The sequence below is a fragment of the Kribbella sp. NBC_01484 genome (assembly GCF_036227145.1).
GTDB lineage: Bacteria > Actinomycetota > Actinomycetes > Propionibacteriales > Kribbellaceae > Kribbella.
This window is the reverse complement of sequence record NZ_CP109437.1, coordinates 2834915-2947204: the sequence shown is the minus strand read 5'-3', so window position 1 is coordinate 2947204 and position 112290 is coordinate 2834915. Positions and strand designations below refer to the sequence as shown.

Below are 112290 nucleotides of genomic sequence, written 5' to 3'. Positions count from 1 at the left end.
CTGGTCGCGGTGAAGAACACCTACGACCCGACCAACCTGTTCCAGCTCAACCAGAACATCCGTCCAACCACTCCGGCGCGGCGCGCCTAACGCCTCTTCGGTAACACAAGCAGCAGAGGCCCAGGTCGATTCACCAGCCGACCTGGGCCTCTGCCCCTGCCTACTCAGCAGGTTGTGGTGGTGGGTTGGTTGGCGAAGCGGGCGGTGGTCCAGGTGAGGATGTCGGGCATGGCGCCGTCGTCGATGCCTTGCACCCACGGGTAGGTGTCGTGCTCGAGGCCCGGGTAGGTCCGGTACTCCAGGCGCGTGCCGAGCCGGCACAGTGAAGCGACGACCTGATCGGTGACGCTCACCGGTACGACGGTGTCCGCGTCACCCTGGAGCAGCAGGACCGGTCCACCGAGCGGCAGGTGGCCGGTCGAGTTGGTCCGCAGATACCGCACAAAGGCGGGATCGGTCGCGTACGCCGGACTGACCAGTTGCGATCCGGTCAGATCGCCGTACGCCGCCGACACTGCACCAAGACAACCGATGGCAGTGATCCCCAGCCGGGAGTACGCCGCTGGAGTGAGCAGCCGGTCCGGTCGGATCAGCGGATCGCTGGTGTGCGCGCCCTGCGCCAGCAACGCCGCGAAGGCGCCGTACCCAGGCGTGTTGACCACGTGGGCGGCGAGGGCGGGCAAGTCGGCGACCGGCGACGTGACGACCGTGCCGAGGTAACCGGGCTGCGGTACGACGCGCTGCCGCTCAGCCACGGCCAGTGCGGCCCCGCCACCTTGCGAGTGTCCCCACAGGACCCACCACGGGGAGAGATCCGGCTGGGCTCGCCGAGCGGCACGCTGAGCAAAGATGACGTCGTTGGACTCGGCCGTCTTGTTCACGATCTCCTGCCGACCGTCAGTACCCAGCCCCGCATAGTCCGGCGCGACGATCGCGAACCCACGCTCGACGAAGCGCAGCATCTGGTTGCCGTGGTAGAGGTCGCGCATCAGCGACGGCGCACAGTCCCGGCCGATCCCACTCGCACCGTGCGCGTCCACCACGACCGGCCATCCCCCGGCCGGCGCCTTCCCCGCCGGGACGATGACAACAGCCGACGCAGCCACGTCGCGGCCGGCCGACGTCCGCGAGTGATAGAGGATCCGGGTCGCCGGGACGGCGTAGTCAGCCGTCGCCTGTTCCCGGATCACCGCCCCCGCAGGGGCCCAGGGCAACGGAACCGGCGCATCGTAGAACGCCGTCCGCGGTACGGCGTTCTGCCGTTGCAGATCGAGTTGGCACTGGACATCGCAATCGGCCGCCTGAGCGGGCAACGCCAGCCCGCCGACAGCCGTGGCCGCGACGGCCAGGGTGATGAGGTATCGCACGTCACTTCTCCAGAGAGCTGAGGCCGCCCCCAACGGGCGGGCCGACGCACCCCAGGACACGGACTACCGCGCCGGTGTGACCCTCCCAGCTCGTGATCTACCTCTCAGGGGCCGACGAGGGCTGCCTCGATGGCGGCGACCAGGAGTTGCTCGTCGCCGGCTCGCCACTGGTGGGCGGCGGGGCAGCACCACTGGTCGGGTTGGGCTGACATGACGCAGCCCGCGAGCTTGACGCGCCCGGCCGAGGCCGCGCGCCGAGCCTTGGCGGTCGGCAGACCGTAGAGGATCGGCACTCCTCGATCCCCGCAGGTCGGACAGGCCGGCCCAATCACAGCGACTCCCATACAGCCAAAGTACTCGCCGACCGATCCCGCCGAGGCGTTCGGCTGTTGGTGGTCAAGTAGCTCCGCAGTACCCACCCAGGGGACCTTGATGGCCGGTGAGTACTGCGCAGCCGCCTAGTTGGCCTCTTTCGTAGCCCAGTAGTGCCATTGGGGGGACGCGACCGGGGAGCGGGTCAGGCCGTCCGGCCAGGTTGCCGGGAGGTCGTGACTTCGCGCCGCGTAGAGGATCACCTCCGATGCGATGCGGTCGCCGCGAACGGCGACGCGGGCGGCGGTCTCGGCACGCATGTCGGTGAGGTAGTGGATGGCGGGCAGGAACTCGGCGCTCAGCCGTGGACTGAGCCGGCCGACCGGTTCGTCGTCCAGCCGGATCTCGACCACGATCCGGTGCCGGTCCTGGAAGCTGTCCTCCTCCTCGATCGCATGCATGGTGGCGTACGCCCAGCACTCGCCTTCCGCCCGGAAGAACTGCGCCAGGACATCCGGGTGAACCTCACTGCCCGGTACGACGATGCCGCTGCCGGGCGGTAGCAGGTGATAGCTGCCGGGTGGCGGCAGATTCACCGGGACGAGCATGTGCGGCTGGCCGAGGGCCACCGCCACGCTGGCGTGGAACTCGGTGCCCTGGTCGCCCTTGCCGTCCCAGTCCGCCGGTTCCCACTCACTGACCCACAGGTGACAGGGCACCTGCGGTTGCAGGCCTTGTGCCACCAGTTCTGACAACACCGGGTGATACCGGTGCGCGTCGTCCCTCGGCAGGTAGCCGACAACCTTCCCCTGCACCCGTACGGCGATCGATCGGGGGTCGAAACGGTTGTGCGGTTCCGGGACGAGGTCCGCATCGGTGTCCAGGTCTGCGCCGCGCGCCGGGATGGGGTCGGGAAACAGGCTTCGGATCGCCTGCTCGTGCGGTGTCTCCCGCACGACCTCCTGACCGCACCACAAGGCGTCGCCCCACAGACTGAACGGAATCAGTTCCATCCTGCCCTCCAGTCCTTCTGACCGGCTTTACTCGGCTCATCCCGTCCAGACCCCTGGCCGTTACACCGAGTGAGCGTATGAAAACTAGAATCCCCATCGAAGGGCCGTTTCACGCATCGTGCAAGAGTCTGATGCGCAAAGGATTTCCGCGCGTCCGCAGTGTGGACGCGGATCGTCTTGTGCTGCGAGCGAAACTGCGAGGATCGTGCAAGTGCACGGGAAGGAACGTCATGCAGGGCAGTAGTTCAGTCGCTCGATCCACCCCGCAGTCCCTTGACGCGGAAGCCATCGAGGCGGCAGTCAAGCGACTGGACGGCGTCGCCGTCCGGACGCCGTTGCAACGCAACCTCCGCCTCTCCGAACGCACCGGCGCGCAGGTCTGGCTGAAGCGGGAGGACCTGCAGATCGGCCGCTCCTACAAGCTCCGCGGCGCTTACAACCTGATCGCCCAGCTCGACGACGCGGCCAAGTCGGCGGGTGTCGTCTGCGCGAGCGCAGGCAACCACGGCCAGGGGCTGGCGTACTCGTGCCACATCCTCGGAGTCCAGGGCAAGGTCTACGTTCCGCGTACGACGCCACGCCAGAAGCGGGACCGGATCGCGGCGCTCGGCGGCAAGCAGATCAAGGTGATCGTCACCGGCGACACGTACGACGACGCGGCCACCGCGGCGCAGGCGGAAGGCGAGGCCACCTGGGCGACGATGGTCCCGGCGTTCGACGATCTCAGAACCGTTGCAGGGCAAGGGACTGTGGCCGTCGAGCTGGTCGAGCAGCTCGGTCAGGCGCCCGACGTACTGGTGGTTCCGGTCGGCGGTGGCGGGCTGGTGGCAGGTGTCGCGACCTGGCTGACTCAGCGGCATCCCGGCGTACGCATCGTTGGTGTCGAGCCGGCCGGCGCGGCCAGCATGGCCGCGGCGTTGGAAGCCGGCGAGCCGGTGACGTTGCCGCACCTGGACAGCTTCGTGGACGGCGCCGCCGTACGGCGCGTTGGTGAGGTGACGCTGCCGTTGGTCGAGCGGACCGGCGTCGAGATGATGTCGGTGCCCGAGGGTCTGGTGTGCTCGGAGATGCTCGAGCTCTACCAGACGGACGGTTTGATCGCCGAGCCCGCGGGCGCACTGGCGACAGGTGCCTTGGGCAACGATCTGACCGTGCGACCCGGCGAGACCGTGGTCTGCCTGCTGTCCGGTGGGAACAACGACGTCAGCCGGTACGGCGAGATCCTCGAGCGATCGCTCGTCCACAAAGGGCTGAAGCACTACTTCCTGGTGACGTTCCCGCAGGAGCCCGGCGCCCTCCGCCAGTTCCTCGACGAGGCCCTCGGCCCCGACGACGACATCACGCTCTTCGAGTACGTCAAACGCAACAACCGCGAAACCGGCGTCGCCCTGGTCGGCATCGAGATCAGCCGGCCCGACGACCTCGAGGGCTTGCTGGCGCGCATGGACGCCGCGCCGCTCGACATCGAGCGCATCAACCCGAACTCACCAGAATTCAGGTACCTGATCTGAGCAGCAGCCGATCACCTCAATGGTCAGCGGCTGCCAACAGCTCACACCAGGCCGCGGCGGGCGGCCCAGACGATGGCTTCGATGGCGGTGCTGAAGCCCAGGCGGTCGCAGATCAGGCGGGTACGGCGGCGGACGGTGCGTTCGGAGAGGTCGAGACGCCGGGCCACGCCGTCGACCGGGAGGCCGGTGGCGAGCAGGCGGAGGAGTTGCAGTTCGTCGTGGCTGATCTCGCGGGGTGGGACCCGGCGAGCGAGGGGGCGGAGTTCCTGGGGGAGGACGGTCATGCGGATCACCCTGTTCCGAACATCCGGGACTCGGCGGCGTCCCAGTCGGCCGGTTTGCCCTGCGGCTCGTAGCGCCGCAGGTGAAGCGTGGACCGGACCAGCGCGCGCATCGCGCCCAGGTCCGGCAACGGCTCGCCCAGCGCGCGAGCCTGAACCAGAACGTTGCCCAGCGCCGAAGCCTCGACCGGCCCGGCCAGCACGGGCAACCCACACGCGTCGGCGGTCAGCTGGCAGAGCAGTTCGTTCTGCGAGCCGCCACCGATGACATGCAGTACGTCGACCTGCCGGTCCGCGATCGTCTGCGCCTGACGCAACGTCCGGCGGTAGGCGAGCGCGAGACTCTCCAGCACACATCGGACGAGGGCGGCGCGCGACGACGGCGGTTCCTGTCCGGTCGCCCGGCAGTGCTCCTCGATCCGCCGCGGCATGTTGCCGGGGGCAAGGAACTCCGGGGCGTCCGGATCGATCAGTACGGCGAACGGCGGCACCTCGGCCGCCTCACGCAGCAACCGCGGCAACTCGGTGGTGCCCCAGACCCGCAGGCACTCCTGCAGGATCCACAGGCCCATCACGTTCCGCAGGAACCGGATCCGCCCGTCGACCCCACCCTCGTGCGTGAAGTTGGCCGCCCGGGCCTCGTCTGTCAGCACCGGCTGGTCCAGCTCCAGCCCGACCAACGACCAAGTGCCCGACGAGATGTACGCGAATCGCTCGCCCTCCGCGGGCACCGCCACGACGGCCGAAGCCGTGTCATGCGACCCGACCGCGATCACCGGCGTCGCGGGATCGAGCCCAGTCTCCTCCGCCACCGCCGGCAACAACGTGCCGATCACATCTCCCGGCTCTCGCAACCCTGGCAGAACCCCCGGCGGCACCCCGACCCGCGCCGCCAGCTGCTCACTCCACGCCCGAGCACGCACGTCGTACAACTGCGTGGTGGACGCGTTCGTCCGCTCGGCCCCGATCTCCCCAGTCAGCCAGTACCCAAGGAGATCCGGGATCATCAGCAAGGTTTCCGCCTGGCTGAGGAACGGCTCGACCACCAATTGGCAGATGGTGTTGAACGGTAGTTGCTGAAGGCCCGTGATGTCGTACAGGTCGGCTGCCGGCACGGATTCCAGGACGCGTTCCATCACGCCGTCGGTGCGGGCGTCGCGGTAGTGGACCGGGTTGCTCAGAAGGCGACCCGCGTTGTCGAGCAAGCCGTAGTCGACAGCCCACGAGTCGATCCCGATGCCGTCCACCGGGCCGGTCGAGCGCAGGCCGTCGAGCATGGCGCGATGGAGATGCAGGATGTCCCAGTGCAAGGTGTCTCGCACCCGGACCGGGCCGTTCCAGAAGCGATGGACCTCGGTCAGGTGGAGGCGGCCGTCACCGACCGCGCCCAGCATCACCCGCCCGCTGGACGCGCCCAGATCGACTGCGGCAACACGCTTCATCGGGACACCTGGCGGACATCCAACTCGGTCATGCGACTCCTATCGCAGGAACGCGGCGGCCACGCCGGCGTCGACAGGCACGTGCAGACCGGTCGTGTGGGTCAGCTCGCCACCGGTCAGCGCGAACACAGCGGCCGCCACGTGTTCCGGCAGCACCTCCCGTTTGAGCAGTGTCCGCTGCGCGTAGTACGCGCCGAGCTCCGACTCCGGTACGCCGTACACCGCTGCGCGCTGCGCACCCCAGCCTTTCGCGAAGATCCCGGATCCCCGGACGACGCCGTCCGGGTTCACCCCGTTGACACGGATGCCGTACCCGCCGAGCTCCGCCGCGAGCAGCCGGACCTGATGTGCCTGGTCCGCCTTGGCCGCGCCGTACGCGACGTTGTTCGGGCCGGCGAACACCGAGTTCTTACTGGAGATGTACACGATGTCGCCGCCGAGGCCCTGGTCGATCAGCACCTTCGCGGCGGCCCGGGACACCAGGAACGAGCCCTTCGCCATCACGTCGTGCTGCAGGTCCCAGTCGCGCTCGGTGGTCTCCAGCAACGACTTCGAGATCGACAATCCGGCATTGTTGACAATCAGATCGACGCCGCCGAAGGCGAGCACGGCCGCTCGCAGGGCCGCTTCCACCGCCTCGCCCGACGAGACATCGGCGCCCACGGCAACGGCCACGTCGGACGACCCGATCTCCTTCGCCACCGCCTCGGCCGCGGCCAGATCCAGGTCCGCCACCACGACACAGGCGCCTTCAGCCGCCAGCCGCTGAGCGATCGCCTTGCCGATCCCCGACCCGCCACCGGTGACGAACGCGACCCGCGTCGCCAGCGGCTTCGCCTTCGGCATCCGCTGCAGCTTCGCCTCTTCCAGCGCCCAGTACTCGATCCGGAACTTCTCCCGCTCGTCGATCGGCGCGTACGTCGACACCGCTTCGGCGCCCCGCATCACGTTGATCGCGTTCACGTAGAACTCGCCGGCCACCCGCGCGGTCTGCTTGTCCTTGCCGAAGCTGAACATGCCGACTCCGGGCACCAGCACGATCGCCGGATCCGCACCCCGCATCGCAGGGCTGTCCGGTTCCGCGTGCCGGTTGTAGTAGGCGGCGTAGTCCTCGCGGTAGGCCGCGTGCAACTCGCGAAGCCGCGCCACCGCATCCTCCAGCGGCGCTGTCGCAGGCAGGTCCAGCACCAACGGCCGGACCTTCGTGCGCAGGAAGTGATCCGGGCAGGAGGTACCCAGCGCGGCCAACTCGGCCAGCTTCTCCCGCGCGGTGAATTCCAGGACGACGTCGGAGTCGGTGTAGTGACCGACCTGCGGCTTGTCGGTGGACGCCAGGCCTCGGATCACCGGGGAGAGGGCGGCAGCGCGCTGACGGCGTTCTTCAGGAGGTAGTGCCTCGAAGCCGTCGACCACAGCACCGAAGGGTTCGGCGACACCACGGTCGGCCAGGAAGGCTTCCGCCGTACGGATGATCTCCAGCGAGTTGGCCTCGCACTCCGCCGAGGTGTTACCCCACGCGGTGATGCCGTGACCGCCGAGGACGCAGCCGATCGCCTCCGGGTTCTCCCGCTTCACGGCCGCGATGTCGAGACCCAGCTGGAACCCGGGCCGCCGCCACGGCACCCAGACCACTCGCTCACCGAAGCACTCCGTGGTCAGCTTCTCCCCGTCGGCCGCGGTCGCCAGCGCGATCCCGGAGTCCGGGTGCAGGTGGTCGACATGCGGAGCGTCGACCAGACCGTGCATCGCGGTGTCGATCGACGGAGCCGCGCCGCCCTTGCCGTGCAGGCAATAGTCGAACGCGGCAACCATCTCGTCCTCGCGGTCGAGGCCGGGGTACACGTCGACCAGCGAGTTCAGGCGGTCCAGCCGCAGTACGGCGAGACCCTTCGCCGTCAGCGTGCCGAGGTCGCCACCAGACCCCTTCACCCAGACCAGGTCGACGGGTTGCTGCGTCACCGGGTCGGTCGCCGTCCCCTTCGCCGACGTATTCCCGCCGGCGTAGTTGGTGTTGCGCGGATCGGCACCGAGTCGGTTGCTGCGCGCAACTAGTTCGGCTGCAGTGTCGCTCATCCGTTTCAGGCTCCCCATCCGGCTTGCTGACCGTCGGCGCGGTCCTTGACGATCTGTTCGTAGTACCCGCTGCGTTGGTAGGCGGCGACCGGATTCGGATCCAGGCCCTGCGACTCGCGCAGGTCGGCGAGCAGCGGGCGGACGTCGGTGTTGTAGGCATCCATCAGCGCGGCGTTGGCCTCGAGCACGTCACCCGACCGCTGAGCTGCGCGTAACGCGTCCCGATCGACCAGCAGCGCCTTGGCGGTGGCCTCCTGGACGTTCATCACCGAGCGGATGATGGCCGGGATCTTCATCTCGATGTTGTGGCACTGGTCGAGCATGAAAGCGATCCCGCGGTCCGGGTCGAGCGCGTCGCCACGGACGATCTCGTTCATGATCCGGAACAGCTGGAACGGGTCCGCCGCCCCGACCATCAGGTCGTCGTCGGCGTAGAAGCGGCTGTTGAAGTCGAACGCCCCCAGCTTCTCGACCCGGAGCAGGAAGGCGACGATGAACTCGATGTTGGTGCCCGGCGCGTGGTGCCCGGTGTCGATGCAGACCGTTGCCTTCGGCCCCAGTTCGAGACAGTGCGCGTACGACGTACCCCAGTCCGGCACGTCCGTGGTGTAGAAGGCGGGCTCGAACAGCTTGTACTCCAGCAGCATCCGCTGGTCGTCGCCGAGCCGGTCGTACACATCCTTCAGCGCGGTCGCGAGCCGGTCCTGCCGGTCCTGGATGTCGTCCTGGCCCGGGTAGTTGGTGCCGTCGGAGAACCACAGCTTCAGGTCCCTCGACCCCGTCGCATCCATGATGTCGACACACTCGAGCAGATGGTCGGTCGCTTTCCGCCGGACCGCGGGGTCCGGGTTGGTGACGCTGCCCAGCTTGTAGTCGTCGTCCTGGAAGACGTTGCTGTTGATCGCGCCGAGCCGGACGCCCTGCTCCTTCGCGTACGCCGAGAGCCGCGCGTAGTCGTCCACCTTGTCCCATGGGATGTGCAGCGCGACGCTCGGCGCGACGCCGGTGTACTTGTGCACGACCGCGGCGTCGGCGATCTTCTCCTCCGGTGAGCGCGGCACCCCCGGCTGGCTGAACACCTTGAACCGGGTGCCGGAGTTCCCGAACGCCCACGAGGGCAGTTCGATCTCCTGGCGGCTGAGGGCGGCCTTCACGGCTTCGGTCGTCATGGTTCAGTCCCCTTCAATATCCAGCGCAGTCAGGTGGAAGATCTCGGGCAGCAGCAGGAACGACTCGTCCGGCGGCCGGCCGTCGATACCGCTGAAGAACTCGGTCATCTGGGCTTGCCAGCGGGTGTTGACCTCGGTCGCCGCCATCGCCTTCTGCGCGGCCTCCAGGTCCGCGGACTCGACGTACCCGATCAGCAGGCCGTCGTCGCGGAGGAACAGCGAGTAGTTGTGCCAGCCGGAGTCCCGCAGCGCGGCCTGCATGTCCGGCCAGACGTTCCGGTGGCGTTCGACGTACTCGTCCAGGCGGTCGGGTCTGACCTGGAGGCAGAAGCAGTAGCGATTCACAAGATGCCCTCAGAAGTTGAACTGGTCGAGACTGGCGGCGGAGAACTCGGGCCGATCCTCGACACCGGGGAGCCGCGGGCGGGGTCGACCGACACGCCGAGGCGGATAGACAGCCCGTCGGCCATAGTCACCTCCAACTCGGGGCGGCCAGAAGCTGAAAGGTTTCAAGAGGACTGCACGAACGTAAGCGCGGGCCCCTCCAGCCGTCAAGACCTCGCCCACCTGTCGGCGTCCGATCCCGGACCATTACTGCGGAAACCACCCGACAACCAGGTAGGCTTCGCCAGCTAAGACGTTTCAAACCGGTCCGTCGCAGGGCTCTTGACGCGGGGAGGATGAGCATGCCAGCAGACAGCGCGCACGAGCAGACCTCCGGCCCCTCCCGCACGACCTCCCCTTCTCCCTCCTCCTCCGGGGTAGGAGGCCGGCGTCGGCGGGCCGCGAAGCGGCATGCTGCGGGCGTCAAAGCAGTGGCGGCGGCAGCGGGAGTGAGTTTGGGAACTGTTTCCAACGTGCTCAACCGGCCCGAGGTGGTCAGTCCGTTGACGCGGGCGAAGGTCGAGGCGGCGATGGCCTCGCTGGGGTTCGTGCGGAACGAGTCGGCGCGGCAGCTCCGCGCCGGCAGCAGCCGGATCCTCGCCTACCTGATGCTCGACGCCGGGAACCCGTTCTTCACCGACGTCGCGAAGGGCGTCGAGGAGGCGGCCCGCGCGGCCGGCCTGTCGGTCTTCCTCTGCAACAGCAACGAGGACGTCGACCGCGAAGCCGACTACCTCGACCTGCTCGAACAGCAACGCGTGCAGGGCATCCTGATCACCCCGATCGACCAGAACTCCTCCCGCCTGCGCAAACTCCCCTCCCGCGGTACGCCGGTGGTCGTGGTGGACCGCGCCATCGACGACGGCGAGCACTGCTCGGTCGCGGTGAACGACGTACTCGGCGGTGAGCTCGCCATCGCCCACCTGCTCGAGCTCGGCCACGAACGGATCGCGTACGTCGGCGGCCCGAACACGATCGGCCAGGTCATCGACCGCCGTGACGGCGCCCGCAGCGCACTGCGCAAGGCCGGCAAACCACCGGAGAACCTGATCGAACTGACCACCGGCGCCCTCACCGTCGCCGAAGGCAGGGGCGCAGGGCAACGACTCGCCGGCCTCCCGGCGGCCCGCCGCCCGACCGCCGCGTTCTGCGCGAACGACCTGCTCGCCCTCGGCCTCCTGCAGCAGTGCGTCAGCCTCGGCCTGCGTGTTCCCGAGGACCTCGCCATCGTCGGGTACGACGACATCGAGTTCGCCGAGGCGGCCGCCGTACCGCTGACGTCGGTCCGTCAGCCGCGGCAGCTACTCGGCCGGACCGCCGCGGAGCTGCTGCTGGACGAGTCGTCGAACCCGGACCACGAACACCAGCGGGTCACGTTCACCCCCGAGCTCGTCGTACGGACCTCGACCCGCGGCACCCTCTGAGCCGCGGCTCCACCGACCGGCCTCATACCTTGCGGCGGATGGTCGACCCGGCTGGTCGCGCTATGGTGGCGAGGCGAGTGGTCCACTGAGCGAGGTGAGACATGCGCATCGCTGGCGGGGGTTTGGTGCGGCGATGGGGCGGCCGCGCGGTCGGCTTGGCGATCACCGGTGTCAGCCTGTACATCGTGGCGCCGAGCCTGCTGTCCCTCTTCGGAGCCTGGCCACGCCTCGCGGACGTCGAACCCTGGTGGTTCCCGGTCCTCGCGCTACTGGAGACCTGCAGCTTCGCCGCACTGTGGTGGCTCGCCCGACTGGCCTTGACCCAGCAGGCCGATGACAACGCCGTGGACGAGGCGCCGCCACCAGGCCATCCGGGTTGGGGCACGATCGCGACGGCGCAACTGGCCGGGAACGCAGCCAGCAAGGTTGTCCCCGGCGGCGCGGCGACCGGCAGCGTCGTCCAAGCCAAACTCCTGATCCAAGCCGGGCAGCCGTCGGCAGTCGTCGCCTCCGCTGTCACCGCGATCGGCCTGATGACCACCGGTGTGCTGTTGCTGTTGCCCGTCCTCACGGTGCCCGCGCTGCTGATCGGTCCACCGCCGGCCCGGCAGCTGGAGCTCGGCCTCCTGGTCTCGCTGATCATGGCGATCGTCATCGTCGGTCTCGGGCTCACCGCGCTCACCTGGAGCCGGTTTGTCGTAGTGGTCGGTCGTGCGGCCGGTCGCATCATCCACGTGGTCAAACGCAGCGTGACCGCCGACAGCTGCGCCGCGCAGTTGGTCACGCAGCGGGACCGGGTTGCCGCTGCGTTCAAGGGCCGCTGGTGGGCTGCGGCCCTCGCGGCGGCCGCGAACCGCATGTTCGACTACGCCGCACTCGTGGTCGCGCTGGTGGCGCTCAATGCGCATGCGCGCCCCTCCGAGGTGCTCCTGGCCTATGTCGTTGCTCAAGCCCTCGCAATGGTCCCGGTGACGCCGGGTGGTCTCGGCTTCGTCGACGCCGGTCTCGCAGCGCTGCTCGTCGTCATCGGAATCCCCGCGGACACAGCACTCATCGGGACGCTCCTGTACCGGCTCGTCTCCTTCTGGCTGCCGATCCCGGTGGGCCTCCTGGCCTGGGCCGGCTGGCGGATCCACCGCCATGTCACCAATCCGTCAAGAACGAAGGCGCCCCCTTCCCTCGGGGACGACGCTTAGCAGTCAGGCGCCGTAGGCGGCGAGGAAGACCTCGGTGGCCTGATCGGCGAGCTTGTCGAGCTCGCCCGGGGCCGGGCGCTCCCGGGTGCCGGCGAACATGGCCCGGTTCATCGGCTTGTACATGACCAGCCCGGCGAACTGGTACGCCGCGAGTGTCGGGTCCTCGAGCTCACGGAGCAAACCGCGTTCGGTCAGCCGGGTGAGCGCTTCGCCCAGTGCCTCCAGTGACTTCTCGAAACCGCTGGTGAACCAGGCCCCGCACACCTCGGGGAACCGATCGGCCTCGGCGATCACGAGCCGGCGCAACTGGAGGACGCTGGCTGCGGTGAGGCTGTCGAGCAGTCGGCGAGCCAGCGCCTGCAGTCCTTCCCGCGCGTCCGCAGCCCCGTCGAGGGTCTCGGCGTACGCCTGGACGAGTCCGTCCATCAGCTGATCGCTGGTGCCGAGGACGATCTCGGCGAACAGGCGTTCCTTGTTCTCGAACTGCTTGTAGACGGTCTGTTTGGAGACGCCGGCCTTCGCGGCGACCTCGTCCATGCTCGCGCCGAGGTACCCGTGCTGGAGGAAGACCTCGGTCGCCGCGGCCAGGATCGCCCGGCGCTTGCGCGGCGTCCGGCCCTCGCCCTCGATCGTGACGGCCTGCTCCGGCTGCCAGACGGCGGCCCGCTGTCGATACTCCACGACGTCCTCCTCTGCGGTCACGGAAATCATACTAGACAGTCCAGTTCTTCTCTGAGTACTGTACGGTCCAGTTCCCAACGATCACAGAGGAGAGGGACGATGAGCACACTGAAGTCCGCCGACGGCACGACGATCGCCTTCGAGGCGTGGGGCGAGGGGCGGCCGCTGATCATGGTCGACGGCGCCACCGCCCACCGCGCGGTCAACCCGGCGAATGCCGAGGTGGCGAAGCTGCTGAGCGACGAATTCCGGGTCTACGCCTACGACCGGCGCGGACGTGGTGAGAGCACCGACACCGCGCCGTACGCAATCCAGCGGGAGATCGAGGACCTCGCCGCGCTGATCCAGGACGCCGGGCAGCCGGCCATCGTGTTCGGCTGGTCCTCCGGTTCACTCCTGGCTCTGGACGCGGCGGCGGCCGGGCTGCCGATCTCCGCCCTGGCCCTGTTCGAGCCGCCGGTGGTGGTCGACGACTCGCGTCCGCCGCTGCCCTCCGACTACGTCGAACAGCTCGACGCGTTCGTCGCGGCCGGTCAGCGGGACAAGGCGGCGGAACTGTTCATGACAGCCGCAGCCGGTATGCCGGCCGAGTTCGTTGCCGGGATCCGGCAGAGTCCGTACTGGGCGCCGGTCGAGGACATCGCGCCCACGATCTCGTACGACGGCCGCATCATGGGGACCACGATGTCCGGCAACCCACTGCCCGCGGACCGCTGGGCGGCGATCGACGTACCCGTCCTGGTCATGCACGGCGACAAGACGGCGCCGTGGCTGATCTCGGGTGCGGAAGCGATGGCCGCTCACCTCCGGACCGCGACGCTGAAGCCTGTCCCGGGCGAGAACCACAGCACGGAGCCGTCCGTGCTCGCTCCCGTCCTGCGCCAGTTCGCACACGAGGTGTGACTGCCATGGGGACGCTGGTGGTGACGACGTTCATCTCGCTCGACGGGGTCGCCGAGGCGCCGGGCGGGGGAGATTTCAAGTACGCCGAGTGGAGCTTTGAGTTCGACCGTGGTGAGGACGGGGAGCGGTTCAAGCACGACGAGGCGCTCGGCGCGGAGGCGTTGCTGATCGGGCGGACGACGTACGAAGGCTTCGCGGCCGCCTGGCCGAACTACGAGGGCGAGCTGGCCGACAAATACAACAGCATGCCGAAGTACGTCGTCTCCACCACGCTGACCGACCCCGCCTGGAACAACACCAGAGTGCTGTCAGGCGACGTGGTCGCGGAGGTGACCAAGCTCAAGAACGAGGTCACCGGCGAGATCCAGGTCCCGGGCAGCATCCGTCTGGTCCAAGCACTCCTCGCCGCCGACCTGGTCGACGAGATCCACCTGATGACCTTCCCCGTCATCCTCGGCACCGGCCGCCACCTCTTCGCCGAAACCCCCCAAAAGACCAAGTGGAACCTAACCCAGTCCAAAACCTTCGGCGAAGGCATCCCCGTCACGGTTTACCAGCGCGACCTGTCATAAATCACCTGCCATCAGCGCTCCCGTTTGGCCTAGGGGTGGTGAGACGCTTTGGGGGTGGACAGGGATGGATTCTGGGGGCTGGTTGAGGATGCGCGCGGTGGGGTGGATGACACCGTGGCGGATCCGGACGGGGTTGCGGACGCGCTGACCAAGGTGCTGGGTGGGCTGGAGGCCGAGGAGATCGCGGGGTTCGGGGTCGAGCTCGCGCGATTGCAGGTCGAGTCTTTCCGGTGGGATCTGTGGGCGGCGGCGTACCTGATCAACTCGGGGGCCTCGGAGGACGGGTTCGACTCGTTCCGGGGCTGGCTGGTCGCGCAAGGCCGGGAGGTCTGGGAGGCCGCGCTGGCCGAGCCGGACTCGCTCGCCGACGTGGTCGACGAGGACCGGCCGGAAGGCTTCGAGGGATTCGACGGTGAAGGCCTGCTGCATGTCGGCAGTCACGCGTACAAGAACGTGACCGGCGACGAGGCGGCGTACTGGAAGGCGGTCGACGCGGAGGCGCCGGACACGCCGGACCTGCCGGCCGGCAAGGAGATCGACTTCGACGACGAGGACAACCTGGAGACCCGCCTGCCCCGACTGGCCGCGCTCTACCTCGACGCCTAGCGACTAGGCGGGCTGTTTGCAGCGCTAGGTGGGCTCGCCGGACAGGCGTTCGATGGCGGCGCGGAGCCGGCGGCGCCAGCCGGGCTGACCGGCGTCCTGGTCGGCCGCGGCCAGGCTGACCAGGTGCTGCGCCATCTCGAACCCCTCCGTGGTCTGTGGTTCCACATCGGTCAGCGCGGCCTGCGGCTCGTCGTGGTCGAGCTCGATCCGCCGGCTCGTCCACCCGAACCCGTCCGGCACCAGCAACTCCGGCACCAGCGTCTCGTGGCTGAGCGATGTCAGCTCCTTGTCGCCGCTCCCGATGCTGAAGATCGTCGTACCCCGGCGCCGTACGTCGCTGATCCGCTCGAGCAGCGTCTCCGCCGGATCCTCCTCGGCCACCACCAGCAGCGACTCGCCGCGGCCCGCGTCGCGCAACCGGTCCAGTCCGATCGCCAGGTGCGGCGGTGCGTCCGGTGGCGGCGCCCAGCGGACCAGCGACGGCCGAACGTCGTCGACCCCGGCCCGGTGCAGCTCGTCATCCAGGTGCGCGGTCAGGTGCCACGGCTCGTCGTCGACCGGCCCGAACAGCATCAGCCCACCGGTCCGGGTGGTGAACCGCCGCAGTGAGTGCGCGAACTCGGTCGTCCGGCTTCCCAGCTCAGTACCGGTCAGCATCTCCCGGAGGAGTGAGGCCCTGGTCAGATCCACGGCTCAAACCTGACACATGTCCGGGAGCGCCGCGAGTCAGGTCAGCCGGTCCGCCTTCGACTGCAGGTAGTTGCGTTCCGGGACACTCGTCGTACGGCGGGCCGCCAGCAGGTAACTCTCGCGCGCGGCGGCCAGATCGCCGGACATCTCCAGCAGGTGCGCGCGGACCGCCTCCAGCCGGTGGTGATCGGTCATGCGGTCGTCGGACTCGAGTGGTTCGAGTACGGCGAGACCCTCCTTCGGACCGACCGCCATGGCCACCGCGACCGCGTGGTTGAGCTTCACCATCGGATTGTCGACCATCTGCTCGAGTACGTCGTACAACGCGACGATCTGCCGCCAGTCCGTGTCCTCAGCCCGTTCGGCGGTGTCATGTACCGCGGCGATCGCGGCCTGCACCTGATACGGGCCCAGCTGCGTACGGGACAGCGCATCCGTCACCAGCGCTTCACCCTCGACGATGACCGCCTTGTTCCACTTGGACCGGTCCTGCTCGGCCAGCGGGATCAGCGAACCTTCCGCGCCGGTCCGCGCGGGCCGACGCGCATCGGTGAGCAGCATGAGCGCCAGCAACCCGGCCACCTCACCGTCATCGGGCAGCAGCTTGCGCACGCCCCGCACCAGCCGGATCGCTTCCGTCGTGAGCTCCGCGCTGTGCAACGACGTACCCGACGAGGCGGTGTAGCCCTCGTTGAAGATCAGGTAGAGGACGTGCAGTACGGCGCCCATCCGCTCGTCCCGCTCCGCCTCGGGCGGCAGCTCGAACGTACTGCCCGCCTGCTTGATACTGCGTTTCGCCCGGCTGATCCGCTGCGCCATGGTTGCCTCTGGCACCAAGAACGCGGCCGCGATCTGCGCGGTGGTGAGACCACCGACCGCGCGCAGCGTCAGCGCGATCTGCGAGGCCGGCGACAGCGCCGGGTGGCAGCACAGGAACAGCAGCGTCAGCGTGTCGTCCCGGCCGCCCGGATCGTCGATTTCCGGGCCTGCAGCAACGAATTCCTCGGGCGGGGCGAGCTGGGCCACGTTCTCCTCGCGCCGCCGCCGGGCCGACTCGCTGCGCAGCAGATCGGTCAGCCGGCGCGATCCGACCCGGATCAGCCATCCGCGCGGGTTGTCCGGCACGCCCTCGCTCGGCCACTGCTGAGCCGCCGCGAGCAGCGCCTCCTGGACCGCTTCCTCGGCCAGGTCGAAGTGCCCGTAGTGCCGGACCAGCGCGCTCAGCACCTGCGGCGCCTGCTCACGCAGCAGCAGCTCGAAGTCGCCGGACTCGGACCGGCCGGCGGGGTCGCTCACATCTCCAGCCCGGACGCGTCCATCACCGGCCGCACCTCCACGGCGACGTACTCCGCGTCCGGCATCCGGGCCGCGTAGCCGATCGCCTGGTCGATGTCGTCGCACTCGACCAGGTAGAACCCGGCCAGATGCTCCTTGGCCTCGGCGTACGGTCCGTCGGTGGTGGTCGCGGTGTCGTCACGCACCTGCACCGTCCGGGTGGTGATGGGATCCGCCAGTCCGGCCGCACTGACCAGAAGGCCCTGCTCAGTGAGCTCACGCGACAGTGATTCGTGCGCCCGGGACAGACCCTCGCGTTGCTCGGCGGACAGGCTCGCCCAGCTCTCGGCGTTGCTGTAGATCAGCAGCATGTACTTCACAGGCACCATCCTGTCCCTCGCGGAGGCCGCTGTGACCCCCTGTCGTCCGGTACGTCGGAACAGGGGTGCACAAGTTCGACAGTTCGAAATGTCGAAGTGGTCCCAGTGAACCCGACGTCTCCACCGAGTGACGCTCAGCCCGGGCGTCCCCGCCGTACTGGAGATGTCAGATGGTTACCGAATCGAAGCGCTGGTTCGCACTGGCGCTGCTCTGCCTGACCGGGTTCATGATCATCCTGGACGCGTCGATCGTGCTGGTCGCCGTACCGTCGATCGAGCGTGAGCTGACCTTCTCGACCGGTGGCGTGCAGTGGGTGCCGAGCGGCTACGCGCTGATGTTCGGCGGCCTGCTCCTGCTCGGGGGCCGCATCTCCGACCTGCTGGGTAGGCGGCGGGTGTTCATCACCGGACTGCTGCTGTTCGCCGGGTCTTCGCTGCTCTGCGGGTTCGCGTGGAGCGGTGACGCCCTCGTCCTCGCGCGGGGGCTGCAGGGCGCGGCGGCCGCCGTACTGGCGCCGAGTGCGCTGTCGATCGTGATGACCACGTTCCCCGAGGGTCCGGATCGCAACAAGGCGCTCGGGATCTGGGGAGCGACCAGTGGTGTCGGTGGTACGGCGGGGTCCCTCATCGGAGGGCCCGTCACGGACGGACTCGGCTGGCAGTGGATCTTCTTCATCAACGTGCCGGTCTGCCTGCTGGTCGCCGTACTGGCTCCCGTTCTGCTGCTGGACAGCCGTGGTCCGGGCCGCCGCGGTTTCGACGTGGCCGGCGCTGTCACGGTGACCGCCGCGCTCATCGTGCTCGTGTACGCCGTCATCGAAGCGCCTGACTCGGCGATCGGGTGGACTGTCTTGCTGGTGCTGTTGTCGGCCGGGCTGTTCGGGCTGTTCGTGGTCGTGGAGAAGCGGTCGGCCGCACCGCTCGTACCGCTGCGGATCTTCCGCTCGCGCACGCTGGTCGGCGGCAACCTCATCACGATCGCTTGGGGGCTGGCGGCATTCGGGCTGAACTTCATCTACACGCAGTACGCCCAACTGGCGCTGGGTGTCTCCGCGATCCGCTACGGCCTCATGTCCGCCGTACTCGCGGCTGCCGCAGTAGTCGGCTCCATGGTCGGACAGCACCTCGTCACCCGAGTGGGAATGCGCAGGGTCGCGTTCGTCTCGCTACTGCTCGCCGGCGTCGGCACCACCGTGATGACTCAGCTCACCGTGGACTCCGGGTATTTCGAGCTGGCCTTCTGGGGTCTGACGATCTTCGGCGCCGGACTGGGCGCCGGAACGGTCGCAGGGGCCATCGCCGCCCTCAGCGACGTGGCCGGCCCGGACTCCGGCGTTGCCTCCGGTCTGCAGAACGCCAGCTTCCAGATCGGTGGTGCAGTAGGCATCGCCGTACTCTCCGCGGTCGCCACAGCCAGTACGACGGGTGCCACACCGACCGCGCTCACCCACGGCTACCGGGTGGCGTTCATGGCGGTGTGGTTGTTCATCGCGCTGGGTCTGGCGGGCTGCGCACTGCTCCTCGATCGGAAGCGCTCACCGCGGCTCGAACCAGTGGCGTCGTGACATCAAACGATTGTTGGAGGTTCGGAGCCGTGCGACTGGGGCACCGGAGTCCCGTGGCTGCCAGCGACCGCCCGGCGGCTCTTAGAAGGAGGCTCCATGCTCATCCTCGGTTTGATCCTGCTGATTCTGGGATTCTTGCTGAGTATTCCGATCCTGTGGACCATCGGCATCGTGCTGCTGGTGGTCGGAGCGGTGCTCTTCCTGCTCGGATCGACAGGCCGTGCCGTCGGCGGACGCCGGCACTGGTACTGATCCACCCCTAGTCCGACCTGACATCAGAACCCCGTGGGCCACTCCGGCCCGCGGGGTTCTGTCGGTCCGGGTCGCTACGGTGAGGCCCATGAAGTACGTCGTGATGATCTTCCGGAGCATCGATCGCACCTGGACCGACGAGGACCAGCAGGCGCTCGGCCGGCTGATGCGGCTCGAGAGCGAGCTCGCGGCCAGCGGCGAGCTGGTCAGTTCCGAGGGCCTGCTGCCGCCCGAGGAGGGCCGGATCGTGCAGATCCGCGACGGCGCGCAAGTCGTCACCGACGGGCCGTTCGGCAAGGCGAAGGAGCAGCTCGCGGGCTTCTACCTGGTCGACGTCACCGACGACGCGCACGCCCAGGCGATCGCCGCCAGGGTCTCGGCCGCGGTCGGCGATCGGGTCGAGCTCCGCGGCACCCTGGTCTCAGCCTGAGTGCCACGGGAAGTCGGGCGAGCGCTTCCGGGTGAACGCCTCGATTCCCTCTGCGAGCTCACCGGAGGCGATCGTCTCCTGATACCGCGATCGGGCCGCGGCGTCCGCGTCCGCGCCGGCCAGCAGCGCGTTGACCGTCTTCTTGGCCGAGCGGATCGTCAGCTGCGAGCGCGACACCTTCGTCTCCGCGAACGCCACAGCCTCCGCCGCTGGGTCGTCGACGACACGATCCACCAGGCCTTTCAGCTCGGCCTGTTCCGCGGTCAGCAGGTCACCGCTGAAGAGCAGGTACTTCGTCGTCGCGGGACCGACCAGGTCCAGCAGCACCTTGATCGCGGCCGGCGGATAGACCACCCCGATCCGCGCCGGCGTCACCCCGAACGTCGCGTCCCGCGCGGCGAACCGGAAGTCGCAGTTCACGGCGATCTCGAGTCCGCCGCCGATGCAGTGCCCCCGCACCACCGCGATCGTCGGCTTCGGGAACTCCCGTAGCGCGGTCTGCGCGCGCAGGTTGAAGGCTCGCAGCTCCGCCATCGGGTCGGCCGGATCGTCACCGGAGATCAGTTCGCGGATGTCCGCTCCGGCCGAGAAGCCCGGCCCTTCGCCGGTGACGAGCAGCACCTTCACCTGGTCGTCGGCGGCCAGGTCCGCGAGCAGTCCGGGCAGCGCCTCCCACATCGCCCGGGTCAACGCGTTCCGCTTCGGGACCCGATCGATCACCAGCCGGGCCACGACTCCACGCTCGACCCGCAACCCCAGCTCATCCACGCCCGCAGTCAACCAGGCAGCCACCCCTCCGCGCCGCCAGCTGGATCACACCCACCTTGTGCACCAGATCCGCACGCCGCGCCCCCTCGCCGTACGGACCTGATGCACAAAGTCGGCCTGAGGTATCGGTCGGCGGGAGGCGTGGGCGGTCGGCTGGGGTGGGGCGGGTCAGGCGGCGGCGCGCTTGGTGCGGGACTTGGCGCGGGCCATCCGGAAGAGGTATGCCGGTGTCGGCGGGACCCAGCCGAGTTGCTTGCCCTGGCCGAGGTCGTCGCGGTTGGCCCAGTGATCGACCACCTTGCCGTCCTGGATCCGGAACCAGTGCGACTGCGTGATCGCGAAGGTCTTGCCGGTCGGCGGGAAGACCGTGTCCACCGCGCCGTCCGGGGTGTAGACCGCGAACGGCGCCACATGCCGCCCGCTCATCGTCGAGTTCACCATCACCAAGTTGCCATCGGCAACCACATGGTGGATCTCGTACGCCAGCCCCTCGAACGCGGTCCGCAGCCAGCGCGCGGTCGCGGAGAAGCCGGCCGGGTCACCCACCCGGCACTCCGGCGGCTCGATCCGCCCCTCCATGGTCGCGAACGCGATCACGGACGGGCTGTGTCGACCAAGCGTTTGATCTCGAGGTGATCACATCCGGATAGCGGCCGGATCACGGCTCAGCCGAGGCTGGTGGACGTTCGTAATGCGTTAAGACTGGGGGCCGATTCGAACCCGCGTGGCGATGTGTGCTTGACTCCTCCGGTCGATAACGTTTTGGTCTCGGCAGATTGGGTTTCCAGAAGTGACTGAAGGACGGCATAGACAGGCGCGGCACCGTCAATCGCGCCCGCAGGTGATCCGCCCAGGTATTGCAAAGGTGGTGATCCCCGGCGCGGCAGTGGCCCTGGTGGCCACCGGTTCGGCGGCCGCGCTCCCCGACCACCACGTCACCTTCGACCCGTCGATCGCCAGCTCGTCCCTGCAGCTGTCGCGCGACACCCAGGTCAGCCGGGACGCGCTGCGACCCCCGTTGAACGTCACCCCGTCGACAGCGGCTCCCAAGCCGAAGACGACTCCGGCGCCCAAGCATCTGAAGAAGCAGGCGCCGATCCCGAAGCCGACCTCGACGCCGACCCGCACCGCGACGCCGCCGAAGGCAACGGGCACGAAGTACACCACCACCGACGTGAACCTGTGGTCCCTTCCGCTGACCGGCCTGCTGCTGGACGTGTTGCCGAAGGGCACCAAGGTCTCCGTCACCGGCAAGGTCGACGGCATCTGGGCCGAGGTCGTCAGCGACAACAAGTCCCGCTGGGTGAAGGCGGTCTACCTGTCCGCCACCAAGCCGGTCGCAACCACCGCCGCCTCCGCCGGTGGCTCGATCTCCCAGGCGGCCTGCAAGGCCGGTTCCTCGGTGGAGAGCGGCCTGACCCAGGACGCGATCCGCGTCCACCGGGCGATCTGCGCCATGTTCCCGGACATCACGTCGTACGGCGGTCTGCGCTCGGGCGACAGTGGTTCGGAGCACTCGACCGGGCACGCGCTGGACATCATGGTCAGCGGCTCGGAGGGCCAGGAGGTCGCCGACTGGCTGCACGCGAACTACAAGAAGCTCGGTGTCAGCCAGCTGATCTGGCAGCAGCACATCTGGACGGTCCAGCGCAGCAGCGAAGGCTGGCGCGCGATGGAGGACCGCGGTAGCACCACCGCGAACCACTACGACCACGTCCACGTGACCGTCTACGGCAACTCAGGCACGGTCTGAGCACCCCGAGACGCCCTGAGCGATCCGGTCCCCTGCCCTCCTGGGGACCGGGTCGCTTTTTCACGGCCGGATGTTCGCGTTGAGGTGGAAGAGGTTCGTCGGGTCGTAGGCGCGCTTGACCTCGCGCAGCCGGCGCAGATCCTCCGGCGCGTACGCCGTGTCCGCGCGGTCGGGATCACCGAGGAAGTTCACGAACGTGCGACCCGAGTCCGGTAGCAGGCCGTGCATCTCCCGGTCCACGATCAGCGAGTACGACGCTCCCCGGTGACCGACCGGTCCCGCGCCGGGGCCCGGGTGCGCCATCGCGCCACCCCAGTGCCTGATCTCGACGGTCGGCGCGTCCTCGTCGTCGAAGCCGGTGACCACGTCGATCACGTCGTCGGTCAGGGTGTCGAGGAAGTCGAGGTGCCGGGCGGGTGTGCCGCCCATCGCGGCTTCGCCGTACTCGATCGTGGTCAGCTCGCCGGCCAGCCTGGGACCGGCGACCGCGAACAGTGGCTTCAGCAGGTGCTCGGCCAGTTCGGCGGCACCGGCGTACAGGACCTTGATCGCGACGGCGCGCTGTTCGGTGCCGGGGACCCGGGTCAGGAGGACCGCGGTGCTGAGCTCGTTGGGGATCGTGGCGGTCCAGTCGCGGTAGCGGCGCAGGATTGCGGCCGCTCGGTCGATGCCGTAATACACGATGCCGGCGTGGACCTGGCGGACCGGGTACAGCCGGAACTCGAGCGAGGTCACGATGCCGAAGTTGCCGGTGCCGCCGCGGATCGCCCAGAACAGGTCCGCGTGGTGCTCGGCGCTCGTCGTGACGAGGCGTCCGTCCGCGGTGACGACCTCGGCGCGGATCACGCTGTCGGCCGCGAACCCGTACTTGCGCGCAAGCCAGCCGACTCCGCCGCCGAGCGTGTACCCGGTGACGCCGACATCACGGTGTGAGCCCGACAGCGGCGCCAGGCCGAACTGACCGGCTGCGTCCAGGACCGCACCCCAGCGCGCGCCCGGCGCGACCTTGGCGATCCGGCGCTCCGGGTCGACCAGTACGGACGTCATCGGCGTCGTCTTCAGCAGGATCCCGCCGTCGGCCGGAACGCGAGTCCCGTGACCCGTGGCCTGCACCGCGATCGGTACGCCGTACTCCCGTGCCGTCCGCACCGCCGCCTGCACGTCGGTCCGGCTGTAGGCCTCGGCGACCACCAGCGGCCGCGAGTCCACCGTCGGGATCACGGACTTCCGCTGGGCGTCGTACTCCGCCTCACCGGGCAGCCGGACGGCACCGTTGAACCCAGCCCCGAGCAGCCCCGCCACCACGTCACATGCACTCGGTGCAACCGCCTGCGTCGTCATCCGAACCCACTCCCTCACGTATTCGCTCCTGCTCATACGTCGAAGGAAAGAGGCGCCAATCGACACGCCCCGGCAAACTTCTCCAGATGACCCATACCGTCGAGGTCACCGACGAGATCCTCACGAAGCACTACACCTCTTGGTCCCGCGACGAGCCGGGTCGCGAATGGGCGGCCCTCAACCTGCTCTCACAGCACGCGCCGACTTTGGCGCCGGTCCCGCTGGACCGATCCCAACCCGCTTCCCCGGGTCCGTGGGTCTCAATGTCGGTCCTCCCCGGCCAACCCCTCTCTGGGGCGCTCACCCCCAGCCAGCTCGATGCCTTGGGCGACGCCCTCACCACCCTGTGGTCGGTCGATCCCCACGGACTGCCCCTGATCGACACAGCAGCTCTGGTCGACCGCACGCGCACTGCGCTCGCGCTCCTCCGCACCGGCGCCGGTGTGATCGCCGGCGCCGCGACGGCCGCGGCGGCCTGGCTGGACAGCTTTGCCGGGTTCGAGCTGCGCGATCCAGTGGTCGGCCATGGCGATCCCAACCTGGCCAACTACCTCTGGGACGGAAGCCGAATCCGCATCGTCGACTTCGAGGACGCGGGACTGGGCGACCGCACGCTCGAGCTCGCCAATCTCATCGAGCATCTGTCCGGACGCGCGACCGACTGGGGTCCCGTCGTACGGCGCTTCGACGTCGATCCGGACCGCCTCCGCGAAGCCCGCTGCCTGTGGGCGGCGTTCTGGCTGACGCTGATCGGTCCGGGCGGACCCAGCGCCGACCGGAACCCGCCCGGTACGGCGGAGGCGCAAGCGCGACGCGTGGTCGGGCTGATCAGGCCGGAAGCGGGAGCTCCTTGAGCCGCTCGAGGTCGGCGAGGATGTCCATCTCGGTGATCTTGCCGTCGACGACCGTGACGCCCATGACGCCCATCACGCGGCCGTTGACGACGGTGATCGCGCCGGGCGTCCCGTTGACCACGGCGACCTCCGTGTACGGCGCCATCCGGGTGAAGAGCAGCGCCTGCTCGACCACCGCCAGGGCACCGCGGACCAGCTTCGACACCGCCGGACCGGAGAAGTCCTCGGTCGCATCCCCGGCGTCGGCCCGCAGTACGACGTCCGGATCGAGCAGCGAGAGCAAAGCCTCGAAGTCACCGCTCCTCGACGCTGCCATGAACGCCTCCACGACCGCGCGCTGCCGCCCAGTGTCGCCGTCGCTCACCGGCGCGCCCTGCACCCGCCGCCGGGCCCGGCTGGCCAGCTGACGCGTCGCGGCCGGCGACTTGTCCACGATCAGCGCGATCTCATCGAAGCTCACCCCGAACATGTCATGCAGGACGAACGCCAGCCGCTCCGCCGGCGACAGCGTCTCCAGTACGACGAGCAGCGCCAGACCGACCGCATCCGCCTGCAGCGCCTCGTCCTCCGGCCCGACCTCCCGACTGACGATCGGGTCCGGGACGAACGTGTCCAGTGAGTCCTCCCGCCGCGACTTGCGGCTCCGCAGCATGTCCAGGCAGACCCGCGAGACCACAGTGGTCAGCCACCCGGACAGATTGCCGACGTCACTCACGTCGGACCGGCTCAGCCGCAGCCACGCCTCCTGTACAGCGTCCTCGGCCTCGGCGACCGACCCGAGCATCCGGTACGCGACCGCGCGCAACTGCCCGCGGTTCTGCTCGAACTGGCGCGCTAGCTGATCGTGCTCGTCCACGGGTGCCTTCTCCTGGTCGCAGTCCATCACTACCTAGACGGATCGGAGCACCATGATGTGACAGCGCTCCGGCATCGCCCATCATGGGGTCATGAGCGCGACCCGCGGTGACCTGGTGTTCGAGGACGACTTCGAAGCGTCCTCGCTCGACCAGTCCGCCTGGTCGCCGTACTACCTGCCGCAGTGGAGTTCCCGTGCGGCGTCAGCTGCGACGTACCGGCTGAGTGACTCCTGTCTGACGCTCAGCATCCCGCCTGACCAGGGCCTCTGGTGCTCCGGCGACCACAAACCGGATCTCCGGGTGTCCGGGATCCAGTCCGGCAACTACTCCGGTCCGGTCGGCAGCGCGGTCGGTCAGCAGCCGTACCGCGAGGGTCTCGTCGTCCGCGAGGAGCAGGAAGCGTTCTGGGGCTGGACTCCGAACGGCGGGTACGTCGAACTGTGCGCACGTGCTGACATCAGTCCGCGCTCGATGGTGTCGCTGTGGATGGTCGGGCTGGAGGACCAGCCGGAGCGGTGCGGCGAGATCTGTGTGATGGAGGTGTTCGGCGACACGGTGGCCCCGGGCTCGGCGGCCGTCGGGATGGGCCTGAAGACCATCCACGACCCGGCCGTGCCGCAGGACTTCGAGGCGGTCCGCCTCCCGTTGGACCTGGCCGACTTCCACACGTACGCCGTCCAGTGGGCCTCGGGTGAGGCGACGTACTTCGTCGACGGCGCGCCGATCCGCAGTTGCTCAGGCGCCCCGTCGTACCCGGTGCAGTTGATGCTCGCGGTGTTCGACTTCCCCGAGCGGAGTGTCGGTGATGACGGCCGGCTCGTCCCCACCTTCACCGTCGACTACATCCGCGGATGGAACGTTGCGGAGGAACTCGTCGCGTGACTACAGTTCTGACCATGTTCCTGCGCGCGGGTATGTGGTGGGCCGTCGACTAGACGGCTGCTTCCGCGCGTAACCCACCCGGCCGTCTCCTTCGAGGCGGCCGTTGTGATGTCTCCTCGTGGGCGGCCCAGCACCCCTGAGGATTGCCGATGGCAACAACACTCCGGACCTGGTCCGGACTCATCTCCGCGCTCCTGGCCGGCTCCGACCTGACTGCGGCGGACACCGGCTGGGCCATGGACCAACTCGTGCTGGGCGACGCCTCACCGGCGCAGATCTCCGGCTTCCTGATCGCTCTGCGGGCCAAGGGCGAGACCGCCGACGAAATCGGCGGACTGGCCTCGGTACTACGCTCGCACGCGACGCCGGTGCGGATCGCCGGACCGTTCGTGGACATCGTCGGGACGGGCGGTGATCGGACCGGTGCGGTCAACGTCTCCACCATGGCCGCGGTGGTGGCAGCATCCACCGACGTCACCGTGGTCAAACACGGCGGTCGGGCAGCATCGTCATCAGCGGGCGGCTCTGCCGACTTGGTGGAGCACCTCGGCGTCTCACTCGACCTGTCAGCTTTTGACGCTGCTCGGGTGGCTGCCGAGGTTGGACTGACCTATCTGTTCGCACCACGCTTCAACCCGGCCTTACACCAGGTCGCGGTGGTACGCCGCGAGCTGGCAGTCCCCACCGCGTTCAACGTCCTGGCACCGTTGCTCAACCCCGCCGACCCGCAGCATCAACTAGTAGGCGTTGCCAACCCCCGAATGCTTCCCGTGATCGCCCATGCGCTCGCCCAGCAAGGTAAATCCGCCCTTGTGGCCCGAGGTGACGACGGCCTGGACAAGCTGACCACCACCGGGCTTTCGCGGATGTGGGTGGTGTCTGGAGGCTTCACTCGCGAGACCGTCTTCGACCCGCGCTCACTGGGGCTGCGGCCGTCTTCACTGGCCGAGCTGCGTGGTGGCGACGCTGCCTTCAACGCCGGCGTGCTGCGTGGTCTGGTCGACGGTGAGCCCGGGCCGGTGCGGGACGTCGTACTGCTGAATGCTGCGGCTGCACTGGTCACTCTGCAGTTGGAAAACGGCCTGTTGCTTGAACGGTTGGCGGACTGTCTGGAGCGGTGCCGGCAGGCTGTGGACAGTGGCCGGGCTGCCGCGACACTGGAGCGCTGGGCCAGCCATTCGTTAGCGTGCAGGTGATGCGAGAGCTGTTGGACGCCGCACGCGCCGGTGACGAGCACGCCTTCGGACAGCTGGTTGAGCCGTGGCGTGGTGAGCTCCACGCGCACTGCTACCGGATGCTCGGATCCGACGCCGATGCGGAGGACGCCGTACAAGAGACGCTGGTCCGCGCGTGGAGCGGTCTCAGCGGATACGTGGACCGCGGCTCGATCCGGCCATGGCTCTACAAGATCGCCACGAACCGCTGCCTCACCATGATCGAGCGCCGCGGCCGCCGGGAGCTGCCCGTCGACGTAGACGGCTCAGCCGAGGTCCTTTGGCTGGAGCCGTACCCGATGAGTCGGCTGTCGTGGACTGCGTCGCTGAGCCCGGAAGCTCGGGTGCTGGCGTTGGAGTCCGTGGAGCTCGCGTTTGTGGCGTCACTACAACACCTGTCCGCGTTGCAGCGTGCGGTGCTGCTTCTGCGCGAGGTACTGGCCTTCACTGCTCGTGAGGTGGCAGAGCTCCTGGAGACGTCGGTTGCCGCGGTCAACAGTGCACTGCAACGAGCCCGGGCAGTAGTGAGCTCGGCGCCGAGCCAGCAGGCCACGCTGAACGCGCTTGGGGAATTTGGTGAACGGGAGCTGGTCCGGCGGTACATGGCCGCGTGGGAGGCGCGTGACGTCGACGCGATCGTCGCGATGCTGGCAGAGGACGCGAAGTACTCGATGCCGCCGCTACCGGAGTGGTTCGCCGGCCGCGCTGCGATCCGGTCGTTCCTGGTCGATGGGCCGTTGGAGTCGGAGTGGCGCTTCCTGCCGGCCCGTGCGAACGGTCAGCTCGCGTTCGGTACCTATCTGTGGGACGGCTCGCGCTACGTACCGGGAGGGCTCGACGTGGTCGGGCTCCGCGGGACGGAGATCGCCCAGGTCGTGTCGTACCTGGAGGCGGACTTCCCGTCGTTCGGACTGCCGTCATCGCTGCCGCGATGAGTTTGCGTCAGGCGCCGGGTTGTAGGGGTGATAGAGCCGCGAATGGATGGACGAGAGATGACTGACGAGCAGGAGATCCGCACGCTGATCGAGAACTGGGTCACCGCAGTCCACACCGGTGACCTGGCCACGGTCCTGACCGACCACGCGCCGGACATCGTGATGTTCGACGTACCCCCGCCGTACGACGGAGTGCGGGGCCTGGACGCCTACCGCGAGACGTGGCCGGGTTTCTTCGAATGGCAACGCTCTGGCGCGACGTTCGCCTTGGAGTCGCTGGAGGTGACCGCCGGCTCGGACGTCGCCTTCGCTTTCGCCCTACTCCGCTGCGGCACCCCGGACGAGAATCCTTCGCTGCGGCTGCGCCTCACCATCGGTCTCCGCAAGACCGACGACCGCTGGACCGTCACCCACGAACACCACTCGTTCCCGCACGACGACGTACCACCGGCCGTCGCCACTGCCGACGTCCGCAGCATCCTCGACCACTGGACCACCGACACCGCCACCCGCGACCTCGACGCCCTGATGGACCCCATCGCCGAGGACGTGGTCTCCTACGAAGTCAACGGCAACTACGCTGGCAAGCCAGCAGTCCGCGAGGTCTGCAAGTCCGGCCTGGAATCCACCACCGGCCCCATCACCTTCACCACCCCCGACACGGTAGTGAAAGCCTCCGGCAACCTCGCCATCGCCTGGGGCATCGACCACGTCACCACCGCCGGCGTCGACACCGAGTCCCGCTCCACCCGAGTCTTCACCCACACCCCCCAAGGCTGGCAACTGATCCACCAGCACCTGTCCTACCCGTCAACGAGCTAGCCGCAGGATGGTGTCGAGCACTTTGGCCGGGTCGCGGAGGCTTGGGAGGTGGTCGGCGCCGGGCATCCAGATGAACTCGGCGCCGGGGATCCGGGCGGCTGTCGCGCCGGCGATGGCTGCCAGGATGGGGCGGTCCTTGTCGCCCACCATGACGGCAGTCGGCGCCTGGAGCTCGTGCAGGCGGTCGTAGACAGGTGGATCCTCCTTGAGATACTGCCGCTGCTCGAACCACGCTGGTACGGCGGACCGCAGCTGAGCGACCGCGGCGTCGTCATCCCCCGCGGCGGCCCACAGGCGTAAAGCGAGCCGCACCATCCCCTCGACATCCCGAGCCTCTCTCAGCGCGTCCGCCTCGGCGTCGAGCTCCGGCTCGTCGGGCCAGGGGAACCCGGGCACTCCCGGACACAGCAGCGCCAGCCCGACGACCCGTTCGGGCTGCTTGAGCGCCAGTCCGATCGCCGTACCCCCGCCCATCGAGCACCCGACCATCAGCACGCGCTCCAGCCCGAGCTGATCCAATACGGCGACCAAGTCCCCGAGCAGCGAGAACTCGGTCGTCGGCGGTGCGGACCGGCCGTAACCGCGGACGTCGTACCGCACCACCCGGTGGCCGGTCAGTCCGGGCATCACCAGGTCCCAGACCCGCGAGTCGCCGATCCCGGGGTGCAGCAACACCACAGGCACCCCGTCACCCGCCAGATGCTCTGCCCAGACCTCATCCCGACCGACCGGAATCCTCAGCTCCATCCGTCCAGCCTGCCAGGCCGAAGCGCGCCAGGCAGTGCCAGACCCGCTTCAGCGCCTGCTCGTCGTACTCGCCAGCCGCGTCACCGATCACCCGCGGCGTCCGCACCCCACCGACCGCGATCCGCTCACCCAGCTCGACGTACTGCGTACCGCGGTAGTCAGCGTGCTCCCGCAGTACGCCAACCCCGAGCCGGAACCGCCGCCGAGTGCACCCGAAGACAGCGCTGCCACATGCTTCAGCGCCCGTTCCGTCAGCCCCACGCGAGCTCCGAGCGGAGGATGCCGGTGCGCGTGTGCCAGTGCCGGCCAGCGCGCAGATGAGTCACGAACGCGCGCTGCAAGCTCGTGTCCTGCGGTATCCGCGTCAGATCCTCGTCGCCCAACGCACTCTCCGGTGCCGCCAGTTGCAGACCGAGACGCATCAGCTCTCGATCACCCTCGCTCGGGTCTTCCGGCGGCACCAGCGGCAACACGCTGAAGCGACGCTGGAAGCGCAGGATGTTCGAGTCAGGGCGCAAGTACTCGCCCAGCTGTGGATCCAGCAGCCACGACGAGCACACGAACCCAGTCAACGGCTCCTCCGGATACCACCGGCCGAACGCGTCCACCGCGTCGGCGATCGACCGCTCGGACTCCTCCGCATCGAGCGGACCGGTGGGAGGGATGTGAATCATCAGCACGTGCCCGGAGACCCCATCGCCCAACCCCAGGTGCGCGCGAGTGAAGTCGTGCCGGCCGATCTGATAGTCCGCACCCCGAAACCGCAACGGCGGTCCCCACAGACTCATCAACCCAACGCCCGCCCGACCGGTGATGTGCCGGTGCGTACCCATCACCCCTCCGAGCGCTGACACAGTCGCAACACTCACCGACTCCGGCACACCCCGCTGCGCGTGCAACTCGAGCAGCCGCGGCAAGTTGGCCAGCAACGCCCACGCCCCGGCGAACAGCCCGACCGGAGACGCCGACCGCGGCACGGTAGGCCACCCATGGAACCCGGTTGAGGGGATTGCCCGGTCCAGCTCCCGCTCGAGTCCGCCCGCCATGGCGGACATAACCGCCCACCACTCCGGGTCCTTCACGGGATCCGGCCGCGCCGCCAGCATCTCGCGCCGATCCGCGCCCGACACTCCGCAGTACTCCAGGAGACGGCCAGCGTCATCGGGAAGCCGTACGCCGTCACCGTCAGGCAACCCACGCAACCAGGCCCGCGCCGCCCCGGTGAACCCCAACCGCTCCGCAGCATCGTCGACATCCACACCCGTGTCCCTTCGCCGAGGCCAACCCCTGACCTCGACCCCACCACGGGCCGCACCCCGAACGCACGACTCGTGTGAGCCAGCTCACACCGATCGCACTACGCCTAGCCCTCTTCAGTGCGCGGTGATGAGGCGGGCGGCGAGTGCTCCGTAGATTGATCACCTGCATGACCAGCACGCCAACGAGAAAGCTACCGAACATCGCTGTATTCATCGCTCTGCTTCATTCCTGGCGACGCGATAACGCAGGTGGGTAGCGGCCCCCGCGACGGGCTTGTCCTCCGGGATCAGCTCAGCCCGTACTCCATCGAACAGCCGCGTGCCCTCCCCCATCAGCCGGGGGACGAGATGGATCCACACCTCGTCGAGCAGACCGGCCGTGATCAGCTGCCCGCCGACGTCCGCACCGAGGACCACAACGTCCTTGTCCCCCGCGGCAGCTTTGGCACGCCGGGCCGCGGCCTCCAGCCCATCGAAGGCGAACGTCCCTCCGTTGTCGCCGAGGAGGTCCTCCCTGGTCCGGTGGGTGACAACAAAGCTCGGTACGCCGGGCCATGGCGTACCGCCCCACGGAGCCAGACCGAGGTCGAAAGTACGCCGTCCAATGATGGTGGCGCCAACCATCGCGTCCAGCTCCCGGCGGATGGCGCTGTCGATCTCGGCGTCCGGTCCCTCTCCGGAGAAAGCCCACTCGTGCAGCCGTTCGCCGCCATCTCCCATCGGCTCCTCCGGCCGGATGTTCGGTCCGGCCGAGAATCCGTCCAGGGACATCGATACATCCATGACTACCTTGCTCATCTCGGGTTCCTTTCGCCTTGTCGGGCCTTCTGGCCCTGTCGTGAGAAAGTCGGAGCCCATTGATCCGACTTGACGACTGTGGCCGGGGCAACGCGAGACGGCGATACTTTTAGCCTGACCTAAACACGCAGCGGAATGCCGGCGAGGAGGCTCGAGTGATCGAGTGGCGGCTACGACCCGAGGACGTGGCCCGGATCAGGTTCGCGTTCTCACCGCTGATGGAATTGGTGTTCAGCACGGTCGCACTGCGGGCTCCCGGCGAACATTCGCTGCACTTGCCATGGGTGCGCGCCACCCGGCCCTTGGTCGCCGATCTCGACCTGACCGAGGTGTTCACGCTCGCTCCGGTGCACGGATGGATTGCCGACTTCATTTCCTTCACACCATCCGAACCACAGCCCGACATCGCCGGCGAGTTCGACCGAATCCGGCGTACCGAAGCGCAGCAAGTCATCACCGACATCGGCGACGTGGCGGAGGTGCCCGAGGAGCTGGCGGACCGGATCCGTGCGGATCCCGAGGCCGCCACCGTCCGCATCGTCGACACGCTCCAGGCCTACTGGGACGTGGCGCTCGCCCAGCATTGGCCCAGCACCCTGCGACTTCTCGAGGCCGACGTGCTGTGGCGATCACAACGACTGGCCGCCGGCGGATTGCAAGCGCTGTTCGACGACCTGCACGAGACCGTCACGCTCGACGGGGACCGCCTGTCCGTGGCGGATCCCTACGACTGGAGCGGAGAGCTATCGGGGACCGGCCTGACCCTGGTGCCGCTCGCGATGGGATGGCCGTGGGTCCGCACGATGACCGGTCGCTTGAAGCCGGGGTACGCCGGCGCGCGCTACCAGCCGATGATCGCCTACCCGGTCCGCGGCGTCGCCACCCTGTGGGAAACCACTCCACCGCCCCCACCCGATGCACTGGCCGCCCTGATCGGCCGAACCCGCGCCGGCATCCTGATCACACTCGCCGAGCCCGCCGCCACCACCGCACTCGCCCGCCGGCTGCGACTCACCCCCGGAGCCATCAGCCAGCACCTGTCGGTCCTCAACGCGAGCGGACTCGTCTCCCGGACCCGAGTCGCAGGCACCGTCCTCTACCGCAGAACCACCCGAGGCGACGCCCTCACCGAGTAGCGCCGAGAGCTGAGACGCCCGGTGATTGGTGTCGCATCACCATTAGAATTGGTGAGATGACATCAAACGCCGGGGAGTACGCCCCGAGTCCGACCGGGTGGGTCCGGGAGGAGGTCGACAAGGTCACCGAGGCCGGGACCACCGACGTGATCGATGTGCGCGGCCTGAAGGTGGTGCTGCTGACCACGCGCGGCGCGAAGTCGGGCAAGATCCGCAAATCCCCGCTGATGCGCGTCGAGCACGACAGCGTGTACCTCGCCGTCGGGTCGAACAGCGGCGGCCCGAAGAATCCGGTCTGGTACTACAACCTCAAGGCCGACCCGAAGGCCACGGTGCAGGACGGCGAAGTCACCAAGGAGTACGTCGCCCGCGAGCTCGAGGGTGCCGAGTACGAGCTGTGGTGGGAGCGGGCCGTCGCCGCGTTCCCCGGCTACGCCGACTACCAGACCATGACCCCCCGCAAGATCCCCCTCTTCGTCCTCGAGCCGGCCGAATAGCCCCTCCACCTGCCCGGAACGTCTCGAGACATCACAAGGCGGAGGGTGTGGGATTCGAACCCACGATGACGGTCACCCGCCATACCGGTTTTCAAGACCAGCGCACTCGGCCACTATGCGAACCCTCCAGGCGACGTGGTCGCCGATCGTCGAGGATAGCGCAGCCGGCCGGGCCGGAACTGGAGTGCGGGGGCGGGTGGCGGCCGGTAGGGTCCTGGGCAGGCGGACGGGCCGCCTGGGGTACGGACGGAGGTGAGGGCAATGTCTCGGTCGTTCGAGGACATGGCACACACCGTCCGGTTGGCGCGCTGACCAGCAGCTGACCGGACCATCCGGCCGGTTGCCGAGCAGCCGACCGGGTCTACCGCGGCGTCACGCCGGCAGTTCCGGTTGTTCCGTCATGCCCTCTGGAGCCCTCGCATGTCTTCCTTCGGTACGTTCCTGCTGCCGTCCGATCTCGGATCCGATTTCCGCAAGATCTGGCCGGCCGCGATCATCTCCAATCTCGGCGACGGCGCCATGCTCGCCGCCGGCCCGTTGCTGGTCGCCTCGATCACGAGTGAACCGGCCGCGGTCGGCGCCGCCGCATTCGTCCAGCAGTTGCCGTGGTTACTGTTCGCCCTGTTCAGCGGTGCCCTCGTCGACCGGCTCGATCGCCGACTGATGATCGTTGCCGCCGACACCTTTCGCGCACTGGTGCTCGCCGGACTGGGCGCCGCCGTACTGCTCGGCTCGTCGCCACTCTGGGCGATCTACCTGTCCCTGTTCTTGTTGGGTACGGCGGAAACCCTGGCCGACAACGCATCTGGTGCGTTGCTGGTGAGCGCCGTACCCAAAGCCCACCTCGGCAGGGCCAACGCGCGGCTGTTTGCCAGTGGCACCGTCCTGCAACAGCTTGGCGGCCCACCACTCGGCGCACTGCTGTTCGCGGTCGGGGCCGGCATCCCACTGGTCCTCGACGCAGTCACGTTCGCCGCCGCGGCCGCCCTGATCGCGCGGGTCGCTGTACGGCCGCCACTGCCGGAGTCATCGGGTACGGCGATCTGGAGCGAAGTACGCGAGGGAGTGCGCTGGCTGTGGCACCACGCCGGCGTACGAACGCTCGCGTGCTCGATCCTGGTCATGAACATCACCTTCTGCGCGGCCTTCGCGACCTGGGTGCTGTTCGCCCGGGAGCGGCTCGGTCTGAGTGAGACGCAGTTCGGACTACTCATGTCAGTCGGCGCAATCGGAGCCGTCTTCGGCATGCCGGCGTACCACCTGTTGGAACCGCGTGTCGGCTCACTGACTCTGCTGCGCGCCGGTCTGGTGATCGAGACGACGGTCCATCTGATACTCGCGCTCACCCGGAGTCCGTGGGTCGCCGGAGTGACCATGGCTGTGTTCGGCGTCCATGCGGTGGTGTGGGGCATCGTGTCGACCACTGCACGGCAACTGGCGACGCCGGAGCCACTGATGGGCCGAGTGAACAGCGTCTACCTGCTGGCCTCGGTCGGCGGCGCAGCGATCGGTTCGGCGCTGGGCGGCGTACTGGCACAGCGGTTCGGACTCGCCGCGCCGTTCGGCATAGCGTTCGTCGCAATGGTCCTGATGACGGCCGTCGCCTGGCGGCCGCTACGGAATGTCTCGGTACGGCGGGTGCCCGCAGCGGACTGAAATCCGCTGGGGCTATCGGCAAACGGTTGCTATGTTCGTGGTCGCCGAGTCGATGCGATGGGAGCACTCTGTCATGCCCGCAGCCACATCCCTCGGCCTCCCGAACGTCCGTGGGCGCCAACCGCTGCTGGTCGCACTGGCCATCGACTCGTTCGGTGGCGGCTGCGCGGGTCCGCTCCTCCTCCTCTACTTCATCAAGGTCGCCGACATCCCGCTCGGAACAGCCGGACTGCTGCTGACCGTCGCGACACTCTTCTCGATCACCGCACCGGCCGCAGTGGGGATGGTGATCGACAGAGTCGGGCCGCGGAACCTGGTGATCGGCGCGCAGTTCGCACAGGGCCTCGCGTTCACCGGCTTCTTCTTCGGGCGATCGGAGTGGTTGCTGTTCCTCTGCGCACTGGTCATGACGACCGGTCAGCGAACGTTCTGGTCGGCGATCTTCAGTCTGCTGGCGGACATCGCGGACGAGGGCGACCGCGACAGGTGGTTCGGTCTGGGCGGCATGATGCAGGCGGGAGGGTTCGCCCTCGGTGGACTGGCGGCCGGTGCCCTGCTAGCCATGGGTGGCGACACGCCGTTCCTGATCGCCATGGCAATCAACGCGGTGACCTTCTTCGTGGCCGGTCTCCTCCTGCTGCGGCTGCACCCGTCGCACCACAAGGAGGCCGCCAAGGACACCGGTCCGGCACCGCTCCTGCGCAAGGACAAGCCGTTCCTGGTCCTCATCGGTGCCAACACCTTGCTGGCGCTGTGCATGATGACGATGGGTGTCGGACTACCCGTTTACATCGCTGAGGCGCTGCCGGTGCCCAAGTGGCTGGTCGGCGTTCTGCTGGCCGCGACTTCCGTCGTACTGGCGACCGGTCAGACGCTCGTGGTTCGGCACACCGAACGGCGACGCCGTATGTATGTGATGGCCGTGGCCGGCGTGGCCTGGGCAGTGTGGGGCTTGCTGATGGCATCGCTGCTGCATATCCCTGACGGATTCGTGGTGCCCGTGCTCGTCCTGGCCACGGCGTGCTTCGCGTTCGGCGACGTACTGCACGCAGCGACCAACAACGCGGTGTCGGCGGCAGCGGCGCCGGTGGTCGGGCGCGGGAAGTACCTGTCCTACTGGCAGTACTCCTTCACCTTCGCCAGCGTTCTGGCTCCGGCCTTCTTCGCTCAGCTCTTCGAGCTCCATCACGAGCTGCCCTGGCTGGCGGTGTCCGTCGTCGCCCTCGTCGCCGGTGCTTCCATCTTCGCCCTCGACCGCGCGGTCCCGCACCTCGCAACCCAGCGCGCGTAGAGACCGGAGCTAGCGTTGCGGTGTGATGCCGAGGTGGACCACTGTGGCGATCGTCGGCGGCGGGCCGGCCGGTCTGATGCTCGGCGCCCTCTTGGCCCGGCAGGGCGTGAATGTCACCGTGCTCGAGAAGCACGCCGACTTCCTCCGAGACTTCCGCGGCGACACAGTGCACCCGTCGACCATCGAACTGATGCACGAACTCGGCTGGGCCGACGAATTCCTCGCCCTGCCGCATCGACGCATGGACCGAGTCACCATGGGCACGCCGGACGGCCCAGTGACCGTCGCCGACTTCCGCCACCTCCCCGTGCGATCGCCGTACGTCGCGTTCATGCCCCAGTGGGAGTTCCTCAACTTCCTCGCCCAGAAGGCATCTGAGTACGACGCCTTCCGCTTACTCCGGCGTACCACCGCAACCAACCTGATCACCGCGGCCGGCCAGGTGATCGGCGTACACGCGGAAACGACTACCGGCCCACTGGAGCTGCGTGCCGAACTAGTCGTCTCTGCGGAGGGCCGCGACTCCGTCCTGCGAGAGATCGCCGGGTTGACGTCGGTCGCGGTAGCGCCGGGTGTCGACGTGTTCTGGTTCCGCGTCTCACGCCGTGCCGATGAGTCTGTGCCGTTCTTCCAGAGTGGTCGCGGCGGATCACTGGTGGCCGTGGACCGCGGCACCTATTGGCAGCTGGCGTACGCATTCCCGAAGGGCCGAGCCGACGCCATCAGAGCCGACGGCATCCAGCCCTTTCGCGACCGCATCGCCGCACTCCTGCCGTTGCCGGCCGACCGCGTGGACGAGGTGAGGAGCTTCGACGACGTCCACCTGCTCAGCGTCCGAATGGACCGCCTGACGCAGTGGTACCGTCCCGGCCTCCTCTTCATCGGCGACGCCGCCCACGCCATGTCACCAGCCGGCGGAGTAGGCATCAACCTGGCAATCCAGGACGCCGTAGCCAGCGCCAACCTGCTCGCCCCCGCACTACACCGCGGCCGCGTCACCACCCACACCCTCCGCACGATCCAACGCCGCCGCACCTTCCCGACACTCGTAACCCAACGCTTCCAAGCCGCCGCCACGAAAGCCCTGTACGCCGCCTCTACGTCAGCCGAACCCACGACACCAAAGTTCCTCCGGGCACTCCCACCCCTGACACGCCTGACCGGCCGCTTCATAGGCCTAGGCATCCGCCCAGAACACGTGAAATAGCCCGCCTCACCCCACCCTGCGCAGCCCCGCACGCGCGACCGCCGGGCGGCCAACATCTCGGGTATTTGACTCGTCAGGATGCATTGCATCTGATCGAACATCTGTTCTAATGTTTGCAGCGTTCGCGGTTCTCCACCCCGGATCGTCCGGTCGACCGAGCCTCCCACCTCCGATGTGGACGGCCGCCGGACGCCGCCGCCCGGGTTGTGAGGACCCGGGCAGTGGAGAATCCGCTTACCAACCGGGGTACAGCTGAGGAAGATGAGGTGATCGACGGAAGGACAGCTGATGCTGCTCGAACACCGCGGCCGGCGACCGGTCGTGCCCGAATCCGCTTACGTCGCCCCATCAGCCGTGCTCTGCGGAGCCGTCGTGCTGGCCGAGGGCAGCAGAGTCCTGCACGGTGCGGTGCTGACGGCGGAGAACGGCGAGGTCCGTCTCGGTGAGAACAGCGTGGTGATGGAGAACGCCCTGGTACGCGGCCGGGCGGACCATCCCGCCCTGCTCGGCGACGCGGTCCTGGTAGGTCCCCATGCACACGTCAACGGCGCCACGGTCGAGGACGAAGTCTTCATCGCCACGGGCGCAGCGTTGTTCCCTGGTTCCGTTGCCGGCACGGGCGCGGAACTCCGGATCCACAGCGTGCTGCACGTCAACTCGCGCCTGGAACCGGGCACGGTCCTCCCGATCGGATGGATCGCGGCCGGCAACCCAGCCCAGCTCTTCTCACCCGACCGGCACGAGGAGCTCTGGGAACTCCAACGCGACCTGGACTTCCCCGGCACCGTCTACGGCGTCCCCCGCGGTACCCCCATGCGCGACATCATGTCCCGCCAATCCACCTACTACGGCACCCACAAATCCGACCACCGCATCGACCCATAACTTCGTCGACAGGACGCTTACCTGACTCGGGGCGCTCGTTGCTCGCGAGGCTGTGGTCATCCTGTGCGCACAGTGGAGCCGCATGAACCTCGCTGAGTTACAGCGTCGACTCGATGGGAATGCAGTGCACAAATCAATCAATCCGTCAGGTCGCGCAGTACCTTCACAAACGCATCGGTGACATCGGCCGGCCGTACGGCGATCCGCAGCCAATCCGGCCCGAGCCCAGGAAACGTATCGCCCCGCCGGACCGCAAACCCCTTGTCCCGCAGGGATTCCCGCAGTACCACGCCCCCCTCGACCTGCACGAGTACGAACGGTCCCCGCGCCACGCCGTACGTCGACAGCCCACTCACCGAACCAAGATTGTCAAGCAAATGGACACGTTGCCGATCGATGTCCAACGCCGCACTTGTTGCCTCGGACAAAGCACGCTCGTTGCTGCAGGCAATCGCCGCCGAAAGTGCTGGAGTGGACACCGGCCAGTGCGGCTGGACGGCGGCCAGTTGCTCGATCAACCCGGGCGCCGCGAGGACGTACCCGATGCGCAGCCCCGCCAGTCCCCAGGTCTTGGTCAGGCTGCGGATCACCACGAGGCCCGGGATCGACGCGCCGGCGAGCGACTCGGGTTCACCCGGTACGGCGTCGATGAACGCCTCGTCGACGACGAGGATCCGGTCGGGCCGCGCGAGTTCGCGCAGGTCGTCCGCTCGGTGGAGTACGGACGTCGGGTTGGTCGGATTGCCGATGACAACGAGATCAGCGTCGGCCGGCACGGCGCGTGGATCGAGCACGAACCCGTCCTCCGGCCGCAGGATCACCCGGTCGACCAGATGGCCGGCGGATCGCAACGCCGCCTCGGGTTCGGTGAACTGTGGATGAACCACCACCGCATGCCGCGGCCGGAACGCCCGCGCGATCAGCACGAACGCCTCGGCGGCCCCCGCAGTCAGCAGGACCCGATCCGGCGCTACGCCGTGCCGTGCGGCGACCGCCGCCACCGCCGCGTCCTGCCGCGGGTACGACGCGAGGTCGCACAGACTGCTCGTGATCTCGTCGACCAACCACGGCGGCGGCGTCCCCGCCCGCACATTGACCGCGAGATCGACCAGCCCGTCGCCGACCTCGAGGTCGCCGTGATGCTCCAGATCAAACCCATCCAGCACCCCTGGAGGCTAACCGCTCGGCCGCGATCAGATACGGCCTAGTCCGCGCCTCGGGCGTCAGCGCGGGGTGACTGTGTAACGGCGGTTCTCGAGCGAGGGGTTCCGCCGGCGTACGTCGGCCAGCCGCTCGGCCGAGACCTCCGCGACCGCATGCCCATCCGACTCGCCGACTGACACCACAGCGATGCCCTGTGGATCAATGACCTGGCTGAGCCCGCAATACTTCTTCCCGTTCTGCGCAGCGGCCGCCACATAACAGGTGTTCTCCACAGCCCGAGCCGTAAGCAGAGTGGTCCAGTGGTGCTCCTTCAACGGGCCACGGACCCACGCGGCCGGTACGACGAGCACCTCAGCACCGGCGTCGACCAGAGCGCGAGACAGCTCGGGGAAGCGCAGGTCGTAGCAAGTCATCAGGCCCAGGGACATGCCGCTGACGCCGACGACCACCGGTGCGACATCGCCCGAGGTCAGCTGATCCGATTCCTTGTAGCCGAAGGCGTCGTACAGGTGGATCTTCCGGTAGGCGCCGAGCAGCGATCCGTCCGCGCCGACCGCCAGCAGCGTGTTGTAGGGACGGTGCTGATCGCAGCTGCGCTCGAACATGCCCGCCACGATCGCCACACCGTGCTCGACCGCACACTTCCGCAGCGTGTCCACGAACTCCCCGTCCAGGGCCTCCGCGGCCTCGGCCACCGAGCCGCCTTCGACCGCGAAGTCGGACATCATCGCTTCCGGGAGGACGACGAGATCCGGCCGGCCCTGAGCCGCGTCGGCGACGACGCGGGTCACCAGGTCGCGGTTGGCGGCCTTGTCGTTGCTGCTGGCGGTCTGCACCACGGCGATCTTCACCCCTCCATGGTGCCGCAGATCCGGGCTTGAACCCCGCGCGATGTGAGGACCTGCTGTCGAGGGAGTGCGCAAGAGGCGGGAAGAGTTGGTCCAGAAGGACCGACCCGGCGAGACTGCTGTCGTGGAGTTCGACGCGGTGGTGCTTGCTGGGGGCGGGTCGACGCGGTTCGGTGGCGTGGACAAGGCGATGTTGGTGCTGGACGGAGTCACACTGCTCGATCGGGTGCTGACGGCAACTGCCGACGCGGTGTCGACCGTGGTGGTTGGCCCGGTTCGTACCACCTACCGCCCGGTGGCCTGGACCGTTGAGGATCCGCCGTCCGGTGGTCCGGTGGCAGGGATCGCGGCCGGGCTGAGCCACGGCACAGCTCCGGTCGTTGCCCTGTTGAGCTGCGACCTCCCCTGGCTGACGAAGGAAGACGTCACAACACTCCTCAACGGACTGGGCGACCACGACGGATACGGCCTGCGCGACACAGACGCCCGCGAGCAGCAACTCGCGGCCGCCTACCGCCGGACCGCTCTGGCCGAAGCGATCGCGCGCGTCGGCGACCCCAGTGACAAGTCGGTACGACGAACGCTCACCGGCCTCGACCTCGCCTGGTCCGACCCGACCCGGGCCGGCGACGATGTCGACACCTGGGCAGACTTCGACGACTGAAGACGACTGAAAACCGCTGGACGCGGCTCCTAGCGTGAGGCTGTGGATATCGCCGCGATGGTCGCCAAAGCCTGCCCGGACAGCGAGGTCGCCGAAGTCGTCCAGCGAACCGGTGGACAGCTGAGCACAGTCTTCGAGGTACGACGAACCGACGCCGACCCCTTGATCGTCAAGGTCTACGCACCCGAGTGGGCGTGGAAGCAGTCCAAGGAAGTACTCGTCTACGGCCTGCTGGCCGAGGAGCTGGACGGCTCGATCCCACGGGTCGTCCACGCCGAGCCGGCCGATGACCACGACGCCTTCACCGTCCTGACCAAGCTCGACGGCGTACCACTGTCCGAGACCGATCCGCCCGACTGGCGAGCGACGTACGTCGAACTCGGCCAACTGCTCGCCCGTGTCCACCGCATCCCACAGCCGGCGTACGGATATCTCACCGACCGGATCCTCGATCCGCTGCCGGACAACGACCAGTACATGCGGAGACAGTTCACCAAGAAGCTCGACGAGTTCGCCGGGGATCCAGGATTGCACGAAGCAATCCGCGCGTACGTCGACGAGCACAGTGGCCTCTTCGCCGCGAACCACGCCGCAGTCCTGTGCCACAACGACTTCCACGAGGGCAATATCCTCGTAGACCCGGAGACCAGGCGCGTTACCGGGTTCATCGACGTCGAGAACGCGATCGCGGCCGACCCACTCATCGACCTCGCGAAGACGGCGTCGTACTCGATCCGCGGCAACGCCGACAAGCTCGCCGGTCTGATCGAGGGGTACGGCGCGCTCCCATCAGACTGGGAGGACCGAGTCCTGCTGTACCGCGTCTACCACTCGCTCGAACTATGGGATTGGTTCCACTCGATAGGCGAGACCACTCATCTCGACAGCATCGCCGCCGAGCTTGCTGAGCTGGTGAATCGCTGAGGGTACGGTGTGCAGCATGCGAGCTGTCGTGTGTGAGGGTGCCGGCGGGATCGAGGTCCTGACGATCGGCGAGATCGAGGACCCGCAGCCGGCCGTGGACGAGGTTGTCATCGACGTGGTCGCGGCCGGTGTGAACCGGGCCGACCTGATGCAGCGGCAGGGGTTCTATCCGCCACCGCCCGGCGCGCCGGGGACGATCGGACTCGAGGTGTCCGGCACGATCTCCGCGGTCGGCGCCGACGTCGAGGGCTGGTCCGTCGGCGACGAGTGCTGCGCGCTGCTCGCGGGTGGTGGATACGCCGAGAAGGTCGCCGTACCGGTGCCGCAGGTGATGCCCGTGCCCGACGGGCTCGACCTGGTCAGTGCCGCGGCGCTGCCCGAGGTGGTCGCGACGGTGTGGTCGAACGTGTTCATGACCGCGCACCTCAAGTCCGGCGAGACGCTGCTGGTGCACGGCGGTTCGTCCGGCATCGGCTCGATGGCGATCCAGCTCGGGGTCGCGCACGGCGCTCGGGTGCTGACCACGGTCGGCAGCATCGACAAGATGGAGTTCTGCACCCGGCTCGGCGCGGACGTCGCGATCAACTACAAGGAAGCCGAGTGGGCGTCCGTCGTCCAGGAGGCGACCGGCAACGCCGGGGCCGACGTGATCCTCGACATCGTGGGCGCGAAGTACCTGACCGACAACGTCAAGACCCTCGCGTACGACGGGCGCCTGGTGGTGATCGGGATGCAGGGCGGCACCAAGGGCGAACTGGACCTCGGCCGGCTGATGAGCCGCCGCGGCTCGATCACCGGCACGGGCCTCCGCGTCCGTTCGGTGGCGGAGAAGGGCCGCATCCTCGCCGAGGTCGTCGGCCACGTCTGGCCGCTGATCGCCGAGAAGAAGGTCCGACCGATCGTCCACGCCACCTACCCGCTGGCCGAGGTCGCCCGCGCCCACCAAGACCTCGAACAGTCCAATCATCTGGGCAAGATCCTGCTGACGCTCTAGCTTGTCGGCAGGTTGGCGGCCAGCCAGGCCGGGTCGGGTTCGACCAGTTGAATGACGTCGAGCCAGGTGCCTTCGGGGTCGCGGACGAGGAAATGCCGCTGGCCGAAGACCTCGGTCACCGGTTCGGTCTCCAACCGAACGCCAGCCTCGGTGAGCGCGGCGGCGATCTTGTCCACGTCGTCGACGATGAAGCCGAAGACGCTCGTGCTCTCGGTGGCAGCGGACACGGCGGCCGGGACCGTCGCATGCCCGCGCTCGCAGATGGCGAGCTCCCAGTCCGCCTCGCCCCGGCGCAGGGTGATGAACCAGCCGAGGTCCAGGGTGATCTGCAGGTCGAGGTGCTGCTGGTAGAAGGCGGCGACCTCCGCCGTCCGGTCGGTGACCACGGTCGCGCCGAAAGCGGCGGGACGCATACGCTCTCCTGACTACTACAACTGTTGTTGTTGTGCACGACAGTTGTAGTGGAACTCTGCTAGCGTTGTCAACGTGCCCCGGAACACAGAACGCCGTACTCAACTCGCCGACGCCGGCCTCGCCGTCCTCGCGGAAGCCGGCGCCCGCGGCCTGACGCATCGAGCCGTCGACGCCGCCGCCGGGCTCCCCGCCGGCACGGCGTCCAACTACTTCCGTACGCGCGACGCACTGCTCGGCGCACTCGGCGAGCGCATCTTCGAGCGGCTCACGCCGGACGAAGCCGTCCTCGAGCCACTCTCGCACCGCCAGCCGACCATCGACCTGGTCGTCGACTACGTGCGCTACATCGTCGAGCGCCTTCTCGGCCGCCCCGAACTCTCCCTCGCCCTGTTCGAGCTCCGCCTCGAGGCCGCGCGCCGCCCCGGCCTGCACGAGATCCTGTCCCGCACACTCCGGCAGGGCTTCGACGCCGACGTCGCATTCCACGTCAACGCCGGCCTCCCGGGCGGCGCCGAAGAGGTCCGCCTGCTTCGCTTCGCCGTCGACGGGCTCGTCCTCGACCAGCTGACCCCAGGCTCCGGTCGCCCGTACGACATCGACGCCATCACCACGCAACTGGTCCGGCGTCTGATCCGCGAGAACTAGACAGCTCCCCTGACCGCCCATCCGGGAAGTCCACCCTGCTCACCTGCGCCAATGGACTCGACCAGCCGACCAACGGCGAAATACTTGTCGACGGCAACGACCTCGCTACGCTGAGCCGCACACCGCTGCGACGAGCATGGCATCGCCGGATCGACTAGCCCACTCGGGCCACCTCGGGGTGGGCGACGGCGTACGGCGGAGTGCTGGTGACTCTCCATTGACCGCAGGCACACCGCTGGTACACGACCAGGCCTTCGCTGACCTGATGGGAGGACACCACACTCCAGCGGTGTCGATGGGCGTCGAGGTTGACTGTCATGGGACTCATGGTGGTGTAATGCCATTATGCATCTCAACCCTTACGGCGCCGATGCGGTCCTGCTCGCGGTCAACCTGGCCACCCGGCCGGCGACCACCCCCGAGGAACTGGCTGAGCGCTGCGAGGAGAGCGGGGTCGAGAGCCGCCTGGTCCGTAAGCGCCGCGTCACCGCCGCGGACCTGGCGGCCGTTCGCGTTGCGCTCGACGAATGGCTCGCGGTCGTGGACGCGAAGGACGAGCAGACCCGCGTCGATCTGATCAACACGATGCTGGCCAAGTACACCGAGCATCCGCGCCTGACGAACCATGCCGGCGACGGCTGGCACATGCACTACCGGCCCGACAAGGTCCCGGTCGGCCGGCTCGTCGCGACACTGATCAGCACGGGTACGGCGCTCCACCTGGCGGGCCGTGGCATCAGCCGGCTCGGCCGTTGCGCCGCCGACGGCTGCGGCAAGGTGTACGCCGACCTTTCACGGACCGGCCGTCAGCGCTATTGCAGCCCCGCCTGCGCCAACCGGGACGCCGTCCGACGGCATCGCGCCCGCGCATCGTAGGACCACCGGACGGGTCGTAGGTTCAGTCGACCGGCCTAGGATGGACAGATGACCGAGAGCAGCAGCGAGGGCCAGGGAGTTCCGATGACCGGGGCGCGGACCGAGGACGGCAAGGTGCTGATCGTCGGGCCGGACGGAATGGCTGTCGAGGGGCCGCCGCGCTCCAACCGTGGCGACGACGAGCACGACGAACCGCGGTCGGTGACCGAACTGGTCGAGCAGCCGGCCAAGGTCATGCGGGTCGCGAACATGATCCGCAACCTGCTCGAGGAGGTGAAGTCCGCCCCTCTCGACGAGGCATCGCGGCAGCGACTGAAGGCGATCCACGAGGCGTCCATCAAGGAGCTCGAGTCCGGCCTGGCGCCGGAGCTCGTCGAAGAGCTGGAGCGACTCAGCCTCGACTTCACCGACGACAGCACTCCGACCGACGCCGAGCTCCGGATCGCGCAGGCGCAGCTGGTCGGCTGGCTGGAAGGTTTGTTCCACGGCATCCAGACGGCGCTGTTCGCTCAGCAGATGGCGGCTCGTCAGCAGCTGGAGCAGATGCGGCGCGCACTGCCCGGCGGCCAGCAGCTGCCACCCGAAGACGGCCCCGGCTTCCCCGGTGCGCCGCAGGCCGGAACCACCGACGGCCCGGGCAGCGGCGGGATGTATCTGTAAACGCCTTATTCCAAAGGCTGAAGCAACTCTTCGAGGACGGCGGCGACGCCGTCCTCGTCGTTTGCCGGGCACACCACGTCGACGACGGCCAGTACCTCGGCATGCGCGTTGGCCACGCCGTACGACGTACCGGCCCAGGCGAGCATCGGCAGATCGTTGATCGAGTCGCCGAAGGCGATCGTCGCAGCGGCCGGGATCCCTTGTTCGGCAGCGAAATCGGCCAGCATCGCGGCCTTCGAGACACCGGTGGCGGAGATCTCCACCAACCCGTGACCACCGCTGTGACTCGCGGTCACCCGATCGCCCACCACCGGACCGATCCGGTCGAGCAGTTCGTCGGAGTGCCAGCTCGGATGGCGAACCAGCAGCTTCGCGGCCGGCTCGGACAGCAGCACCTCGACAGCAGCGACCAGTGTGTCTTCGGGCTTCGGCCAGCGATTGAGGTAGTCCGGTTCCTGTCCGTAGCGGCTCGATCGCTCGATGGCGAACTGCACGTCGGGAATCTCCGACCGGATCGCCCGCGCGACGTCGAGCGCGACGCCCGGCTCGATCAACCGGGTCCGGATCGCCTTGCGGCGCACGACGTCGTACAGAATGGCGCCGTTGGCAACTATTGCGACACCGTGATCGCCGACCAGGTCGGACAGGTCGTGCAACCAGCGAGGTGGCCTCGCGGTGACCATCACGAAAACACTCCCCGCGTGTTGCGCGCCGAGCACCGCCGCGCGGGTCCGCGCCGAGATGGTTCCGTCACTGCGGGCAAGCGTTCCGTCGAGGTCGGTGGCGATCAGGCGAGGGAGTTCGGCGGCGGTCACACAGCTACCGTATCCGGCGGGTTCATTACTCCTCCGACCACCTCCGGCGCAAGCCATTGGACATCGGTTTCAGACGTTTCTGATCTTTCTGATTGAGCTTTTGACAACGTCATCAGACCGTTACGGCAGGATGCTGCAAAGGCAGCAAGTTCCCCTGCGCAGCGCGGGGAGCACATGATTTCATGCGGTGGTCTGGCGGGGAACCGGGGGCGATTCGACCGCGTCGTAAGCCTGTTCTGGATCAGCGCGACTGATGCAGCCCCACCACCGGAAGCACACAGAAACGTCGAAGAACTGATGCGGAATTGGCTGCAACCAAAACCGCAGCAGCGGCGTCAACAGTTATGGATCGGTGCGTCCCGCGCCCGGGACGACACGGTGGGTCGGCAACAGAGTTCGCCGGTCCATCAGCTAGTGGATTCGTATGGCCGAACGTCGTTCACCGTTCGTTCACTCGGGTCCTGATACTTGGGGAGCCTTGATGATCGTCAACAGCGCCAATCTAGCGGGGCCGGGGGGCAGCAGCTCCCGAGCGGCTGTCGACACGGCTTCCATCAGGGAAGGGGCGATGACCGGCTGCATCGCCCGACCGGAGATTTTCCAGCACCGCCTGATGGAAGAGCCGCCGCCCGCGTCCGCCACCCGTCGCACCCGGGAGCGGTACGAACAGCTCGTCCGCGAGGCAAAGGCCTTGTGTGCCTCGTGCCCGTTGTTCACCGACTGCTTGTACAGCGCCGTTGCTGAGCACGACGTGAGCGGGTTCGTCGCCGGAACCACTGCCGCACAACGGCGTTCCATCCGCAACCTGCTCGACGTCGAGGTCCAGGCCGACGACTTCGACCAGCTCGCCGGGGCCCGTGGCACCCGCCGGCCGGTCAGCCACGAAGAGGTGCTGCGGCTGCGGACGCAGTACCCGAACGACAGCCTGGAATCCCTGGCCATGCGGCTGGGTTGCTCGCTGTCGACGGTGAAGCGTCACCTGCGCCGCGCCCGCCGCGGGCAGAGCCCGGCCGCCAAGACGCCACGGCCGCGTCCGAAGGTCAGCGCCGTGCTCGACGCATTCGACACGGTCATCGACCACCAGCAGTACCAGCCACGCCGGACCGGCAGCAGCCGCGTCGCCTGATCCGATACTCGGCCCGCCAGCGGACTATCGGACACTGACAGCGAAGGCCCGGAATCCCTGTGCAGACAGGGATTCCGGGCCTTTCGGTTGCTTTGGACAACTGTCAAGTTTTCGGTTGCGCTTGACAACTGTCAAGTGTTTGGTCAGAACCAGCGGTTCAGCACTGCGGCGACGCCGTCGTCCTGCACCGACTTGGTCACCTCGTCGGCCGCGGCCTTGACCTCGTCCGGCGCGGACCCCATCGAGATGCCGCGACCGGCGTACGTCAGCATCTCGATGTCGTTGCGTCCGTCCCCGATCGCGACCAGGCCGGACGGTTCGAGGTCGTACTGCGCCAGCGCCACCTTCAGCCCGGTCGACTTGTCGACTCCCTCAGGCGCGATGTCCAGCCACGCCGTCCAGCCGACGAAGTAGCTCACACCATGCAGACCAAGGCGTTCAGCCAGGTGGACGAAGTCCGCTTCGGACTGCTCCGGGTCGCGGATGATCAACCGCGTCACGGGCTCCGGTGCGAGCTCGTCGTCGCTGACCACGCGGATCCTGGCTCCGACGCCGAGATCGCCGTCCGGGAAGGGCTCGGTGACCAGGTAGCTGCCGTCGTACTCCTCGACTGCCATCCGGGCGTTCGGCGCGTACTTGCGGACCGAGGCGATCACGGTCGTCGGATCGAAGGTCCGCTCGTCCACGACCTTCCCGTCCGGGAACCGCAGCGTGCGCGCACCGTTGCTGCAGACAACGAATCCGCCGGCCGGCAGGCCGAACCGCTCGGCCACCGGCTTGGTGGTCGACCAGGCCCGGCCGGTCGCCAGGATCACCGGCACCTGGGCGGCGGTCCGCCGGACCGCGTCGACGACCGCGGGCGACAGCCCTTCGTCGTGGTCGATCAGCGTGCCATCGATGTCCAGGGCAACGGCCGTCGGCCGCGGGCCGCCGGTCATTGGGCCTCCCGGCCTGGACTGAGGAGCGCAGGGAGCGAAGCGACCGGAGCGACGAGGGAAGGCCGGGAGTAAAAGCCCCATGACCCGCCGCGCCGGAGGCGCGGCATCAGCACTGTCATTTGGCAACCGGTTCGAGAACCTCGCGGCCGCCGACGTACGGGCGCAGCGCGGTCGGCACCCGGACCGAGCCGTCGGCCAGCTGGTGGGTCTCCAGGATGGCGACGATCCACCGGGTGGTGGCCAGTGTGCCGTTCAGCGTCGCGACCGGCTGCGTCTTGCCGTCGGCGTCGCGATGCCGGATGTTCAGCCGGCGGGCCTGGAAGTCCGTGCAGTTGGACGTCGAGGTGAGCTCGCGGTAGCGGCCCTGCGTCGGCACCCACGCCTCGCAGTCGAACTTCCGGTACGCCGAGACGCCGAGGTCACCGGTCGCGGTGTCGATCACCCGGTAGCACAGCTCCATCTTGTCGAGCATCTCCTTCTCCCAGCCGAGCAGCCGCTGGTGTTCGGCGTCCGCCTCGTCCAGGCTGCAGTAGGAGAACATCTCGACCTTGTCGAACTGGTGGACACGGATGATCCCGCGGGTGTCCTTCCCGTGCGACCCGGCCTCCTTGCGGTAGCACGACGACCAGCCGGCGTACCGGATCGGGCCGCCGGACAGATCGAGGATCTCGTCCATGTGGTAACCGGCCAGGGCGACCTCCGACGTACCGGTCAGGTACAGCTCGGGGTCCTCGAGCCGGTAGACGTCGTCGTGCGCCGACAGGTAGCCGGTGCCGCCCATCACCTCGGGCTTGACCAGTGTCGGCGTGATCATCGGGGTGAAGCCGTACTCGACCGCCTGCTGGATCGCCAACTGCAGCATGCCGAGCTGGAGCAGCATGCCGGCGCCCTTGAGGAAGTAGAACCGCGAGCCGGAGATCTTCGCGCCGCGTTCCATGTCGATCGCGCCGAGCAGTTCGCCCAGCTCGAGGTGGTCGCGGGGCTCGAAGCCCTCGGCGGCGAAGTCGCGCGGCTTGCCGACCTCCTCGACCAGGACGAAGTCGTCCTCGCCACCGACCGGGGCCTGGTCCGAGACCAGGTTCGGCAGGGCGCGGGAGAGGTCGTCGAAGCGGTTGCCGGCCTCGTTCGCGGCGGCTTCGTTGGCCTTCACCTCGGCGGCCAGCGCCTTGGTCCGCTCCAGCAGCGCGGTCCGCTCGTCGCCCTTGGCCTGGGCGACCTGCTTGCCGAGCGTCTTCTGCTCGGCCCGGAGCGCCTCGAAGGCGGAGATGGACGATCGACGCTCACTGTCGGCCACCAGGATCTGGTCGACCAGGTCCGTACTTTCGCCGCGCTTGGTCAGGGCCGCACGCACGATATCTGGGTTCTCACGGAGCAGTTTCGCGTCAATCACACCCTGAGGGTATCGGGGCGTGTCAGAACCGGCGAAGTCTATTCGGGATGATGTGGTGGCAGCACGCGATCATCGAGGGGGATCAGAGGCGGCCATGAACCACCATCCACCCAGCTCGCTAGGCCGTGCGCTGACGGTCGTCCTGGGTGCGCTGCCGTTCGCCGTGATCACGCTGCTCGTCTTCAAGGACTGGCCTCCGCTGCAGCGCTGGGACCAGTCCGTCGCCGCCCGCGCCGCCGCGTACGGCGCCGGCCACGAGACCGTGATCGACTTCTGGCAGGTCGTCGGCGCAGTGGTCCTGCCCTGGACCTCACGGGCGGTGATCGTCGTGGTCGCGGCCTACCTGTGGCGCCGCCGGGCCCGTGTGCTGGCCTTCTGGCTGCTGGTGTCCGCCGGGGCGGAGCTCGTCCTGGTTCAGTCGGTCGAGTACATCTTCGAGCGGCCCCGGCCGGCCCAGATTCTGGTCGAGAGCGATGGCTGGTCGTACGTCTCGGGCCATGCGACCGCTGCGTTCGTGATGGCCGGCGCGCTGGGCGTCGTCCTGCCGTCGGTCCGGGGCTGGCGGCGCCGGTTCCGCCTGCTGGTGATGCTGCCGGCGATCGCGGTGGTGTGGATCGCGTCCGCCGACCAGATCGCTCTGAACGCGCACTACGTGTCGGATGTGCTCGGCGGATGGGCGCTCGGCCTGGCGATCCTGACCGCCACGTCGATCGGATTCGGCCTCCGGCCCGGGTTGCGGCGTCGGCGTCGGCGTACGCCCTCGGACGGCACCGGTACGACGATCCCGCCCCGGGCGGCCGTGATCGTGAACCCGATCAAGGTCGGCGACGGCGTGGCGTTCCGTCGGAAGGTGACCCGGGCGCTGTCGGTCCGCGGGTACGACGACCCGCTGTGGCTGGAGACGCGCGAGGACGACGCCGGGAACGCGATGGCCAAGCGCGCGATCGAGAACGAGTCGGATCTGGTGCTGATCGCCGGCGGCGACGGTACGGTCCGCGTGGTCTGCGCCGCGCTGGCCTACACCGGGATCCCGGTCGGGGTGATCCCGGCCGGCACCGGCAACCTGCTGGCCCGGAACCTGCACATCCCACTCGACCTGGACGATGCGCTGGAGCGGATCCTGGACGGCCGTGACCGCAGGATCGACCTGGTCAGTGTGCGCGGCGACGATCTGGACACCGACCGGTTCGCGGTGATGGCCGGGCTCGGGCTGGACGCGGCGATCATCTCCGATGCGCCTCCGCACCTGAAGAAGCAGATCGGCTGGACCGCGTACCTGGTGTCGGCGGCGAAGAACATCAACCATCCGTCGGTGCGGGTGAAGCTGACGATCGATGACGCGGAGCCGATCGAGCGGCGGGTGCGCACGGTCGTGATCGGGAACGTCGGCATGCTGCAGGCGAACATCCCGCTGCTCCCGGACGCGCGGCCGGACGACGGGCTGCTCGACGTCGTGGTGATCGCCCCACGCCGGGTGACGCAGTGGCCGATCGTCGTCTGGCGGCTGATGACGCGGACGAACCGGACGGACATGTATCTGGAGCGGTTCACCGGGCGGAGGGTAGAGATCACCGCCGCGGTCGACGTACAGCGCCAGCTGGACGGGGACCCGATCGGGCCCGGGCGCTTCCTGTCCGCCGAGATCGAGCCGGGCGCGCTGACCGCCCGAGTGCCCAAGCGTCGTTAGTCGGTCTGCTCGGATTCCTTGCGCAGGTTCTCGATCGCCTCTTCCTCTTCGGGCGACAGCTTGGCCTCGCTTGCGAACGCCCTGACCTCTTTGGCGTACGTGCGCGCATCGGCCCGGCTGTTGATCGACGTCAGGACAACCCCGTCGCCCTTGTCGTCCAGCAGCGCCATCGACCAGGACAACTTCCCGCCTGTGTCGCCGAACGCGTCGTACCGGACCACCGCCAGATGTTTCAGGGTCTCGCGCAGTTCGCCGCGGGCGACCTCGATCTCCTTGCCCAGCTTGCGGAGCTCGGACCGGACTGTCCCCGGCTTGGACTCCGGCTGCTGTGGCCCCGGCTCGGGCGCTGGGGCCGAGTCGACCTTGGCCGGCTTGGACGCACCGGACTGAGTTCGCAGGGCCTGGATGGCGAACACCAGGGCGAGCACCGCCACGAACAGGGCGGCGATCCCGAATGCACCGGCTAACGTCGAAGACACGCACTGCAGCCTAAGGCATCGGACCGTATGCCTGAGTATTCAGGCGGTTGCACAGTGTGTGCGTCTGGACCGGAAGAGGTGTTGTCCGCGCAGGCCACGTAGATTCTCGGCGTGACTCATTTGCCAGACCAAGGTCCCCTGCCGGGCGTCCACGACTTGGGATACGCCAGGCTCGACACCGATCGGCTGGAGCGGACCGGCGATGCCGAGGTGGTCTACGGCGCCGGTAAGACGCCCTCCCAGGTCGTCGAACTGCTGCGGACTCTGCACGCCACGCATCCCGATCACGCCGTACTGGCCACCCGGCTGACGGTCGAGGCCCAGGAGGCAGTTGCCGCCGCTCTGCCGGCCGCCGTGATCGATCCGGTCGGTCGTACGGCGGTCCTCGGTGAGCCGCCCGTCCTGCGCGGGACTGTCGCCGTGGTGTCGGCCGGTACGTCGGACGCCCCGGTGGCAGCCGAGGCGGCGACGACGGCTCAGGTCTTCGGCGCCGAGGTCGACCTGGTGACCGATGTGGGGGTCGCGGGGCTGCACCGGGTCATGGGGGTGCGGGAGCGTCTCGACGCCGCGGACTGCCTGATCGTCGTCGCGGGCATGGAGGGTGCGCTGCCCAGCGTGGTCGGCGGACTCGTCGGCGTACCGTTGGTCGCAGTACCGACCTCAGTCGGGTACGGCGCCTCGTTCGGTGGGCTGGCGGCTCTGCTCGGGATGCTCAACTCGTGTGCGCCCGGTGTGACAGTGGTGAACATCGACAACGGCTTCGGCGCCGGGGTCTTCGCCGCTCGCGTCGCCCGCCGTTCCGCACCTCGCGAGTCCAAGGAGACCGAGTGAGAATCGCCTGGATCGACTGTTCGGCGGGCGCCTCCGGCGACATGCTGCTCGGGGCGTTCCTGGACGCGGGCGCGGATCTCGCGGTGGTCAACGCCGCGGTGGCCGCCGTCGACGTGTCCCTGTCGGTGACCGTCGCCCCGACGGCCCGGCACCAGATCGCCGCGACCAAGGCAACGGTCCAGGTCAACGGCACCCCACACCCGGAGAACATCCCGGACGCCGGCCACGGACATGGTCACGGCCACGGAGATGAGGCTGGACACGGCCATGGGCACGAGGCTGGAGACGGGCATCAGGTGACTCGGGCGTGGGCTGACGTCCGGCGACTGCTCGAGCAGGCCGCTTTGAGCGACACCGTTCGGGCCCGCGCCCTGGACACCTTCGCCCGGCTGGCGCGGGCCGAGGGTGCCGCGCACGGCGTGGCACCTGACGAGGTGCACTTCCACGAGGTCGGCGCGCTCGACGCGATCGCGGACATCGTCGGAGTCGCGGCTGCGTCGATCGCGCTCGACCTCGACCGGATCGTCGTCTCCACCATCTCGCTCGGCGGCGGTGGCCAGGTTCGCGGCCAGCACGGCGGGATCCCGGTGCCCGGCCCCGCGGTCCTGGCCCTGCTGTCCGAGGCCGAAGCACCGGTCGTCGGCGGCGCAGCGCCGTACGAGATCACTACGCCGACCGGCGCGGCCCTGCTGGCCTCGATGGCGAACGAGTTCGGCCAGCTGCCGTCGATGCGGATCGAGCGGACCGGCGTCGGCGCGGGCGGCCGCGATCCGGTCGAGGTACCGAACGTCGTCCGCGTGGTGGTGGGCGAGTCGGTCGAGCATCCGGCCACCGAACTCGTCTACGAGACGAACGTCGACGACCTCGACCCGCGGATCTGGCCGCAGGTCCTCGCCCGGCTGATGGAGGCGGGCGCGGCCGACGCGTGGCTGACACCGATCCTGATGAAGAAGGGACGGCCGGCCCACACGCTGTCGGTCCTCGTCGGCAGCGCGAACGCCGAGGTGGTCCGCTCGGTGATCCTGGCCGAGACGTCGGCGATCGGCCTGCGGGAGTTCAGCATCCGCAAGCACGCCGCGGATCGCGAGTTCGCCAGCGTCGACGTCGACGGCCAGCGCATCCACGTCAAGATCGCCCGGTACGGCGGCCAGGTGGTCAACGTCCAGCCCGAGTACGACGACGTGGCCGCGGCCGCGGCAGTCCTGAAGAAGCCCGTCAAGACCGTTCTGGCCAAGGCGATCGCCGCCGGCCACGACCTCTGGAGCTGACGCCGGCTAGTGGGCTTCGGCCTTCTCCGTGAGGGCTTTCTGTTTGCGGCGGGGCCAGTCGTACGGCCACCACTGTGCTCCGCCGCGGCGCGCCCAGACGATCAGGGCGATCAGGACGCCCAGCTCGACGGCCGGGCAGATCGTGTCGCGGAGCCGGGCGCTGAACCACTCGAGCGAGTCGGACAGGCTCGCGGCCACTTGGCGCGCGTTCGGATCCCGGCCGGGGACATAGGCGATCGCGAGCATCGTCGTCCGGATCACCATCAGCCCGTCCACCTTGGACGCGGCGACCGCGGCCAGCGCGACCCAGGCGATCAGGTCGTACCAGGGCAGTGAGTACATCGCGGTGAGGATCCATGCGATTGCGTAGATCGCGGTGTAGCGGATCGCAGCCGGCGTCGGGTCGTCCGGATGCGTCTGCGGCACGATCGACTTCGGGAACACCTGCGTCAGCAGGATCGCGACCACGATCAGGCCGACCCACGCGAGGATCGCCAGGACCGTCCGCACCAGCCCGTTCGGCAGGAACAGGGTGAAGAAGCTCAGCAGGACCTTGTGCGGTGTGCCGGTCGAGATGAAGGACGTCTGCGACCGCGCCTGCTGGAACGCCTGCAGCCCGACGATCGCGTACAGACCACCCATCGCGAGCGCACCGCCGCCACAGAAGATCAGAGCCTTCCGCCGATCCGACCGCAGCGACCAGAGCATCGCGACCCCGACCAGGCCGATGGACAGCTTCGTGCAGCCGGCCACTCCGAGCATGATGCCCGCCCAGAACACATGCCGCCGGAACAGCACCAGCGCGATCACCGCGAACATCACCGCGATCGCGTCGTTGTGCGCGCCGGCCAGAACCGTCCACAGGATCAGCGGATTGGCCAGGCCGAGCATGATCACGCGGCGCCGGTTCGGCAGGTTGGGGCCGACCAGCTTGAGCAGCAGCAGTCCGGTCACGATCAGGCTGATCGCGACGGACAACTGCAGCATCCACACGGTCAGCTGCATCGAGTCGCCACCGATCAGCGACGCGATCCACTGGATCCAGGTCGCGATCGGGCCGTACACGCTCTTCGCGCCCTGCCAGGGCCGCTCGGTCGCCGCGATCACGGGGTCGTAGCCGAGCCGGATCGTGTCCGCCGGCGCGGTCGTGTACGGGTTGCCGCCGAGCGCCATGATCCGCCCGTACGCCGCGTAGATCAGCACGTCGCCGGAGGCCATCGGCGGGACCAGGGTGATGGCCGCCGTCGTACCGATGCCTAGGGCAACCAATCGGTCGACCCGCGGGGACCAGCCGTGTTTCAGGGCCTTGGTGGCGAGGAAGACGCCGTACCCGCCGAGCAGGATGGCGACGTAGATCATCACCGTGACGAGCCAGTCGTTCGGCTTCGAGTCGAACCAGTACGACGGAAGCCAGGCGTGCCGGTTGGTCAGGGTCAGCACGACCACCGACGGACCGAGCAGGCCGGCCGCGACGATCAGCGCCGTACAGGCCAGGTAGAGCGCGACGGCGCGACGACCGTAGCGGTTCGCCAGCTGCGGATCGGCAGTCGTGGTGTCGGGCGTGTCGCCAGTGCTCATTGCACTGTCTTCCGCGGGAACAGGCTGCGCAGCGACGGCCCGCCGCCGTCCGCGGGCAGGGCGCTGCGCGCGGCCAGGGCGCGACGGACGTGCAGGTACTGCTTCGCGCGGTGGAGCTGCCCGCGCAGATCCGTCCCGGTGGCTCGGTGCCGGACCTCGATCGGAACCTCGAGAATGCGGAAACCCTTGCGGCCGAGATCGATGCTCAGCGCGGTCTCGACCCCGAATCCGGCGGCCAGCGGTACGGCGGAGTCGAACGCGGCCCGGGTCAGGCAGCGCTGCCCCGACAGCGGCTGCTCCGGAGCCCAGCCGGTCGCTTCCTCGATGCCGGCCCGGGCCAGCTTGACGACGAACCCGTGGCCGCCGGCCTTGGACCCGTCGGCGCGCAACTGCACCGGCAGCGTGCCGATGGTCATGTCGGCCCGGCCGGTCTGGACCGGCTCGATCAGCGGCGCAGCCGCGGTCGCGGAGTCGGTCAGGTCGGCGTCGAGGAAGAGCAGGTGCCGTGGCCGGGCACCGTCGCGCTCCGCGACCGCCGCCGCTCCGGTCTCCATCGCCGCTGCCTTACCCCGGTTCCGCTCGTGCCGGACGACGACTGCTCCGGCCTGCTCGGCGGCTTGCGCCGTACCGTCGGCCGAGCCGTCGTCCACGACCACGACCAGGTCGACCCCGATGATCTTGTGCACCGCGTCCACGGTCGCCGCGATCCGCGCCACCTCGTCCTTCGCCGGGATCACACAGGCGACGGCACGCTGATAGGGCTCGGAAGGCAGATCATGACCGGACACAGCACGTCAGCCTAGTTCCTCCGCAGCCGATCGACCTCGTCAGCGCCCACCCGCTGTGGATATCTCGTTCTTTCGAACGACCCTGTGGAAAACCTTCAGGGGCGGGCGCCGATCGCGGCATCTTCTCTGGCGACAGCTTTCATCATCGATCGGAGGAGTTCGGATGACCAGCTCAGGTGCTTCAGGAGCGCACGCGGTCGAAGAGCAGGCACACGGCGCCGGACTCGGTCGGCGTCGAGTCGGCCAGCCGCCACGACGATCCCGGCAGCCCGTCCTCGAACAGGCGAGCCCCGCCGCCGACAAGCTCGGGCGCGAGCGTGATGCTCAGCTGGTCGATCTCGTCCGCGGCCAGCAGCGCCTTGATCACGCTGCCGCTGGCCAGCACGATGATGTCCGCGCCGTCCTCGGCGCGCAGCTGCTTGACGACGTCGCCCGGGTCGGCGTCGACGACCCGCGAGTTCTGCCACGGCCCCTCGGTCAGCGTTGTCGAGAAGACGACCTTCTCCGTCTCGTTCATCCACTTCGACACCGCCCGGTCCTGCGGCGCCGCGTTCTCGTCGTCGGCCACCGCCGGCCAGAAGCCGCCGAAGCCTTCGTAGTTCTTCCGGCCGAGCAGGATCGTGGTCGCCGGCGACGTCACCCGGATCATGTGATCGCGGGACGCCTCGGTGATCGCGTGCGGGACGATCCAGCTCATGTCGTAATCGCCACCGGCGCCGTTCACCCGTCCGTCGAGCGAGAGCGTGATGTTGGCGGTCACCTTGCGGGTCATCTCGGTACCTCTTCCGATCCGGGCCGCCCTCGTGGCGTCCTCACACCAGAGATCCTGTCGCCCCGGCCCCGGGCGAACATCTGCCATCTGGCCTATATCCCCGCCCGCCAGGCCGATCCACCTCCCAGGGTGGCCTCACCGACCCAGCATCGGCCAGGGAAGTTGGAGGATCAGGGTTATTGTCGGACAATCAGACAGAGCAAGTTCCTCTCGGCGCGGAGGCGTCGGGCTGCCGTAGCGTGGTTGGCACGACCGGACGAAAGGGCAGGCGCATGACCGAGGCTCGAGCAGTCGACAGGGCGTACGGCGTCGACAGTGAGGTCGGACCGCTGCGGACGGTGATGCTGCACCGCCCCGGGAACGAGCTCCGCCGGCTCACCCCGCGGAACAACGACAAACTGCTGTTCGACGGCATCCCGTGGGTCGGCCGCGCGCAGGAGGAGCACGACGCCTTCGCCCAGGCGCTGCGAGACCGCGACGTCGAGGTGCTGTACCTCGGCGAGCTGCTCACCGAGGCGCTCACGGATCCGGAGGCGCGAGTACGAGCGGTGACCGGCACCACCGAGGACCTCCGGCTCGGCGACACCCTGCGCGACTACCTCCGGGCGTCGCTGGCCGGTCTGGACCCGGCCCAGCTCGCCGAGGTTCTGATGGCCGGGGTCCGGAACGACGAAGTCCGCGTGGGCGGCCTGGTCACGTCGTTGCTGGCCCACGAGGACTTCCTGATCGACCCCCTGCCGAACCTGCTCTTCACCCGCGACTCCAGCGTCTGGATCCGGGACTCGGTCGCCGTCACCTCGCTCGCAATGCCGGCCCGGGCGCGCGAGACCCAGCTGACCGAGTTGATCTACACGTTCCATCCGCGGTTCGCAGGCGCCGACAAGGTGTACGACCACCAGCTCGAGCACGTCGAGGGCGGTGACGTCCTCGCTCTCGGGCCCGGCGTACTGGCGGTGGGGGTCGGGGAGCGGACCACGCCGGCGGGTGTGGAGCGGCTGGCTCGGCGGGTGTTCGCGAAGGATCTGGCCCACACGGTGCTCGCGGTGCCGATCGCTCAGCAGCGGGCCACGATGCACCTCGACACCGTCTGCACGATGGTCGACGTCGACGCCGTACTGATGTATCCGAACATGGCCGAGGAGATGCGCGCGCTCGCGGTCACCACCGATGGCGACGAGCTGCACGTTGCGGAGCCCGAGCCGTTCCTGGTGGCGGCGGCGAAGGCGCTCGGGATCGACACGCTGCGGCGGATCGACACCGGCCTGGACCCGGTCACCGCCGAACGCGAGCAGTGGGACGACGGGAACAACACCCTCGCCGTAGCACCGCGCGTGTGCATCGCCTACGAGCGGACCGTGGAAACCAACGCGCGCCTGGAAGAGTCCGGGATCGAGGTCATCCGCATCTCCGGCTCCGAGTTGGGCTCCGGCCGCGGCGGACCCCGCTGCATGTCATGCCCCGTCCTCCGCGCCCCACTCGGCGGCTCCTGACCCGCGCCTGAACGTTTGCTCCACCACCCAAGTGAGCCCAACGACACGCGCAGTGAAATCGGGGCTTGTGGCCGACATCCATTCTGAGTACTCTTCATGGCTAGGCCCAGGCCCTGTTGCTCCCCCGTCAGCAGGACTTGGGCCGTCCACGTTCCTAGCGCGGTCCGTAGGTGTACACCCCCTCCCGGTCTAGACCACTCTCAGTAACTCCCACCCGGCTGCCCCCAAGGCACCGGGCGCTCGTGCCTTCATCACGCGACACCCACCACACCCAGTCGGCGCCCCCAGCCACATGTGCGCTCGCGCCTCCACCACCCCCACGCCGGCCACCCGGCGCCCCCAGCCACACGTGCACACGCGCCTCCACCACGCCCACTCGGGCCTACCCACCCCACCTTCAGGTCGGCGGCTGGTTGGGAGCAGCCGGCACGTGGTGGACCCACGAGCTCCCGGGCGCGTGGTGCGGCGAGTCGTGGATTGAGGCTTGTTGGAGGCGAGATTTCTCGCCGATTTTCCACGACTCGACGACTCCATGACTCCCGCGCCTCTGGCCGGGCGTCGCCGGCGGCCGGGCGGGGTCGGGGCAGGCCGCTCGCACGTGGGCGGGGTCGGAACGGGGGGCTCGCACGTGGGCGGGGTCGGAGCGCGGGCTCGTATGTGGGCGGGAGTTGGGTGGGCGACTGATGCGCGAACACCCGGGTGCTTGGGGGCACCCGGGTGTTCGAGGTGATGGGAGGCGCCGTCGGCGCCGGGGTGTCAGCGGATGGTTAGTTGGCGGCTGGAGAGGCCGGCTCGGGCTGCGCGTTCTTCGGTGGTGAGGGGGGCCTCTGTGGTCAGGGCCTTCTCGAGGGCTACGGCGAAGTCGGCGGCGGGCCTTTCTACGTCGGCGGCTTCGGTGTCGGCGGGGAGTTCCCAGACGGGGGCGAGGACGCCGAGAGCGCGGAAGGAGCCGATCAGACGGCTGCCTTCGGTGAGCGCGGAGGAGCCGGCGGCGTGCAGGCGGGCGAGGGCGTCGAGCAGGGTGTCCTCGCTGTGCGGCATCACCCAGCGCAGGTAGCGGCGGTCACCGATCTGCGTCCAGTACGCCGCCTCGACCGACTCCAGCCGTACGGTCGGGGCAGCGGCCGCGTTGGCCCGCTCAAGACCCGCGGCGACCTCGCCGGTCGGGTCCTCGACGTTCTCGCTGACCCAGAAGTCGAACCCTTCGTGCACCTTGACCTCGATCGGCTTCGAGGTGTCGATCAGGTCCTGCAACCGCGGGCCGTCCGTCATCAGGTCGCCGAGCTGGATCGGGTTGCCCGGCTCCGTGTCCAGCGCGGCGGTGATCGCGTGGCCGAGGTCGCGGGACGGATCACCCGACGACGCGTGCGTCTGCAGGCCGATCCAGATCGTCTCGTCGTCACGGACCAGACCCGGCATCGCCATCGGCAGCAGGGTGACCAGGTTGACCACCTTGCCCGCGTGGTCGCCGGTCAGCACGACCTCCGCCGTACCCGAGGGGACGATCTCGCGGAACGCGATCAAGTCACACTCCGACGGCAGTCCCTCGAACGGCCGCACCACGAAGGTGTCCGCCGCCTGCGCCCGGTCCTTGCCGTGGCACTGCTTGAACCGCTTGCCCGAACCACACGGGCACGGTTCCCGCGGCCCGACATCCACCAGGTCGGCCGGGTCGAGGGTGACGGTCGTCGTGTTCTTCGCGCGCTGCCGCGACTTCTTTCCCATAGGCGCAGTCTTGCAGCCCACCGCACCAGACAGCCAACCCGATCAGACCGCCCAACCCGATCAGACAGCCAACCCGATCAGGTCGGGGACGATCGCGCGGACGATCAGTTCGGGATGATCGCGTGGACGGTGCGGTGGTTGGCGGCGGTGCGGACGTCCCAGCTCGAGGTGAGGATGTCGACGATCCGCAGGCCGCGGCCACCGATCGACTCGGGGTGGGTGTCGGTGATGGGTTGCGGCTCGGTGTCGCCGCGGCCGTCGGTCACCTCGACGTGGATGCCTGCCTTGTCGATCCACCAGGCCGCGCGGACCTCGCCGGCGGGCAGCGCCGGGGCGTACCGGATCGCGTTGGAGAGCAGCTCGGAGAGCACCAGTTGCGCGTCGTCACGGGGGGTTTCGGCGACCCGGTACCGCTTCAGGTAAGCGGCCAGACGGCGGCGGGCGTCCGCGACTGCGGACACTTTGTGCGGCAAGACGACGTCCACGATGCTCACGTCGGCAGGCAGGGTCGCTGAGGACAAGCAGGGTCTCCTCGATGATCGGAACAGCCACAGTGACATCTGCCCACGTTCCAGCCCTGGAAAACAACCCAGATGCATTCCGTTACATAGTCACAGCAGCGTCACAGCTAAACCCGAAGAAACCGTGACGAAATCGACGGAAATGAACGTTGCAATAACCGCCCGCATTCATGCCACTACGTATCTAGACCTGCGTGACACACGCCACACACAACGCCAGTGATGTGTAACAAACTCCGTGTGCACCTGCGACGTCCACTTCTCCCCCGTCGGCACCCCGGGTCAGGACTGACGGCGATCACGGCGTCTCGGGGGGTAGGTGTACGTCGGGACCGGAGCCTTGGCGGGTTCGGCGAGGGTCTTCAGCGCGGCCTCGGGCCGGTCGGTGATGATCGCGTCGACGCCGATGTCGCGGCAGTGCCGGACGTCCGCGTCGGCGTTGACGGTCCACACGTGGACCTGATGCCCGTGCTTCTGCGCGCGATCGACGTACTCGGGGTGTGCGGTGACGATCTCCAGGCTGGGACCGGCGTACGAGACCCCGGTCGGGAGTGAGCCGTCGCGGAAGCGCAGCGGGACGCGGTCCATCAGCAGGACTGTCCGGAGGCCAGGCGCCAGCACCCGCATCCGGCGCAGGGACAGCCAGGAGAAGCTCATCACCCGGACCGGAGACTCCGTGCCGACCTTCGGATGCGCCCACCCGTAGCGGTCGAGGGCCTCGATCAGCCGGCGCTCGACCAGACCGGCGTACCGGGTCGGGTGTTTGGTCTCGATGGCGAGCTCGACCGGCCGGCCGGCGTCCCGGACGGTCGCGAGGAGCTCGTCGAGCGTGAGCACCTTCCGCAGGTCGGGGCTCGGCAGCTCGGCCTCGTCGTCGAGCTCAGCCCACGGGTTCTTCCAGGAGCCCCAGTCGAACGCCTCGAGCTCCTCCAGACTCATCGTGGACACCACGCCGCGACCGTTGGACGTGCGCTCGATCCGGCGGTCGTGGACACAGACCAGATGTCCGTCTGCGGTGAGCCGAACGTCGCATTCGAGACCGTCTGCTCCCGCGTCGACCGCCCGGCGGTACGCCGCGAGCGTGTGTTCGGGACTGACATCACTGGCGCCACGATGGGCCACCACGCTTGGGCCCCTCCCACCGAGGAAGTTCTGTCCCATGAGGACAACTTTGTCACGCGGCCTTGTGAGGAAGTCACGGAGGCTCGCCGGGTGTTGGAAAACGGTTTCTCATTGCACCGCCAAGCGAGGATGGATCGCATGGAGATGCGCGCGATCGTGCTGGACGGGCCGGGGGAGCCCGAGGACATGCGGGTACGGCGGATCGCCGTACCCGAGCCTGAGACCGGGTGGGTGCGGATCAAGGTGGAGGCGTTCGGGCTGAACCGGTCCGAGTACCACCTGCGGGCCGGGCTGGCGACGAACGCGCGGTTCCCGGTGATCCCGGGGATCGAGGCGACCGGGACGGTGGACGCGGCGCCGGGCGGTGAGTTCGAACGCGGGCAGCAGGTGGTGGCGATGATGGGCGGGATGGGCCGCCGGTTCGACGGCGGGTACGCCGAGTACACCGTCGTACCGGCGTCGTCCGTCATCCCGGTGACGACGGACCTCGACTGGGCCACGCTCGGCGCGTTGCCGGAGATGCTGCAGACGGCGCACGGTTCGCTGCACACCGGGTTGGCGATCGAGCCCGGGCAGACGTTGCTCGTCCGGGGCGGTACGTCGTCCGTCGGGGTGGCGGCCGCCGTACTGGCGAAGGAGCACGGGCTGACCGTGTTCTCGACGACACGGAATCCGGACCGCGCACAGGTGTTGCGCGATCTCGGCGTCGATCACCCGATTGTTGATGATGGCAACGTTGCGGAGAAGGTCCGGGAAATCCTCCCCGGCGGGGTGGACGCGGCCCTCGAACTCGTCGGGACAAATGTCCTGCCGGACACCCTGAAGGCGACCGCGGTACACGGCACGGTGTGTTTCACCGGAATGCTCAGCGACAACTGGACGATCCCCGACTTCTACCCGATCGGCTATCTACCGAACGGGGTCCGGCTGACGGCGTACGGCGGCGAGAGCAGCGACCTGCCGCCCGCGGCCTTCCAGCGGTACGTCGATCTGGTGGCGGAGGGGACGCTCCCGATCCGCATCGATCGGGTGTTCGGCATGGAGGAGATCGGCGAGGCGCACCGCATCATGCAGGACGGCAAAGCCGTCGGGAAGCTGGTGGTCCGGGTCAACTGAGCCGGGAGTGGTGCCGGGGCCTGCCACCTGACAGGCCCCGGCACCCGATCAGGCGGTTGCCTCCTGCAACGCGGCCCGGCTGGCGGGACGGGCCAGACCGTAGTGGTCGCGCAACGTGGTGCCCGTGTACTCGGTCCGGAAGAGCCCGCGGGACTGGAGGATCGGGATCACCTGGTCCACGAAGGTGCTGAGCCCGGACGGCAGGACCGGCGGCATGATGTTGAATCCGTCGGCCGCGCCGGCCTCGAACCAGTCCTGGATCGCGTCCGCGACCTGTTCCGGCGTACCGCTGAAGGTGCGGTGACCGCGCCCGCCGCCCAGCCGGCCGATCAGCTCGCGGACCGTCAGCCTCTCGCGCCGGGCCAGCGTGACGATCAGCGTGTACCGGCTCTTCGCGCCCTCGATCTCGTCCTCGTCGGGGAGTTCGGCGGGCAGTTGCTCGTCGAACGGCAGGTCCTCCGGCTTGACCTTCAACGTCTTCGCCAGCGTCAGCCGGGCGTAGTCGGGCCGGATCAGCGAGTCCAGCTCACGCTCCAGCCGCTGCGCCTCCTCGACCGTCCCACCGATCACCGGCACGATCCCCGGCAGGATCTTGATCGTCGACGGATCACGCCCGAGCGCCGCCGTCCGTGCCTTCAGATCCTGGTAGAACGCCTGCGCGTCCTCGAGCGTCTGCTGCGCGGTGAAGACCGCCTCGGCGTACCGCGCCGCCAGGCCCTTGCCGTCCTCCGACGATCCGGCCTGCACGATCAGCGGGTGTCCCTGCGGGGACCGCGGCAGGTTCAGCGGACCGCGCACCTGGAAGTGCCGGCCGACGTGGTCGATCGGCACCACGCGGTCGTTCACCGCCCACACGCCGGTCGACTTGTCCGCGATCGCCGCGTCGTCCTGCCAAGAGTCCCACAGCTGGTAGGCGACCTCGAGGAACTCCGCCGCCCGCTCGTACCGCTCCGCATGCGCCGGCTGATCAGCCAGATTGAAGTTGCGCGCCGCGTCCGGACCGGCCGTGGTCACCACGTTCCACCCCGCCCGCCCGCCACTCACGTGGTCGACGCTGGCGAACCGGCGGGCCAGGTTGTACGGCTCGTTGTACGTCGTCGACGCGGTGGCGATCAGCCCGATCCGTGATGTCACGGCGGCAATCGCGGTCAACAGCACAGTCGGCTCCAGCGATCCGGCCGGACGACGGCCCACGTCACCGAGGAGCACTGGCGAGTCCGCGAAGAACACCGAGTCGAAGAGACCTCGCTCCGCGATCCGGGCCAGCTCCTGATAGTGCTTCACCGACGTGTTCGCGAACGGGTTGCTCTCCGGCAACCGCCACGACGCCTCGTGATGCCCGGTGCTCATCAGGAACGCGTTCAGATGCAACTGCCTGCTCACAGCGAAACCCCCAATGCGTCGAGAAGCCGCGACCGGACCGCGGCGAATCCTGGATCGGCCGGACTGCGCGGCGTGCTCAGCGAGATCAGTTCCTCGGCGACGAGCTTGCCCTCGTCGAGCACGATCACCCGATCGGCCAGCACGATCGCCTCGTCGACGTCGTGCGTGACCAGCAGTACGGCGGGTTGATGGGCGGCGCACAGCTTCCGGAGCAGCACGTGCATCTTCAGCCGGGTCAGCGCGTCCAGCGCGCCGAACGGCTCGTCTGCGAGCAGCAACTCCGGCTCCCGCACCAGCGACCGCGCCAACGCGACCCGCTGCTGCTCACCACCTGACAACTCGTTCGGCCACGCCTGCTCACGACCCGCCAGGCCGACTTCGGCCAGACTCTGCCGGCCGCGCTCGTCGGCTCCGTGCAGACCGAGTACGACGTTGTCCAACACCTTTGCCCATGGCAACAACCGCGAGTCTTGGAAGACCACGGACACGTTGGCCGGTACGACGAGCTCCCCGGAGCCGGCCACATCCGCGTCCAGTCCTGCCAGCGCGCGCAGCAACGTACTCTTGCCGGACCCGCTCTTCCCCAACAGGGCAACGAACTCACCTGGCGCGATGTCCAGGTCCACCCCGTCGAGTACAGCGCGATCGTCGTACCGGCGGACCAGGTCCCGGACCTGGACAGCAGCGGTCAGGAGGCCAGTGTGCGGCGCCATGAGAGGGCCCTCCTTTGAATCAGGCGGACGGCCCCGTCGGACAGCAGGCCGAGGACGCCGTACAGGACCAGGCCGACAATGATGATGTCGGTCTGTCCGTACGTCCGGGCCAGCTCCATCATGTAGCCGATACCGCTGGTGGAATTGATCTGCTCGACGACGACCAGCGACAGCCACGCGCCGGTGACCGCGAACCGCAGCCCGAGCAGGAATCCGGGCAGCGCGCCCGGCAGGACCACCCGGCGGATGAAGTCCCAGCGCGACAGCCCGACGGTCTGCGCGAGTTCGACGTACCGGCTGTCGATGGTGCGGAGTCCGTTGTGGGTGTGGATGTAAATCGGCACGAACACCCCGAGGAGGATGGTGACGACCTTCATCGACTCACCGATACCGAGCCAGAGGATCAGCAGCGGCAGCAGCGCCAGCGACGGGATCGCGCGCTTGATCTGAATCGGACCGTCCAGCAGTGCCTCGCCGAGACGGGACAGTCCGGAGAGCAGCGCGAGTACGACGCCCAGCACGATGCCGAGCGCAAGTCCGATCAGCGCGCGCTGGGTGGACGTCCACAGGTTCGACTGGAGGCGACCGTCGGCGATCAGGTCGCCGGCCGTGGTCACCACGGTCCACGGCGCGGACAGCACCCGCTGGTCGATCCAGCCGGTCGCCGATCCGATGCTCCAGATCACCAGCAGCAGCACGGGTCCGATGGCAGCGCCGAACCTGATCGGCTTGCCCAGTCCGAGGCGACGACGCCGTACGACGGGCGCGACCGAATCGGCTGTACGCAGTCCAGGCAGAGTCGTGGCGCTCATTTGGTGGCTCCCTTGATCGCATCGGCCGCGACACTCTGGAACCGCAGGTCATACAGGTCCTTGGCCTGGATCACCGGGTTGCCGGTCTCCTTGGCGAGCAACTCGATGGTCTCCTGCTGCCGCTGGATCGCGTCACTCCAGTCCGCGCTGATGTCCGGGTGACCGGCGTTGTCGACCAGCCACTGACCGTCGGACTCGGTGAGTCCCTGGTCCTTCACGTAGTACCCCTGGATCCACTCCTTGGGGTGTTTGTCGATCCAGTCCTGCGCGACGCCCCAGGCAGCGACGTACGCGCGGATCGCGGCCGCCTTCGCCGGGTTCTCGAGCGACTCGGTCACCACGTACAGGTGGCCGGCGTCGTCGCGGAGACCGTGCGGGATCGTGGTCCCGCCGTCCTTTGCGTACTTGGCCAGGTAGCGCTTGATCTGGACGCCGCCGATCGGGGCGACCTCGACCTGCTTCGCGGCCAGGGCGTTCGTGTACACGTCGCCGGTGCTGGGTAGCTCGACCAGCTTCACGTCGTCCTTGGTCAGGCCGGCCTTCTTCAGAACCTTGAGGACGAGTGCGCCCTGAGCCTGGCCCGGGCTGTACGCGATCTTCTTGCCACGCAGGTCGGACAGCGTCTTCACGTTCGCGCCGGGCGCGATCCCCAGCTGGTAGATCGGGTGGTCGAGCGGGTCCTGGCGGAACTTGGAGGCGACGATCTTGACGTGCAGCCCGGTCCAGGTCGCGTGGATCGGCGGGATCTCCGCGACGGAGCCGAGGTCCAGCGCGTGCGCCCGGAACGCCTCGGTCGTCTGCGGACCGCCGCTCAGGTTGGCGAACTGGACGAACTTCGACACCTTGTCGAGCTGTCCGGACAGCTTCAGGGCCACCTGGGTGGCCGGGTCACCGACGACGATCTTGGTGCCGTCCGGGACGGTCGTCGGCAGCGCGGCGTCCAGCGCGAGCTTCGCGCCGCCGTCGTTGCCGGCCTGGGCAGCGCCGCCGCAGCCGGTGACCAAGGCGGCAATCGCGACGGCCGCGGTCAGAACCTTGTGGGTCTTAAACATGATGTGCCTTCGAATGCGTCGTGACGTAGCGGCCGTCGTGGTACAGCAACGGGTCGTGCTCACGTCGTTCGGTATGGGTGGCGAGACGGGCGACGACCAGGTGGTGGTCGCCCACGGCGAAGCGGTGCTCGACCTGCGCGCGCAGGTAGCTGGGCGCCTCGTCGAGCACCGGTTCGCCGGTGTGCAGCCGGGACCAGCGGGTCGGCTCGGCGAAGCGGTCGATGCCACTGGTGGCGAACCGGCCGGCGATCGCCTGCTGGTCGGCGGACAGGAAGTTGATCACCAGGCTGTCGGCGGTGCTGACGGTCGGCCAGCTGGACGCACTGGTGGCGATCGCGAACGAGACGAGCGGTGGCAGCAGGCTGACCGAGACCAGTGAGGTCGCGGTGAACCCGGCCGGGCCGTGGCCGGCGTCCGCGGTGATCACCACGACACCGGCGGCGTGGCGACGGAACACGGACCGGAACACGTCGGCATCGACGATCCGCTCCTCGAGGCGGTCCGGGACGACGGACAGCGGCGGACGATCGGACGGGTTGATCGCATGGACTGACATGTCTCTCCCTCGGTTACGGGGGCAGGGACGACCGGCAGCGGGCAGCAGGAAGCACCACAACCGGGCGGGGTGTGGGAGGCGCAGGCTCAGACAGGCCTCGTACGGCGGGAGTCCGCCGGGGCAACGCGGGCAGCAGCGGTCACCGACAGGTGGCGCTCGCCGTCCGGAGAAGATCGATGACGCGACGGCGGGTGAGCAGTGTCGTCGTCATGTCAGCTACCTTCTCATCAATGTCTACTGGACAACTAGACAATCTCGCGATCCGGGACAGCCGTCCGAAACTGACCATTCGCTGGGACGACACGCCGCCAGGTTGCCCTCACACTCCCGGCCGTGCGTGCGTTCTACTTGCGTGATGGCTCGGGAGAAGGTCGTACTGCCGCCGTTCCAGGCGTTGATCGACGCGCACTGGCGCGACGTGGCCCGGCTGGCGCGTGCGATGGCCGGGCCGGTGGACGGCGACGACGCGGCCCAACGCGCCTGGGAGAAGGCGTACGCCGCCTACCCCGACCTCACGTCGGCGAAGAACCTCCGCAGCTGGCTCCTCACCATCACGGCCCGGTGCGCGACCGACGTACACCGTGCACGCAAACCGCAGCGCCCTCTGGACGAGGCTGCACCGGTCGCCGTCGACGGCCCGGAGGCCGCGGACTGGCCGGACCCCGACCTCTGGCGCGCGGTCAACGAGCTGCCGGAGCGGCAACGCTTCGCGATCACGCTCAAATACGTCGGCGACCTGGACCACCACGGCGTGGCCGCCGCCCTCGACACCACGCCTGCCGCGTCGCGCCGGCTCGTCAGCGACGCCCTCGCGGCACTGCGCAGCAAACTCGGAGTAAACGATGACTGACCTCGAGAGCCGGCTGACCCGGCTCACCACCCCAGACCTGACCCCACCGATCCTTCCGGACGCCGACGTCGCCTACACCCTGCACGACACCCCGATCGGCACGATGCTGCTCGCCGTCGCGCACGGCCGGGTGGTGGCCAGCTCTTTCGGCGACGAGGAGACCATGACCACCCGCCTCGCCCGGGCGGTGTCCCCGCGCGTACTCCGCCAGCCCCGCGCGCTGGACGACGTACGGCGGCAACTCGACGAGTATCTCGACGGCCGGCGGCACGCCTTCGACCTGAAGGTCGACCTGGCGCTGGCGACTCCGTTCCAGCGACTCGTGCTCACCGATCTGCCGAAGCACACCCGCTACGGCACGACGACGACGTACGGCGCGGTCGCCGGGGAGATCCACAAGCCCAAGGCGGCTCGGGCGGTGGGTACGGCACTCGGCGCGAACCCGGTCTGCGTCGTCCTACCCTGCCACCGCGTGATCGGCTCGAACGGCGCGCTCACCGGGTACGCCGGCGGACTGGACGCGAAGCGTTTTTTGCTGAATCTCGAAGCAAAAGACTGAATTTTCTTCAGCCTGCCAGGAAGCATTTACACTCGACAGACAAAGGAGCAGATCCCCAGTGTGGAGTGGGGATCTGCTTCTTGTTTTTCCCTTACCTGCAAGGGCCGCTGACGCGTCAGTCGGTGGCGGGCTGGTGGATCTCCAGAATGAGCCGGCGACGGCCGCCCCAGTCCCGCTTGTAGACCTTGTAGTCCTCGATTCCGGCCTTCGCGCAGAGCCGGCCGTAACTGATCTCGTCGTGGATGAAGTGCACGCTGCTGGTGCCGAAGTGCTCGGTGGTGACGATCCGGTGCTCCGGGCCCTGACGCATCCCGTTCGCGATCTCCGCAGCCGTCGCCGGTCCCCAGGCCGGGCCCTCGATGATCGCGATGCCGCCCGGCTTCAGCACCCGGGAGATCTCGCAGATGGTGGACACCTGCTCGTCCTCTGCGAACAGCTCGTGGAACGCGGTCCACAGGCAGATCACCGCGTCGAACGCGTCCCACTTGTACGGCAGGTCCGTCATCGACCCGACCGCCCAGTCGATCGACAGCTCCTCCTCGGCTGCCTTCGCCCGGCCGGCCTCGATCAGGTTCGGCGAGATGTCCAGCGCGCGGACGGCCTTGCCGGCCTTGGCCAGCGGCAACGCGATCCGGCCGTAGCCACAGCACAGGTCGAGCACCGACTCGCGCCCGTCCAGCAGTTCCTCGACGGCCTTGACGGTCGCCGCGTCCCGCTCGGGCGTGGTCCGCGCGGCCAGGCCGTCGGCCCCGAGTTCGGCATACTCGGCCCGGCTGCGCAGTGCGGAGTTCAGCATGGGCGCAAGTATCCCGGTTACTCCGGGTCAGTTGTCCAGCGGTCGGCGCCCTACACGACCGAGCACGACCGCGGCCAGCATCGAGACGACGATCGAGGTGACCGTCGCCCCCAGCCAGGTCGGCACCGGCTGGTGGTTGAACACCCGCTGCTGGACGTCGGTCCAGAACGGCGACCAACGGCTCACTGTGCCGGGGTTGACCACCTGGTAGGCGACGAATCCGATCAGCCACGCCACGGCCGGCTGCCACCGGAAGCGCGCCGTACCCGAGACGTCCCAGTTCATCTTGCTGACCAGGAAGAAGTCCGCGATCGCGGCCGCGAACAGCGGGACGAAGACCGAGCCGATCAGGAAGAGGAACTGCGTGTAGTTGCCTAGGTCAACCATCAGGGCAAGGCCGGTGGCGAGTACGCCGATCGCGACCGAGATCCAGCGCCGGTCGACCTTGCCGATCAGGTTGTGGGCGGCCATCGTGGTCGAGTAGACGTTCGCGTACGCCTCGTCGACCTCGTCCACCAGCAGGACCAACAGCGCGATCGCGCCGGCCGGCAGGACGACGAGCGCGGTGATCACGTCCTCGCTGTTGGTCTGCAAAGTCGCGACCGCGAACACACCGAGTGCGTAGTACGCGATCGCCGCCAAGCCGTAGCCGAGCGAGGAGCCGGCGAACGCCGCCTTGTTGGTGCGCGAGTGCCGGGTGTAGTCGGCGGCCAGCGGCGCGAACGAGACCACGCCCGCGGCGGCCAGATCGACGGCCGGCCAGAAGCCCAACACGTTGTCCTGCGGCAGGTCGTGCATGGGCTTGCTGAGCACCTGCACGAACAGGTACACCGACGCGATCAGCACCAGCCAGACCATGAACTTCCGCAGCAGCTTCACACTGCCGAGCGGCCGGACCGCCATCGTCGTCGCGATCACCCCGGCCAGCAGGACGAACACCCAGCGCCAGCGCTCACTCGTCACCGCGACCGCGGCCTGCGAGATGATGATGATCTCCATCGTGGCCCAGCCGACGTTTTGCGCGATGTTCAGCACGGTCGGCGCCATCGAACCGCGCCGGCCGAACAAGCCGCGCAGGCACGTCATCGCCGGCGCACCGGTCTGCGAACCGAACACCGCCGCCCCACCGAGCACCAACGCGCCGATCACACAGCCGACGACGACCGCGAGCAGGCCTTTCCACAGCGAGCCCGTGGTCGCCGCCACCAGCGCACCGGTGACCGGCCCGAACAGGGAGATGCCGAAGTTCCCCCAGAGGGCGAACTGGTCGAGGAATCCGAGCGTCCGCGGGGCGTCCGTGGTCAGGACAAGCGGCGCCTCGATGTCGCTAGCAGGACGAACAGCAGTATTGGTCATGATGACCTGCTCCCTACGCCGGCATTACCCGGTCAGGTTCAGGCGGTCGGCGACCCAGCTGTCGCCCTCTCAGCCCGCGCGTACGGTGCGAGCTCCCGCAAAGGTTGTTAGCTCGTCAACGATAGCGCTTCACTCGCTTTCGGGAAGGGTGGCGGCTCGCTGGATGAGAGCGGCCACCTCGGGACCGTTGGTCAGCACTGGTATGTGCGCGCCCGAATCCAGCGTCCTGGCCTCACCGTGGCTGAGCTCCGCCAACCGCTGTACCCACTCGGCCGGCGAGATCAGATCGTGCTTGCCGCGCACGATGACCACCGGCACGCGCACCTGGGTGATGATCGCGGCCAGGTCGTGGTGCCGGGCGGCTTCCGCGGCTCGGGCGATCGAGGAAAGCGTCGTACGGGCGTACTGCGGGGTGACAACCCGAATCAGGCGGGGTGCTTCCGGCACGGCCGACCCCAGCCACCGGACCGTCCGGTCCACCCAGCCCGACATCCGGATGTCGCCGGTCGGCGCAACCAGCACCAGCGCATGGACGAGCTCGGGGTCGATGATCGCGGTCTCGACCACGATCTGGCAGCTGGCGGAGTGTCCGACCAGGACCGACCGCTCGCGGATCTTGTCGGCGAGTGCCACGCCCAGCGCGCGCGGATGCAGATCTTCGCGGGCCCCGGCCGGTTCGCCGTACCCAGGAAGAGTGACGACGACGTACGGCGTGGTCAGGTGCTCGACCGTTTTGGCGTACGACTCCGGCCCGAGACCGAGGCCCGGGACCAGGACAACGGGTGCGCTCACTCCCAGGGCGCTTTGACCGGTGGGCCCTGGACGACCGGGTTGCTGACGTCGGGCTTCAGCTCGCGGTACCCGATCGCCAGACCCGCCGCGAGGATCAGTAGGCCGGTGCCGCCCCAGCCGTACGCCTTGGGCAGCCGGTCGATCGTCTCGTTGATGGCGCCCAGGCCGGTGGACAGGACGATGCTCAGCCAGATCAGGATCGGGATCGCGGACACCGCGACCAGCAGGAGGCCACCGAGCTCGACCGGGTCGGGCTGGCGCCCTGCCTTGCGGCGGGCGAGCACGTCCCGGATCCACATCCCGATCGCGACCGCGCCGACCACGATCAGCAGCAGTTGGCCGATGGTGTCGATCACGTCGGTGCGGAGCGGGTGGTTCAGCGGTGAGCCGGGGGCCTGGGAGATCTCGCGCAGGGCGACCCGCTGGACGGACACGACGAGCAGTCCGTAGACGGCCGCGATCAGTGCGGCCAGTCCGACCACCCGGGCGGCACGCGGGTCACGGGGCGCGACCGGCTCCTCCCGTCCGTACGTCGGGAGCTCGTGCTGCTGCGGATGCGCCGCGGGACCGTAGGGGCTCCCGGGGCGGAAGTTCGGCGGCTGGGTGTACGTCGGGGCCTGGCTCTGCGGCGGACCGGCGTACTGCGGCTGGCTCTGTTGTTGATCGGGCCGGGCCTGTGGCTGGCCCGGCTGGCCTTGAGGTTGGCCGGGCTGGGAGCCGTAGGGCTGCGGCTGGGCGTAGGGGCCGGGCTGCGGGTCCGTGTATGGGCCCACGCCGTAGGTCCCACCGCCGTACGGCGTGGGACGGGCGTAGTGGTGCTCCTCACCGGACTGGTCGGGCTCGTCGCCCCGGCCGTACGTCGGGAAATCCTGTGACGACATCGCTGCTCCCTCCCCTCCGACTCAGCTTCTCACGAACGGCGGTTTGGCTCAGGTCGCTTTGATCGTCGGCCAGGCGTTCGGCAGGCAGCCGGCCAGGCCCTTGGTCTGCTGCATCATCACCGGCGCGGGGGTCTTCGCCTTGGTGCAGGTCGAGTGGCCGTGGCCGAGCGCGTGCCCGACCTCGTGGTTGACCAGGTAGCTGCGGTACAGCGAGACGTCGCCGTTGTACGCCGGGATCGCGTACATCCACCGTTTGGCGTTCAGCACGACCCGGTCCTCGACCCGGCAGGACACCTCACCGCCGGTGTCGAGCGGCAGACAGAGCTTGTCGGTCAGCGCCGGCGTGGCCAGGATGATGCGCAGGTCGGCGTCGACCTTGTCGGTCCGCTCGAAGCTGACCGGGTGAACCGCCTGCCAGCCGCGGGGGTCGGCCAGCGTCTTGTGGATGATCGCCGCAACCACGGCACCGTTGACCGACAGTCCCTGCTCGATCTCGACCCGATAGGTCAGCTTGTCCCGGACCCCGGTCGCCTTGTTGAACCCGGGCACCACGGCAAGCTTGCCGCTGGACACAGTGACATTCGGCTTCGCGCCCTTGGGCTGCCGCGTCAAACTCGGTGCCGGCCGCAACGGAGTGGTCAACTTCTGCGTAGGCGTCGGAACCGGCCTGGGCGTGCTGACCGGCACTTCGGTGACAGGCGCACTCACCCCGGACACCACATCAGCCGCCAGACTCCGCCGGTTGGCCACATCCGGATGCATCACCACCACAGTCCCCAGCACGGCTAACGCAGTCACCGAAAACCACTGCACCTTGTGCGACTTCCGCCGGCCGTGCCGCCCACCCCGCTGGCGTACAGGCGCGTCGCCGCGCTGGCCAGTCCGCCAGGTGGTCATGACAATCGACCCTACCGACTCACCGGTCCTCCACGAAAGGCGAGTTTCGTAAACGACCGGTCAGGGCGTCACGACAAGCTTCCCGATGGCTTCGTTGCTTTCCATGTAGTGGTGAGCCGCAACAATGTCGTCCAGCCCGAAGACCCGGTCGACGTTGGGTCGATAGACGCCGGCCTCGATCTCGTGCACCACCCGCTGCAGCGCGGTCGCGCCCGCCTCGCCCTTCAGGTTGTCGCTGTGGAAAGCCGTGAGCTTGGTCCCGGACGGAATCATCGCTATGGCCTCGAAGTCCGGGATCAGCCACCCACTGAGCGAGCCCGCGACACATACCGTCCCGCCACGACGGACCAGGTGCAGCGAGTCGACCGCAGTACTCGCTCCGACGAGGTCCAGAACATAGTCCGGACCCTCCGGCCAAACCGCGTGCATGGTCGCCGGCGACCCACCGCCGTCGACGAGTACGTGGTCGACACCGGCCGCAGTCAACGCGTCGACCTTGTCTTGCCGCCGGGTCGTCGCCGCCGTCTCGACACCGTAGCCGGACGCGATCGACGCGGCCGCCATCCCGACGGACGAGGTCCCGCCGCGGATCAGCAGTTTGCCGCCGGGCTCGATCCCCAACGTGTCCAATGAGCCATGTGCGGTCAGGTACGTCTCGGGTAGCGCGGCAAAGAGGTCCCACGGCAATGCGGTGGTGATTGGCATCAGCAGGGAGTTCGGCAACAGTGCGTACTCCGCGTAGCCGCCGTCGAACTGACGTCCCATCTCACCCATCACCGCCGCGACGGTCGTCCCATCCGGCAACCTCGGATCGGTCGACGCCGCCACGACTCCCACACATTCGATCCCGAGCACCCGCGGGAACGTCACGCTCGGGGAATGCCCCTGCCGGGTCCGCAGCTCCGACCGGTTCAAGCCCGCGCCCATCACCTGCACCAGGCTCCAGCCGTCCCGGACTGCTGGTACCGGCAGTTCACGGATTTCCAGGACCTCCGGGCCGCCCGCCGTGACACAGACCGCCGCGCGCATCGTCGTACTCATGCATTCACTGTCGCCAGCAGGCGGTGTGGCGGGCCACCGATAGAATGCCAACCAATGCCCGTTCGTCGCCAAGTCGCCCGATCCTCCCAGCTGTGGCCGTCCGGAGGCGTGCACCTCTGGCCGTCCGGGGGAACGAGCTCCGTGCAGTCCCATTCGCGCGGGCATCTGGTGTACGCCGCTCGCGGCGTCCTGTCGGTGCACACCGAACGGGGCACCTCGATCGTGCCGGCCAATCGAGTCGCTTGGACTCCCGCCGGTTTCACGCACTACCACCGCGCCCATGGCAACACCGACATGCGGATCCTGTTCCTTCCGGCATCTCTGGCCCGGCTCGTACCAGCCCATCCCGCCGTGTTCACGGTCTCCGACCTCGCCCGCGAGATCCTGCTGAACCTCACCGGCCCACGCAACTACGACCCCGCCCTACCCGCCTACGACCGCGCCGCGCGTGCCCGCGTCCACCGAGTCCTGGTCGACGAGCTGCACGAAGCACAGGAGCAGCCACTACACCTGCCGGAACCGCAAGACGATCGACTGCAGGCGCTCGCCCAACTCCTGTACGACGACCCCGCGGACAACACCCCGCTTGCCGAGCTCGGACGAACCATCGGAGCCAGCCCCCGCACCCTCAGCCGCCTCCTCCACAACGAACTCGGCATGACCTTCTACGAATGGCGCACCCAACTACGCATCCACCAGGCCCTCATCCTCCTCGCCGACGGCCACACCACCACCCACGTAGCCCACGCCTGCGGCTGGTCCAACCCCAGCACCTTCATCACCGCCTTCACCACCCTCCTAGGCACCACCCCAGGCCGCTACCAAACCAACCCCCGGCACCCCACCTAGGCGGTGCGGGTGCGGAGGAATTTGCCGAAGTGGGGGACGGTGAAGGCTACGGTGCCGCGTTCGGCGGAGAAGACCAGGCCTTTCTTGATGAGGCCGTCGCGGGCGGGGGACAGGGACTGGGGTTTGCGGTTGAGGGTGCTGGCTACTTCGGCGGTGGGGACGGAGCCGTCGTCGACGCCGATGCCTAGTTCGGCCATGGCGCGCATGTACTCGCGTTCCGCGGGAGTCGCGCGTTCGTAGCGGGAGCCGAAGAAGCCGACGGTGAGTTCGGCGGAGGCCTCGGGGGCGGCGACCGCGACGTCCTTGATGGTGATCGGGGAGGTCGGGGCGTGGTCCCAGGTGGAGTGGGCGAAGGCCTGGACGAAGTACGGGTACCCGTCCGTCTGGGCGTACAGCTCGTCCAGCGCCTCCTCGTCGTACAGAACGCCCTCGCTCTCCGCCGGCACCATCAGCGCCCGGTCGCACGCTTCCCGCGCCAACCGGTCCACGCGGATGTAGCGGAAGAGCCGCTCGGAGTACGACTTGCTGGCGGACAGTACGGCGGGCAGATGCGGCAACCCGGCGCCCACGACAACCAACGGCGCACTCTGCTGTGAGATCTCGTGACAAGCGGCGCACAGCGCGGACAGGTCGTCCGCACTGATGTCCTGCATCTCGTCGATGAACAGCCCGACCCCCACCGACAGATCGCCGGCCAGATCGGCCGCGTCGGTGAAGAGCTCGATCAGGTCCATCTCCAGATCACCCGAGTCGGCTCGCCCCTTCGCCGCGGCCACGTCGACCGGCGGATGCCAGCGGATCCCCTTCCGGTCGTTCGCCGCCGTCCGCAACGCGAAGGCCTTCAGTACGGCGCTGAACTGGTCGACCCGCTCGTCGTCACGGTGCCGGTGTCCCAGCTCTCGCATCGCGGTGTGCAGCGCCTGCGCGATCGGCAGCCGGACGCTCTGGTCCGGCCGGGCCTCGATCTTGCCCGTACCCCATGCTCGTTTGATGGCCTGGCTGCGCAACGTATTGAGCAACACGGTCTTCCCCACACCACGGAGTCCACTCAGGACCAGACTCCGCTCCGGTCTGCCTGCCGCGACCCGCTCGAGGACTACCTCGAACTGCCGCACCTCGATGTCGCGTCCGGCCAGCTCAGGCGGCCGCTGACCGGCGCCGGGCGCATAGGGATTCCGGATCGGATCCATGCTGTCACTGTATGAGCCCGTCTAGCGTTTTCCTTAGATTTCGCTAGCCACCGCGAGAGCGTGTCGCGAGCCTTGTCTACGGCTTTCTAGTGAAAGAACTAGATTTCGATAGACGCGTCCAGAGAGCGCGTCAGCTGTCGGCACACTAGGGTGCGGCCATGGAGTGGGCTGGTCAGGCGGGCGCGTTGTACGAGCGCGTGCATCAGCAGTACGTCGGTGGTGCGCGCAAGCTCGAGGCCCTGATCGACGAGCTGATCGGCGAAGAGGAAGGCATCAACTACCTCAGCGCGACCGCCCGGGCGAAGGATCCGGAGTCGTTCCTGGCGAAGGCGGCCAAACCGCATCCCGACGACCCGACCAGGCCGAAGTACGACGACCCGCTGAACCAGATCACCGACCTGGTGGCGGCCCGGGTGATCACGTTCCTGGTCGAGGCCGTGGACCGGGTGTGCGAGGTGATCGAGGCCGAGTTCGAGATCGTCGAGCACACCGACATGGGCGCGCACACCCGCGCGCAGGGCGTGTTCGGGTACGCGAGCAAGCACTACCTGGTCCGGCTGAACGCGCATCGCCGGGAGCTGCCGGAGTACGCCGTACTGAAGAACCTGACCATGGAGATCCAGGTCCGGACCGCGGTTCAGCACGCGTGGGCCGAGTTCGAGCACGACATCCGGTACAAGCTGGACATCCCACCGGAGCGCAAGGCGGAGTTCGACCGGCGGTTCCTGCTCGCGGCGGCGTTGATGGAGCTGGCCGACAACGAGTTCACCGAGATCGACCGGCTGTACCGCGAACTCGCGGCCGCCGAGCCGGACAAGACCCCGCGTGACCTGACCACGGCGACCCTGACGTCGTACCTGACCCGTCGCTACCCGGACGCGCCGCACGCCAAGACGAACCACTACGCCTGGATGCTCGGCATCCTCGGTCGGCTCGGCGTCACCACCGAGGAGCAGCTGACCGAGCTTCTCACCGGCATCGACAGCGCCGCGGTGCAGGTCGCGATGACGCACCGCTTCCCGGCCGGCACGGTACGACGGCTCGACGACGACCTGCTCGCCGCAAAGGGGACGGCGTACGTCGAGCTGTTCCCCGACGAGGAGCGCCGGCAGAAGATCCTCCGCGGCCGGCTCAAAGCCCTCGGCCGCGCCGGACTCATCGAGCCCTGACGAGGTCCTCCGCGACAGCTTCCGCCGTACGACGGGCCCACCTGCCGGTCGTGATCAGTCCGAGCACGAGGACCAGGAAGCCGCAGCCCGCGATGATGTACCAGCACAGCACAGCGGCTTCGACGAAGCCGGTCTCGAGCGGGCCGATCAGCCGAGCGGTCAGGACCGTGCCGGCGATCGCGACGCCGAGGGACGCGCCGACCTGGCGACTCGTGGAGGCGAGCGCGGCCGCGACGCCGGCCTGGGAGAGCGGCATCCCGGAGACCGCGGCGTTCGTGATCGGCGCGTTCAGCATCCCGAAGCCGAGGCCGAAGATCAGATAGCCGGCCAGCAGCACGACGGTCGAGGTGGTGAGGTCCAGCCGCGACAGCAGCAGCCCGGAGACCGTGAGCCCGATCCCGGCAACGACCAGCGGCAGCCGCGGTCCTCGATGTCCGACCAGCCAGCCGGACAGCGGCGCGAACACCACCGTCATCGCCGCCATCGGCAACGTCAGCAAGCCGGCGTGCAACGCGGAGAACCCGCGCACCGACTGCAGATACAGCGAGTTCAGGAACAGGAACCCGGACAATGCCGAGAACCCGCAGACCGCGATCAGCGTCGCGCCCGAGAACGGTGCGCTCCGGAAGAACCGCGGCTCGAGCAGCGGTTCCTCCCGGCGACGCTCGTACAGGACCAGCGACACCAACGCCGCCGCGCACAGCAGGAAGCACCCGATGATCAGCGGCGAGCCCCACCCGGCCGACTGCCCCTCGATGATCGCGTACACCAGGCTGCCGAGCACCAGGACGACGAGCACCTGACCGACCGGATCGATCCGCCGCGGCACCGCGGCCCGCGATTCGGGCACGAAGAAGGCAGTCATCAGTACGGCGGCCACCGTGACCGGCACGTTGATCCAGAAGATGTACCGCCAGCCTGCCGCGTCGACGAGGGCACCACCGACCAACGGGCCGACCGCCATGCTCAGCCCGACCACACCGCCCCAGATCCCGATCGCCTGGGCGCGCTCACGCCGGTTGGTGAACGTGTTGGTGATGATCGACATCGCGACCGGGTTCAGCATCGATCCGCCGACCGCCTGCACCATCCGGAACACGATCAGCAGGTCGATGGTCGATGCGAATCCGCACAGCAGCGACCCGATCCCGAAGACCACCAGCCCGGCCTGGAACGTCCGCCGCCGCCCGACCCGGTCCGCGGTCGAACCGGACACCATCAGCAGACAGGCGATCACCAGCGTGTAGGCGTCGATGGTCCACTGCAGCTTCGTCACCGACGCGCCCAGCTCGACCCGGATGGACGGCAGCGCCAGGTTCACGATGGTGGCGTCCAGCCCGACGATGAACAGGCTGGAGCAACAGATGCCGAGAATCAGCAGCCGCCGCCCTCGCGTCAGCTCCGCCACCCAGCTCCCTCCGATCATCGTTGAAGACTTTACTACCGCCGCCGGAAACGATTCCCCCGGCGTCCGACCACTGGTTGAAAAGGGTTGGCGGACTGTCGGCGGGCCCGCCTAGGCTTGATCCATACGCCTGGTCAGGTGCCTCTTTCTCAACCCTTCTACGCCTCTTGCGAGACGTCATGTCCCTGCGCCTCATTCCGTTCGCCGACCCGGGTGTGCCGGACACCCGGTCGGGTCTCCGACTCATTCTCTGGCTGGAGCACCAGCAACTGCGCGGGCAGGCCCTCGCAGTGTTCTGGGGACTCCTCTACTTCGGCGGTATCGCCGCCGCTCCGGTCGCCGTCGGTCTCGCCGTCCAGGCGGTGATCGACCTGTCCTGGCCGAAGCTGTTCCTGGCCGGCGTCCTGCTGCTCGCGTTCGGCGCGGCCAAGGCCGGTGCCGACTCGTTCTTCCACCGCGCCGTGGTGACCAACTGGATCAGTACGGCGTCGCGCCTGCAGCAACTGCTGTTCCGCAAGGCTGCGGAGCTGGGCTCGCTGCTGACCCGCCGGATCGCCGCCGGCGAGGTGGTCGCCGTGAGTAGCGGCGACGTCGAGAAGATCGGCTGGTTCGTCGAGGTGCTCGGCCGGTTCGCGGCCGCTCTGCTGACCTGCTTCGCCGTCGTGATCGGTCTGCTGTTCTACGAGCCGCAGCTCGGTCTGGTGGTCGCTGTCGCCGTACCGGTGCTGGCGTTCTCGATCGTTCCGCTGATGGGTCCGGCCGAGCGTCGTGCGGACGCGCAGCGGGCCAAGGGCGGCCGGGCCACCGAGCTGGCCGCCGACACCGTCGCCGGTCTGCGTGTGCTGCGGGGTATCGGTGGTGAGCAGCTGTTCCTGGACCGCTACCGCACCGCCTCGCAGGACTACCGCGCCAGTGCGGTCCGCAGTGCCCGGATGTGGTCGCTGATTGCCGCTCTCCAGGTGCTGCTGTTCGGGATCTTCCTGGTGGTCGTCGTGTGGCTGGGCGTCCGGATGGTGATGTCCGGACAGATCTCGGTCGGCGAGCTCGTCACGACGTACGGGTTCGTCACCTTCATGCTCGTGCCGCTGCACACGTTCGAGGAGACGGCGAGCGCGTTCATCTTCTCGAAGGTGTCGGCGCGCCGAGCCGCGCGCGTGCTGTCGCTGCAGCGGACTGACGAGACCAAGGGCACGGGCGAGGCCCAGCTGCCCAACGGTGACCTGCTCGACCCGGTGTCCGGTCTGCACGTCCCGACCGGCAGCTTCACCGCGGTCGTCTGTGGCGACCCGGACGCGGGCGGCCGGCTGGCGGACCGCCTGGGTGGTCACAGCCCGACGGCCGAGGACGGCGAGGCCTCTGTGCTGCTCGACGGGGTCGCGCTGGACGACCTCCCGCTGGAGTCGGCGCGGACCGTCGTACTCGTGCAGGACAAGGACCCGGTGCTGCTGTCGGGGACAGTGCGCGAGCTGTTCGACGTACCGGCGAGTGGTGCGGTCTCTCCGGAGATTGCGCTCGACGCAGCGCAGTGCACGGACATTCTCGACGTACTGCGGCAGACGCTGCCGGCCGGTGAGTCGGACGCGATGAAGGCCGTGCTGACCGAGCGTGGACGGTCCCTGTCCGGTGGGCAGCGGCAGCGGGTCGCTCTGGCCCGCTCGCTGTACGTCGACCCGCCGGTGCTGGTGCTGGACGAGCCGACCAGCGCGGTGGACGCGCACACCGAGGCCCGGATCGCCGACGGCCTGCGGCTGCTGCGTGCCGGCCGGACCACTGTGGTGTTCACCTCCAGCCCGCTGATGCTGGACCGCGCTGAGCGAGTGGTCTTCGTTCCGGAGGGCCGAGTCGACGCGGTCGGGACCCACCACGAGCTGGTGCTCACCAACCCGCGCTACCGCGCGGTTGTGACCCGTGAAGACGAACCAACCTTCGAGGAGTTGGCGTGAGGAGCCGGATTCTGAACTCGCTTCGCTCGTCCAGGAGCCCTCTGTACGACCCGGCGGCGCCGCAGGAAGCGGCCCGGCTGCCGGTGGCGGGCAGCGCGACCGTGCGCGCCTACCTGAAGACACTGTTCCGCCGGCACCGCCGCGCGTTCGGCTGGCTGACGCTGGTGAACGCGGTGGCGGCGCTGAGCGGCATGGTCGGGCCCTGGCTGCTCGGCAACGTGGTGCAGAAGCTGTCGCAGGGCAGCACCGATGTTCAGCTGCCGTCCGTGGTGATCGGGTTCGTCATCGCCCTGCTGGTGCAGACGGTGTTCGTCCGGCTCACCCGGCTGCGCGGTGCGGTGCTCGGCGAGGAGATGCTCGCCGACCTGCGTGAGGACTTCCTGGTCCGCGCGGTCGGGCTGCCGCCTGGTGTCCTGGAGCGGGCCGGCACCGGCGACCTGCTGTCCCGGATCACCACCGACATCGACCGGCTTTCGCACGCGATGCGGGACGCTGTGCCGCAGCTGACCATCGCGGTGATCTGGGGGTCGCTGCTGATCGGCGCGCTGATCGTGACCGCGCCCGTGTTGGCGGTGGCGGTGGTGATCGCGGCGCCCATCCTGATCATCGGTGGCCGCTGGTACTTCCGCCGTGCGCCATCGGGGTACCGGTCGGAGGCCGCCGGGTACGCCGCGGTGGCCTCGGGGCTGGCCGAGACGGTCGACGCCGGCCGGACCGTGGAGTCGCACCGGCTCGGCGACCGCCGGATCAAGTTGGGCGACACCCGGATCGGTCAGTGGGTCGCCTGGGAGCGGTACACCCTGTATCTGCGGATGATCCTGTTCCCGGTGATCAACATGACCCACACTGTCGCGCTGGCCGCCGTACTGGTCATCGGTGGCGGGTTCGCCATCCAGGGCTGGCTCACCGTCGGCGCACTCACCACTGGTGCGCTGTACATCCAGATGCTGGTCGAGCCGGTCAACATGATGATCCGCTGGTACGACGAACTCCAGGTAGCGCAGGTGTCACTGGCCCGGCTGGTCGGGGTCCGTGAGATCGAAGCGGCCGCCGCCGAGGGAGACGCCGAGCCGGAGGGCCGGACTGTGCTGGCCGACGACGTGCGGTTCGGCTATCTGGAAGGCCGGGACGTGCTGCACGGTGTGACGCTGACTGTGCAGCCGGGCGCGCGGGTTGCGCTCGTAGGCCCTTCTGGAGCAGGGAAATCGACGCTGGGCCGGCTGCTGGCAGGCATCTACTCGCCACGGGTCGGTGACATCACCTTGGGTGGTGCCGCCCTGGACCAGATGTCGGCCGAGCAGGTCCGGAGTCACGTTGCTCTGGTCAACCAGGAGCACCACGTGTTCGTGGGCAGTGTGCGGGACAACCTGCGGCTGGCCCGGCCGGAGTCCACCGACGCCGACCTGTGGGCCGCGCTGCGCTCGGTCGACGCCGACGGATGCGTCGCCGGGTTCGACGACGGGCTGGACACCGAGGTGGGGTCCGGTGGGATCTCGCTGACTCCGGCTCAGGCACAGCAGGTCGCCCTGGCCCGGCTGGTGCTGGCCGACCCGCACACGCTGGTCCTGGACGAGGCGACCTCGTTGATGGACCCGCGGGCCGCCCGGCACCTGGAGCGATCCTTGGCCGGTGTCCTGGCCGGCCGGACCGTGGTGGCGATCGCACACCGGTTGCACACCGCCCACGACGCGGATGTGATCGCGGTCGTGGAGGACGGCAAGATCGTCGAGCTGGGCGGACACGACGAACTGGTCGATGCCCAGGGCCCCTATGCGGCGCTCTGGCATTCCTGGCACGGCGAGCGCTGACGCGGCGCCGGGGGCAGACCGCACGGGCTGCCCCCGGTGACCGCCACCCATGTGAGGATGGGACGGTGCTGACAACGCTGTTCTCACTGACGTCCACGATGGCACTCGACGTGAACGACGAGGGTCGCCTGCTCGTCCTCTACGACGGCACCGGCGTCCGCCAGGTCAACGAGATCGCCCCCGACGGGACGTGGCGAGCGCTCACCGACCTCGGCGACACCTGCCGCGGGGCGCGGTTCGTGCCCGGGAGCCGGCGTGTGGTCGTCGAGCACGACAGCGGTGGCGACGAACGTGGCCAACTGTCGATGCTCGATCTCGACAACCCTGGGCTGCCCACGCTCACGCCGCTCGTCCACGACCCGGCGTACAACCACCACCTGGTGGACGCCAAGCCCGACCGGATCCTGTTCACCACCAACCGGCGCAACGGTGTCGACTTCGACCTGGTCGGCCGCGATCTGCCGACCGGTACGGAGAAGGCCTTGTACGACGGCGGTGGCTGGGTGATGGCGGTCAGCCTCTCTCCGGACGGCCACTGGGTCGTGCTGTCTCTGGCCAGCGCACCGGCGAACTCCATGCAACTGCTGCTGGTCGACACGGCTACGCAGGCCGTCACCGAGCTGACCCCGGCCGACGCCCACAACGACCAGACAGCAGTCTCGTGGCTGCCGGACTCCAGCGCGTTCCTGGTATCGAGCAACGCAGACCGGGACCGGATGGCAGTACGCCGCTATGACCTGGCCGACGCGGTGTGGAGCGACGTACTCGTGGACGACGCCCGCGACCTGGCCGGCTGGGTCTCACCCGACGGCGAGCACCTGCTGGTCGGCGTACTGGAGGACGGCGAGGTTTCGCTGGCGCTGCACCGGCTGGACGGCTCGGCGACCGCGCCGCTGGACCTGCCCTCGGGCGGCTGCGCCGGGTTGACGATTGCGACGCCGGATCCGCTCTGGTCCGCGGACGGCTCATTCGCGGCGATCACCTACAACTCACCGATCACGCCGCCGACGGTGTTCCGGTACACCCCGGCGACCGGCGAGGTCGTGGAGCTCCGGTCGCCGGGTCAGGTGGCGCCTCCGGCCGAGCTCGAGCACCCGGAGAGCCTGCGGGTGCCGTCGTTCGACGGTGAGCAGGTGCCGGTGTTCGTGTTCCGGCCGACCGGTCCGGACCTGGGTTCCACCGTGGTCCACGTGCACGGTGGTCCGGAGGGCGCGGCGATGCGCCTGTGGAGCCCGATCATCTCGTCGCTGGCCGCCGACGGCCACACGGTCGTCGTACCGAACGTCCGCGGCTCGGCGGGATACGGCAAGCGCTGGTACTCCCTCGACGACCGGGAGCTGCGGCTCGACTCGGTGAAGGACCTGGCCGCGATCCACAACTGGCTCCCGTCGATCGGCGCCGACCCGCGGCACGCCGCGCTGTGGGGTGGTTCGTACGGCGGCTACATGGTGCTGGCCGGGGTCGCGTTCCAGCCGGACCTGTGGGCGGCCGGTGTGGACATCGTCGGGATCGCCTCACTGGTGACCTTCCTGGAGAACACCTCGGACTACCGCCGGGCCATGCGGGAGCGCGAGTACGGCTATCTCGCGACCGACCGGGACTTCTTGGAGTCCGCGAGCCCACTGAGCCGGGTCGACGACATCCGGGCGCCGCTGTTCGTCATCCACGGCGCCAACGACCCACGGGTGCCGCTGTCAGAGGCTGAGCAGATCACCGAGGCGCTGACCAAGCGCGACGTACCGTGCCGGCTCCTGGTCTACCCGGATGAAGGCCACGGCCTTGCCAAGCTGAAGAACCGCCTGGACGCCTACCCGCAGGCCTTCACCTTCCTCCGGGAGCATCTCACCACAGCGGAGTGAGGGTCCCCGCGGTCGCGTCGAGCCGTACCGGCAGTCCAAGCGGTACGGCGAGGTTCAAAGCCTCATGCCCGATCGCGGCCCCCTCCACAATCGGTACGCCGAGTGGCTCGAGCCGCTCGTGGACCACGTCGTCGATCGGATCGGCCGCTTCACTGAAGTCCCCGACCACGACACCGGTCACCTTGTCGAACCACCCGGACCGCAGCAACTGGGTGAGCAACCGGTCCACCCGATATGCCTCCTCGTTGACGTCCTCCAGGACGACGACACCCGCCGGCGCCGCGTAGGTCGGCGTACCGAGGCTCGACGCAAGCAACGCCAGATTGCCGCCCCGCAGCCGCCCTTCGGCCACGCCATCGACCACAGTGCGAGCTCCAACAGGCGCGAGCAGGTCAGTCACACTCTCCGGCTCGAACAGCAACGCACACAGCCGCTCCCGTCCCTCCGGAACACCCAGCTGCTCCACTGTGGCGGCCATCGGTCCGTGGACCGTGACCAGGCCCCGGGCGTTCAGCGGCTCGTGCAGTGCGCTGATATCGCTGAATCCGATGAACCACTTCGGCACCGCCGCCAACTCGTCGAAGTCGACGTACTCGAGCATCCGCTGCACGCCGTACCCACCGCGCGCACAGAACACCGCAGCGAACCGCTCATCCAGCCAAGCCGCTCGCAAGTCTTCGGCCCGGGCCTTGTCGTCCGCGGCCAGGTAGCTGAACCGCTCATGCCCGGCCAGCACCGCCGGCATCACCTCGACCTCGAGCCCCCACGCCTTCAGGCGCTCGACCCCGATCTCCAGCCGCTCCGCCTGGACCCGCCCCGACGGCGCCACCACAGCAACCCGATCACCAGTCCGCAGCCGTTGCGGCACCACCACGTCAGTCACCCGCCGGACGCTACCCGACGGCCGGTCGCCGCGTGCAGATGGACAGGTAGTAGTGCCTCATTCCGCCCGAACCACTCGCCCGCTGAGCGTGAACCGAGGACCTACTACATGACTACGTCCTGTTGACCCGCACACCTACCAGCCCACCTCGATGGTGGTGCTCTTCGAGACTCCGTTGACGGTGACGCCGAGTTGGGCGGTGCCGGGACGGAGCGCGGTCAGCTGACCGGTCGCCGGGTCGTACGACGCGACCGCCCAGAACGGCGCGGTCCCGGCCGGGCCGATGTGGAGGGACGCTGAGCCCCACCAGTCCGACGACACCGGGAACGCGACCGGGACCCGGCGACCGTCCTGGACGACGGTCGCCGAGGCAGCTGCCGTCTGACCGCGCTGGAGGGAGGCCGGAGCGGTGAGCTCGAGCGTGTCCACGTGAGGCCTTAGCTCGACCTGGAACCATGATCGCTCGGGCGCCGACCACTTGCGCTCGCCGGCCGGCGCCGCGGTCGCCTTGGGGTCGATCCCGACCAGGGCCCAGCCGGTGAAGCCGCCGGCGTCCGGAGCAGCGGCCGGGCTCTTGCCGGAGTTGCCGGTCAGCGGCAGCAGGACGCCATCCGTCCGGGTGGCCGCGAAGGTCCCGGCGTGCCCCGCCATGTACGCCGCACCCTTGCCGGTCGAGGCCCGGAAGCCGGCCAGCCACTGGACGATCATGGCGGCTTCCTTGCGGTCGCCGAGCTGCGAGTTCTGCGTCGGCGACGGATCGTCGATCGGGTGATGCGCCATCACCACCACGTTGCGGATCGTCGTGTTCGTCGCCGCGTCGTCCAACTGCTTGCGCAGGTCGAGGATCTGGTCGAACCCGCCCGCCCGGAGCGATCCCAGCGACGAGTCGCGCAGGATGAACCGCGTGCCCTTGTGATCGAACGTGCTGGTCGGCGACCCGAACACCTTGGTCCACTCGGACAGGTCACCCGGCCCGTACGTCTCGTGGTTGCCCGGCACGTAGTGCACCGGCACCTTGCCGGCGACCTCCTCGTCGATGATCTGCTTCGCCAGCGCGATGTCCGGCCCGAACGCGCGGTCGACGAAGTCACCGTTGATCACCAGGAAGTCCGGGTTCTGCGCGAGCGCCTCGCGGATCGTCCGCCGGGCCTGCTTGACGTAGTCCGAGTTCGGGTCGTCGGAGGTGAACTGCGCGTCCGACATCACCGCGAACCGCCACCGGCCGCCGCCGGTCACCGTCCCGTCCGTCACCACCATCGGGTCGATCACCTTCGCGGGCGGCTCCATCGTCACCGGCGGCGCGCTGCGCACGGTCAGGTCGTCGATGATGATCCGGCCCGAGTACTGCCGGGTCGGCACGGTCTCCACCACGTAGATCCGCCAGAACCGCAGCGGCATCGTCAGACCGGGCGGGATGTCGGCCTCGACGTACTTCCAGCCGGTCCAGTCGACCGCGGCCGCGAGGTTCAGCGTCTGCGCGGTGCCGCCGGCGGCGTCGTACGCGTTCGCCCGCAGCCACGCGCCCTTGCCGTCGCCGTACACCCACGCGCCGAGCTTCTGCGGCTGTCCCGGGAGCGTCTGCTGCGGAGTCTGCGAGAGGTACGCCGCTCGCGTCGCCGTACTGCCCGTGAGCGAGTAGTCGAGCGCGATCGCCTGGCCACCGTCATGGCCCTCGGCCGCCGACCGCGACGCCGTCGCCGCACCGACCGGAACGGCGTTCGCCGCCCACTTGCTCAGGTCGTCGACCTCGTCCACCACCGTACTGGCCAGCCCGGCCGTGACACTGAGCTGCGTCGACAGGTTGCCGACCGTGGCGGTGATCACGGTCGACACCGCTTCGTTGCTCAGGGCATTCACGTCAAACCCGTTGCCGCGCGCAACCACATTCACGACCGCGGGATCGTAGGTCAGCTTGACGTCGCGCGGTTCGATCCAGGTCGAGAAGCCGTCGGCGTCGTAGCCGTCGACCTCGAAGAAGCCCTTGGCCGTTGCGTCGGACAACGACACTTGCCGGGTCGACGGCGCCAAGCGGGTCGGCGGACCGAGCACTGTCATCGGGAACCTTCCGTTCGCCGTACCGCGGGCCGCCGTGATCACCGCGTCGCCGGCCTTGCGACCGATCACCACTCCATGCTGGTCGACCCGGACATTGCTCCCACCGAACCAGTACGGCGTACCCGTCGCCGGCGCGTACGTCTCGTCGTGACCGGTGGCGGTGAGGACGCGGCTGAGGCCGGTGAGGACGCGGGAGCTGCGGGAGATGTCGGCGTCCGGTTCCTCGGCCGCGGTGCCCACCGCCTCGACGCGGAAGCCCTTCAGCTTGCCGGAACCCTTCACCGGCAGCAGGCCGAGGCCGTTCGGGATCAGCCGCTCGCCACCGTCGGACGGGTCGTTCACGACCTGCGGCGCCGCCTTGCCCGGCGTCCGGGCCAGCATCGTCGACGAGCCGCCGCCGTCCAGGTTGAGCGCGTCGTCGGCCCCGAGGCCGATCATCAGCTGACCCATCTCCTTCAGCGACAGGCCGCGGGAGCCGGTCGCCCGGCCGTCGACGGTGAGCAGGATCATCCGGCTGCCGTCCGCGTCGAACCCGATCGCGGTCCGCGGCGCGAGGTCGGCGTCCGGCACGTCGTCGGGGACCTTGCCGTCCTTCGCGAGCTGCGTGTTGCCGCTGATGCCGACCGCGACATCCGTCGCGTCGGGGCGCAGGCCGTACTGCACGTCGACCTTGTCGCCCACCTCGAACGCGGTCAGCGCGTCGGCGCCGGCCTCGCGGCCGATCAGCGCCTGCTCGTTCGCGGCCAGCGGGGCGGTGCCCGGAGTGGTGGCCGACGAGACGACCACACCGTCGCGAAGGATCACCTCGCGGACGGTCGGCAGGCCGTCCACGGTCCTGGTCCGGGCCGCGTCGCCCCACTCCGGGGTGTAGAGGCCGATGCCGCCGGAGTTGACGGCCGGCGAATTGAGGTTGGTCAGCTGGAGCTTCGTCGCGTCGTCGTCGGTCGCCGTTCCTTGCAGGAAGAGCTGGGCGATCGCGCCGAGTCCGTCCTTGCCGATCACCGCGGTGTCGTTGTGGCCGGCGGCCGGGGCGTTGATCAGCCGGCCGGACCGCTCGACCCCGACGCCGAGCGGCGCGGTGGTGTCGTTGATGTCGAAGAAGTCGCCGTTGACCCCGGCGATCGCGCCTTTCCGGGCCAACTGCTGGCTCAGCGGCGTACCGCCGGAGACCTTGCCGGTGTTGACGTAGTCGACGGTGACGCCGTGCTTGTCCAGGTCGGTGGCGAGAATGTCGCCACGCAACCAGCCGCGGGCGTCGAGGCGCTCGAAGGCGGTGTAGTTGACGCCGGGCGCGACCGGGCTGTCCTGCCGGCTGGTCACCAGCCCTTCGCCGGCCGGCGCGATCGCGAGGTCGGAGATGTCCGAGCTCGACGACGAAGGCCGCTGCGCCTCGACCGGCTGCGGGCCGGGGACAGGCTGTGCGAACGCCGGGTTCAGCGCGGCGCCGGCGAGCAGACCGCCGATGCCGAGCGTGGTGGCGAGTGGACGGAAGAGCGACACGACAGCCTCCCCAGCGTGGACGGACGCGGCCATCCGACGCTGTGCGCTCTACCGCCGCATGAGACACAGGTGTACGCCGGTCAACCGACCGGTGACAAAGTAACGCCTCCAGAGCCTGATCGGAAGGTTTTCTCCTCCACTGATCAGTGCCGAGTGACGAACCCGGTCTCGTAGGCGACCACCACCGCCTGGACGCGATCGCGGATGCCAAGCTTGGTCAGGACCCGGGCGACGTGGGTCTTCACGGTCGTCTCGGCCACCACCAGCTCGGCCGCGATCTCCGCGTTCGACAGCCCACGGGCGATGAGCCGCAGTACGTCGCGCTCGCGGTCGGTCAGCGCGGCCAGCTCCGGGGGCAGCTCTTGCGGCTGGACTGGCTCGACGAAGCGCTCGACCAGCCGCTGGGTGATCGCCGGCTCGATCAGCGAGTCGCCGGTGGCAGCGGCGCGAACAGCCGCGACCAGCCGGGTCGACGGGGAGTCCTTGAGCAGGAAGCCGGCCGCGCCGGCCCGCAACGCCCGGTAGATGTACTCGTTCTGGTCGAACGTGGTGAGCACGATGATCGTCGGCGCGTTCGGGTGCCGCCGGATCTCCTCGGTGGCCGACAGTCCGTCGAGTCCGGGCATCCGGATGTCCATCAGAATCACATCGGGCTCGACCAGCTGAGCCTGCCTGATCGCCTCGGTTCCGGTGTCGGCTTCGGCCACCACCGCGATGTCTCCCTCAGCCTCCAGGATCACCCGGAAGCCCGTGCGGACCAGGGTCTGGTCGTCGGCGACGAGCACGCGGATCTTCGACCGGGGCGGTCGCTCCGCTACGCACCGGGCGCCGCCGTACGCGTGCTGGTCAACGGGTCGGGTCGCGAGGTGACCGTGAGCATCGAGAACGACCACTCGATCCAGGAGCGGCCGGGTCTGGCCGGTACGGGTCGCGGGCTGGTCGGGCTGCGGGAGCGGGTGCAGGAGCTGGGTGGCCGGCTGGTCACCGGACCGATCCCCGGGGGCGGGTGGCTGGTCGAGGCCACCCTGCCGGACGGTCGCCGCGTTGGAGATCGCGGGAGTTGACCGGGCAGAGCTCAGGTTCTGGATCGCCCTGGATGACTGGGCGGCCGCCGAACCCGATGCCGTTGCCGGGAGTCGTCAGTTGGTGCTGACCGGGCGGCCGGAGGTCTGCCATGCGTGCATGCCACCGTCGAGGTTGATCGCCTCGCGGCCGAGCTGGTTCAGGAACTGGGTCGCCATCCCGGACCGGCCACCGACCGCGCAGACGCAGAGCACCTTCTGGTCCAGGGGCACTTCGCCGACCCGCTCCTGCAGTTCGCCGAGCGGGATGTGGTTGGCACCCTCGATGTGCCCGCGGTCCCACTCGTCCGGCTCGCGCACGTCGAGCACGAACGCATCCGCCAGCAACACGTCGTCGAGATCGGCCACGACGACCGAGGGAATCTCCTGGTTCTGGAACATGCGACCAAGCATGTCAGATCAGCAGCCTCCCTCCGTAGGTTCCGCCGAGGAGGGTTGGGAATGCGATTGCCCGATGGGTGGGATATCACATTGACACCGGCCGCCGGATTGCGGACCGTGGCTCGAAGGAGGCGCGGCCGTGGCACTGATACAGGGGATCCCGGGGGAGTTCGAGCCGCAGCCCTGGGGCGAGGCAATTCTGCGGAGTCGCGAACTGCTGCTGCTCCGGATCGCCCGCCGGCCACCCGACCACGAGGTCCGCCTGCCCGGTCTGGCCACCACCCCGCTGCACGTCGTCGAGGACCGCACCGGCAAGGCCTTGACCTGGCGGCACGACGGCGACGACCTGATCGTCCGGCTGCCCGACTCAGGCGAACCGCCGCTCGTCCGGGTCGCCCTGCAGGGCAAGCTCCGCATCGTCCCGCCGGACACCGTCACCGCCAACGCCGACGGCGTCTGGGACGTCACCCCGACCGGCACAACCGCCCACCTGGTCGCCCGCCGCTCCGCGGACGTCGCCGTACGCTTCCTCGGCCCGATGGACCCGGACGCCCAGCAGCACGTCCGGCTGGCCGGCCGGAGGTACGTCGTCTCGGGTCATCAACTGCTGCGGTCGACGATCGGCCCGTTCCCGATGCCGGCCCGACGCGTGCTCCCGCTCCTCGTCCCCACCGGCGTACGACGGACGCTCGTCGCGCCGGTCGGCACCGTGCTGGCCTCGATCCACCCGGGGACGTCCGGCGAGCTCACCGTCCTGGTGACGAACTTCGGCCGCGGGCGAGCGCGTGGCGAGGTCGTGCTGCCGCTGCCGCCCGGGTGGTCCGCCATCGACCGCGAGTGGACGTTCGACGATCTCGCCGCGGGCCGGTCGATCGGCTGGGCGACCCGCCTCGCCGGGCCGGCAGGTGCCCACGAACTGCAGCTCCGCCTCGAGGCCGGCCGCCGCTCGGCGTCGTCACCCTACGTCATCCACCTGTGACTGACTGGATTCGCCTACTTGAGGAGCTTGGACAGGCGGCGGTCCGCAAGGGGTTTGCCGCCGGTCTGGCAGGTGGCGCAGTACTGCAGCGAGGAGTCGGCGAAGCTCACCTCGCGGACGATGTCACCGCAGACCGGGCACTTCTCGCCCGTGCGTCCGTGCACCCGCAGACCGGACTTCTTCTCCGACTTCAGATCCTGTACGGCGAGGCCGGCGGAGCGATCCACCGCGTCCTGAAGGGTCTCGCGCATGGCGTCGTACAGAGTCTTCAGTTCGTCCTCGGAGAGGTTGGAGGCCGGCTTGAACGGGCTCATCTTCGCGACGTGCAGGATCTCGTCGGAGTATGCGTTGCCGATGCCGGCGATGACCGACTGGTTCCGCAGGACGCCCTTCAGTTGGACCCGGCCCTCCCGCTTGAGGATGGCACCGAAGTCCTCGAGCGACAGCGTGAACGGATCGGGCCCGAGCCGCGCGATCCCCGGCACCTCGGCCGGGTCGCGGACGACGTACACCGCGAGCTTCTTCTGCGTGCCCGCCTCGGTCAGGTCGAACCCGGAACCGTCATCGAGCACCGTCCGCAACGCGATCGGCCCCTTGCCGGGCCGGACCAGCGTCGTCGACTGCTCCTCTTTCCACCGCAGCCACCCAGCCCGCGCCAGGTGGATCACCAGGTGCACGCCCTGCGCGGAGATGTCCAGGAACTTCCCGTGCCGCTGCACATCGTCGATCAGCAACCCGACCAGCGCCGAGATCGGCGGGTCGTAGGTCTTCAGCGCGCTGATCGCCGTGATGTCGGCGCGCACGAACGCCTGCCCGACGGCTCGCTCCCGCAGGAACCCCGCCAGCGACTCCACCTCCGGCAACTCAGGCACGAACCCAGTGTGCCAAAAGCCAGGGACACTTTCCCGGGTTTCTCCGGCGGATCACCTATGGAAGGGGTTGGGCGGGGCGGCTACCGTCGGGGGCAACAGAGTAGGGAGGCCCTCATGGGGTTTGTGAAGACGTTGGTGAAGGGTGCCGTCGTCGCGACGTTGGCTCAGGTCGTGCAGCGCGAGTTGAGCAAGCCGGAGAACCAGCAGAAGATCAAGGAAGCCTTCCAGAAGGTTCAGCAGCGCCGGAGCGGGGCGCAGTAGTCACTGGGCGCGGTGGGCCTGGAGGGTGTAGGTGGCGGGGAGCCGGAGCGGGTTCTCCGTCAGCCGCCACTCGCCTGCGGCGTCCTCGGTCATCAGGCCGGGCAGGGCGTTCCAGGGCGCACTGTCGTGCTCGGTGAGTGAGTCGAACGTCAGCCCGGCACCCTGGACCGCGGTGATGATCTCGGCCAGGCCGTGGTTCCACTCGTGCGTCAGGTTCGCGGTGAACACTGCGTCGGTTTCGACGTACGTCCCACCCTCGTCCCAGACGATCGGCTCGGGCGTCTCGAAGTACGGGTGCCTCAGCACGGGCTCCTCGAGGCCTTCACCGGCGAGCGCCCACAGCATCGGGTGGCCCTCGCGGACGAAGAGCCGCCCACCGGGCTTGAGCAGTCCGGCGACTGTGTCCGCCCAGCGCTGGATGTCGGGGAGCCAGCACAGCGCGCCGATCCCGGTGTAGACCAGGTCGTACGACGACGCGCCGAGCACCTCGACCGCGTCGTAGACATCAGCCACGTGGAAGTCCGCGGTGAGCCCGAGCCGATCGGCCAGCGACTGCGCCTGCTCGACCGCGGGCGCCGAGAAGTCGAGTCCGCTCATCCGCGCCCCGAGCCGCGCGAGGGACACCGTGTCAGTGCCGATGTGGCACTGCAGGTGCACCCCGCGCAGCCCCGCGATGTCGCCCAGCCGGGGGACGTCGAACCGGACCACCCCGCTGAGGTACGACGGATCCTGCTCGAACGACGCCACCCGGTAGTCCGGCGACGCCACATGCGCCGGGACCCGCTCGTCCCAGCTGGCCCGATTCACGTCCCGGTAGTCGGTCACGGTTCGAACTGTCGCACACCGCGACCGCGGCTCAGAACAGATTTACTGGAACGCCGTGGTCCAGATCCGCGCCTTGTAGAACTGTGCCCCCGACCGGGTCCGGTCCGGCGAGGCGGACAAGCGGACCGTCTTGTTCGCCCAGTCCCTCGGCTGCGTGCCATCACCACGGATCGACACGACCTCGCCAGAGGAATGCTTCACGTACGACTTCACCCGCGACTCCGACGAGATCTTCCGGGTCCGGAACGACCCGCCGTCGGTCAGCAGCTCGTACACACCCTTGGTCGACGTGATCAGCATCTTCTGGTGGTTGGTGTAGTCCGGCTGCAGGTCGTGGCCCAGGTTTCCACTACCCAGGCTGAAGTGGGCGGCGTACTTGAGCCGGGTGTTCCGCTTGCTGCCCATCACGGCGTAGTGGCTGAACCGGTTCTTCCCCACCACCCAGAGCAGTTCGTACGTCGGGTCCCACAGCACGCCGTGCGCACCTGGGTAATCCACGGTCTGTACCTTGGCCAGACTGCCGAGGCTGCCGACACTGCTCGGCGCGTACAGCGTCAGCTTGCCGTCGGAGCTTGCGACGATCACCGAGCCGTTCCCAGGCACCCGCTCGATCGCATGCGGATTGCCGCCCGGCGTCGCACTCCAGGCCACGTCGTTCAGCTCGGTGTTCTTCTCGCTGTCGATGTCCACGATCCCGGCCTTGCCGCCGGACGCCGCCACCAGCGCGATCCATCCCTGCGCCGCGGTCTCGCGGATCTTCACGTCGGACAGATTCGACCAGGCTCCGCCGCCAGGGCTGAAGCTCCAGTGCACATTGGCGTCCGAGAACGCCTTGTTCTTGGGGAAGACGAGGACCTTGTTCTTGGTCTGCTCGGTGGTCGCGACGTAATAGTTCGCTGCCACCGCCGCCTGTGCGTCCTGCTGCCCCAGTAGCGTGATCGCCGGCGCGCCTACGGCCGCCGCGGCCAGCCCCTGCAGGAACGTCCTCCGGTGCATTCAGATCCTCCTCAGGTTGGTAAGCCCTTTCAGTCGGTACTGACGCCGCCGACGGTCCCGGGGTTCCCTCCCACAAGGAGACCGCCCGGGGCAGGAACCCCGGGCGGTCTTGGTATGACTCAGGCCGCGTGGCGGCCGTGGTGGGTGGTGAGGCGAGCGCGACGGATCGCGTGCACGGTCCCCGCGGTCGAGGCGGGCTTGTGGTTGAAGGGCTCGGCCGCGCCACCGAGGGCGAGCAGGTCGAGCTTGGTCCGGGCCTTGTCGCGGTCGTCAGCGATCCAGGTGCCCTCCGGACCGGCGGTCAGACCGGTGGAGTGGCGCTTGTTGCTGATCTCCAGAGCCGCGATCACGGCCAGCACGAGTACTGCGAGAACGATGTATCCGGTCATGGCAGTAATCATGCTACCAACTAGATCCAGCCACCATTGGCACTATTGACGTACTTCCACAAATTACTGCCATACTGGCTGCATGCTCCGAAAGATCGCGGTCGTCCTGATGGAGGACGTCGCCATGTTCGAGTTCGGCGTGGTGTCAGAGGTGTTCGGGATCGACCGCACCGACGACGGTGTGCCCGAGTTCGACTTCAAAGTGTGTTCGACCAAGCCCGGTGAGCCACTGCGGAGCAGCAGTCACTCCTCGGTGATCGCGCCGTACGGGCTGGAGGAGCTCGAGGACGCCGACCTGGTGGCGCTGCCGGCGACGACCTGGCGGGAGGAGTACGACGAACGCATCCTCGACGCACTCCGCCAGGCCGAGGCCCGCGGGGCGATCCTGCTGACGGTCTGCTCGGGCGCGTTCGTGCTCGGCAAGGCGGGTCTGCTGGACGGTCGGCCGTGTACGACGCACTGGCGCTACGAGAAGCTGTTCCAGGAGCAGTTCCCGCTCGCCAGGCTGGACGCGGACGTGCTGTTCGTCGACGACGGCAACATCATCACGAGCGCCGGCACCGCGGCCGGCATCGACGCCTGCCTGCACCTGGTCCGCCGCGAGCTCGGCAGCGCGGTCGCGACCCGGATCGCCCGCCGGATGGTGGTCCCGCCGCAGCGCGACGGCGGCCAGCGGCAGTACGTCGAGGTCCCGGTGCCGGAGTCGTCCGGGGAGAGCCTGCAGCCGGTACTCGACTGGATGGTCGACAACCTGACCGTCGAGCACACCGTGCCCGCACTGGCCCGGCGGGCGCAGATGTCGGAGCGGACCTTCGCCCGGCGGTTCGTCGCCGAGACCGGGACGACCCCAGTGAAGTGGGTCACCACGCAGCGCGTCCTGCGGGCCCGGACGCTCCTCGAGCAGACTCGGATGGGTGTCGAGCAGATCGCGACCGAGTCGGGATTCGGGACGGCGGCTCTGCTGCGGCATCACTTCCGTAGGGTGGTGGGCGTGCCACCACAGGACTATCGCCGTACGTTCCAGACCGCCAGCTGATGGTCGCCTACCGCAACGCCGTCGCGGCCGATGCCGACGACGTGATGAATGGGCCACCGCCGCTGAGGACTCACACCGCCCACCGGACTCGGCCGACGCCGTACTGCGGCTGATCTCGCGTGATCCGGAGGCGCTGATCCTTGCCGTCGACAACGATATGGTCGTCGGCTCGATCATCGTCGGCTGGGATGGCTGGCGCTGTCATCTCTACCGACTCGCCGTCGCTTCGACCCATCGCCGCCAGGGCATCGGCCGCGAACTGGTCGCGCGGGCCGAGGCCCGGTTCACGGCGTACGGCGGGACCCGCGCCGACGCGATGGTCCTCGACGACAACAGCCAGGCCCACCGCGTCTGGTCAACCGCCGGGTACGCACCCCAGCCCGAATGGTCCCGCTGGGTCAAGCCGCTCCCCTGATCCACTGGTGCAGCTCGACAGGACGTATACGTCCACTGCCAAGCGACCGGACGTCTGCACACGCTCGGCAGCTGGCGCGCTCGCCGGACAGTAGGCGTATACGTCCTGTCGGGACTGGCCGGCGCTGACCAAACCCTGCTCCGCGCTCGCCGGATGATGTCCGATCCCGACGACCGACTCCAACTACTTGACATCGGATACCCGCGGTCTAATACTCGATTTCGAGTACTTGAGATCGAGGAGGGTGTCGTGGCGAAGCGGAAGGTGGGGAATCCCCTGGCGTTCGCCGTGCTCGGGAGTCTGGGCGAGCGGCCGATGCACCCGTACGAGATCTCCACGATGCTCCGGGCCCGCGGCAAGGACCAGAGCATCAAGGTGAACTACGGCTCGCTCTACTCCGTCGTCGGGGCCCTGGAGAAGCACGGCTTCATCGAGGCGCTGGAGACGGTCCGGGAGGGCAACCGCCCGGAGCGCACGGTGTACCAGATCACCACCGCCGGCCAGGCCGAGTTCTCCGACTGGCTGGCCGAGCTGATCGGGACGCCGACCCGCGAGTTCCACCCACTCGAGGCCGGCCTGGCCTACCTGCCAGGCCTGCCGCCCGACCGCGTGCTCGAACTCCTCGACCAACGCCTGACGACGATCGACGGCGAGATCCAGGAGCTGACCGAGCTGCACGATCAGATGGACTCGATGGAGTTCCCGCGCATCTTCTGGATCGAGTCCGAGTTCCGGCTGAAGCTGCTCGAGGCCGAGTCGGCGTACGTCCACCAGCTGGCCGCGGAGATCCGCTCGGACGCACTCAGCGGCTCCGCGTTCTGGCGTTTGGCCTGGAAACACTACGAGGAGGACGGCATCACCCCGACCGAGCAACTCAAGGATCCGGTCAAGTATTTCGGCACGGACTTCGCCTGGATGAAGGCGGTCCCGCCGGAAGCTCAGTAAATAAACGGCCCTCGACCACGGTGCGGCAACACCAGGGTCAAGGGCCGCGGTTCCTCGAGTCGGTCCGAAGACCTGGCACCCAAGGCGCAATCACAGGATAGGCCAGGCCGGACCGGCTCCCAGCACCCACAAAGGGAGTCACCTGATGGCTACGCATGCCCTCGAAGCGGTCGACCTGGTCAAGACGTACCCGGCCGGCCGGAAGAACCCACCGCTCCGCGCGCTCGACGGTCTCTCGTTCAGCGTCCCCGACGGCGTCGTCCTCGGCCTGCTCGGCCCGAACGGCGCCGGCAAGTCCACCACCGTCAAGATCCTCACCACCCTCTCCCGGGCCGACTCCGGCCGGGCGCATGTCGCGGGGTACGACGTGGCCGGCCGGCCGGACCAGGTACGACGCTCGATCGGCTATGTATCGCAGAAGTCCAGCTCCGACCCGATGGCGACGGGCGTCGAGAACCTCGTCCTCAGCGGCCGGATCTACGGCCTGTCGCGGCCGGCCGCGGTGCGGCGGGCGACCGAGTTGCTGGAGCGGTTCGACCTGACCGAGGCCGGCGATCGCCAGGTCAAGACCTACTCCGGTGGCATGCAGCGCAAGCTCGACGTGGCGCTCGGCCTCGTCCACCGGCCGCGGGTGCTGTTCCTCGACGAGCCGACCACCGGCCTCGACCCGGAGGCGCGCGCCGACCTGTGGAACGAGGTCGGCCGACTGTCCGGCGACGAAGGCCTGACCGTGCTGCTCACCACGCACTACCTGGAGGAGGCGGACCGGCTGGCCGGCCAACTCGCCATCGTCGACCACGGCAAGATCGTTGCCGAGGGCACCCCGGAGGCCTTGAAGGCCGAGCTCCGCGGTGACTCGGTGCACGTCGAACTGGTCGATCCGGACCTCGACGGCAGTGTCCGCACGCTGCTCGGACAGCTGTCCGGCATCGGCACGATCGTTGTCGAGGGCAACGTGCTGCGGCTTCGGGTCGACCACGGTGCGACCGCGGTTCCCGCCGTACTGGGAGCCCTTGAAGACAAGGCGGTTCCGGTCACCGCGGTGACCGTGTCACGGCCGTCGCTGGATGATGTGTACCTGCGCTACACCGGCCGCTCGTTCCGGGAAGCCTCGCTGGAAAGGGAGGCCGCGTGATGGCCACTTTGACGGCAACGCCTCCGGTTGTGGCCCAGCGCCGTACCGGATTTCTTGCGCACACTCGCTTCATCACGGGCCGGTGGCTGCGGGCGTCGTACCGGCAGCCGGCTCTGATCGCGTTCACGCTGATCCAGCCGGCGATCTGGCTGCTGCTGTTCGGCCAGCTCTTCAAGGGCGTGGTGAACATCCCGGGCTTCAGCGACTCGTCGTACATCGCCTTCCTCACGCCCGGCATCGTGATGATGACCGCGCTGATGACGAGCGGCTGGAACGGTACGACGTTCATCGCCGACATGGAGCGCGGGGTGATGGACCGGTTGCTCGCGTCGCCGGTCAGCCGGGGTGCCCTGATGGCCGGGCAGTTGATCAGCAACGCGACCACGACGCTGATCCAGACCATCCTGGTGTTCGCGATCGGCATCGCCGCCGGCGCGCGGTACCACGGCGGTGCGGCCGGCTACCTGGTGACGATCGGGGTGTCGATGCTGGTCGGGATCGCGTTCGGCTCGCTGTCCAACGCGGTCGCGCTGCTGACCCGGCAGCAGGAGGCGCTGATCGGCATCTTCCAGTTCGTCTCGCTGCCGCTCACCTTCATGTCGTCGATCATGATCGACCCTGCGGTGGCGCCGCACTGGGTCAACGTGGCGGCTCGCTTCAACCCGGTCGACTGGGCCGCCATCGCCGCCCGCCAAGCCCTGGCCGCCGACCCGGACTGGTCGTCGGTAGTCCGGCACAGCGCCTACCTGCTCGCGTTCACGTTGGTCGTCGGCTGGGCGTCGACCCGCGCCTTCCGCACCTATCAGCGCTCGGTCTGAGGTTGGCCCCCGGACCTGCACTACTCAACAATCGTCGTCTCGGCCGATCCGAGCTGCCGGCTGAGCGTAAGCCGCCGAGGTTGCGCGCAATTGATGAGTGGCGCAGGTCCGCTACCCGAGCGCTTCGGCGTACCAGGGCTTGATGACGTTGTCGATCAGGGCGAGGCGTTGGTCGAAGGGGATGAAGGCGGACTTCATCGCGTTGATGGCGAACCAGCGGAAGTCGTGGAGGCTGTAATCGAAGGCTTCCGCGAGCAACGCCAGCTCCCGGCTCATCGACGTACCACTCATCAACCGGTTGTCCGTGTTCACCGTGACCCGGAAGCGCAGCTTGGCGAGCACGCCGATCGGGTGGTCGGCGATCGACTCCGCGGCGCCGGTCTGCAGGTTGGAACTCGGGCACATCTCCAGCGGGATCCGCCGGTCCCGGACGTACGCCGCCAGCAGCCCGAGCTCGGCCTTCTCGCCGGCCTCGTCGTAGGTGATGTCGTCGATGATCCGCACGCCGTGACCCAGCCGGTCGGCGCCACACCATTGGATCGCCTGCCAGATCGACGGCAGACCGAACGCCTCGCCGGCGTGGATGGTGAAGTGCGCGTTCTCGCGCTGGAGGTATTCGAACGCGTCCAGGTGCCGGGTGGGCGGGTACCCGGCCTCCGCACCGGCGATGTCGAACCCGACCACGCCCGCGTCGCGGTACGCGACCGCCAGCTCCGCGATCTCCATCGACCGGGCCTTGTGCCGCATCGCGGTCAGCAACTGCCGAGCCACGATCGGCCGCTCCGCGGTCGCCATCCCGTGCTCGAACCCTTCCCGGACCGCGTCCACCACCTGCTCGAGCGTCAACCCGGCAGTCAGATGCTGCTCCGGCGCGTACCGCACCTCGGCGTACACCACTCCATCCGCGGCCAGATCCTGCACACACTCACTGGCGACCCGCTTGATCGCCTCGGCGTTCTGCATCACCGCCACCGTGTGATCGAACGTCTCCAGATAGCGCTCCAACGACCCCGAATCCGCCGACTCGACGAACCATTCGGCCAGTTCCCCCGCATCCCCCCGCGGCAACCGATGCCCGATCTCCCGCGCCAACTCCACAACCGTCCCCGCCCGCACCCCACCATCCAAATGGTCATGCAACAAAGCCTTGGGCGCTGCCTTCAACTGCTCCGGGGTGATCATCCCGCCATCTTCGCAGTCCCCCCACCAACCTCAAGCACATCCGAGCCTTCCCACCGCCGTTCGAATTCGTGCAACGCGGCGTTGCACGATTCCTTGGCTCGCCACCGGTCACCGCCGCGAAGCGGGAGATTCTCAAGAGTTACTGGTTCCATCGGGCAGGAGATCCTTGACCGGCAACACGAGCAGGACTGGGGCAGCAAGGTCATCGACAGGCTCTCGACCGACCTCAAGAATCGTTGTCCCGGAGTGACCGGATACTCACCGCGCAACCTCAAGTACATGCGAGCGTTCGCGGCTGCTTGGGCAGGAGAGGCAATTGTGCAAGCGCCACTTGCACAACTGCCGTGGTACCACCATCTCGCCTTGCTGACCAAGATCGACCACCCTGAGTTGCGCTCCTGGTACGCCGCTGCCGCGCTCCACATCGACGGCCGATTCCACGAGCGCGCCGGCAAGGCGGTGACGAACTTCGCCACGGCGCTGCCGTCGGAAGAGTCCGACCTGGCTCAGCAGGCAACCCGCGATCCCTACCTGTTCGACTTCCTCGGCGCGACCGACGGCTGGCGGGAGCGGGAGGTGGAGGTGGAGAAGAAGCTGGTCGAGCACGTCGGCAAGTTCCTCCTCGAGCTCGGACAGGGGTTCGCGTTCATCGGGCAGCAGGTCCGGCTCGAGTGGCGGAGGAGGACTGACCGGCGCGCGCCCGCGCTCCGCGAGGCGATTCCCGGGTGGGAATTGAGGGTGGGTGCGGGGTGGACGCACCGTTGGGGGGTGGAAACGATGAAGAGCTATCACATCCAGTACGGCGGCGGGCTCGAGAGTTTGCGGTTGCGCGAACACCCCGTGCCGGAGCCCGGGCCGACCGAGGTGCTGGTGCGGATCCGGGCGAACTCGCTCAGCTCACGCGAGCTGAACATCCTGCGCGGCCGCTATCCGCTTCCGGTCTCCGACGACATCATCGCCGCGTCGGACGGCGCCGGTGAGGTGGTCGCGGTGGGTGGCGAGGTCGACCGCTTCCAGGTTGGGGATCGGGTGATGGGCGTCGTGTTCCAGCGATGGTTCGACGGGCGCTTCGATCTCGCTCGCGCCGACCAGCTGGGCGGATCGCTCAACGGTCTGCTGACGGAGTACGCCGTACTCGACCAGGAAGGCGTCGTACCGATCCCCGATCACCTCACGTACGAAGAGGCGGCGACGCTGCCGTGTGTGGCAGTCACCGCGTGGAACGCCCTGGTCGGCGGGCAGGGTCTCGCGCCTGGCGAGCAAGTCCTGACGCTGGGTTCGGGTGGTGTGTCTCTGTTCGCTTTGCAGTTCGCCAAACTGCTCGGTGCTCGCGTGATCGCGACCGCCGGCACTGACGAGAAGGCCGCGCGCCTGACCGAACTCGGTGCCGACGCCGTCATCAACCACACCACCACGGCTGACTGGGCGAAGCAGGTCCGTGAACTGACCGACGACCGCGGCGTCGACCATGTGGTCGATGTGGCCGGCACTCTGAACGAGTCGCTCCGAGCCGCCGCCACCGGCGGCGAGATCGCCTTCGTCGGCTCACTGGGCGGCGCCGACCCCATCGACGCCCGCCTCCTCTTCACGTCCTCGGTCACCGTGCGCCCGATCGCCCTGGGCCACCGCGCCCACTTCCAGGCATTGAACCAGGCCATCGCCGCAGCCGACCTGCACCCAGTCATCGACAGGGTCTTCCCCTTCGATCAAACCCCTGCCGCCTTCGCCTACTACGCCAACGGCGGCGGCTTCGGCAAAATCGTCATCTCCCACACCGCCTGACCCTTACCCACTGCGGCCCCGCGTCTACTCCAGCCCGCCCGCACCAGCGGGTGGTCAGATGGTGTGGATTCGGAAGACGGGGACGCCGGGGGCGATGTGGTGGAGGACCTCGTCGGGGGAGTTCTTGTCGACGTCGCCGCCGAAGAAGGTGCCGACCTCCCAGGCCCACTTCTTGAGGTAGAGCCGGAGCATCGGGGTCTTGTCGGCGTCGGCGATCTCCTCGGCGCGGAAGGTTTCGACCTTGCGGCCGAGTTGGAGGCGGCCCTCCTTGGTGGCGCGGAGGTTCTTCACCCACTGGGTGTGGCCGCGGGGGGCGACCAGGTAGCGCTCGCCGTCGAGGATCAGGAGGTTGACCGGAGTGCTGCGCCACTCGCCGGACTTGCGGCCGCGGACCGAGAGGACCCGGCTGCCCATCAGGCTCAGGCCGAGCTTGGTCATGCGGGCGACGATCCGGTTGAAGACCCGCATGCTGCCCTCGGCCGCGGTGATCACGCGCTTGCTGTCGTAGGTCTGCTTGTACTCCGGCATCGTCCTGCCCTTTCATCGTTTCGAGAGCGGTGCTCTCTGTTGAGATCAGTGAACACGGAAGCAGTGCTCCTTGTCAAGAGCACTGCTCTCGAATCTGTGGCAGACTGGGTTCATGAACGCTGGACGCACCGCACGCGAGAGAGCCAGGGCCGAGCTGACCGACGAGATCAAGGCGGTCGCCCGGCGCCAGCTGGCAACGGTCGGGGCGGAAGGGCTGTCGCTGCGGGCGGTCTCCCGGGAGCTCGGGATGGTGTCGTCGGCGCTCTACCGGTACTTCCCGAGCCGCGACGACTTGCTGACAGTGCTGATCATCGAGGCGTACGACGCTCTCGGCGAAGCGGCCGAAGCAGCGGCGATCAAATCGGGAGCGTCGTTCGCAGTCGGCGGAGCGACCCCGGACGCGGAACCGCCGGACGGAGGGCTGGCGCCGGTCCCGGGGTCGTGGGATCCGTTGCAGACCTGGGTGGCCGTGTTCAGCGCCATTCGGGACTGGGCTCGCTCGAATCCACAGCAGTACGCACTGATCTACGGGTCGCCGGTGCTGGGTTATCAGGCACCGCAGACGACGGTTCAGCCCGCCATCCGGGTGCCCATCCTGATGCTCGGGATTCTGCAGCAAGCGCATGCGGAGGGGCGACTGGCGCCGCTCGACGATGCGCCTGAGCCGGACGGCGTACTCGCCGGCCAGGTGGCGGTGCTGGTCGGGTTGGCGCCTGGTGTGCCACCCAGCGTGCTGCTCCGCATGGTGATCGTGTGGACGCAGTTGTTCGGGATGATCAACTTCGAGTTGTTCGGTCAGCTGGTCGGGTCGATGGACCCGGCGGACGAGTTCTTCGCCTCGGCGACCCGGCAGATGGCCGCCTTCGTCGGTGTCAGTTGACGACATTACTGCCCGCCGCGGGTGTCAGCTGAACGCCTTCGGAAGCGGGAGGTCGATGGCGCGCGCGACCCGGCGGACGTAGTCCTCGCGCGGGATCGAGACCGCGCCGAGGGTGGCCAGGTGGTCGGTGACCCATTGGATGTCGAACACGCGCTCGGCGGCGTACTCGTCGTCCAGCAGTTCGATCAGACCGGCGACGGCAGCCTTCGAACCATCGGTCTTGTGATGGAACATCGACTCTCCGGCGAACAGCCCGCCGATCGACACGCCGTACAGACCGCCCGCGAGCTCGTCGCCGTCCCAGGCCTCGACCGAATGCACCCAGCCGAGCCGGTGGAGTTCGGTGTACGACGCGATGATGTCCCGGTCGACCCAGGACCCGGGCCGGCGCGGATCGGCACACGCGCGGATGACCTGATCGAACGCCGTGTTCACCCGGATCTCGAACTTGCTGCGGGCCCGCCGCACCGACCGCGACGGCCGGTACCCGGCCACCTCGATCACCCCGCGATCGACCGGCGACCACCACAGCACCGAGGCTCGGCGGTCCGGCATCGGGAACAGACCCCGCCGGTACGCCGCCAGCACGGTCCCCGGCGCCAGGTCGGCACCACCCGCGACCACGTCGCTCGCCCCGGCAACCCCGACCGGCGGAAACTCCCACACAGAAGCAGCAGGCTCGACAGGCACACCCCCATCCTGGACCACACCCCACCACTCCACCGCCGAGGGGACACCCCGAGCTGGAGAGACCACCCCCGGGGCCGAAGCAACACTCCGCGGTCGAGGGGACACCCGAAGAGCTAGGGGACACCCGGGGTTTCTCCCGAGTGGCGGGGTACCGGAAGCCACGTAGAGTTGAAGCACGCCCAGGCTTCCGGACGCGGGGGAGGGCGGGAAGGAGCACCGTGGCCGGAGTAGCCAGGTTCGTCGCCAGCAGTCTTGCGCCCGCCGCGCAGCGGCTCGCTCCGCAGGCCGCGGCGGGAGTACTGCGCCAGATTCTCGAAGTCGCGATCGACGGGTACCAGCGGTTCCCCGGCGCCGAGCGGATCGCGGAGAGCAAGCTGGCCCGGTGCGGCGGCGACCCACAGCTCGCCATCGACGCGGTGATCGACCAGCACATCCGGCTGGCCGGCGTCCAGGGCTTCGCCACCGGCCTCGGCGGCCTCATCATCCTCCCGGTCTTGCTGCCCGCGAACCTGACCGGCATCGCGATCGTCCAGGCGCGGATGGTCGCCGCGATCGCGCACCTGCGCGGCTACGACCTGGACGACCCGCGCGTCCGCACTGCGGTGATCACCTGCCTGCTCGGCGAGGAGGGCATCGCCGACCGGCTGAAGAAGTCCAGTCTGGTGTCGTCGCCGATGGCGATCGCGACCGCGCCGGTGTTCGACCCGGAGCTGGATCGCCAGGTCTCCGGCGAGGTGGTCGGCGAACTGATCGCCCGGATCAGCGGCAAGAAGATGGCCCTCACCGTCACCCGCCGGGTTCCGCTGCTCGGCGGCGCGGTCGGCGGCTGCGTCGACGGCTGGTCGACGTACCGCGTCGGTCAGTACGCCGACAAGAGCCTGGTCCGCCGGATCCGGCGCCCGATCGAGCCGTGATCGCCGTACGCCGCAGCGCGCTGAGGGCTGTGGAAGGGTGATCGCCGCGTGGTAGCGCCGTTCTGGGGGCCGATGCTGGACTGCCCGGACCCGTTGCCGCTGGCTGAGTTCTACCAGCGGGTGGCCGGCGGTGAGCTGGCGGTCGTCCACGAGGCGTTCGTGGAGCTGAGGTTCGACACGTTCAGCCTCGGCTTCCAGCGTGACCTCAACTACCGGGCGCCGACGTGGCCGAACCCGCGCGTACCGCAGCAGACCCACCTGGATTTCATGGCCGAGGATCTGGACGCGGAGCAGGCTCGAGTGATCGCGGCCGGTGGGACGCCGGCTGCCTTCCAACCGCAGCCGTCCGTCTTCCGCGTCTTCCTCGACCCGGCCGGTCACCCGTTCTGCCTGACTACGTGGCGTACGCCGAGTGGTCCACCCGAATCACGCTGACGCTTCGGCCGGCTCCAGGCTGCGCCGCGTCAACGGAAGGCGAGTGCGGGTCTCCTCGTCCGCGGGCGTCTCGACAAACAGAATCAGATCCGGATGCGCGGGCAACGCGAACTCGGTCACCGTGAAGTGGAGCTCGCCCGCGGCCGGGTGGATCACGTGCCGCGGCCGCGGCGTGCAGGCAGCGACCTCGTGCCGTGACCACAGCTGGGCGAACTCAGGACTGAGCGCCTGCAGCCGCTCCAGGTCCGTCTCCCAATCCGGGTCGCCGAGGTGTTCGCCGTACGCCGATCGCAGCCGGCCGACGAGGTACGGGAGCTCGGTGTCGTAGTTCAGCAACTGCTGCCGGGCGGTCGGCTCGGTGACGATGCACCACAGCAGGTTCTTGTGGATGCAGGGCAGTCGGTGCCAGTCGTGGAAGAGGTCGCTGAACGCCGCGTTCGTACGGACGATGTCGAACCGGGTGTTGGTGATCACCGCGGGCAACGGATCGAGTGTGTCGAGGATCTCGGCGAAGACGTTCTCGTTCGCACACACCGTCGCCCGAGGTGGTCGCACCGGCGTCGCCTCGGCCAGCCGGTAGAGATGCTCGCGCTCGATCGAGTTGAGCCGCAGCGTCGCGGCGACCGCATCCAGCACCTGACCGCTCGCGTTGATCGGTCGCCCCTGCTCGAGCCACGTGTACCAGGTCACGCCGACCCCGGCGAGCTGAGCCAACTCCTCCCGCCGCAGCCCCGGCGTACGACGCCTCCCGCCGGCGGGCAGGCCGACATCCTCGGGGGACACCCGCGCACGCCGCGCCTTCAGGAATTCCCCGAGCTCAGCCCGGTGAGTACTCACGCCACCATCGTGACGCCCCGCACCGACAGTTTCCGGTCGGCGAGCAAGTGCGAGCGGAAGCCATGACTCGGCGGCCGGGGTCGCCCGAGCCGGGGCACCACCCACTCCAGCCGCGGGCCGAAAGTCGTTAGGTGGACCAGGAACTGGGGGGCTGGGACAGGCAATACCTTGTCCCAGCCCCCGACAACCTGTCCCAGGTCCCCGGATGTGATCCCGTTCGCCGGCGGACGGAGGCGCTGCGATTCAGCCGGCGAGAGCTTGCACCACTCGGCTCGGGGACGGCTTGCCTAGCTGCTCGGCCATCCAGACGCTGGTGGTGACGAGCTTCTGCAGGTCGACGCCGGTGTCGATGCCGAGGCCGTCGAGCTGCCAGAGGAGGTCTTCGGTGGCGAGGTTGCCGGTTGCGCTCTCGGCGTACGGACAGCCGCCGAGGCCGCCGGCGGAGCTGTCGACCGTGGTGACCCCTGCGCGGAATGCGGTGAGTGTGTTGGCGAGAGCCTGGCCGTAGGTGTCGTGGAAGTGCACAGCCAGCTTGTCGACCCCGACCCCGGCGGAGCCGAAGGCCGTGATCAGTGCGGTCACCTGGCCGGGCGTCGCGACGCCGATCGTGTCGCCGAGGGAAAGCTCCTGGCAGCCGAGGTCGACCAGTCGCGCGCCGACCTTCACCACCTGATCGATCGGTACGTCGCCCTCCCACGGGTCGCCGTAACACATCGACACGTAGCCCCGGACCGTCAGCCCTTCGGCCAGCGCGCGCTGGATCGTCGGGGTGAACATCGCGAACTGGTCGTCGAGTGTGGAGTTCAGGTTCTTCGCCGCGAAGGTCTCGGTCGCGCTGGCGAAGATCGCGATCTCGCGGACACCGGCGGCGAGCGCTCGGTCCAGGCCGCGTTCGTTCGGCACCAGGACCGGGGCCCGCACACCGCCCGGGAGGTCGAGCTGGTCGAGCAGTTCGGCGGCGTCCGCGAGCTGCGGGACCCACTTCGGGTGCACGAAGCTCGTCGTCTCGATCGTCGTCAGGCCGGCGTCGATCAGCCGCCGGATGAACTCGGCCTTCACCGCGACGTCGACGATGGCCGACTCGTTCTGCAGCCCGTCCCGTGGACCGACCTCGTAGATCGTCACCCGGTCGGGCAGGCCGTCGGCCTTCACCAGTTGCGGTTTCCGCATCGTGCCGCCTCCGTGCGTCTGAGCCTGACACGGGATCTCCGCGACAATGGCTCGTGATGACAACTCTGGCTGACATTCTGCGCGGCATCGAACGTGGCGTCTTCCCCGCCCCGGATCTCGGCGTCACGCTCGTACCGGCGCCGTCGCCGCGCGAGACCTGCGTGGTCGCGCTGACCGGGCACATCGTGATCGCCGCGGACGTCGACCCCGCGTGGGTCGCCGAACGCGTCCCGGCCGGTGACCTCTCCGCGCCGACCAATCCGCCGTTCCTCTCGGCTCTCGAGGAGTTCACCGGCCGCCGGGTGAACGCGATCGACGCGATGCTGCTCGCGCCCGCGCTCAACGATCCGGCCGATCGCGTCGCGGCGACCACAGGTGTGACCGAACTCACCAATCACGACCACCCTCGCGTCGAGCGCGCGTGGCGCTACCGCGACGACGTCCGGGTGTACGGCGACGAGTACGGCGGACTCGTGCTCACCGGGCGAGGTCTGGCCGGCCGCCTCGAGTGTGCGATCGAAGTACCCGAGGAATCCCGCGGCAAAGGCCACGGACGCCGGCTCGCCTCAGCCGCTCGTGCGCTCGTCCCGCCGGACGCACACATCTGGGCGCAGGTCACGCCAGGTAACGCGGCCTCGTTCCGGACGTTCCTGGCCGCGGGCTACAAACCCGTAGGCTCCGAAGCGCTGCTGGTCAAGTGACCGCTCCGTGAACACCGGGCGGATTGTTGCTGACGGCCACTAGTCCACACCTGTGGACAAACCTGGGGAAACCGGGCGTCACGCCGTCCGGCGATGGTAGGTGTGCGGCTCGTCGGCGTAGAGGTTGCCGCGGTAGAGGCCGCGGATGATCTCGGCTTCGTAGCCGTCGAGTTCGGGCATGCCGAGGTCGCGGGCGATCTCGAGCTCGGCGTGGGCGTCGTACGGGATGCGGACGAACTGGATCGAGAACGGCGCCGGATCGGGTGAGTCCGGGACGCCCTCGAGGATCGCGTAGACCGGGGTCGGATCCTCCAGGCTGTTGCCGACCGAGCCGATGTTGAACAAGGTCCGGCCGAGGTCGACCTCGTAGAACGGATCGTGGGTGTCGGCATACCCGACCACGGTCGGGATCGGGCCGTCTCCGGTGGCCGGCGTGTTCTCGAACATCCCGACGTACTCCGCCTCGTCGTGATCGAACCGGACCCGCCGGTGAACACTCGTCGACGACGCGTGGAAGAGCCGGAGCTGGCGGCCGCTCAGCAGGAAGTCATGGCAGAACGGGAGCCCGCGCAGCCAGGCCCACTGGTCCTCGCGCAACTCCTTCTTCCACCACCGCAGGCCTTCGCTGTCGTGCTCGCGCTCGGGATCAGGCAGGAAGTCGTCCCAGTTGCCGAGGATGTTCACCTCGCAGAGCTCGCGGCACCGATCCACCACCGCCTGCCCGCGCGGCCCCTTCCCGACATAGTCGCCGAGATTGAAGATCCGCTCGATCCCCCGCCCCTCGATATCCGCGAGCACCGCCTCCAGCGCGGTCAGATTGCCGTGCACATCCGAAATCAGCGCAATCCGCTCGAGACCCATGAGCCGCATCCTTCCATCCCGCCGGGCCTCTCGGACAACGAATTCCTACCGTCGGAGGGCCTGTGGATAACTTCCGCGGCGATCGGCCGATTTTTGCCAGCCTTGTGTTCGTGAGGTTTCCAGCCGACAGATCGGGGAGCGGGATGAGTGAGAACGAACAGAAGTCACCCTTCGGGGCAGGGTTTGCCGCCGCATGCATCGTCGTCGGAGCCGTGCTGGTCTGCGGCATCCTCCTCCTCGTCAGCGGGCCGAACCACTCCGACGCATCAACGGGTACGACGCACTCCTCGGCCGCCGGCGATCCGGGGGCACCCGTGAGCTCACGGACCGATGGTCAGACCGCCGGTGCTCGGCCTGCGACCCCTTCGGGCAATGGTTCAGATCAGGCCGCTGCCGACGGTCGGAACGGCTGTGGCCCAGCGGCTGGGGATCAAGCGGTCCCCACCAAGCCGCCGGTTGCCGACAGCTGGGAGGTCAGCCATCGGGTCGTCGTCCCACGATCGACCGCCCACGGGCCGGCCAGGACCGACGCCGACGGCTTCCGGCGGTGCTTCGCCCATTCGCCGACCGGTGCGGTCTACGCCGCCTACAACGTCGTCGCCGCACTCGCGGACCAACGGCAAGCGATCCCGACCGTTCAGAAGCTCATGGTCCCCGGCTCCAACACCGACGCACTGCTTCAAGAGCTACGGAAAGAGACGCCGACCGACGAGGCTGCCACCCAGCTGGCCGGCTTCCGGGTCCTGGACGCCGATCGCGATCGGGTCACCATCATGCTCGCGGTCCCGGTCGAATCGGAGTACATGAGCCTCACCCTCACGCTGATCTGGTACGCCGGCGACTGGCGGGTCCGATCGCCATCGCCCGGTAACCCCGTCGGCGCGCCGTTCTCCCAACACCGTGATCTCGACGACTTCGTGGCTTGGAGTGGTGTCTGATGTGTGGCCCGACGAATGTCGCCTGTCACATCGGCGAGGGATTCCAGGCGGTCGCCGAGAACGGTCTCAAGGCGCTGACGAAGGCCATCGGCGAGGCTGCGATGGAGGCCATGAACGGCGTGGCGACTTTCTGGATCGAGCAGCCGACCCCGACGCTGGTCGTCGGCGCCGACGGCAAGTCTCCCCGGAACAGCGAAATGGTGGCCTTCCTGCAGGGCAACGTCCTCGAGATCGCGGCGATCATCTTCATCCTGGCGGTGCTGGTCGCCGGCATCCGGACCGCCTGGGAGCAGCGCGCGCAACCACTCCAACAGTTGCTAAAGGCAACGCTTGTGTTCGTGGCCGTCAGCGCGGCCGGCGCGGCGACCCTGCAACTGCTCTCCGAGTACTCGGACTGGTTCGCGCAGATGATCATCAAGTCGGTGCTCCCCGAGGATTCGGCTCTCGGCCCCGCGCTGGGCGGACTCGTGCTGCGAGGCAGTCTGGGTCCGATCACCGGCGACCAGACCGCTAGCCTGATGACGATGCTGATCGGGATGTTCGTCATCATCGGCGGCCTGGTCCAGGTCGTTCTGATGGTGATCCGGTCGGCGCTGTTGATCCTGCTCGCGGGCACTTTTCCGCTCGCGGCCGCCGCGACCAACACCGAGATCGGCAAGGCGTGGTTCAAGAAGTACTGCGGCTGGGCGCTGGCCTTCGTCGCATACAAGCCGGCCGCGGCACTCATCTACGCCGCCGCGATGAAGATGAACCAGATCGGTGTCGGGGGCTCCGGCAACACCTTCGTGCGGACCGCCACCGGTCTGATGATGCTGTTCCTCGCGATCTTCGCCTTACCGGCCCTGCTGCGCTTCATGGTCCCCGTGACGGCGGCGGTGGCCGGCGGTAGCGCAGGTATGGGCACGGCGGCCGCCGACCCCGGTGGCATGGCCACCGGTGCCATCAACATCGGTCGGTCGGCCATGGGACGGCTCGGTGGATCGGGCGGCTCATCGGGTGGTGGAGGTGCGTCCGGGGCAATCGCGGCCGGCCCAGCAGGTGCGGGTCTGGCCGTCGCCGGTGCGGCTGTCAACGGGGGCAAGAAGTTGGCCGGTGGGGTGGCGGGTGCGGCCGCGCACTCGGCTGGTGAAACAGGAGGTGGGTCGGTCACGCCGACCTCGTCGGTCGGTCCGATGTCCCGCAGCGGGTCCGGCGCACGGTCGTCCGGCGCGCGGTCATCGGGTTCGTCCGGTTCGAGTACGGCGAGCTCCGGGACTTCCGCGTCCGCCACACCGGGACGGATCCCCGAACCCGCGGGTCCGAACGGGGCTTGGTAGGTGCCGAACCGCACCGCACTAGACCGGATTTTGCCGCTGTTGACCGAGCAGCCCGCAAGCCTTTCCGCACACCCCGGTGGCGCCGAGTTACGCTCAGGTGGTTTGCGGTTGAGGGTCGGTCTGTAGCCGAAAGGTCACCCCGCGTAGCGAAGTGACCTAGTCAGCTAATAGAGTCCGCGCATGACCATCGCGCCTTCGCTTTGCTCGCCCCTAGCGCTAGCCGATGCAGAACCCACTCGCGCCTCGGAACCTTGGGAAAGCGATGTGATCTCGGCCTATGGCCTGCTGCGTGAAGCAGCGGCCGAGCTGG

117 protein-coding genes, 1 tRNA gene and 1 riboswitch (2 of these 119 only partly in view) are annotated in these 112290 nt (G+C 68.6%); of the genes, 57 read left to right on the top strand and 61 right to left on the bottom strand.

Annotation, left to right across the window (positions count from 1 at the left end):
- Positions 1 to 90, top strand: the final stretch of a protein-coding gene (locus OG555_RS14535) for an FAD-binding oxidoreductase (RefSeq protein ID WP_329483397.1). Its footprint begins 1335 nt before the window's first position; 90 of the gene's 1425 nt are visible here — the last part of the coding sequence; its start codon lies off the left edge, out of view; its stop codon occupies positions 88 to 90.
- A gap of 74 nt (positions 91 to 164) precedes the next feature.
- Here OG555_RS14535 and OG555_RS14530 read toward each other — a convergent pair whose 3' ends face one another.
- From OG555_RS14530 to OG555_RS14520, 3 genes are all read right to left on the bottom strand, one after another.
- Positions 165 to 1367, bottom strand: coding sequence for a lipase family protein (locus OG555_RS14530; protein ID WP_329483396.1), 1203 nt, complete (start codon positions 1365 to 1367; stop codon positions 165 to 167).
- Between the two features lie 104 nt (positions 1368 to 1471).
- Positions 1472 to 1660, bottom strand: a complete 189-nt coding sequence (locus OG555_RS14525) for a hypothetical protein (protein ID WP_329483395.1) — start codon at positions 1658 to 1660, stop codon at positions 1472 to 1474.
- Positions 1661 to 1825: 165 nt separating this feature from the next.
- A complete protein-coding gene (locus OG555_RS14520) occupies positions 1826 to 2692 on the bottom strand; it encodes an HIRAN domain-containing protein (protein WP_329483394.1) in 867 nt (288 codons plus the stop codon).
- Positions 2693 to 2922: 230 nt separating this feature from the next.
- Between OG555_RS14520 and ilvA the strand changes: the two genes are divergently transcribed.
- Positions 2923 to 4203: a threonine ammonia-lyase IlvA gene (gene ilvA, locus OG555_RS14515; protein WP_329483393.1), complete on the top strand. Its 1281-nt coding sequence runs from the start codon at positions 2923 to 2925 to the stop codon at positions 4201 to 4203.
- Positions 4204 to 4244: 41 nt separating this feature from the next.
- Here the strand turns inward: ilvA and OG555_RS14510 are convergent, their stop codons facing one another.
- Genes OG555_RS14510 through OG555_RS14490 form a run of 5 tightly spaced genes read right to left on the bottom strand, consistent with a single transcriptional unit; the run spans position 4245 to position 9513 of the window.
- Positions 4245 to 4487 carry a LuxR C-terminal-related transcriptional regulator gene (locus OG555_RS14510; protein WP_329483392.1) on the bottom strand — a complete coding sequence of 81 codons (243 nt, stop codon included), beginning with the start codon at positions 4485 to 4487 and terminating at the stop codon, positions 4245 to 4247.
- 5 nt (positions 4488 to 4492) lie between these two features.
- The gene (locus tag OG555_RS14505; RefSeq protein WP_329483391.1) at positions 4493 to 5926 is read right to left on the bottom strand and encodes a rhamnulokinase; all 1434 of its coding nucleotides are present in this window, start codon (positions 5924 to 5926) and stop codon (positions 4493 to 4495) included.
- A gap of 39 nt (positions 5927 to 5965) precedes the next feature.
- On the bottom strand, positions 5966 to 7999 hold the full coding sequence (locus OG555_RS14500) for a bifunctional aldolase/short-chain dehydrogenase (RefSeq protein WP_329483390.1): 2034 nt from the start codon (positions 7997 to 7999) through the stop codon (positions 5966 to 5968).
- A gap of 5 nt (positions 8000 to 8004) precedes the next feature.
- A complete protein-coding gene (rhaI, locus tag OG555_RS14495) occupies positions 8005 to 9168 on the bottom strand; it encodes an L-rhamnose isomerase (RefSeq protein ID WP_329483389.1) in 1164 nt (387 codons plus the stop codon).
- A 3-nt stretch (positions 9169 to 9171) separates the two neighbouring features.
- The gene (locus OG555_RS14490) at positions 9172 to 9513 is read right to left on the bottom strand and encodes an L-rhamnose mutarotase (RefSeq protein ID WP_329483388.1); all 342 of its coding nucleotides are present in this window, start codon (positions 9511 to 9513) and stop codon (positions 9172 to 9174) included.
- Between the two features lie 488 nt (positions 9514 to 10001).
- Here OG555_RS14490 and OG555_RS14485 point away from each other — a divergent pair, with 488 nt between their 5' ends.
- Entirely contained in the window at positions 10002 to 10976 is a 975-nt protein-coding gene (locus OG555_RS14485) for a LacI family DNA-binding transcriptional regulator (RefSeq protein ID WP_329483387.1), read from the top strand.
- A gap of 101 nt (positions 10977 to 11077) precedes the next feature.
- Complete coding sequence (locus OG555_RS14480) at positions 11078 to 12172, top strand: lysylphosphatidylglycerol synthase transmembrane domain-containing protein (protein WP_329483386.1); 1095 nt, start codon at positions 11078 to 11080, stop codon at positions 12170 to 12172.
- Between the two features lie 3 nt (positions 12173 to 12175).
- Here OG555_RS14480 and OG555_RS14475 read toward each other — a convergent pair whose 3' ends face one another.
- A complete protein-coding gene (locus tag OG555_RS14475) occupies positions 12176 to 12874 on the bottom strand; it encodes a TetR/AcrR family transcriptional regulator (protein ID WP_329483384.1) in 699 nt (232 codons plus the stop codon).
- Positions 12875 to 12952: 78 nt separating this feature from the next.
- On the opposite strand from OG555_RS14475, the gene OG555_RS14470 reads away from it, so the two are divergent.
- From OG555_RS14470 to OG555_RS14460, 3 genes are all read left to right on the top strand, one after another.
- The gene (locus tag OG555_RS14470; RefSeq protein WP_329483383.1) at positions 12953 to 13756 is read left to right on the top strand and encodes an alpha/beta fold hydrolase; all 804 of its coding nucleotides are present in this window, start codon (positions 12953 to 12955) and stop codon (positions 13754 to 13756) included.
- A gap of 5 nt (positions 13757 to 13761) precedes the next feature.
- Positions 13762 to 14328: a dihydrofolate reductase family protein gene (locus tag OG555_RS14465; protein ID WP_329483381.1), complete on the top strand. Its 567-nt coding sequence runs from the start codon at positions 13762 to 13764 to the stop codon at positions 14326 to 14328.
- Positions 14329 to 14430: 102 nt separating this feature from the next.
- Entirely contained in the window at positions 14431 to 14934 is a 504-nt protein-coding gene (locus OG555_RS14460) for a DUF4240 domain-containing protein (protein ID WP_329483380.1), read from the top strand.
- Positions 14935 to 14958: 24 nt separating this feature from the next.
- On the opposite strand, the gene OG555_RS14455 is transcribed toward OG555_RS14460, so the two are convergent.
- The 3 genes from OG555_RS14455 to OG555_RS14445 are packed head-to-tail and all read right to left on the bottom strand — an operon-like array spanning position 14959 to position 17270.
- Positions 14959 to 15624: a hypothetical protein gene (locus tag OG555_RS14455; RefSeq protein ID WP_329483379.1), complete on the bottom strand. Its 666-nt coding sequence runs from the start codon at positions 15622 to 15624 to the stop codon at positions 14959 to 14961.
- A gap of 36 nt (positions 15625 to 15660) precedes the next feature.
- Positions 15661 to 16920, bottom strand: a complete 1260-nt coding sequence (locus OG555_RS14450; RefSeq protein ID WP_328525105.1) for an RNA polymerase sigma factor — start codon at positions 16918 to 16920, stop codon at positions 15661 to 15663.
- A complete protein-coding gene (locus OG555_RS14445) occupies positions 16917 to 17270 on the bottom strand; it encodes a YciI family protein (protein ID WP_328526901.1) in 354 nt (117 codons plus the stop codon). Before OG555_RS14445 ends, OG555_RS14450 begins: the two co-directional genes overlap by 4 nt.
- 179 nt (positions 17271 to 17449) lie before the next feature.
- Between OG555_RS14445 and OG555_RS14440 the strand changes: the two genes are divergently transcribed.
- The 3 genes from OG555_RS14440 (at position 17450) to OG555_RS14430 (ending at position 19526) form a co-directional block, all read left to right on the top strand.
- Positions 17450 to 18844 carry an MFS transporter gene (locus OG555_RS14440; RefSeq protein WP_329483378.1) on the top strand — a complete coding sequence of 465 codons (1395 nt, stop codon included), beginning with the start codon at positions 17450 to 17452 and terminating at the stop codon, positions 18842 to 18844.
- A 96-nt stretch (positions 18845 to 18940) separates the two neighbouring features.
- On the top strand, positions 18941 to 19096 hold the full coding sequence (locus tag OG555_RS14435; protein ID WP_166679556.1) for a DUF6131 family protein: 156 nt from the start codon (positions 18941 to 18943) through the stop codon (positions 19094 to 19096).
- A gap of 88 nt (positions 19097 to 19184) precedes the next feature.
- Positions 19185 to 19526, top strand: a complete 342-nt coding sequence (locus OG555_RS14430; RefSeq protein WP_329483377.1) for a YciI family protein — start codon at positions 19185 to 19187, stop codon at positions 19524 to 19526.
- On the opposite strand, the gene OG555_RS14425 is transcribed toward OG555_RS14430, so the two are convergent.
- Together OG555_RS14425 and OG555_RS14420 are read right to left on the bottom strand one after the other, a co-directional pair.
- Positions 19518 to 20294: an enoyl-CoA hydratase/isomerase family protein gene (locus OG555_RS14425; RefSeq protein ID WP_329483376.1), complete on the bottom strand. Its 777-nt coding sequence runs from the start codon at positions 20292 to 20294 to the stop codon at positions 19518 to 19520. The two genes, OG555_RS14430 and OG555_RS14425, sit on opposite strands and share 9 nt — an antisense overlap.
- 168 nt (positions 20295 to 20462) lie before the next feature.
- Positions 20463 to 20891: an ester cyclase gene (locus OG555_RS14420; protein WP_329483375.1), complete on the bottom strand. Its 429-nt coding sequence runs from the start codon at positions 20889 to 20891 to the stop codon at positions 20463 to 20465.
- Positions 20892 to 21159: 268 nt separating this feature from the next.
- Between OG555_RS14420 and OG555_RS14415 the strand changes: the two genes are divergently transcribed.
- Complete coding sequence (locus OG555_RS14415) at positions 21160 to 22047, top strand: SH3 domain-containing protein (protein ID WP_329483374.1); 888 nt, start codon at positions 21160 to 21162, stop codon at positions 22045 to 22047.
- A 60-nt stretch (positions 22048 to 22107) separates the two neighbouring features.
- Here OG555_RS14415 and OG555_RS14410 read toward each other — a convergent pair whose 3' ends face one another.
- Positions 22108 to 23406, bottom strand: a complete 1299-nt coding sequence (locus OG555_RS14410; protein ID WP_329483373.1) for an FAD-binding oxidoreductase — start codon at positions 23404 to 23406, stop codon at positions 22108 to 22110.
- 68 nt (positions 23407 to 23474) lie between these two features.
- Between OG555_RS14410 and OG555_RS14405 the strand changes: the two genes are divergently transcribed.
- Positions 23475 to 24242, top strand: a complete 768-nt coding sequence (locus OG555_RS14405) for a phosphotransferase family protein (protein WP_329483371.1) — start codon at positions 23475 to 23477, stop codon at positions 24240 to 24242.
- Here OG555_RS14405 and sigJ read toward each other — a convergent pair.
- Positions 24217 to 25098 (bottom strand): RNA polymerase sigma factor SigJ, encoded by an 882-nt coding sequence (gene sigJ, locus OG555_RS14400; RefSeq protein ID WP_329483370.1) that lies wholly within the window; start codon positions 25096 to 25098, stop codon positions 24217 to 24219. The genes OG555_RS14405 and sigJ overlap by 26 nt on opposite strands.
- Before the next feature lie 91 nt (positions 25099 to 25189).
- On the opposite strand from sigJ, the gene OG555_RS14395 reads away from it, so the two are divergent.
- The 4 genes from OG555_RS14395 (at position 25190) to OG555_RS14380 (ending at position 28952) form a co-directional block, all read left to right on the top strand.
- Entirely contained in the window at positions 25190 to 25981 is a 792-nt protein-coding gene (locus OG555_RS14395; protein ID WP_329483369.1) for a glycoside hydrolase family 16 protein, read from the top strand.
- 149 nt (positions 25982 to 26130) lie between these two features.
- The gene (trpD, locus tag OG555_RS14390; protein WP_329483368.1) at positions 26131 to 27177 is read left to right on the top strand and encodes an anthranilate phosphoribosyltransferase; all 1047 of its coding nucleotides are present in this window, start codon (positions 26131 to 26133) and stop codon (positions 27175 to 27177) included.
- Positions 27177 to 28130 (top strand): sigma-70 family RNA polymerase sigma factor, encoded by a 954-nt coding sequence (locus OG555_RS14385; protein WP_329483367.1) that lies wholly within the window; start codon positions 27177 to 27179, stop codon positions 28128 to 28130. The genes trpD and OG555_RS14385 overlap by 1 nt, the downstream gene beginning before the upstream one ends.
- A gap of 57 nt (positions 28131 to 28187) precedes the next feature.
- Positions 28188 to 28952: a YybH family protein gene (locus OG555_RS14380; RefSeq protein ID WP_329483366.1), complete on the top strand. Its 765-nt coding sequence runs from the start codon at positions 28188 to 28190 to the stop codon at positions 28950 to 28952.
- Here the strand turns inward: OG555_RS14380 and OG555_RS14375 are convergent.
- The 3 genes from OG555_RS14375 to OG555_RS14365 form a co-directional block, all read right to left on the bottom strand.
- Positions 28941 to 29699 (bottom strand): alpha/beta fold hydrolase, encoded by a 759-nt coding sequence (locus OG555_RS14375; protein ID WP_329483365.1) that lies wholly within the window; start codon positions 29697 to 29699, stop codon positions 28941 to 28943. The genes OG555_RS14380 and OG555_RS14375 overlap by 12 nt on opposite strands.
- 251 nt (positions 29700 to 29950) lie before the next feature.
- On the bottom strand, positions 29951 to 30958 hold the full coding sequence (locus OG555_RS14370) for an acyltransferase domain-containing protein (protein WP_329483364.1): 1008 nt from the start codon (positions 30956 to 30958) through the stop codon (positions 29951 to 29953).
- A gap of 210 nt (positions 30959 to 31168) precedes the next feature.
- Positions 31169 to 31756: a dihydrofolate reductase family protein gene (locus OG555_RS14365; protein ID WP_329483363.1), complete on the bottom strand. Its 588-nt coding sequence runs from the start codon at positions 31754 to 31756 to the stop codon at positions 31169 to 31171.
- 155 nt (positions 31757 to 31911) lie between these two features.
- Between OG555_RS14365 and OG555_RS14360 the strand changes: the two genes are divergently transcribed.
- Positions 31912 to 32892: an ArsR/SmtB family transcription factor gene (locus OG555_RS14360; protein ID WP_329483361.1), complete on the top strand. Its 981-nt coding sequence runs from the start codon at positions 31912 to 31914 to the stop codon at positions 32890 to 32892.
- 56 nt (positions 32893 to 32948) lie between these two features.
- Positions 32949 to 33389, top strand: coding sequence for a nitroreductase family deazaflavin-dependent oxidoreductase (locus tag OG555_RS14355; protein WP_329483360.1), 441 nt, complete (start codon positions 32949 to 32951; stop codon positions 33387 to 33389).
- 39 nt (positions 33390 to 33428) lie between these two features.
- Here OG555_RS14355 and OG555_RS14350 read toward each other — a convergent pair.
- Positions 33429 to 33517 (bottom strand) — tRNA-Ser (locus OG555_RS14350).
- Positions 33518 to 33809: 292 nt separating this feature from the next.
- On the opposite strand from OG555_RS14350, the gene OG555_RS14345 reads away from it, so the two are divergent.
- From OG555_RS14345 to OG555_RS14330, 4 genes are all read left to right on the top strand, one after another.
- Positions 33810 to 35045, top strand: coding sequence for an MFS transporter (locus OG555_RS14345; protein ID WP_329483359.1), 1236 nt, complete (start codon positions 33810 to 33812; stop codon positions 35043 to 35045).
- Between the two features lie 73 nt (positions 35046 to 35118).
- Positions 35119 to 36336: an MFS transporter gene (locus tag OG555_RS14340; RefSeq protein WP_329483358.1), complete on the top strand. Its 1218-nt coding sequence runs from the start codon at positions 35119 to 35121 to the stop codon at positions 36334 to 36336.
- A 25-nt stretch (positions 36337 to 36361) separates the two neighbouring features.
- The gene (locus tag OG555_RS14335) at positions 36362 to 37543 is read left to right on the top strand and encodes an FAD-dependent oxidoreductase (RefSeq protein ID WP_329483357.1); all 1182 of its coding nucleotides are present in this window, start codon (positions 36362 to 36364) and stop codon (positions 37541 to 37543) included.
- A 288-nt stretch (positions 37544 to 37831) separates the two neighbouring features.
- Positions 37832 to 38428 carry a gamma carbonic anhydrase family protein gene (locus OG555_RS14330; RefSeq protein WP_329483356.1) on the top strand — a complete coding sequence of 199 codons (597 nt, stop codon included), beginning with the start codon at positions 37832 to 37834 and terminating at the stop codon, positions 38426 to 38428.
- Positions 38429 to 38565: 137 nt separating this feature from the next.
- Here the strand turns inward: OG555_RS14330 and cobC are convergent, their stop codons facing one another.
- Both cobC and OG555_RS14320 read right to left on the bottom strand, forming a co-directional pair.
- Positions 38566 to 39594 carry an Rv2231c family pyridoxal phosphate-dependent protein CobC gene (gene cobC / locus OG555_RS14325; protein WP_329483355.1) on the bottom strand — a complete coding sequence of 343 codons (1029 nt, stop codon included), beginning with the start codon at positions 39592 to 39594 and terminating at the stop codon, positions 38566 to 38568.
- 57 nt (positions 39595 to 39651) lie between these two features.
- Entirely contained in the window at positions 39652 to 40443 is a 792-nt protein-coding gene (locus OG555_RS14320; RefSeq protein ID WP_329483354.1) for a carbon-nitrogen hydrolase family protein, read from the bottom strand.
- A gap of 121 nt (positions 40444 to 40564) precedes the next feature.
- Here OG555_RS14320 and mobA point away from each other — a divergent pair, with 121 nt between their 5' ends.
- The 3 genes from mobA to OG555_RS14305 are packed head-to-tail and all read left to right on the top strand — an operon-like array spanning position 40565 to position 43022.
- Positions 40565 to 41104: a molybdenum cofactor guanylyltransferase gene (gene mobA / locus OG555_RS14315; protein ID WP_329483353.1), complete on the top strand. Its 540-nt coding sequence runs from the start codon at positions 40565 to 40567 to the stop codon at positions 41102 to 41104.
- Between the two features lie 42 nt (positions 41105 to 41146).
- Positions 41147 to 42028 carry a phosphotransferase family protein gene (locus OG555_RS14310; RefSeq protein ID WP_329483352.1) on the top strand — a complete coding sequence of 294 codons (882 nt, stop codon included), beginning with the start codon at positions 41147 to 41149 and terminating at the stop codon, positions 42026 to 42028.
- Positions 42029 to 42044: 16 nt separating this feature from the next.
- Positions 42045 to 43022 (top strand): NAD(P)H-quinone oxidoreductase, encoded by a 978-nt coding sequence (locus tag OG555_RS14305; protein ID WP_329483351.1) that lies wholly within the window; start codon positions 42045 to 42047, stop codon positions 43020 to 43022.
- Here the strand turns inward: OG555_RS14305 and OG555_RS14300 are convergent.
- On the bottom strand, positions 43019 to 43435 hold the full coding sequence (locus OG555_RS14300) for a VOC family protein (protein ID WP_329483350.1): 417 nt from the start codon (positions 43433 to 43435) through the stop codon (positions 43019 to 43021). The genes OG555_RS14305 and OG555_RS14300 overlap by 4 nt on opposite strands.
- Positions 43436 to 43508: 73 nt before the next feature.
- Here OG555_RS14300 and OG555_RS14295 point away from each other — a divergent pair, with 73 nt between their 5' ends.
- Positions 43509 to 44081, top strand: coding sequence for a TetR/AcrR family transcriptional regulator (locus OG555_RS14295; protein WP_329483349.1), 573 nt, complete (start codon positions 43509 to 43511; stop codon positions 44079 to 44081).
- Between the two features lie 154 nt (positions 44082 to 44235).
- Here the strand turns inward: OG555_RS14295 and OG555_RS14290 are convergent, their stop codons facing one another.
- Positions 44236 to 44400, bottom strand: coding sequence for a hypothetical protein (locus OG555_RS14290; RefSeq protein WP_329483347.1), 165 nt, complete (start codon positions 44398 to 44400; stop codon positions 44236 to 44238).
- Positions 44401 to 44426: 26 nt separating this feature from the next.
- Here OG555_RS14290 and OG555_RS14285 point away from each other — a divergent pair, with 26 nt between their 5' ends.
- Complete coding sequence (locus tag OG555_RS14285; RefSeq protein ID WP_329483346.1) at positions 44427 to 44957, top strand: CGNR zinc finger domain-containing protein; 531 nt, start codon at positions 44427 to 44429, stop codon at positions 44955 to 44957.
- A 48-nt stretch (positions 44958 to 45005) separates the two neighbouring features.
- The gene (locus OG555_RS14280) at positions 45006 to 45617 is read left to right on the top strand and encodes a bacterial proteasome activator family protein (protein ID WP_329483345.1); all 612 of its coding nucleotides are present in this window, start codon (positions 45006 to 45008) and stop codon (positions 45615 to 45617) included.
- A gap of 5 nt (positions 45618 to 45622) precedes the next feature.
- Here the strand turns inward: OG555_RS14280 and OG555_RS14275 are convergent, their stop codons facing one another.
- The gene (locus tag OG555_RS14275; RefSeq protein WP_329483344.1) at positions 45623 to 46432 is read right to left on the bottom strand and encodes an HAD family hydrolase; all 810 of its coding nucleotides are present in this window, start codon (positions 46430 to 46432) and stop codon (positions 45623 to 45625) included.
- Between the two features lie 568 nt (positions 46433 to 47000).
- Here OG555_RS14275 and OG555_RS14270 point away from each other — a divergent pair.
- Positions 47001 to 47558 (top strand): WhiB family transcriptional regulator, encoded by a 558-nt coding sequence (locus OG555_RS14270; protein WP_329483343.1) that lies wholly within the window; start codon positions 47001 to 47003, stop codon positions 47556 to 47558.
- 143 nt (positions 47559 to 47701) lie between these two features.
- Here OG555_RS14270 and OG555_RS14265 read toward each other — a convergent pair whose 3' ends face one another.
- Positions 47702 to 48496: an HAD family hydrolase gene (locus tag OG555_RS14265; protein WP_329483342.1), complete on the bottom strand. Its 795-nt coding sequence runs from the start codon at positions 48494 to 48496 to the stop codon at positions 47702 to 47704.
- A gap of 115 nt (positions 48497 to 48611) precedes the next feature.
- Positions 48612 to 49886 (bottom strand): serine--tRNA ligase, encoded by a 1275-nt coding sequence (serS, locus tag OG555_RS14260; RefSeq protein WP_329483341.1) that lies wholly within the window; start codon positions 49884 to 49886, stop codon positions 48612 to 48614.
- 94 nt (positions 49887 to 49980) lie between these two features.
- Here serS and OG555_RS14255 point away from each other — a divergent pair, with 94 nt between their 5' ends.
- Positions 49981 to 51573: a diacylglycerol kinase family protein gene (locus tag OG555_RS14255; protein WP_329483340.1), complete on the top strand. Its 1593-nt coding sequence runs from the start codon at positions 49981 to 49983 to the stop codon at positions 51571 to 51573.
- On the opposite strand, the gene OG555_RS14250 is transcribed toward OG555_RS14255, so the two are convergent.
- Positions 51570 to 52052, bottom strand: a complete 483-nt coding sequence (locus OG555_RS14250; RefSeq protein ID WP_329483339.1) for a DUF4446 family protein — start codon at positions 52050 to 52052, stop codon at positions 51570 to 51572. The genes OG555_RS14255 and OG555_RS14250 overlap by 4 nt on opposite strands.
- 111 nt (positions 52053 to 52163) lie before the next feature.
- On the opposite strand from OG555_RS14250, the gene larB reads away from it, so the two are divergent.
- On the top strand, positions 52164 to 52883 hold the full coding sequence (gene larB / locus OG555_RS14245) for a nickel pincer cofactor biosynthesis protein LarB (protein WP_329483338.1): 720 nt from the start codon (positions 52164 to 52166) through the stop codon (positions 52881 to 52883).
- Positions 52880 to 54151, top strand: coding sequence for a nickel pincer cofactor biosynthesis protein LarC (gene larC, locus OG555_RS14240; protein ID WP_329483337.1), 1272 nt, complete (start codon positions 52880 to 52882; stop codon positions 54149 to 54151). Before larB ends, larC begins: the two co-directional genes overlap by 4 nt.
- Positions 54152 to 54157: 6 nt before the next feature.
- On the opposite strand, the gene OG555_RS14235 is transcribed toward larC, so the two are convergent.
- From OG555_RS14235 to OG555_RS14225, 3 genes are all read right to left on the bottom strand, one after another.
- Positions 54158 to 55729 (bottom strand): DUF2029 domain-containing protein, encoded by a 1572-nt coding sequence (locus OG555_RS14235; RefSeq protein ID WP_329483336.1) that lies wholly within the window; start codon positions 55727 to 55729, stop codon positions 54158 to 54160.
- A complete protein-coding gene (locus tag OG555_RS14230; RefSeq protein ID WP_329483334.1) occupies positions 55726 to 56517 on the bottom strand; it encodes a glycosyltransferase family 2 protein in 792 nt (263 codons plus the stop codon). The genes OG555_RS14235 and OG555_RS14230 overlap by 4 nt, the downstream gene beginning before the upstream one ends.
- Before the next feature lie 181 nt (positions 56518 to 56698).
- Positions 56699 to 57289, bottom strand: a complete 591-nt coding sequence (locus tag OG555_RS14225; protein WP_329483333.1) for a dihydrofolate reductase family protein — start codon at positions 57287 to 57289, stop codon at positions 56699 to 56701.
- A gap of 272 nt (positions 57290 to 57561) precedes the next feature.
- Between OG555_RS14225 and OG555_RS14220 the strand changes: the two genes are divergently transcribed.
- Entirely contained in the window at positions 57562 to 58779 is a 1218-nt protein-coding gene (locus tag OG555_RS14220; protein ID WP_329483332.1) for an arginine deiminase, read from the top strand.
- A 756-nt stretch (positions 58780 to 59535) separates the two neighbouring features.
- Here the strand turns inward: OG555_RS14220 and OG555_RS14215 are convergent.
- The 3 genes from OG555_RS14215 to OG555_RS14205 form a co-directional block, all read right to left on the bottom strand.
- A complete protein-coding gene (locus tag OG555_RS14215) occupies positions 59536 to 60504 on the bottom strand; it encodes a DUF5926 family protein (RefSeq protein WP_329483331.1) in 969 nt (322 codons plus the stop codon).
- A gap of 104 nt (positions 60505 to 60608) precedes the next feature.
- The gene (locus OG555_RS14210) at positions 60609 to 61025 is read right to left on the bottom strand and encodes an ATP-binding protein (RefSeq protein ID WP_329483330.1); all 417 of its coding nucleotides are present in this window, start codon (positions 61023 to 61025) and stop codon (positions 60609 to 60611) included.
- Positions 61026 to 61307: 282 nt separating this feature from the next.
- On the bottom strand, positions 61308 to 62150 hold the full coding sequence (locus OG555_RS14205) for a glycerophosphodiester phosphodiesterase (RefSeq protein ID WP_329483329.1): 843 nt from the start codon (positions 62148 to 62150) through the stop codon (positions 61308 to 61310).
- A gap of 135 nt (positions 62151 to 62285) precedes the next feature.
- Between OG555_RS14205 and OG555_RS14200 the strand changes: the two genes are divergently transcribed.
- Positions 62286 to 63263 (top strand): zinc-binding alcohol dehydrogenase family protein, encoded by a 978-nt coding sequence (locus OG555_RS14200; RefSeq protein ID WP_329483328.1) that lies wholly within the window; start codon positions 62286 to 62288, stop codon positions 63261 to 63263.
- A gap of 48 nt (positions 63264 to 63311) precedes the next feature.
- Here OG555_RS14200 and OG555_RS14195 read toward each other — a convergent pair whose 3' ends face one another.
- The 5 genes from OG555_RS14195 to OG555_RS14175 are packed head-to-tail and all read right to left on the bottom strand — an operon-like array spanning position 63312 to position 67779.
- The gene (locus OG555_RS14195; RefSeq protein ID WP_329483327.1) at positions 63312 to 64646 is read right to left on the bottom strand and encodes an LLM class flavin-dependent oxidoreductase; all 1335 of its coding nucleotides are present in this window, start codon (positions 64644 to 64646) and stop codon (positions 63312 to 63314) included.
- Positions 64643 to 65359, bottom strand: coding sequence for an ABC transporter ATP-binding protein (locus OG555_RS14190; protein WP_329483326.1), 717 nt, complete (start codon positions 65357 to 65359; stop codon positions 64643 to 64645). The genes OG555_RS14195 and OG555_RS14190 overlap by 4 nt, the downstream gene beginning before the upstream one ends.
- Complete coding sequence (locus tag OG555_RS14185; protein ID WP_329483325.1) at positions 65335 to 66171, bottom strand: ABC transporter permease; 837 nt, start codon at positions 66169 to 66171, stop codon at positions 65335 to 65337. The genes OG555_RS14190 and OG555_RS14185 overlap by 25 nt, the downstream gene beginning before the upstream one ends.
- Positions 66168 to 67223 carry an ABC transporter substrate-binding protein gene (locus OG555_RS14180; protein WP_329483324.1) on the bottom strand — a complete coding sequence of 352 codons (1056 nt, stop codon included), beginning with the start codon at positions 67221 to 67223 and terminating at the stop codon, positions 66168 to 66170. The genes OG555_RS14185 and OG555_RS14180 overlap by 4 nt, the downstream gene beginning before the upstream one ends.
- Positions 67216 to 67779 (bottom strand): flavin reductase family protein, encoded by a 564-nt coding sequence (locus tag OG555_RS14175; RefSeq protein ID WP_329483323.1) that lies wholly within the window; start codon positions 67777 to 67779, stop codon positions 67216 to 67218. Before OG555_RS14175 ends, OG555_RS14180 begins: the two co-directional genes overlap by 8 nt.
- A gap of 355 nt (positions 67780 to 68134) precedes the next feature.
- Here OG555_RS14175 and OG555_RS14170 point away from each other — a divergent pair, with 355 nt between their 5' ends.
- Together OG555_RS14170 and OG555_RS14165 are read left to right on the top strand one after the other, a co-directional pair.
- A complete protein-coding gene (locus tag OG555_RS14170; RefSeq protein ID WP_329483321.1) occupies positions 68135 to 68629 on the top strand; it encodes an RNA polymerase sigma factor in 495 nt (164 codons plus the stop codon).
- The gene (locus tag OG555_RS14165) at positions 68622 to 69188 is read left to right on the top strand and encodes a methylated-DNA--[protein]-cysteine S-methyltransferase (protein ID WP_329483320.1); all 567 of its coding nucleotides are present in this window, start codon (positions 68622 to 68624) and stop codon (positions 69186 to 69188) included. Before OG555_RS14170 ends, OG555_RS14165 begins: the two co-directional genes overlap by 8 nt.
- A 115-nt stretch (positions 69189 to 69303) precedes the next feature.
- Here the strand turns inward: OG555_RS14165 and OG555_RS14160 are convergent, their stop codons facing one another.
- The 6 genes from OG555_RS14160 to OG555_RS14135 all read right to left on the bottom strand — a co-directional run bounded on the left by OG555_RS14160 (position 69304) and on the right by OG555_RS14135 (position 74951).
- Positions 69304 to 69984: a class I SAM-dependent methyltransferase gene (locus OG555_RS14160; RefSeq protein WP_329483319.1), complete on the bottom strand. Its 681-nt coding sequence runs from the start codon at positions 69982 to 69984 to the stop codon at positions 69304 to 69306.
- A gap of 27 nt (positions 69985 to 70011) precedes the next feature.
- Positions 70012 to 71340: a purine-cytosine permease family protein gene (locus OG555_RS14155; protein ID WP_329483318.1), complete on the bottom strand. Its 1329-nt coding sequence runs from the start codon at positions 71338 to 71340 to the stop codon at positions 70012 to 70014.
- Positions 71334 to 71449, bottom strand: a riboswitch (TPP riboswitch). (Overlaps the previous gene by 7 nt.)
- 20 nt (positions 71450 to 71469) lie before the next feature.
- On the bottom strand, positions 71470 to 72132 hold the full coding sequence (locus OG555_RS14150) for an alpha/beta fold hydrolase (RefSeq protein WP_329483317.1): 663 nt from the start codon (positions 72130 to 72132) through the stop codon (positions 71470 to 71472).
- Positions 72129 to 73013 (bottom strand): hypothetical protein, encoded by an 885-nt coding sequence (locus OG555_RS14145; protein WP_329483316.1) that lies wholly within the window; start codon positions 73011 to 73013, stop codon positions 72129 to 72131. The genes OG555_RS14150 and OG555_RS14145 overlap by 4 nt, the downstream gene beginning before the upstream one ends.
- Before the next feature lie 48 nt (positions 73014 to 73061).
- Positions 73062 to 73811: a DUF3152 domain-containing protein gene (locus OG555_RS14140; protein WP_329483314.1), complete on the bottom strand. Its 750-nt coding sequence runs from the start codon at positions 73809 to 73811 to the stop codon at positions 73062 to 73064.
- Between the two features lie 159 nt (positions 73812 to 73970).
- A complete protein-coding gene (locus OG555_RS14135) occupies positions 73971 to 74951 on the bottom strand; it encodes a zinc-binding dehydrogenase (RefSeq protein ID WP_329483313.1) in 981 nt (326 codons plus the stop codon).
- Positions 74952 to 75092: 141 nt separating this feature from the next.
- Here OG555_RS14135 and OG555_RS14130 point away from each other — a divergent pair, with 141 nt between their 5' ends.
- The gene (locus tag OG555_RS14130) at positions 75093 to 75800 is read left to right on the top strand and encodes an AraC family transcriptional regulator (protein ID WP_329483312.1); all 708 of its coding nucleotides are present in this window, start codon (positions 75093 to 75095) and stop codon (positions 75798 to 75800) included.
- On the opposite strand, the gene OG555_RS14125 is transcribed toward OG555_RS14130, so the two are convergent.
- On the bottom strand, positions 75797 to 76990 hold the full coding sequence (locus OG555_RS14125) for an ATP-binding protein (protein WP_329483311.1): 1194 nt from the start codon (positions 76988 to 76990) through the stop codon (positions 75797 to 75799). The two genes, OG555_RS14130 and OG555_RS14125, sit on opposite strands and share 4 nt — an antisense overlap.
- A gap of 158 nt (positions 76991 to 77148) precedes the next feature.
- Between OG555_RS14125 and OG555_RS14120 the strand changes: the two genes are divergently transcribed.
- Complete coding sequence (locus tag OG555_RS14120) at positions 77149 to 78159, top strand: GTP pyrophosphokinase (RefSeq protein WP_329483310.1); 1011 nt, start codon at positions 77149 to 77151, stop codon at positions 78157 to 78159.
- Here the strand turns inward: OG555_RS14120 and OG555_RS14115 are convergent.
- Positions 78146 to 79585: an MFS transporter gene (locus OG555_RS14115; protein ID WP_329483308.1), complete on the bottom strand. Its 1440-nt coding sequence runs from the start codon at positions 79583 to 79585 to the stop codon at positions 78146 to 78148. The genes OG555_RS14120 and OG555_RS14115 overlap by 14 nt on opposite strands.
- A 158-nt stretch (positions 79586 to 79743) precedes the next feature.
- Between OG555_RS14115 and OG555_RS14110 the strand changes: the two genes are divergently transcribed.
- From OG555_RS14110 to OG555_RS14100, 3 genes are all read left to right on the top strand, one after another.
- A complete protein-coding gene (locus tag OG555_RS14110; protein WP_329483307.1) occupies positions 79744 to 81507 on the top strand; it encodes an ABC transporter ATP-binding protein in 1764 nt (587 codons plus the stop codon).
- The gene (locus OG555_RS14105) at positions 81504 to 83315 is read left to right on the top strand and encodes an ABC transporter ATP-binding protein (RefSeq protein WP_329483306.1); all 1812 of its coding nucleotides are present in this window, start codon (positions 81504 to 81506) and stop codon (positions 83313 to 83315) included. The genes OG555_RS14110 and OG555_RS14105 overlap by 4 nt, the downstream gene beginning before the upstream one ends.
- A 65-nt stretch (positions 83316 to 83380) precedes the next feature.
- Complete coding sequence (locus tag OG555_RS14100) at positions 83381 to 85174, top strand: S9 family peptidase (RefSeq protein WP_329483305.1); 1794 nt, start codon at positions 83381 to 83383, stop codon at positions 85172 to 85174.
- On the opposite strand, the gene OG555_RS14095 is transcribed toward OG555_RS14100, so the two are convergent.
- The 3 genes from OG555_RS14095 to OG555_RS14085 form a co-directional block, all read right to left on the bottom strand.
- Entirely contained in the window at positions 85158 to 86057 is a 900-nt protein-coding gene (locus tag OG555_RS14095) for a S66 peptidase family protein (RefSeq protein WP_329483304.1), read from the bottom strand. The genes OG555_RS14100 and OG555_RS14095 overlap by 17 nt on opposite strands.
- 135 nt (positions 86058 to 86192) lie before the next feature.
- Positions 86193 to 89612, bottom strand: coding sequence for a phosphodiester glycosidase family protein (locus tag OG555_RS14090; RefSeq protein ID WP_329483303.1), 3420 nt, complete (start codon positions 89610 to 89612; stop codon positions 86193 to 86195).
- A gap of 143 nt (positions 89613 to 89755) precedes the next feature.
- Positions 89756 to 90403 (bottom strand): response regulator transcription factor, encoded by a 648-nt coding sequence (locus OG555_RS14085; protein ID WP_329484820.1) that lies wholly within the window; start codon positions 90401 to 90403, stop codon positions 89756 to 89758.
- A gap of 81 nt (positions 90404 to 90484) precedes the next feature.
- On the opposite strand from OG555_RS14085, the gene OG555_RS14080 reads away from it, so the two are divergent.
- Positions 90485 to 90676, top strand: a complete 192-nt coding sequence (locus OG555_RS14080) for a hypothetical protein (protein ID WP_329483302.1) — start codon at positions 90485 to 90487, stop codon at positions 90674 to 90676.
- Between the two features lie 75 nt (positions 90677 to 90751).
- Here the strand turns inward: OG555_RS14080 and OG555_RS14075 are convergent, their stop codons facing one another.
- Positions 90752 to 91075: a rhodanese-like domain-containing protein gene (locus OG555_RS14075; protein WP_329483301.1), complete on the bottom strand. Its 324-nt coding sequence runs from the start codon at positions 91073 to 91075 to the stop codon at positions 90752 to 90754.
- A gap of 139 nt (positions 91076 to 91214) precedes the next feature.
- On the opposite strand from OG555_RS14075, the gene OG555_RS14070 reads away from it, so the two are divergent.
- A complete protein-coding gene (locus OG555_RS14070; RefSeq protein WP_329483300.1) occupies positions 91215 to 92054 on the top strand; it encodes a hypothetical protein in 840 nt (279 codons plus the stop codon).
- A gap of 14 nt (positions 92055 to 92068) precedes the next feature.
- Here OG555_RS14070 and OG555_RS14065 read toward each other — a convergent pair whose 3' ends face one another.
- Positions 92069 to 92926 (bottom strand): Fpg/Nei family DNA glycosylase, encoded by an 858-nt coding sequence (locus OG555_RS14065; RefSeq protein ID WP_329483299.1) that lies wholly within the window; start codon positions 92924 to 92926, stop codon positions 92069 to 92071.
- Between the two features lie 114 nt (positions 92927 to 93040).
- On the opposite strand from OG555_RS14065, the gene OG555_RS14060 reads away from it, so the two are divergent.
- Positions 93041 to 93187 (top strand): hypothetical protein, encoded by a 147-nt coding sequence (locus OG555_RS14060; protein WP_329483297.1) that lies wholly within the window; start codon positions 93041 to 93043, stop codon positions 93185 to 93187.
- On the opposite strand, the gene OG555_RS14055 is transcribed toward OG555_RS14060, so the two are convergent.
- The 3 genes from OG555_RS14055 to OG555_RS14045 form a co-directional block, all read right to left on the bottom strand.
- Complete coding sequence (locus OG555_RS14055; RefSeq protein WP_329483296.1) at positions 93188 to 94012, bottom strand: class I SAM-dependent methyltransferase; 825 nt, start codon at positions 94010 to 94012, stop codon at positions 93188 to 93190.
- A 42-nt stretch (positions 94013 to 94054) separates the two neighbouring features.
- Entirely contained in the window at positions 94055 to 95008 is a 954-nt protein-coding gene (locus OG555_RS14050; protein ID WP_329483295.1) for a DUF6528 family protein, read from the bottom strand.
- A gap of 119 nt (positions 95009 to 95127) precedes the next feature.
- The gene (locus OG555_RS14045; protein ID WP_329483294.1) at positions 95128 to 95397 is read right to left on the bottom strand and encodes a hypothetical protein; all 270 of its coding nucleotides are present in this window, start codon (positions 95395 to 95397) and stop codon (positions 95128 to 95130) included.
- An 82-nt stretch (positions 95398 to 95479) separates the two neighbouring features.
- Here OG555_RS14045 and OG555_RS14040 point away from each other — a divergent pair, with 82 nt between their 5' ends.
- The 5 genes from OG555_RS14040 to OG555_RS14020 all read left to right on the top strand — a co-directional run bounded on the left by OG555_RS14040 (position 95480) and on the right by OG555_RS14020 (position 99746).
- Positions 95480 to 96433, top strand: a complete 954-nt coding sequence (locus OG555_RS14040) for a GlxA family transcriptional regulator (protein ID WP_329483293.1) — start codon at positions 95480 to 95482, stop codon at positions 96431 to 96433.
- Entirely contained in the window at positions 96366 to 96848 is a 483-nt protein-coding gene (locus OG555_RS14035; protein ID WP_329484819.1) for a GNAT family N-acetyltransferase, read from the top strand. Before OG555_RS14040 ends, OG555_RS14035 begins: the two co-directional genes overlap by 68 nt.
- Positions 96849 to 97097: 249 nt before the next feature.
- Positions 97098 to 97793, top strand: a complete 696-nt coding sequence (locus tag OG555_RS14030) for a PadR family transcriptional regulator (protein WP_329483291.1) — start codon at positions 97098 to 97100, stop codon at positions 97791 to 97793.
- A 145-nt stretch (positions 97794 to 97938) separates the two neighbouring features.
- Complete coding sequence (locus OG555_RS14025; RefSeq protein WP_329483290.1) at positions 97939 to 98928, top strand: ATP-binding cassette domain-containing protein; 990 nt, start codon at positions 97939 to 97941, stop codon at positions 98926 to 98928.
- Positions 98928 to 99746, top strand: a complete 819-nt coding sequence (locus tag OG555_RS14020; RefSeq protein ID WP_329483289.1) for an ABC transporter permease — start codon at positions 98928 to 98930, stop codon at positions 99744 to 99746. The genes OG555_RS14025 and OG555_RS14020 overlap by 1 nt, the downstream gene beginning before the upstream one ends.
- A gap of 111 nt (positions 99747 to 99857) precedes the next feature.
- Here OG555_RS14020 and OG555_RS14015 read toward each other — a convergent pair whose 3' ends face one another.
- The gene (locus tag OG555_RS14015) at positions 99858 to 100928 is read right to left on the bottom strand and encodes an adenosine deaminase (RefSeq protein WP_329483288.1); all 1071 of its coding nucleotides are present in this window, start codon (positions 100926 to 100928) and stop codon (positions 99858 to 99860) included.
- Between OG555_RS14015 and OG555_RS14010 the strand changes: the two genes are divergently transcribed.
- Positions 100818 to 102710: a PDDEXK nuclease domain-containing protein gene (locus OG555_RS14010; RefSeq protein ID WP_329483287.1), complete on the top strand. Its 1893-nt coding sequence runs from the start codon at positions 100818 to 100820 to the stop codon at positions 102708 to 102710. The genes OG555_RS14015 and OG555_RS14010 overlap by 111 nt on opposite strands.
- A gap of 54 nt (positions 102711 to 102764) precedes the next feature.
- On the opposite strand, the gene OG555_RS14005 is transcribed toward OG555_RS14010, so the two are convergent.
- Positions 102765 to 103238, bottom strand: a complete 474-nt coding sequence (locus tag OG555_RS14005; RefSeq protein WP_329483286.1) for a nitroreductase family deazaflavin-dependent oxidoreductase — start codon at positions 103236 to 103238, stop codon at positions 102765 to 102767.
- Between the two features lie 112 nt (positions 103239 to 103350).
- Between OG555_RS14005 and OG555_RS14000 the strand changes: the two genes are divergently transcribed.
- Positions 103351 to 104118, top strand: coding sequence for a TetR/AcrR family transcriptional regulator (locus OG555_RS14000; protein ID WP_329483285.1), 768 nt, complete (start codon positions 103351 to 103353; stop codon positions 104116 to 104118).
- 24 nt (positions 104119 to 104142) lie between these two features.
- Here the strand turns inward: OG555_RS14000 and aat are convergent, their stop codons facing one another.
- On the bottom strand, positions 104143 to 104808 hold the full coding sequence (aat, locus tag OG555_RS13995; protein ID WP_329483284.1) for a leucyl/phenylalanyl-tRNA--protein transferase: 666 nt from the start codon (positions 104806 to 104808) through the stop codon (positions 104143 to 104145).
- Between the two features lie 218 nt (positions 104809 to 105026).
- Between aat and OG555_RS13990 the strand changes: the two genes are divergently transcribed.
- Positions 105027 to 105722 (top strand): EcsC family protein, encoded by a 696-nt coding sequence (locus OG555_RS13990; RefSeq protein WP_329483283.1) that lies wholly within the window; start codon positions 105027 to 105029, stop codon positions 105720 to 105722.
- A 48-nt stretch (positions 105723 to 105770) separates the two neighbouring features.
- Entirely contained in the window at positions 105771 to 106157 is a 387-nt protein-coding gene (locus OG555_RS13985) for a VOC family protein (RefSeq protein ID WP_329483282.1), read from the top strand.
- Here OG555_RS13985 and OG555_RS13980 read toward each other — a convergent pair.
- Both OG555_RS13980 and OG555_RS13975 read right to left on the bottom strand, forming a co-directional pair.
- Positions 106149 to 106994 (bottom strand): helix-turn-helix transcriptional regulator, encoded by an 846-nt coding sequence (locus tag OG555_RS13980; RefSeq protein ID WP_329483281.1) that lies wholly within the window; start codon positions 106992 to 106994, stop codon positions 106149 to 106151. The genes OG555_RS13985 and OG555_RS13980 overlap by 9 nt on opposite strands.
- A gap of 243 nt (positions 106995 to 107237) precedes the next feature.
- A complete protein-coding gene (locus OG555_RS13975) occupies positions 107238 to 108164 on the bottom strand; it encodes a hydroxymethylglutaryl-CoA lyase (protein ID WP_329483280.1) in 927 nt (308 codons plus the stop codon).
- A gap of 56 nt (positions 108165 to 108220) precedes the next feature.
- On the opposite strand from OG555_RS13975, the gene OG555_RS13970 reads away from it, so the two are divergent.
- Entirely contained in the window at positions 108221 to 108865 is a 645-nt protein-coding gene (locus tag OG555_RS13970) for a GNAT family N-acetyltransferase (RefSeq protein ID WP_329483279.1), read from the top strand.
- Positions 108866 to 108943: 78 nt separating this feature from the next.
- On the opposite strand, the gene OG555_RS13965 is transcribed toward OG555_RS13970, so the two are convergent.
- Positions 108944 to 109726 (bottom strand): metallophosphoesterase family protein, encoded by a 783-nt coding sequence (locus tag OG555_RS13965; RefSeq protein WP_329483278.1) that lies wholly within the window; start codon positions 109724 to 109726, stop codon positions 108944 to 108946.
- A gap of 143 nt (positions 109727 to 109869) precedes the next feature.
- On the opposite strand from OG555_RS13965, the gene OG555_RS13960 reads away from it, so the two are divergent.
- The 3 genes from OG555_RS13960 to OG555_RS13950 all read left to right on the top strand — a co-directional run.
- A complete protein-coding gene (locus OG555_RS13960) occupies positions 109870 to 110664 on the top strand; it encodes a hypothetical protein (protein WP_329483277.1) in 795 nt (264 codons plus the stop codon).
- Positions 110664 to 111980 carry a hypothetical protein gene (locus tag OG555_RS13955; protein ID WP_329483276.1) on the top strand — a complete coding sequence of 439 codons (1317 nt, stop codon included), beginning with the start codon at positions 110664 to 110666 and terminating at the stop codon, positions 111978 to 111980. The genes OG555_RS13960 and OG555_RS13955 overlap by 1 nt, the downstream gene beginning before the upstream one ends.
- Before the next feature lie 264 nt (positions 111981 to 112244).
- A protein-coding gene (locus OG555_RS13950; RefSeq protein WP_329483275.1) for a MarR family winged helix-turn-helix transcriptional regulator crosses the window boundary here: on the top strand, positions 112245 to 112290 show its 5' end (the start). 422 nt of this gene lie beyond the right edge of the window; only the first 46 of its 468 coding nucleotides appear in the window; it begins with the start codon at positions 112245 to 112247; its stop codon lies beyond the right edge, outside the window.

Excerpts from the sequence above, each read along its gene's own strand:
- OG555_RS14520 (WP_329483394.1), bottom strand. The coding sequence starts at position 2,692 with ATGGAACTGATTCCGTTCAGTCTGTGGGGCGACGCCTTGTGGTGCGGT.
- ilvA (WP_329483393.1), top strand. The coding sequence starts at position 2,923 with ATGCAGGGCAGTAGTTCAGTCGCTCGATCCACCCCGCAGTCCCTTGAC.
- OG555_RS14510 (WP_329483392.1), bottom strand. The coding sequence starts at position 4,487 with ATGACCGTCCTCCCCCAGGAACTCCGCCCCCTCGCTCGCCGGGTCCCA.
- OG555_RS14505 (WP_329483391.1), bottom strand. The coding sequence starts at position 5,926 with ATGAAGCGTGTTGCCGCAGTCGATCTGGGCGCGTCCAGCGGGCGGGTG.
- OG555_RS14500 (WP_329483390.1), bottom strand. The coding sequence starts at position 7,999 with ATGAGCGACACTGCAGCCGAACTAGTTGCGCGCAGCAACCGACTCGGT.
- rhaI (WP_329483389.1), bottom strand. The coding sequence starts at position 9,168 with ATGACGACCGAAGCCGTGAAGGCCGCCCTCAGCCGCCAGGAGATCGAA.
- OG555_RS14480 (WP_329483386.1), top strand. The coding sequence starts at position 11,078 with ATGCGCATCGCTGGCGGGGGTTTGGTGCGGCGATGGGGCGGCCGCGCG.
- OG555_RS14470 (WP_329483383.1), top strand. The coding sequence starts at position 12,953 with ATGAGCACACTGAAGTCCGCCGACGGCACGACGATCGCCTTCGAGGCG.
- OG555_RS14465 (WP_329483381.1), top strand. The coding sequence starts at position 13,762 with ATGGGGACGCTGGTGGTGACGACGTTCATCTCGCTCGACGGGGTCGCC.
- OG555_RS14445 (WP_328526901.1), bottom strand. The coding sequence starts at position 17,270 with ATGCTGCTGATCTACAGCAACGCCGAGAGCTGGGCGAGCCTGTCCGCC.
- OG555_RS14440 (WP_329483378.1), top strand. The coding sequence starts at position 17,450 with ATGGTTACCGAATCGAAGCGCTGGTTCGCACTGGCGCTGCTCTGCCTG.
- OG555_RS14435 (WP_166679556.1), top strand. The coding sequence starts at position 18,941 with ATGCTCATCCTCGGTTTGATCCTGCTGATTCTGGGATTCTTGCTGAGT.
- OG555_RS14430 (WP_329483377.1), top strand. The coding sequence starts at position 19,185 with ATGAAGTACGTCGTGATGATCTTCCGGAGCATCGATCGCACCTGGACC.
- OG555_RS14405 (WP_329483371.1), top strand. The coding sequence starts at position 23,475 with ATGACCCATACCGTCGAGGTCACCGACGAGATCCTCACGAAGCACTAC.
- OG555_RS14395 (WP_329483369.1), top strand. The coding sequence starts at position 25,190 with ATGAGCGCGACCCGCGGTGACCTGGTGTTCGAGGACGACTTCGAAGCG.
- trpD (WP_329483368.1), top strand. The coding sequence starts at position 26,131 with ATGGCAACAACACTCCGGACCTGGTCCGGACTCATCTCCGCGCTCCTG.
- OG555_RS14385 (WP_329483367.1), top strand. The coding sequence starts at position 27,177 with ATGCGAGAGCTGTTGGACGCCGCACGCGCCGGTGACGAGCACGCCTTC.
- OG555_RS14380 (WP_329483366.1), top strand. The coding sequence starts at position 28,188 with ATGACTGACGAGCAGGAGATCCGCACGCTGATCGAGAACTGGGTCACC.
- OG555_RS14375 (WP_329483365.1), bottom strand. The coding sequence starts at position 29,699 with ATGGAGCTGAGGATTCCGGTCGGTCGGGATGAGGTCTGGGCAGAGCAT.
- OG555_RS14365 (WP_329483363.1), bottom strand. The coding sequence starts at position 31,756 with ATGAGCAAGGTAGTCATGGATGTATCGATGTCCCTGGACGGATTCTCG.
- OG555_RS14355 (WP_329483360.1), top strand. The coding sequence starts at position 32,949 with ATGACATCAAACGCCGGGGAGTACGCCCCGAGTCCGACCGGGTGGGTC.
- OG555_RS14345 (WP_329483359.1), top strand. The coding sequence starts at position 33,810 with ATGTCTTCCTTCGGTACGTTCCTGCTGCCGTCCGATCTCGGATCCGAT.
- OG555_RS14340 (WP_329483358.1), top strand. The coding sequence starts at position 35,119 with ATGCCCGCAGCCACATCCCTCGGCCTCCCGAACGTCCGTGGGCGCCAA.
- OG555_RS14335 (WP_329483357.1), top strand. The coding sequence starts at position 36,362 with ATGCCGAGGTGGACCACTGTGGCGATCGTCGGCGGCGGGCCGGCCGGT.
- OG555_RS14330 (WP_329483356.1), top strand. The coding sequence starts at position 37,832 with ATGCTGCTCGAACACCGCGGCCGGCGACCGGTCGTGCCCGAATCCGCT.
- OG555_RS14305 (WP_329483351.1), top strand. The coding sequence starts at position 42,045 with ATGCGAGCTGTCGTGTGTGAGGGTGCCGGCGGGATCGAGGTCCTGACG.
- OG555_RS14300 (WP_329483350.1), bottom strand. The coding sequence starts at position 43,435 with ATGCGTCCCGCCGCTTTCGGCGCGACCGTGGTCACCGACCGGACGGCG.
- OG555_RS14290 (WP_329483347.1), bottom strand. The coding sequence starts at position 44,400 with ATGACAGTCAACCTCGACGCCCATCGACACCGCTGGAGTGTGGTGTCC.
- OG555_RS14285 (WP_329483346.1), top strand. The coding sequence starts at position 44,427 with ATGCATCTCAACCCTTACGGCGCCGATGCGGTCCTGCTCGCGGTCAAC.
- OG555_RS14280 (WP_329483345.1), top strand. The coding sequence starts at position 45,006 with ATGACCGAGAGCAGCAGCGAGGGCCAGGGAGTTCCGATGACCGGGGCG.
- OG555_RS14270 (WP_329483343.1), top strand. The coding sequence starts at position 47,001 with ATGACCGGCTGCATCGCCCGACCGGAGATTTTCCAGCACCGCCTGATG.
- OG555_RS14265 (WP_329483342.1), bottom strand. The coding sequence starts at position 48,496 with ATGACCGGCGGCCCGCGGCCGACGGCCGTTGCCCTGGACATCGATGGC.
- OG555_RS14255 (WP_329483340.1), top strand. The coding sequence starts at position 49,981 with ATGAACCACCATCCACCCAGCTCGCTAGGCCGTGCGCTGACGGTCGTC.
- OG555_RS14235 (WP_329483336.1), bottom strand. The coding sequence starts at position 55,729 with ATGAGCACTGGCGACACGCCCGACACCACGACTGCCGATCCGCAGCTG.
- OG555_RS14225 (WP_329483333.1), bottom strand. The coding sequence starts at position 57,289 with ATGACCCGCAAGGTGACCGCCAACATCACGCTCTCGCTCGACGGACGG.
- OG555_RS14220 (WP_329483332.1), top strand. The coding sequence starts at position 57,562 with ATGACCGAGGCTCGAGCAGTCGACAGGGCGTACGGCGTCGACAGTGAG.
- OG555_RS14215 (WP_329483331.1), bottom strand. The coding sequence starts at position 60,504 with ATGGGAAAGAAGTCGCGGCAGCGCGCGAAGAACACGACGACCGTCACC.
- OG555_RS14200 (WP_329483328.1), top strand. The coding sequence starts at position 62,286 with ATGGAGATGCGCGCGATCGTGCTGGACGGGCCGGGGGAGCCCGAGGAC.
- OG555_RS14190 (WP_329483326.1), bottom strand. The coding sequence starts at position 65,359 with ATGGCGCCGCACACTGGCCTCCTGACCGCTGCTGTCCAGGTCCGGGAC.
- OG555_RS14185 (WP_329483325.1), bottom strand. The coding sequence starts at position 66,171 with ATGAGCGCCACGACTCTGCCTGGACTGCGTACAGCCGATTCGGTCGCG.
- OG555_RS14180 (WP_329483324.1), bottom strand. The coding sequence starts at position 67,223 with ATGTTTAAGACCCACAAGGTTCTGACCGCGGCCGTCGCGATTGCCGCC.
- OG555_RS14175 (WP_329483323.1), bottom strand. The coding sequence starts at position 67,779 with ATGTCAGTCCATGCGATCAACCCGTCCGATCGTCCGCCGCTGTCCGTC.
- OG555_RS14170 (WP_329483321.1), top strand. The coding sequence starts at position 68,135 with ATGGCTCGGGAGAAGGTCGTACTGCCGCCGTTCCAGGCGTTGATCGAC.
- OG555_RS14165 (WP_329483320.1), top strand. The coding sequence starts at position 68,622 with ATGACTGACCTCGAGAGCCGGCTGACCCGGCTCACCACCCCAGACCTG.
- OG555_RS14160 (WP_329483319.1), bottom strand. The coding sequence starts at position 69,984 with ATGCTGAACTCCGCACTGCGCAGCCGGGCCGAGTATGCCGAACTCGGG.
- OG555_RS14155 (WP_329483318.1), bottom strand. The coding sequence starts at position 71,340 with ATGACCAATACTGCTGTTCGTCCTGCTAGCGACATCGAGGCGCCGCTT.
- OG555_RS14145 (WP_329483316.1), bottom strand. The coding sequence starts at position 73,013 with ATGTCGTCACAGGATTTCCCGACGTACGGCCGGGGCGACGAGCCCGAC.
- OG555_RS14135 (WP_329483313.1), bottom strand. The coding sequence starts at position 74,951 with ATGAGTACGACGATGCGCGCGGCGGTCTGTGTCACGGCGGGCGGCCCG.
- OG555_RS14125 (WP_329483311.1), bottom strand. The coding sequence starts at position 76,990 with ATGGATCCGATCCGGAATCCCTATGCGCCCGGCGCCGGTCAGCGGCCG.
- OG555_RS14120 (WP_329483310.1), top strand. The coding sequence starts at position 77,149 with ATGGAGTGGGCTGGTCAGGCGGGCGCGTTGTACGAGCGCGTGCATCAG.
- OG555_RS14115 (WP_329483308.1), bottom strand. The coding sequence starts at position 79,585 with ATGATCGGAGGGAGCTGGGTGGCGGAGCTGACGCGAGGGCGGCGGCTG.
- OG555_RS14110 (WP_329483307.1), top strand. The coding sequence starts at position 79,744 with ATGTCCCTGCGCCTCATTCCGTTCGCCGACCCGGGTGTGCCGGACACC.
- OG555_RS14075 (WP_329483301.1), bottom strand. The coding sequence starts at position 91,075 with ATGTTCCAGAACCAGGAGATTCCCTCGGTCGTCGTGGCCGATCTCGAC.
- OG555_RS14060 (WP_329483297.1), top strand. The coding sequence starts at position 93,041 with ATGGGGTTTGTGAAGACGTTGGTGAAGGGTGCCGTCGTCGCGACGTTG.
- OG555_RS14050 (WP_329483295.1), bottom strand. The coding sequence starts at position 95,008 with ATGCACCGGAGGACGTTCCTGCAGGGGCTGGCCGCGGCGGCCGTAGGC.
- OG555_RS14045 (WP_329483294.1), bottom strand. The coding sequence starts at position 95,397 with ATGACCGGATACATCGTTCTCGCAGTACTCGTGCTGGCCGTGATCGCG.
- OG555_RS14040 (WP_329483293.1), top strand. The coding sequence starts at position 95,480 with ATGCTCCGAAAGATCGCGGTCGTCCTGATGGAGGACGTCGCCATGTTC.
- OG555_RS14025 (WP_329483290.1), top strand. The coding sequence starts at position 97,939 with ATGGCTACGCATGCCCTCGAAGCGGTCGACCTGGTCAAGACGTACCCG.
- OG555_RS14020 (WP_329483289.1), top strand. The coding sequence starts at position 98,928 with ATGGCCACTTTGACGGCAACGCCTCCGGTTGTGGCCCAGCGCCGTACC.
- OG555_RS14010 (WP_329483287.1), top strand. The coding sequence starts at position 100,818 with ATGCCCGATCTCCCGCGCCAACTCCACAACCGTCCCCGCCCGCACCCC.
- OG555_RS14015 (WP_329483288.1), bottom strand. The coding sequence starts at position 100,928 with ATGATCACCCCGGAGCAGTTGAAGGCAGCGCCCAAGGCTTTGTTGCAT.
- OG555_RS14005 (WP_329483286.1), bottom strand. The coding sequence starts at position 103,238 with ATGCCGGAGTACAAGCAGACCTACGACAGCAAGCGCGTGATCACCGCG.
- OG555_RS14000 (WP_329483285.1), top strand. The coding sequence starts at position 103,351 with ATGAACGCTGGACGCACCGCACGCGAGAGAGCCAGGGCCGAGCTGACC.
- OG555_RS13975 (WP_329483280.1), bottom strand. The coding sequence starts at position 108,164 with ATGCGGAAACCGCAACTGGTGAAGGCCGACGGCCTGCCCGACCGGGTG.
- OG555_RS13970 (WP_329483279.1), top strand. The coding sequence starts at position 108,221 with ATGACAACTCTGGCTGACATTCTGCGCGGCATCGAACGTGGCGTCTTC.
- OG555_RS13965 (WP_329483278.1), bottom strand. The coding sequence starts at position 109,726 with ATGGGTCTCGAGCGGATTGCGCTGATTTCGGATGTGCACGGCAATCTG.
- OG555_RS13960 (WP_329483277.1), top strand. The coding sequence starts at position 109,870 with ATGAGTGAGAACGAACAGAAGTCACCCTTCGGGGCAGGGTTTGCCGCC.
- OG555_RS13955 (WP_329483276.1), top strand. The coding sequence starts at position 110,664 with ATGTGTGGCCCGACGAATGTCGCCTGTCACATCGGCGAGGGATTCCAG.